General features: G+C 48.3%; 89 protein-coding genes, 2 tRNA genes and 1 pseudogene. 26 read left to right on the top strand and 66 right to left on the bottom strand.

Annotated elements, in window-relative coordinates:
* Positions 1-222 precede the first annotated feature (222 nt).
* From rsmB to QN395_RS06490, 8 genes are all read left to right on the top strand, one after another.
* On the top strand, positions 223-1,947 hold the full coding sequence (rsmB, locus tag QN395_RS06525) for a 16S rRNA (cytosine(967)-C(5))-methyltransferase RsmB (protein WP_323491807.1): 1,725 nt from the start codon (positions 223-225) through the stop codon (positions 1,945-1,947).
* 113 nt (positions 1,948-2,060) lie between these two features.
* Complete coding sequence (locus QN395_RS06520; protein WP_322120355.1) at positions 2,061-2,669, top strand: DUF4390 domain-containing protein; 609 nt, start codon at positions 2,061-2,063, stop codon at positions 2,667-2,669.
* Positions 2,666-5,020 (top strand): sensor histidine kinase, encoded by a 2,355-nt coding sequence (locus QN395_RS06515; RefSeq protein ID WP_322120356.1) that lies wholly within the window; start codon positions 2,666-2,668, stop codon positions 5,018-5,020. Before QN395_RS06520 ends, QN395_RS06515 begins: the two co-directional genes overlap by 4 nt.
* An 84-nt stretch (positions 5,021-5,104) precedes the next feature.
* Positions 5,105-5,866 carry a response regulator gene (locus tag QN395_RS06510; protein ID WP_322120357.1) on the top strand — a complete coding sequence of 254 codons (762 nt, stop codon included), beginning with the start codon at positions 5,105-5,107 and terminating at the stop codon, positions 5,864-5,866.
* Positions 5,867-5,872: 6 nt separating this feature from the next.
* Positions 5,873-6,343, top strand: coding sequence for a GTPase (locus QN395_RS06505; protein WP_322120358.1), 471 nt, complete (start codon positions 5,873-5,875; stop codon positions 6,341-6,343).
* Positions 6,344-6,736: 393 nt separating this feature from the next.
* Positions 6,737-6,994, top strand: a complete 258-nt coding sequence (locus tag QN395_RS06500; protein WP_322120359.1) for a DUF3567 domain-containing protein — start codon at positions 6,737-6,739, stop codon at positions 6,992-6,994.
* A 244-nt stretch (positions 6,995-7,238) separates the two neighbouring features.
* Positions 7,239-8,222 carry a xanthine dehydrogenase accessory protein XdhC gene (gene xdhC / locus QN395_RS06495; RefSeq protein ID WP_322120360.1) on the top strand — a complete coding sequence of 328 codons (984 nt, stop codon included), beginning with the start codon at positions 7,239-7,241 and terminating at the stop codon, positions 8,220-8,222.
* Positions 8,219-9,247, top strand: coding sequence for an adenosine deaminase (locus tag QN395_RS06490; protein WP_322120361.1), 1,029 nt, complete (start codon positions 8,219-8,221; stop codon positions 9,245-9,247). Before xdhC ends, QN395_RS06490 begins: the two co-directional genes overlap by 4 nt.
* Before the next feature lie 724 nt (positions 9,248-9,971).
* Here the strand turns inward: QN395_RS06490 and QN395_RS06485 are convergent.
* The 5 genes from QN395_RS06485 to QN395_RS06465 form a co-directional block, all read right to left on the bottom strand.
* Positions 9,972-10,994 carry an ABC transporter ATP-binding protein gene (locus QN395_RS06485; protein WP_322120362.1) on the bottom strand — a complete coding sequence of 341 codons (1,023 nt, stop codon included), beginning with the start codon at positions 10,992-10,994 and terminating at the stop codon, positions 9,972-9,974.
* Entirely contained in the window at positions 10,991-12,001 is a 1,011-nt protein-coding gene (locus tag QN395_RS06480) for an ABC transporter ATP-binding protein (RefSeq protein ID WP_322120363.1), read from the bottom strand. The genes QN395_RS06485 and QN395_RS06480 overlap by 4 nt, the downstream gene beginning before the upstream one ends.
* A 9-nt stretch (positions 12,002-12,010) precedes the next feature.
* Positions 12,011-12,928: an ABC transporter permease gene (locus QN395_RS06475; RefSeq protein ID WP_322120364.1), complete on the bottom strand. Its 918-nt coding sequence runs from the start codon at positions 12,926-12,928 to the stop codon at positions 12,011-12,013.
* Positions 12,925-13,902, bottom strand: coding sequence for an ABC transporter permease (locus QN395_RS06470; protein ID WP_322120365.1), 978 nt, complete (start codon positions 13,900-13,902; stop codon positions 12,925-12,927). The genes QN395_RS06475 and QN395_RS06470 overlap by 4 nt, the downstream gene beginning before the upstream one ends.
* A 222-nt stretch (positions 13,903-14,124) precedes the next feature.
* Positions 14,125-15,729, bottom strand: coding sequence for an ABC transporter substrate-binding protein (locus tag QN395_RS06465; protein WP_416200128.1), 1,605 nt, complete (start codon positions 15,727-15,729; stop codon positions 14,125-14,127).
* Between the two features lie 352 nt (positions 15,730-16,081).
* On the opposite strand from QN395_RS06465, the gene QN395_RS06460 reads away from it, so the two are divergent.
* Complete coding sequence (locus tag QN395_RS06460) at positions 16,082-17,281, top strand: M20 aminoacylase family protein (RefSeq protein WP_323491806.1); 1,200 nt, start codon at positions 16,082-16,084, stop codon at positions 17,279-17,281.
* Positions 17,282-17,343: 62 nt separating this feature from the next.
* Complete coding sequence (locus tag QN395_RS06455) at positions 17,344-17,922, top strand: ATP-dependent Clp protease proteolytic subunit (protein WP_322120367.1); 579 nt, start codon at positions 17,344-17,346, stop codon at positions 17,920-17,922.
* Positions 17,923-18,151: 229 nt separating this feature from the next.
* Here QN395_RS06455 and QN395_RS06450 read toward each other — a convergent pair whose 3' ends face one another.
* From QN395_RS06450 to QN395_RS06395, 12 genes are all read right to left on the bottom strand, one after another.
* Positions 18,152-19,891, bottom strand: a complete 1,740-nt coding sequence (locus QN395_RS06450) for a methyl-accepting chemotaxis protein (protein WP_322120368.1) — start codon at positions 19,889-19,891, stop codon at positions 18,152-18,154.
* A 288-nt stretch (positions 19,892-20,179) separates the two neighbouring features.
* The gene (locus QN395_RS06445; protein ID WP_322120369.1) at positions 20,180-21,784 is read right to left on the bottom strand and encodes a methyl-accepting chemotaxis protein; all 1,605 of its coding nucleotides are present in this window, start codon (positions 21,782-21,784) and stop codon (positions 20,180-20,182) included.
* Positions 21,785-22,074: 290 nt separating this feature from the next.
* Positions 22,075-22,491, bottom strand: coding sequence for a substrate-binding domain-containing protein (locus QN395_RS06440; protein ID WP_322120370.1), 417 nt, complete (start codon positions 22,489-22,491; stop codon positions 22,075-22,077).
* Positions 22,492-22,500: 9 nt separating this feature from the next.
* The gene (locus QN395_RS06435; protein ID WP_323491805.1) at positions 22,501-23,706 is read right to left on the bottom strand and encodes a hypothetical protein; all 1,206 of its coding nucleotides are present in this window, start codon (positions 23,704-23,706) and stop codon (positions 22,501-22,503) included.
* 215 nt (positions 23,707-23,921) lie between these two features.
* Positions 23,922-24,332 carry a hypothetical protein gene (locus QN395_RS06430; RefSeq protein ID WP_322120372.1) on the bottom strand — a complete coding sequence of 137 codons (411 nt, stop codon included), beginning with the start codon at positions 24,330-24,332 and terminating at the stop codon, positions 23,922-23,924.
* Positions 24,333-24,342: 10 nt separating this feature from the next.
* On the bottom strand, positions 24,343-25,548 hold the full coding sequence (locus QN395_RS06425; protein ID WP_322120373.1) for a porin: 1,206 nt from the start codon (positions 25,546-25,548) through the stop codon (positions 24,343-24,345).
* 412 nt (positions 25,549-25,960) lie between these two features.
* Positions 25,961-26,995, bottom strand: a complete 1,035-nt coding sequence (locus tag QN395_RS06420) for a TonB family protein (RefSeq protein WP_323491804.1) — start codon at positions 26,993-26,995, stop codon at positions 25,961-25,963.
* Between the two features lie 307 nt (positions 26,996-27,302).
* A complete protein-coding gene (locus QN395_RS06415; protein ID WP_323491803.1) occupies positions 27,303-29,543 on the bottom strand; it encodes a TonB-dependent receptor in 2,241 nt (746 codons plus the stop codon).
* 193 nt (positions 29,544-29,736) lie between these two features.
* Positions 29,737-31,194, bottom strand: coding sequence for a metallophosphoesterase (locus QN395_RS06410; RefSeq protein WP_323491802.1), 1,458 nt, complete (start codon positions 31,192-31,194; stop codon positions 29,737-29,739).
* Between the two features lie 280 nt (positions 31,195-31,474).
* The gene (locus tag QN395_RS06405; protein WP_322120377.1) at positions 31,475-31,828 is read right to left on the bottom strand and encodes an energy transducer TonB; all 354 of its coding nucleotides are present in this window, start codon (positions 31,826-31,828) and stop codon (positions 31,475-31,477) included.
* 637 nt (positions 31,829-32,465) lie between these two features.
* A complete protein-coding gene (locus QN395_RS06400; RefSeq protein WP_322120378.1) occupies positions 32,466-32,951 on the bottom strand; it encodes a methylated-DNA--[protein]-cysteine S-methyltransferase in 486 nt (161 codons plus the stop codon).
* Between the two features lie 129 nt (positions 32,952-33,080).
* Complete coding sequence (locus QN395_RS06395; protein WP_322120379.1) at positions 33,081-34,595, bottom strand: AlkA N-terminal domain-containing protein; 1,515 nt, start codon at positions 34,593-34,595, stop codon at positions 33,081-33,083.
* Positions 34,596-34,902: 307 nt separating this feature from the next.
* Here QN395_RS06395 and QN395_RS06390 point away from each other — a divergent pair, with 307 nt between their 5' ends.
* On the top strand, positions 34,903-36,105 hold the full coding sequence (locus QN395_RS06390; RefSeq protein WP_322120380.1) for a pyridoxal phosphate-dependent aminotransferase: 1,203 nt from the start codon (positions 34,903-34,905) through the stop codon (positions 36,103-36,105).
* A gap of 143 nt (positions 36,106-36,248) precedes the next feature.
* Here QN395_RS06390 and QN395_RS06385 read toward each other — a convergent pair whose 3' ends face one another.
* Both QN395_RS06385 and QN395_RS06380 read right to left on the bottom strand, forming a co-directional pair.
* A complete protein-coding gene (locus QN395_RS06385; RefSeq protein WP_323491801.1) occupies positions 36,249-36,980 on the bottom strand; it encodes a hypothetical protein in 732 nt (243 codons plus the stop codon).
* Between the two features lie 200 nt (positions 36,981-37,180).
* Positions 37,181-37,528: a hypothetical protein gene (locus QN395_RS06380; RefSeq protein ID WP_322120382.1), complete on the bottom strand. Its 348-nt coding sequence runs from the start codon at positions 37,526-37,528 to the stop codon at positions 37,181-37,183.
* A 527-nt stretch (positions 37,529-38,055) separates the two neighbouring features.
* On the opposite strand from QN395_RS06380, the gene QN395_RS06375 reads away from it, so the two are divergent.
* The 3 genes from QN395_RS06375 to QN395_RS06365 all read left to right on the top strand — a co-directional run bounded on the left by QN395_RS06375 (position 38,056) and on the right by QN395_RS06365 (position 44,923).
* Positions 38,056-41,661 (top strand): indolepyruvate ferredoxin oxidoreductase family protein, encoded by a 3,606-nt coding sequence (locus tag QN395_RS06375; RefSeq protein WP_322120383.1) that lies wholly within the window; start codon positions 38,056-38,058, stop codon positions 41,659-41,661.
* Positions 41,662-42,047: 386 nt separating this feature from the next.
* Positions 42,048-43,376: a guanine deaminase gene (guaD, locus tag QN395_RS06370; RefSeq protein ID WP_322120384.1), complete on the top strand. Its 1,329-nt coding sequence runs from the start codon at positions 42,048-42,050 to the stop codon at positions 43,374-43,376.
* 530 nt (positions 43,377-43,906) lie between these two features.
* Positions 43,907-44,923: an LLM class flavin-dependent oxidoreductase gene (locus QN395_RS06365; protein WP_416200129.1), complete on the top strand. Its 1,017-nt coding sequence runs from the start codon at positions 43,907-43,909 to the stop codon at positions 44,921-44,923.
* 18 nt (positions 44,924-44,941) lie between these two features.
* On the opposite strand, the gene QN395_RS06360 is transcribed toward QN395_RS06365, so the two are convergent.
* Complete coding sequence (locus QN395_RS06360) at positions 44,942-46,417, bottom strand: HAMP domain-containing sensor histidine kinase (protein ID WP_322120385.1); 1,476 nt, start codon at positions 46,415-46,417, stop codon at positions 44,942-44,944.
* Positions 46,414-47,199 carry a response regulator transcription factor gene (locus tag QN395_RS06355; protein ID WP_322120386.1) on the bottom strand — a complete coding sequence of 262 codons (786 nt, stop codon included), beginning with the start codon at positions 47,197-47,199 and terminating at the stop codon, positions 46,414-46,416. Before QN395_RS06355 ends, QN395_RS06360 begins: the two co-directional genes overlap by 4 nt.
* A gap of 335 nt (positions 47,200-47,534) precedes the next feature.
* Here QN395_RS06355 and QN395_RS06350 point away from each other — a divergent pair, with 335 nt between their 5' ends.
* Both QN395_RS06350 and QN395_RS06345 read left to right on the top strand, forming a co-directional pair.
* Entirely contained in the window at positions 47,535-48,722 is a 1,188-nt protein-coding gene (locus QN395_RS06350) for a hypothetical protein (RefSeq protein ID WP_323491800.1), read from the top strand.
* Between the two features lie 407 nt (positions 48,723-49,129).
* Positions 49,130-50,590, top strand: a complete 1,461-nt coding sequence (locus QN395_RS06345; protein WP_322120388.1) for a hypothetical protein — start codon at positions 49,130-49,132, stop codon at positions 50,588-50,590.
* Positions 50,591-50,731: 141 nt separating this feature from the next.
* Here QN395_RS06345 and QN395_RS06340 read toward each other — a convergent pair whose 3' ends face one another.
* From QN395_RS06340 to QN395_RS06260, 17 genes are all read right to left on the bottom strand, one after another.
* Positions 50,732-51,667: an alpha/beta hydrolase gene (locus QN395_RS06340; RefSeq protein WP_322120389.1), complete on the bottom strand. Its 936-nt coding sequence runs from the start codon at positions 51,665-51,667 to the stop codon at positions 50,732-50,734.
* 188 nt (positions 51,668-51,855) lie between these two features.
* On the bottom strand, positions 51,856-52,797 hold the full coding sequence (locus QN395_RS06335; RefSeq protein WP_322121649.1) for an MBL fold metallo-hydrolase: 942 nt from the start codon (positions 52,795-52,797) through the stop codon (positions 51,856-51,858).
* Positions 52,798-52,899: 102 nt separating this feature from the next.
* On the bottom strand, positions 52,900-53,139 hold the full coding sequence (locus QN395_RS06330) for a DUF1289 domain-containing protein (protein ID WP_322120390.1): 240 nt from the start codon (positions 53,137-53,139) through the stop codon (positions 52,900-52,902).
* A 7-nt stretch (positions 53,140-53,146) separates the two neighbouring features.
* Positions 53,147-53,644: a YbaK/EbsC family protein gene (locus QN395_RS06325; protein WP_322120391.1), complete on the bottom strand. Its 498-nt coding sequence runs from the start codon at positions 53,642-53,644 to the stop codon at positions 53,147-53,149.
* A gap of 134 nt (positions 53,645-53,778) precedes the next feature.
* Positions 53,779-54,126, bottom strand: a complete 348-nt coding sequence (locus QN395_RS06320) for a PilZ domain-containing protein (RefSeq protein ID WP_322120392.1) — start codon at positions 54,124-54,126, stop codon at positions 53,779-53,781.
* A 223-nt stretch (positions 54,127-54,349) separates the two neighbouring features.
* Positions 54,350-55,591: a TIGR03862 family flavoprotein gene (locus QN395_RS06315; protein WP_323491827.1), complete on the bottom strand. Its 1,242-nt coding sequence runs from the start codon at positions 55,589-55,591 to the stop codon at positions 54,350-54,352.
* Between the two features lie 274 nt (positions 55,592-55,865).
* Positions 55,866-56,981, bottom strand: a complete 1,116-nt coding sequence (locus QN395_RS06310) for a substrate-binding domain-containing protein (RefSeq protein WP_323491799.1) — start codon at positions 56,979-56,981, stop codon at positions 55,866-55,868.
* Between the two features lie 353 nt (positions 56,982-57,334).
* Positions 57,335-58,165, bottom strand: coding sequence for a head GIN domain-containing protein (locus QN395_RS06305; protein ID WP_322120394.1), 831 nt, complete (start codon positions 58,163-58,165; stop codon positions 57,335-57,337).
* 71 nt (positions 58,166-58,236) lie between these two features.
* Positions 58,237-59,124: a DUF1700 domain-containing protein gene (locus QN395_RS06300; RefSeq protein ID WP_323491798.1), complete on the bottom strand. Its 888-nt coding sequence runs from the start codon at positions 59,122-59,124 to the stop codon at positions 58,237-58,239.
* Between the two features lie 469 nt (positions 59,125-59,593).
* A complete protein-coding gene (gene glpD, locus QN395_RS06295) occupies positions 59,594-61,174 on the bottom strand; it encodes a glycerol-3-phosphate dehydrogenase (protein ID WP_322120396.1) in 1,581 nt (526 codons plus the stop codon).
* Between the two features lie 54 nt (positions 61,175-61,228).
* The gene (locus QN395_RS06290) at positions 61,229-62,863 is read right to left on the bottom strand and encodes a GGDEF domain-containing protein (protein ID WP_323491797.1); all 1,635 of its coding nucleotides are present in this window, start codon (positions 62,861-62,863) and stop codon (positions 61,229-61,231) included.
* Positions 62,864-62,896: 33 nt separating this feature from the next.
* Positions 62,897-63,499 carry a hypothetical protein gene (locus QN395_RS06285; RefSeq protein WP_323491796.1) on the bottom strand — a complete coding sequence of 201 codons (603 nt, stop codon included), beginning with the start codon at positions 63,497-63,499 and terminating at the stop codon, positions 62,897-62,899.
* Between the two features lie 172 nt (positions 63,500-63,671).
* Complete coding sequence (locus QN395_RS06280; RefSeq protein WP_322120399.1) at positions 63,672-64,895, bottom strand: ABC transporter permease; 1,224 nt, start codon at positions 64,893-64,895, stop codon at positions 63,672-63,674.
* Positions 64,892-65,788, bottom strand: coding sequence for an ABC transporter ATP-binding protein (locus QN395_RS06275; RefSeq protein ID WP_323491795.1), 897 nt, complete (start codon positions 65,786-65,788; stop codon positions 64,892-64,894). The genes QN395_RS06280 and QN395_RS06275 overlap by 4 nt, the downstream gene beginning before the upstream one ends.
* A complete protein-coding gene (locus QN395_RS06270; RefSeq protein WP_322120401.1) occupies positions 65,788-67,056 on the bottom strand; it encodes an efflux RND transporter periplasmic adaptor subunit in 1,269 nt (422 codons plus the stop codon). Before QN395_RS06270 ends, QN395_RS06275 begins: the two co-directional genes overlap by 1 nt.
* A 424-nt stretch (positions 67,057-67,480) precedes the next feature.
* Entirely contained in the window at positions 67,481-69,055 is a 1,575-nt protein-coding gene (locus QN395_RS06265; protein WP_323491794.1) for a hypothetical protein, read from the bottom strand.
* A 118-nt stretch (positions 69,056-69,173) separates the two neighbouring features.
* On the bottom strand, positions 69,174-69,977 hold the full coding sequence (locus tag QN395_RS06260) for an ABC transporter ATP-binding protein (RefSeq protein WP_322120403.1): 804 nt from the start codon (positions 69,975-69,977) through the stop codon (positions 69,174-69,176).
* Between the two features lie 248 nt (positions 69,978-70,225).
* Between QN395_RS06260 and QN395_RS06255 the strand changes: the two genes are divergently transcribed.
* The 4 genes and pseudogenes from QN395_RS06255 (at position 70,226) to QN395_RS06240 (ending at position 75,850) form a co-directional block, all read left to right on the top strand.
* Positions 70,226-70,624, top strand: a complete 399-nt coding sequence (locus QN395_RS06255) for a GntR family transcriptional regulator (RefSeq protein ID WP_322120404.1) — start codon at positions 70,226-70,228, stop codon at positions 70,622-70,624.
* Positions 70,621-71,499: pseudogene (locus tag QN395_RS06250) on the top strand (ABC transporter ATP-binding protein). The gene QN395_RS06255 and the pseudogene QN395_RS06250 overlap by 4 nt, the downstream one beginning before the upstream one ends.
* The gene (locus QN395_RS06245; RefSeq protein WP_322120406.1) at positions 71,496-72,908 is read left to right on the top strand and encodes a hypothetical protein; all 1,413 of its coding nucleotides are present in this window, start codon (positions 71,496-71,498) and stop codon (positions 72,906-72,908) included. The pseudogene QN395_RS06250 and the gene QN395_RS06245 overlap by 4 nt, the downstream one beginning before the upstream one ends.
* A 140-nt stretch (positions 72,909-73,048) precedes the next feature.
* On the top strand, positions 73,049-75,850 hold the full coding sequence (locus QN395_RS06240) for a pitrilysin family protein (RefSeq protein WP_323491793.1): 2,802 nt from the start codon (positions 73,049-73,051) through the stop codon (positions 75,848-75,850).
* 783 nt (positions 75,851-76,633) lie between these two features.
* Here the strand turns inward: QN395_RS06240 and QN395_RS06235 are convergent.
* The 19 genes from QN395_RS06235 to QN395_RS06145 form a co-directional block, all read right to left on the bottom strand.
* Positions 76,634-77,548 (bottom strand): hydroxymethylglutaryl-CoA lyase, encoded by a 915-nt coding sequence (locus QN395_RS06235; protein WP_322120409.1) that lies wholly within the window; start codon positions 77,546-77,548, stop codon positions 76,634-76,636.
* Position 77,549: 1 nt separating this feature from the next.
* Positions 77,550-78,479, bottom strand: coding sequence for a glyoxylate/hydroxypyruvate reductase A (locus QN395_RS06230; RefSeq protein WP_322120410.1), 930 nt, complete (start codon positions 78,477-78,479; stop codon positions 77,550-77,552).
* A gap of 65 nt (positions 78,480-78,544) precedes the next feature.
* Positions 78,545-80,560 (bottom strand): acetyl/propionyl/methylcrotonyl-CoA carboxylase subunit alpha, encoded by a 2,016-nt coding sequence (locus QN395_RS06225; protein ID WP_322120411.1) that lies wholly within the window; start codon positions 80,558-80,560, stop codon positions 78,545-78,547.
* 121 nt (positions 80,561-80,681) lie between these two features.
* Entirely contained in the window at positions 80,682-81,710 is a 1,029-nt protein-coding gene (bioB, locus tag QN395_RS06220; protein WP_322120412.1) for a biotin synthase BioB, read from the bottom strand.
* A gap of 131 nt (positions 81,711-81,841) precedes the next feature.
* Positions 81,842-82,543 carry a dethiobiotin synthase gene (gene bioD / locus QN395_RS06215; protein ID WP_322120413.1) on the bottom strand — a complete coding sequence of 234 codons (702 nt, stop codon included), beginning with the start codon at positions 82,541-82,543 and terminating at the stop codon, positions 81,842-81,844.
* On the bottom strand, positions 82,540-83,730 hold the full coding sequence (bioF, locus tag QN395_RS06210) for an 8-amino-7-oxononanoate synthase (protein ID WP_322120414.1): 1,191 nt from the start codon (positions 83,728-83,730) through the stop codon (positions 82,540-82,542). The genes bioD and bioF overlap by 4 nt, the downstream gene beginning before the upstream one ends.
* Positions 83,727-85,172 carry an adenosylmethionine--8-amino-7-oxononanoate transaminase gene (gene bioA / locus QN395_RS06205; protein ID WP_322120415.1) on the bottom strand — a complete coding sequence of 482 codons (1,446 nt, stop codon included), beginning with the start codon at positions 85,170-85,172 and terminating at the stop codon, positions 83,727-83,729. Before bioA ends, bioF begins: the two co-directional genes overlap by 4 nt.
* 255 nt (positions 85,173-85,427) lie before the next feature.
* Positions 85,428-85,961 carry a DUF1569 domain-containing protein gene (locus QN395_RS06200; RefSeq protein ID WP_322120416.1) on the bottom strand — a complete coding sequence of 178 codons (534 nt, stop codon included), beginning with the start codon at positions 85,959-85,961 and terminating at the stop codon, positions 85,428-85,430.
* Positions 85,958-86,737: an enoyl-CoA hydratase/isomerase family protein gene (locus QN395_RS06195; protein ID WP_322120417.1), complete on the bottom strand. Its 780-nt coding sequence runs from the start codon at positions 86,735-86,737 to the stop codon at positions 85,958-85,960. The genes QN395_RS06200 and QN395_RS06195 overlap by 4 nt, the downstream gene beginning before the upstream one ends.
* Positions 86,738-86,747: 10 nt before the next feature.
* Positions 86,748-87,614: a dienelactone hydrolase family protein gene (locus tag QN395_RS06190; protein ID WP_323491792.1), complete on the bottom strand. Its 867-nt coding sequence runs from the start codon at positions 87,612-87,614 to the stop codon at positions 86,748-86,750.
* Positions 87,615-87,706: 92 nt separating this feature from the next.
* On the bottom strand, positions 87,707-89,329 hold the full coding sequence (locus QN395_RS06185) for a carboxyl transferase domain-containing protein (RefSeq protein ID WP_322120419.1): 1,623 nt from the start codon (positions 89,327-89,329) through the stop codon (positions 87,707-87,709).
* Positions 89,326-89,739 carry a YchJ family protein gene (locus QN395_RS06180; protein WP_323491791.1) on the bottom strand — a complete coding sequence of 138 codons (414 nt, stop codon included), beginning with the start codon at positions 89,737-89,739 and terminating at the stop codon, positions 89,326-89,328. Before QN395_RS06180 ends, QN395_RS06185 begins: the two co-directional genes overlap by 4 nt.
* 92 nt (positions 89,740-89,831) lie before the next feature.
* A complete protein-coding gene (locus QN395_RS06175) occupies positions 89,832-90,968 on the bottom strand; it encodes an acyl-CoA dehydrogenase family protein (RefSeq protein WP_322120421.1) in 1,137 nt (378 codons plus the stop codon).
* A gap of 58 nt (positions 90,969-91,026) precedes the next feature.
* Positions 91,027-91,695, bottom strand: coding sequence for an SDR family oxidoreductase (locus tag QN395_RS06170; RefSeq protein ID WP_322120422.1), 669 nt, complete (start codon positions 91,693-91,695; stop codon positions 91,027-91,029).
* A 60-nt stretch (positions 91,696-91,755) separates the two neighbouring features.
* Positions 91,756-92,937 carry an acetyl-CoA C-acetyltransferase gene (locus QN395_RS06165; protein ID WP_322120423.1) on the bottom strand — a complete coding sequence of 394 codons (1,182 nt, stop codon included), beginning with the start codon at positions 92,935-92,937 and terminating at the stop codon, positions 91,756-91,758.
* 49 nt (positions 92,938-92,986) lie between these two features.
* Complete coding sequence (gene aceK / locus QN395_RS06160; RefSeq protein ID WP_322120424.1) at positions 92,987-94,801, bottom strand: bifunctional isocitrate dehydrogenase kinase/phosphatase; 1,815 nt, start codon at positions 94,799-94,801, stop codon at positions 92,987-92,989.
* Positions 94,802-94,897: 96 nt separating this feature from the next.
* Positions 94,898-95,866, bottom strand: coding sequence for a pyridoxal-phosphate dependent enzyme (locus QN395_RS06155; RefSeq protein WP_323491790.1), 969 nt, complete (start codon positions 95,864-95,866; stop codon positions 94,898-94,900).
* Between the two features lie 281 nt (positions 95,867-96,147).
* Positions 96,148-97,332 (bottom strand): isovaleryl-CoA dehydrogenase, encoded by a 1,185-nt coding sequence (locus QN395_RS06150; protein WP_322120426.1) that lies wholly within the window; start codon positions 97,330-97,332, stop codon positions 96,148-96,150.
* Between the two features lie 153 nt (positions 97,333-97,485).
* On the bottom strand, positions 97,486-97,884 hold the full coding sequence (locus QN395_RS06145) for a MerR family DNA-binding transcriptional regulator (RefSeq protein WP_322120427.1): 399 nt from the start codon (positions 97,882-97,884) through the stop codon (positions 97,486-97,488).
* Between the two features lie 407 nt (positions 97,885-98,291).
* Between QN395_RS06145 and QN395_RS06140 the strand changes: the two genes are divergently transcribed.
* The 5 genes from QN395_RS06140 (at position 98,292) to QN395_RS06120 (ending at position 103,934) form a co-directional block, all read left to right on the top strand.
* Positions 98,292-99,362, top strand: a complete 1,071-nt coding sequence (locus QN395_RS06140; protein WP_322120428.1) for an MBL fold metallo-hydrolase — start codon at positions 98,292-98,294, stop codon at positions 99,360-99,362.
* Between the two features lie 225 nt (positions 99,363-99,587).
* Positions 99,588-100,499, top strand: coding sequence for a DMT family transporter (locus QN395_RS06135; RefSeq protein WP_322120429.1), 912 nt, complete (start codon positions 99,588-99,590; stop codon positions 100,497-100,499).
* Positions 100,500-100,888: 389 nt separating this feature from the next.
* Entirely contained in the window at positions 100,889-103,030 is a 2,142-nt protein-coding gene (locus QN395_RS06130; protein ID WP_323491789.1) for a PAS-domain containing protein, read from the top strand.
* Between the two features lie 131 nt (positions 103,031-103,161).
* The gene (locus QN395_RS06125) at positions 103,162-103,566 is read left to right on the top strand and encodes a DUF3224 domain-containing protein (RefSeq protein WP_322120431.1); all 405 of its coding nucleotides are present in this window, start codon (positions 103,162-103,164) and stop codon (positions 103,564-103,566) included.
* A gap of 71 nt (positions 103,567-103,637) precedes the next feature.
* Entirely contained in the window at positions 103,638-103,934 is a 297-nt protein-coding gene (locus QN395_RS06120; RefSeq protein WP_322120432.1) for a hypothetical protein, read from the top strand.
* 397 nt (positions 103,935-104,331) lie between these two features.
* Here the strand turns inward: QN395_RS06120 and QN395_RS06115 are convergent, their stop codons facing one another.
* The 7 genes from QN395_RS06115 to QN395_RS06085 form a co-directional block, all read right to left on the bottom strand.
* Entirely contained in the window at positions 104,332-106,656 is a 2,325-nt protein-coding gene (locus QN395_RS06115; RefSeq protein WP_322120433.1) for a TonB-dependent receptor, read from the bottom strand.
* A 766-nt stretch (positions 106,657-107,422) separates the two neighbouring features.
* A complete protein-coding gene (locus QN395_RS06110; protein WP_323491788.1) occupies positions 107,423-108,265 on the bottom strand; it encodes a helical backbone metal receptor in 843 nt (280 codons plus the stop codon).
* A gap of 115 nt (positions 108,266-108,380) precedes the next feature.
* A complete protein-coding gene (locus QN395_RS06105; RefSeq protein ID WP_322120435.1) occupies positions 108,381-109,160 on the bottom strand; it encodes an SDR family oxidoreductase in 780 nt (259 codons plus the stop codon).
* Between the two features lie 63 nt (positions 109,161-109,223).
* On the bottom strand, positions 109,224-109,988 hold the full coding sequence (locus QN395_RS06100; protein WP_323491787.1) for a thiol:disulfide interchange protein DsbA/DsbL: 765 nt from the start codon (positions 109,986-109,988) through the stop codon (positions 109,224-109,226).
* Positions 109,989-110,043: 55 nt separating this feature from the next.
* The gene (locus QN395_RS06095) at positions 110,044-110,748 is read right to left on the bottom strand and encodes an SPOR domain-containing protein (protein ID WP_322120437.1); all 705 of its coding nucleotides are present in this window, start codon (positions 110,746-110,748) and stop codon (positions 110,044-110,046) included.
* A gap of 171 nt (positions 110,749-110,919) precedes the next feature.
* A complete protein-coding gene (gene argS / locus QN395_RS06090; RefSeq protein WP_323491786.1) occupies positions 110,920-112,632 on the bottom strand; it encodes an arginine--tRNA ligase in 1,713 nt (570 codons plus the stop codon).
* 446 nt (positions 112,633-113,078) lie between these two features.
* A complete protein-coding gene (locus QN395_RS06085) occupies positions 113,079-113,642 on the bottom strand; it encodes a DUF6622 family protein (protein WP_322120439.1) in 564 nt (187 codons plus the stop codon).
* 134 nt (positions 113,643-113,776) lie between these two features.
* Between QN395_RS06085 and QN395_RS06080 the strand changes: the two genes are divergently transcribed.
* Positions 113,777-114,688 carry a recombination-associated protein RdgC gene (locus QN395_RS06080; protein WP_322120440.1) on the top strand — a complete coding sequence of 304 codons (912 nt, stop codon included), beginning with the start codon at positions 113,777-113,779 and terminating at the stop codon, positions 114,686-114,688.
* A gap of 223 nt (positions 114,689-114,911) precedes the next feature.
* On the opposite strand, the gene QN395_RS06075 is transcribed toward QN395_RS06080, so the two are convergent.
* A tRNA-Asp gene (locus QN395_RS06075) sits at positions 114,912-114,988 on the bottom strand.
* Between the two features lie 36 nt (positions 114,989-115,024).
* Positions 115,025-115,100, bottom strand: a tRNA-Val gene (locus tag QN395_RS06070).
* Positions 115,101-115,343: the final 243 nt, after the last annotated feature.

Below are 115,343 nucleotides of genomic sequence, written 5' to 3'. Positions count from 1 at the left end.
CATCATTTTTAAGATAAAAATGAGGGAGTATATTAAAATCTAGGATATTTGATATTGGCTGATATTGAGTTATTAGTCATTCTCACGATCTCCTCCTTGCCTTTGCAATTCTCAGTGGCGAACGGTTTTACCTCAAAAGCTGGCTGACTGGAACGCGTTTTTAGCGAATACGCTGGCGCGGCTGTTACACTGGCAGCCAAAATTGTCTAAACGAATGCACATATGCTACAACCGCCAAGAAAAACCTTAAAGATCACTAAAACTGCCGCATCAGGCGCTGTCCAAAAGGACAATAAGACCAATAAATCAGGCAGGCCAGCGACCTCTAAGCCATATGCAAAGTCCGGCCAACCGGCACGGTCGGCACCATTAGCACCAGGGCCAAAATCCTCCCCGTCATCTGATGGCATTGCAGACCAGCGTAGGCCCGGCAAACCGGCGGCAACTGATGCAGCAGCGGCAAGACCTGTAGTGCCAGCCTCATTAAGCCCGTCAAGCTCATCAAACGCCCCTAGCGCGCAGCCAAACGCTTATGTGCACGACACATCGGGCATAGAGTATCTGGATATAAAAGCAGATTCGCTCGCCTTTAGTCTGGTGGGGGCGGCGCAAGCCGTAGCCTATGTATTAGACGGCGTGGCATTGCCACAAGCCTTGGCTAAAGTGTTTACACAAAGCAAGGCAACGCCGCAAATTAAAGGGGCGATTCAAGACATTTCTTATCGCACTATGCGTCAGGTTGGTCGGGTTGATGCCTTACTCACTTTGATGACAACTAAAGCACCGGAACCGGCACTGTTATACGGATTGCTGTGTTGTGCGTTGACTTTACTGGTCAAAAACGAGGCGGAAGAAGATCAGGAACTGCCTTACGAAGCCTTCGTGGTGGTCGACCAAGCAGTTAATGCGGCGGCATCCAGTTCACACATGGCGCATGCCAAAAACATGGTCAACGCGATCTTGCGGCGCTTTCTGCGTGAGCAAGACAGTTTGCTGGCTACCGTGATCAAACAACCAGCGGCGCTGTGGAATTATCCACAATGGTGGATTGATCAATGCAAGGCGGCGTACCCCGATCAATGGCAAGCAATTTTGCGCACAGGTAATCAACATCCGCCGATGACGCTGCGGGTGAATCGTCGTCAGATCACGACTGAGGCGTATCTACTAACGCTGGCAAGCGAACACATAGAGGCAATCCAAATCGGACCGTATGCAGTGCGTCTGACAAAACCGGTGCCGGTGGCACAAATCCCTGGTTTTGAGCAAGGCTGGGTTTCAGTACAAGATGCAGGCGCACAATTATCCGCAAGTTTGCTGGATGTACAAGACGGTATGCGAGTGCTAGATGCCTGCGCTGCTCCCGGCGGTAAGTCTTGCCATATTCTGGAAACAGCCAATGTCGATTTATTAGCCTTGGATGCAGACCCGCAACGCTTGGGGCGGATTGACGAAAATCTGGCGCGCTTGCAATTGTCAGCAGAGGTGAAAGAAGGCGATGCCAGCCGCTCTGGCTGGTGGGATAAACAAGGGTTTGACCGAATTTTGGCAGATATTCCTTGCACCGCATCCGGCGTGGTGCGCCGTCATCCGGATATCCGCTGGTTAAGGCGCAAGGCGGATGCAGTACAGTTATCGACCTTATCCGCCCGGATTTTAGACAATCTATGGCGCATGCTGAAACCGGAGGGCAAACTGCTGTTGGTCACTTGTTCTATCTGGCCGATGGAGTCTGAATTGCAGGCAGCAGCTTTTGCAAAACGTCATAACGCAATCCGTCTGGATGCACCTGGTCAACTTTTGCCGACCGCCATTCTGCCTAATCGGATAACTGCGCAGACAACGGAACAGACCGCCGAGCAAGCCACAGAATCAGACACAACGTCGGCTGAGAACAACGATCATGACGGTTTGTTCTACGCTTTGTTTCAAAAACCCGCCGCTTAGCACTTATTGCTAAAACTTAATAAAATTCAGAGCGACTTTCAAGCTATGATGCGAAAAACCGCACTCATACTTATCAGACAATCATGACCCTTGTTTCGCCTCATCATAATTTTATGATCAGACGCTCTATTCATTTACTAAACGGCCTGTTGGCCGGATGGTTGAACTTGCTGTTGATGCTGGCATTTGCCTGCGTTACTGCCTTAGCTGCACCAGCGGCCTTGGCCGCCGATGTTGAGGTGACCCTGGCAAAACTGGAAACCACCGAAGAAGGTTACCGAATTGCTACCGGTTTTGCTTTTGAGTTAAGTCACGGGCTGGAAGATGCGATCACCCGCGGCATACCGATGGTATTTACGACCGAGGTTGAGCTAAGCCGACCACGTTGGTACTGGTTTGACGAAAAAACCATACGCTCGTCTCAGACCGTCCGCATTGCCTACAACGTCTGGACACGTCAATATACCGCGGCAATCAATGGCGGTTTGCAGCAAAGTTTCAACTCTCTTGATGAAGCCATGGCCTTGGTATTGCGGCCAAGGCGCTGGATCGTCGTAGAACACGGCATTTTGACCAACGGCGCGGTGTATAACGTCGCTGTGCGCTTAAAGCTGGACCTGAACCAGCTACCGAAACCGTTTTTGATCAGCGCTTTAAATAATAGCGACTGGCGACTTGCGTCTGACTGGAAACAGTTCACCTTCAAGGCGGAAGAGAAGTGACACGTTTTCTCCGGTATGCCCTGATTATTGGCGGTGCTCTGATGAGCATCTTACTATTCTTTTTAACCACTGCATCCGAAAATTCTGCCAATTTTGAGCACTATTACGGCTGGTTGCTGGGCGCGAATGCAGTCATTGCTTTTGCGCTGTCGGTGTTAGTCATCACTCTTCTGTGGCGCCTGTTACGGCGGTACCGGACTAAGGAGTTTGGCTCGCGCCTGATGACGCGACTGGTGATGTTATTTGCGTTAGTGGGGATTTTGCCGGGCGCGGTGATTTACGTCGTGTCAGTGCAATTTGTGAGCCGGTCTATCGAATCCTGGTTTGATGTCAAAGTCGAGGCGGCGATTGAATCGGGCTTAAATCTGGGACGCAGTGCGCTCGAGTTCTCATTAGCCGATCTAGAATCCAAAGCCCAAAATATGTCCGGCCGCTTATCAGAACCATCTGAAATGAGTTTGTCTATCCGGTTGGGACGCTTACGAGAACAGCTGGATGTGCAAGACGCCACCATCGTAAACAGCAAAGGGCGCGTCATTGCTACCGCCTCTGCCAATATGGGACGACTGGTGCCAGACTTGCCAACCCCAGCGATGATACGGCAGGCGCGGGTATCGCATGCGTATGCCGCGACTGAGGGCAATTCTGAACCGGTCTCGTTTATTGACAATAGTGCCGCTAATGCCGGCGCCAGCCGCCCCGTTCTGCCAGCGGAGCCACGCGATCTGTTACGTTCGCGCGTCGTGATTGCCCTGCACTCCGCCACTGGCACCAACACAAGTGGTTTGTCTTTGCAAAATGAAGCAATTTATTTGCAATTAATCCATCCCGTACCTACCATGCTCGCCACGCATGCAGAAGCACTGCGCAATGCGTCGGCAGAATATCAAGTCCGCTCCTTAGGACGCGGCAGCTTGAAAACCATGTATATCTTTACCCTCACGCTGACTTTATTGCTGGCAATTTTTGCCGCAGTCACTAGCGCTTTTCTGATCTCAGGCGAGCTGGCGCGCCCTCTTCTGTTATTAGCCGAAGGTACCAAAGCGGTAGCAGAAGGTAATCTCTCACCACGCCCGATCATCACAACCTCGGATGAACTCGGCAGTCTGACGCAATCGTTTAACACGATGACTCGGCAGCTATTTGATGCGCGTGCCGCAGTGGAGAAAAACCGTAGCGAGTTAGAAAACGCCAAAGCCTATTTAGAATCCGTATTGGCTAACATGTCCGCCGGTGTAATGGTGCTTGATCAGCATGCCAATTTAGTCACCTGTAACGAATCAGTAGAGCGGATTTTGCAACGCAGTTTAGAGCATGACATCGGCAAGCCAATTAGCGAGATCGAAGGCATGAGCGGCTTCGCCGTGGCAGTCGATAAAGCATTCTCTGAGCAGCATGCACAATCCGCCGCCGGTGGCGAGGATGAAAACGCGCAGCATTGGCAGCAGCAAATCGAAATCCCACGACTGCAAACCAACAGAACAGAAAGCACAGCGCCTAATAATACTGAAGAACAAGGCATTACCTTATTGGCACGCGGCTCACATTTGCCGGTCTCTTCGGGCAACGGGTACGTAGTGGTATTTGATGACATCAGCAATATTATCTCGGCACAGCGCTCAATCGCCTGGGGCGAAGTGGCGCGAAGACTGGCGCATGAGATCAAAAATCCGCTGACACCGATCCAGTTATCTGCCGAACGTTTACAGATGAAGCTGCAAGACAAGCTGAGCGAAGCCGATGTTGCTATTCTTAAGAAAAGCACAACCACGATTGTCAATCAGGTAACCTCGATGAAGCGCATGGTGGATGATTTCCGCGATTACGCAAAAACACCGCCTGCCGTGCTGACACCGTTAAATCTGACCGCTTTAATTGATGAAGTACTGCATTTGTATATGGCTGGAGATGGGCGGGATGCGATCAAACTCAGGTTGGCCAGCAATCTTCCCTTAGTCATGGGTGACGCTACCCAGCTGCGCCAGGTAATCCACAATCTTTTACAAAACGCGCAAGATGCGGTTGCTGACAACGCCAAACCAGGCGCGATCCCGCAAATTGATGTGGTCGCGGAGCTAGTTCGTTACACCAGCGCCGACAAGGCGGAACGCGCTGCGGTGCGGCTGTCTATCATCGATAACGGGCCCGGTTTTTCTAGTAAAATTTTAGCGCGCGCCTTTGAGCCGTATGCCACTTCCAAACCACGCGGCACCGGTTTAGGCCTGGCGATGGTGAAAAAAATTATTGATGAACATGGCGGTAGAATTGATATTCAAAATCGTAGCGATACAAACGGTGCAAAAATATCGATTTTGCTGTTAAAGTTAGCACCGGATTCAAATGTCGTTTAATTTGATTTCCACTATTGCTATGTGCGATGGAACCCACCAGAGGAACACTGCATGGTAATGGACCAGAATTTAATAAGGTAATTTATGGCAAACATATTGGTCGTCGATGACGAAATGGGCATCCGGGAACTACTCTCGGAGATTTTAGGCGACGAGGGACACGTCGTTCAACTGGCAGAAAACGCCCAGCAAGCGCGCGAAGCAAGAGCGGCATCCCGCCCTGACTTGGTGTTGCTGGATATCTGGATGCCAGATACCGATGGCGTCACACTCCTCAAAGAATGGCAACGCGACGGTATGTTGACGATGCCCGTCATCATGATGTCTGGTCACGCCACCATCGACACTGCGGTCGAGGCCACTCGGATAGGCGCGCTGAACTTTTTAGAAAAACCCATCGCCCTGCAAAAACTGCTGAAAGCAGTTCAGCAAGGTCTGACGCGCACGCCAGAAGTAGCCCGTCCTGCGGCACCCGCTTTACGTGTCATCACTGGCGATTCGCTTGGCAACAGTGGTAACAGTGCTGGCAATAGCCTGAGTAACTCGAATAGCCTGACATCCAGTAGCTTCGCCTCCAGCGCGAGCAATTTTGATCAGCGCAATTTTACGACGGCGCAAAGTCCTCTACCGGCGGTGAATAATCAGTTTGCCAATCTGTCCTTTGATTTGCCGCTGAGAGAAGCACGCGATGCTTTTGAGCGTATTTATTTTGAATACCATCTCAACCGCGAAGGCGGCAGCATGACCCGCGTAGCAGAAAAAACAGGTTTAGAACGCACGCATCTGTATCGTAAATTAAAGCAACTTGGAGTGGAGTCAGTTAAATACGCCAAACGCGGCGAATAAAACTGCATGCAAGAACCTAACTTGCGCACGTTGCCCACATGTCCTACATCAGTCACGCTGGTCAGCGGCGGCAGTTATCAGCAAAGAGAGTCTGCGATTGCTGCCGCTGTACAAAAGATGCAAGTCCTTGCCGGTATCCATAGCGCCAATTCTTTCGGCGTCATACTGGAAGGCTTGCCCAGCGGTGAACTGGCACTCCAAGTCATCAACGATAGATTGTCTGATCCGGCAACAGCACCGCAGACAAAATTAACACCTGCACTACAAATACAACGCATCGCACCCGGCTGTATGTGTTGCATTGGCAACCTCGCCATGCGCGTCACACTCAATCGTCTGTTACGACAAAAACCGAATTATCTGTTTCTGGCACTAGGTAATCCAGAACATTTAACACAACTGCGTGACTTTTTATCACAAGCGCCGTATGTCGACTTGTTAAGATGCGATGCAGATATTATTTTAAGCTCTGGCTGACAAAATAAAGCTCAAAAATTCATATACTCCCCATCATTTTTACGAAAATAGCCATATTGTCCAATCATTATCTGGACAATAAAATATACTCCTACAGGTATAAATAAAATCATTTAATTGAGTCGGTCTCAATCATTCAATATTGAGCTATTTTCTTTAGCAAAGAATCCGCCTAAGTCCGAAAAAGCTAAAGCTCTGCGTTGCCCGGCCGTAACACTAATATGACAAAGATATAAAATTATTCCAGCAAGATGCAAAGTCAAAGGTAATATGAGGTGATAAGCTAAAGAAGGCAGTTGTAGAGGGGAGGCTTGAAATCTGTGCAGATCAGCACCATGTCCTTAGTAACAGAAATTGAAACCACCAACGATTTCCGACCAGAAAGGGTGCAAAATGAATCTCATCTACAACAGCGAGCAATACAGCGTCTTTGAATACGGCGCCGACACTGACCATGAAGCTTTGCGCTTTGGCGGTTATGAAATCACCGACAAATCGGTGCGTCGCGAATGGTTTATCGGCGGCCCGCTAGCAGCCAACTTCCGCAAAGATGTCCACGAATTAATCGCCAGCGAACCTAGCATTGAAGATATCGATGATTTTCTGGGCCAGTTCGATTCTTACATGAAGCAATCGGTACAACTGCACTAAGCACGCACTGTGCATATCAGTAAGTCAACTGTCGTAAAAGATCGCGATCTATTTGAATCACAGAAGCTCTACATGACCCTTGAGCACGCTCTGCGCTCAGGGTTATTCAATCATCTACCAGTGATGGCTTGCATACACTTAGCTGTATGCAATGAGATAGTAGAAATGCTATTGTCAGGCTTCATGCATTTTTGTCCTCACAAGTGCCAATAGGCGCTACTAAGCCTCACTAAACGCCTCCATCATGACCTCGTCCATTTCCCCGCTCGATTGGCTCAGTGGCTTGAAAAGTCTTAGTACCACGTCGTCAAATCAGCGTCATGCGGTATTAGTTACTATCACCGCGGCACTTGGCTCTACGCCCCGTGGCACAGGCACACGTATGTTGGTCACACCCACCACGCAATACAGCACGATCGGTGGCGGGCATCTGGAATGGAAAGCGCTGGCAATGGCGCACTTGTGGCTATCTGAAACCGTATTTAAAACAAGCTCACCACGTACTGAGAAACTGGCACTTGGCCCTAGTCTGGGGCAATGCTGCGGCGGCGCTGTGCAGATTCAGCTTGATCGCCTGGATCAATGGAGCGATGCAGAATTTATAACGCAGCTCAGTCATTTTCAGCAACAGCAACCAGTGTTACCGCAACTGATTTTGTTTGGTGCTGGTCATGTCGGTGCCGCCTTAGTGCAAGTTCTATCGCAAATTCCTTGCCGAATTTTGTGGGTAGACGAACGCGATCATTTGTTCCCGGCACAATTACCTGCTAACGTACAAACCGAAGCTACCGACACACCGGAAGCCGTCATCGCTCAGGCTGACGCTAGTACGTATTTTCTGGTGATGACGCATCATCACGGCTTAGATTTACGTTTGAGTGAACAAATTTTAAAAAGAGGCGACGCAGCGTGGTTTGGACTGATAGGCTCGCAGACCAAACGTGCCAGTTTTGAGCATCGATTAAAAGAGCGTGGCATTCCCGTCTTCGCATTACAAAGCATGATTTGCCCTATCGGCTTGCCAGGTATCACAGGCAAAGAACCAGGCGTGATTGCGGTTGCAGTTGCCGCACAATTATTGCAGTTATGGTCAACCATCCCTGCACTGCCAGCGAATCCGGTATTGAGTGCAAATGCAGCTAGAAACTCAGTTATAAACGCAGTTGCAAACTCAGTTACAAACATACCGACTAATCCATCTTCTATTTTGAGTACAGCAACGCTATGAGTAATCACTTACACGACTTTATTTGTGGCCTGCCGAAAGCCGAACTTCATTTGCATATTGAAGGCTCGCTTGAGCCAGAATTGATGTTCGCACTGGCGCAACGCAATGCGGTCAAACTGCCATACGCATCTGTAGAAGAGATCCGTGCTGCATACAACTTTAGTGACCTGCAATCGTTTCTCGATCTGTATTACGCTGGTGCTGCAGTGTTACAGACCGAGCAGGATTTTTATGATTTGACCATGGCCTACATCCAACGGGCATTGGCTGACAATGTGCGCCATGTCGAATTATTTTTTGATCCGCAAACGCATACCGCCAGAGGGATTGCCACTGAGGTCGTGTTCGCTGGTATTGCACGCGCCTTGCGCGAGGCCAAAGCAGAACATGATTTTTCCGGCAGTATGATTTTATGCTTCTTGCGCCATCTTAGTGAAGAAGACGCCTTCGCTACGCTGGATGCGGCCTTAGCGCTGCGTGATGCATATGCCGATCTGTGGAATGGCATCGGCCTTGATTCTTCAGAGGTTGGCAATCCACCAGAAAAATTTACCCGCGTATTCGCCAAATCATTAGAGCTAGGTTTCCGCCTGGTCGCACATGCAGGCGAAGAAGGCCCGCCAGCCTACATCCACAGCGCACTTGATGTCTTGCAAGTAGAACGCATTGACCACGGCGTCAGGGCGGAGGAAGACGCCGCGCTGATGCAGCGTTTGCAGCAAACACAAATGCCACTGACGGTCTGCCCTTTGTCTAATTTAAAACTCTGCGTAGTATCCGATTTGCGTCAGCACAATCTGGCGCGCATGTTGCGTGTGGGTCTGTGCATCACCATCAACTCCGACGATCCTGCGTATTTTGGTGGCTATATGAATACTAACTTCATCGCCACAGCCGACGCGCTGGAATTGACACGCGCCGAATTAATACAGTTAGCAAAAAACAGCTTCTGTGCTTCCTTCGCATCGCCGGAACAAAAGCAGGTGTGGCTAAACGAGTTAGATGAATATGTGCGTCTGCACTGATGTAAGCTGATCTGACGAAGCGGTTTGAACTTTTGGCATATGCGTGTAGCGACTCGACTAAGACCAACATAACCAATACAAGTTGCGGCTTGTTTGCTACAACCGCTTGCCGCCAAATTAATATACTCCCCATAAAATTTTAGCAATTAGGCTTGATGTCCAATCATTATTTGGATGTCTAAAATATACTTACAGCAGTATATTTTCAATCACAAATTATCGCGGCAAAACAACGTCATATCAGATCGCATAAATTCAGATGCCCCCAATTAAATTCGTAGTTAAATTTTAGGCAAAAAAAAGCCCGCAGAGTGTGCGGGCTGAAATCCAAACCTTTACGGTGTTGGAGGAGACAGGTGTAACTATATCGCAGTGCAGCAAATAAACAAAACATTATTTTTGCATATCAATCATTCACAAAGCGAATATCAAATTACCGAGTCTTCCCTCTAAATTTTCCCTCAAAATATTACGCAACATCAAAGCGAATTTACTTCCATAGGAAAGCCCGTCATTTTCTATGCGGAACAAACTACTATTGATTTCATAGGCAAAAAAAAGCCCGCGACCTTAAGGTTGCGGGCTGAAATCCAAACCTTTACGGTGTTGGAGGAGACAACTGAACTTTATCGCAGCGCAGCAAATAAGGCTGCTTTATTTTTCGTATACCAGTCATTTCCAAAACACATAATGTTCATTTGGAGCAACAAGTTAATAAGTAGAATTACCCACCGCTGGATTCATTTAAATGACATGCTGAAAAATGTTGCGGTGCTATCTCTCTGAGAGCGGGCTGTTCGACTGCGCAACGCGGCATGGCATGCGGACAGCGTGGATGAAAATAGCATCCAGCGGGTGGATTCAGTGGGGATGGAATTTCACCCTTAATGGCAAAAAATGTGGTTTTTTTCACCTCTAGCTTAGGTGCTGCGGCCATCAATGCTTGCGTATAAGGATGGTTGGCGTGTCCAAATATCTCTTCTGCAGGTGCCGACTCCACCACTTTGCCCAAATACATAATCACTACACGATCTGATAAATGGCGTACGACGCCAAGATCATGGCTAATAAACAAATAAGTCAGATTCAATTCCTGCCGCAGCTGCATGAACAAGTTCAGCACTTGCGCCTGAATCGACACATCTAACGCAGCGACGGCTTCATCACAGACCAAAAATTCGGGCTTCACGGCCAGCGCGCGGGCAATTCCTATCCGCGCACGCTGTCCGCCAGAAAACTGATGTGGAAAGCGTCGTAAAACAGCGGGATCTAAACCAACTCGCTGCAACAAATTTTCTACATAAGACTTTTGTTCAGAGCCTGAAATAATCTGATGTACAACAGGCGCTTCGCCAATAATGCCTTGCACTCGCATACGAGGATTCAGCGATGCATACGGATCTTGAAAAATCATTTGTATGCCAAGCTGTACCTTGCGCTGCGCAGCGCGATCCATTTGCTTGACTTCTTGTCCTCGCCACCAACGCGATCCCTCAGACAACGAATGCAAACCGACCGCCATGCGTCCTAGAGTCGATTTGCCACAACCAGATTCACCGACCAGACCAACCACCTCACCGGCTTGCACCACCAGATTCACTTGATCAACCGCGTGCACGGTCTGTTGCTGCATATTGGCACCAAACACATTGGCGATCTTGGCGGCGGTATCCAATGGTTTGACGAAACGTTTGCTGACATTGCGTAGCTCTAATATCGGTGTAGCGTCAGAGTGAATAATGCTCATGCGACTAACTCGCTCTCTGCGGGTATTGGGTGAAAACAACGCACAGCGCGACCATCGATCTCTGTTAAAGCTGGCACATTGGCACAATCGCTCTGCGCCTGACTACAACGCTCACGAAAAGCACAACCGACTGGCAAGTTTAATAAAGAGGGTGTCATTCCGGGAATCTGATGTAAAGCCTGACCACGCGGGTTGCGTGACGGCGCCGAGGCGATCAAGCCATAGGTATAAGGGTGACGTGGTTGGTTCAGCACTTGCTCCACCGTGCCGCTCTCAACAATCCGGCCAGCATACATTACGCTCACGGTATCGGCCAATCCGGCGATCACCGATAAGTCATGCGTGATCCAGATTAAGGAGGTACCGGATTCGCGGCAAAGTTTTTGCATCTCAAACAGAATTTGTCCTTGTATCGTCACGTCCAAGGCCGTTGTCGGCTCGTCGCAAATAATCAGATCAGGTTTATTCAGCAGAGCAATCGCAATCGCCACGCGTTGACGCATGCCGCCAGAAAATTGATGCGGATACGACATCAACCGCTCGTCCGGTGAAGGAATGCCTACCCGCACCAAAGCATCACGTGCCATTTCCATCGCAGCAGATTTACTTACTTTGTGATGGGCGAAAATGGCCTCGGTCATTTGCGTATCTATCCGCAATACCGGATTTAAAGTCATCATCGGATCTTGAAAAATCATCGCAATGCGGTCACCTCTTACCTGGCGCATTTGCTCTGCAGACATCGCCCGCAAGTCCTGACCTTTGAGTAAAATTTGACCACCCACGACTTTACCCGGCGCATCAATCAAACCCATGATGGAATAACCGGTCATCGATTTGCCCGAACCAGACTCCCCCACTAATCCCATAATTTGACCAGGCATCACCGAGAACGAGACATCATTCACTGCGGTTGCTATTCCTGCGCGGGTATGGAATTCGGTCGTCAATCCTTCGACAATCAGAGTAGGTTGCGTAGGTTGCGTTGCTTGTTTTAGTTCTGGCATCACGTCCTCTTATTGTGTCTGCAAACGCGGATTGAGCACATCGCGCAACTGATCGGCTACCAGGTTGATGGACACTACCGTCACTAATAAAGCGATGCCCGGGAAGAAACTGATCCAGTATTTACCCGACAGCAGATATTGGAAGCCATTTGCAATCAGCAATCCCAGTGAGGGTTCAGTGACTGGCAAACCCAAACCTAAAAAGGATAACGTCGCCTCTAGTGAAATCGCCGAAGCTACCTGCAATGCAGCGATCACAATCAACGGCGGTAAGCAATTAGGTAGCAGATGTCGCAAAATAATCCGGGCAGGTGACAAACCCAAGCCTATTGCAGCTTCCACATATTCCTTTTTGCGCTCCACCAAGGCTGCGCTCCTTGCGGTGCGGGCGTAGTAAGCCCATTGCACTGCGACCAGCGCGATGATGATTTTGCCCACGCCCTGCCCGCTCAGCGCCAGCAAAATCAAGGCAATCAAAATCGGAGGAAACGACAATTGGATATCGGCAATCCGCATAATTAACGATTCGATCTTGCCACCTGCATAGCCAGCGAACAGCCCCAACGTTAAGCCAATCACCAAAGCAATCACGGTACTGCTAACACCAACCATCACTGAAATACGTAAGCCGTAAATAATCGCAGAGAGCATGTCACGTCCCTGCTCATCAGTGCCCATCAGAAAACGTAATTTGCCATCGGCCGACATCTGACCAGGCTCTAGCCGCGAATCCATCACATCTAAATTGCTGAGATCGTAGGGATTTTGCGGCGATATCCAGGGGGCGAAAAGTGCTGCTAACAAAATCAAGACCAGCAACACTAAGCCTGCTGTAGCGATTTTGCTTTCAAAAAATTGACGGGTAAATCGCCGGAACGGCGTATCCGCTTTAAACGGCGCTGCTGGTTTTTGCAATGTCGTCGTCATGATTTGCTCTCAGAAAGTCGGACTCGTGGATCGAGCAAAGAATACAAAACATCTACCACCAGATTAATCAAAATAAACATCGTCACAATCAGCAGCAAATACGCCACGATGACTGGTCGATCCAATACGCGGATAGAATCAATAATCAGCTTACCCATGCCCGGCCAGGCGAACACCGATTCCGTCACAATCGCGAACGCAATAATCGAACCAAATTGCAAAGCAATCACGGTAATGATCGGTATTAAAATATTTTTGAGTACATGCACGCCAATGATGCGGCTATTTCGCAAACCCTTGGCACGTGCAAATTTGACATAGTCTTGCAACAGCGCTTCTTGCGCACCAGCGCGCGTCAGGCGTATGACCAATGCGACGTTAAACAAGGCCAGATTAAATGCGGGCATCAGTATATGTCGCAGACCGTCCCAACTTAAAAAACTTACGGGAATACCGAAGAGCAAACTGGTTTCGCCACGTCCACTGGAGGGCAACCAGCCTAACTGCACGGCAAACACCATAATCAGCATCAACCCTACCCAAAATGTAGGCAATGAAAAACCGAAAATGGAAACCGCCATAATCGTTTTTCCCGCTACGCCGTTGGGACGCAAACCCGCCCACAAACCAAGCGGTATGCCCATCACGACCGACAAAAAGATGGCGCAGACGGCGAGCTCCATCGTTGCTGGCATGCGTTCAAAAATCAGGGCAAGAGCGGGCGTAGAAAAAGCAAACGAGCGTCCCATATCACCGCTGAGTGCATTTTTTAAAAATATAAAATATTGCTCCACCATCGGTTTATCTAAACCAAATGCGGCAATGGTGCGGGCACGCTCTAGCTGATCGGCGTCTGGGCTAATCAATACATCAATCGGGTTACCGATTGCGTACACGCCGGCAAACACCAGCAGCGACATCACCAGTAAAACGATGACGCTTTGCATCAGACGTCGAATAATAAAAACCAACATGCTGCTTCCTGTTCCACTGTCAAAACTTACATCAATAGGAATTACGCAAAAACCAAAACCCCTCACCACAGAGACACAGAGGAAGAATAAATACCGAGAAAATCAATAGAACAGCAAAACCTGCCTTTCTCTTTTTTTGTTGTTCCTCTGTGTCTCTGTGTCTCTGTGCCTCTGTGGTGAGGGGTCTTGATGCTTTAGACACTTATCGATATTTAGGTCTGATTATTTGGCACTAAAATCGTAGGCATGAGTACGTTCGTCGGTACGGGGAATATAGGTAATATTCTTCTTCATCGCCCAGGTCGTCACCTGTTGATGAATCGGAATGATCTCGGCATCATTGATCACTAGCGCAGTAGCATCTTGCAATAACTTCAGGCGGACTTTATCGTCTACCGTGTTCATTGCCTTACCTAAGATTTCATTCACTTTAGGATTGCAATATTTGAGGTAGTTGTTACCGCCAAACCCTTTTTCAGGCTCATCACAGGCGGCAATCGCGCGTAAAGGGGAAGAGACTTCACCCGTCTGCGCGCCCCAGCCGAGCAAGCCGATTGAGTATTCGCGCTTAATTCCACGGGAGGCGTAGATCGACATTGGCATACCTTCTACCTTAGCTGCAATACCAATTTTTGACAGCATTTGGGCAATTGTTTGGGTAATTTTCTCATCATTGACATAACGATTATTCGGGGTCTGGATGGTGACACTAAAGCCGTTGGGATAACCAGCCTCGGTCAATAATTTTTTAGCCATATCTGGATCGTATTTCATGACTTTGAGTTCGGGATTATGCCCAAATAAAGTGATAGGAACCAAGTTGGCAGTCGGCTGTGACAGTCCTTCCATAACACGATCTTTAATCGCGTCACGATTGATCGCCATCGAAATCGCTTTACGGACACGGATATCTTTCAATGGATTTTTATCCATAGGCTTGCCATCTTTGTCCGTGATGAAAGGAGATTTATCGCGGGTACCGTCCAGATATAAATAGATCAGGCGGTGCGATACTTTTGACATCATGGTCAAATTGGTGTCGCTACGGATACGGGCAACATCGGGGGTGGGTACGTTCTCTAAGGCTTGCACATCACCCGCTAACAAAGCCGCAATACGGGTCGCACCGTTAGGAATAAAACGCAAAGTCACTTTGCTCCATTTACCGGCTTTTTTACCCCAATATCCATCGAAGCGGTCCATCTCAATCCTGTCATCCCGCAGGAACTTCACGAATTTATACGGACCTGTTCCGACCATCCCTTTGCCGCTAGAAAAATCGTCGCTGGTCAAACCTTGGGTCGCTTTTTTAGAGACAATATAAATCGCGGACAAATCTGGCAACATCAGTGGATAAGGCTCTTTAGTCGTCAGCCGAATCGTATAAGCATCAACAACCTTCTTGTTAATGATTGCCTTGGTGTAGACATCAAACTTGCCAGGGCTGCCAACGATATTTGCAGGACGATCCAATGACCAGATCACATCATCGGCCGTCATTTCAGAACCATCATGAAATTTAATGCCTTTACGCAGCTTTAACTCCCAAGTCAAGTTATTGACCAGCGTCCATGACTCCGCGAGGCCAGGAATAATATGGCTATCGGCATCCATGGTGACTAAAGTCTCAAACATATGGTCTGAGACATTGAGATTTGGAAAGACGTTATAAAAATGGGGGTCGAGCGACGTTGGTGGCGAACTCATCGCCAATTTAAATTCCTGCGCAAAGCTGATCGGCGACACCACGAGGAAAGCCGAGATACTTGCAGCTAACAACACGGTGCGTGGTTTGATTTTGCTCTTAATTTTATGCAACATCGACATCGACGACTCCTTTAAAATCGGTTGGGACAGTGCCAGCAATCAAACTATCAGGATGAAAAACCAACTCAATTCTGATTGAGGCAAAATGATTTACACTTGAACTTATTAATACTGTTTCTAAGCACTACTTTTTAAACCCGTTGATATCACTGACTTTTACAACAAGCATTGACGACAAGAACATAGTGCGATTGCTCCCCAACGAACCGACGACGGCGTGCGTTGCAAGATTAATTGCCAGTCTGCATTGTGCAACAACATACACTGCGCACTCTTTTGGCGCAACAAATTAGCAAGTATCCTGAGTGAACTCTTAGCGCTGCAATCACTCACTATTTGTCCGGAGAACATCATGCATTTGATTGACCCTATCCTTCAGTTTCATACCGAACTTCAACAAATCCGACGCGACATTCACGCGCATCCCGAGCTAAGTTTCGAAGAACACCGTACCTCAGACGTGGTCGCCCACAAGTTACAAGAATGGGGCATCCCTGTCATTCGTGGCCTTGGAACTACCGGCGTTGTCGGCATCATCAAAAACGGTACCAGCCAACGGGCCATCGGCTTGCGTGCCGACATTGATGCTTTACCCATGCAAGAATTTAATACCTTTCCTCACGCATCAAAAAACGAAGGCAAAATGCATGCCTGCGGCCATGATGGCCATACGGCGATGCTGTTGGGCGCAGCGCATTACTTGTCTCAACATCGGGAATTTGACGGAACGGTCTATGCCATCTTCCAACCGGCGGAAGAAGGTGGTGGTGGTGCTAAGCGCATGATGGATGATGGTTTGTTTGAACAATGTCCGATGGAAGCCGTATTTGGTATGCATAACTGGCCCGGTGCAGCAGCTGGCAGTTTCGGGGTCACTGCCGGACCGATGATGGCATCCTCCAACGAATTTGAAGTCACCATCAAAGGTAAAGGCGCGCATGCGGCGCAACCTCATAAGGGCATCGATCCTATTATGGTCGCTGTGCAAATTGCGCAGAGCTGGCAAACGATTATCACCCGCAACAAAAGTCCGCTGGATACTGCTGTGCTGTCCATTACCCAAATTCATGCCGGCAGCGCCACCAACGTCATACCCGATGAAGCCAGCTTAATCGGTACGGTACGCGGCTTTACCACATCGGTAGTTGATCTGCTGGAAAACCGGATGCGCGCGATTGCAGAACACACTGCCGCTGCATTTGACGCCTCGGTCGACTTTAACTTTACACGCAACTATCCACCGCTGATCAATCATGCCAAAGAAACCGCCTTTGCAGTCGATGTGATGCGCTCCATCGTTGGGAACGACCGCGTCGATGCACAGGTAGAACCCACCATGGGCGCAGAAGATTTCGCGTTTATGTTGCAGGCCAAGCCTGGCTGCTATGTTTTCTTAGGGAATGGCGATGGCGAGCACCGCGATATTGGCCATGGCTTGGGGCCATGCAATCTACACAACCCCAGTTATGACTTTAACGATGATTTGCTACCAATCGGCGCAACTTATTGGGTCAGACTGGCAGAAGCCTACTTGAAAAATCCAAGCCCATAGCCATCTAACAAAAGTTATACAAAATTTTCCTCATTTCACCAATCCAACCAAGCGATAATATTATGGCCGACGAAAATAACAACGACAGCGCACCACGTAGCCCTTTTCTGGAAGAAAAAGCCTTTAAATCACGGACCGTGCTGGTGTTTGGCACGATCAACGATAAGATGGCAGCCGATGTGAGCAATCGCCTGATTGCGCTGGCGGCAGAGTCCAAAGAGCCGATCACAGTTCTCGTATCGTCGCCTGGTGGTCACGTGGAATCCGGCGATGTCATCCATGATATCGTCAAATTTATCGATGCTCCGGTCAATATGGTTGGCACGGGCTGGGTCGGCAGCGCCGCAGTGAATGTATTTTTGGCCGTGCCAAAAGAGCGTCGCTTCTGCTTGACTAATACCCGCTTCCTGATCCATCAACCAAGCGGCGGCGCTGGCGGACAAGCCAGTGACATCGCAATCCAGGCGCGTGAAATCGTCAAAGTTCGTGAACGTATTGCAGCATTGATTGCAAAAGAGTCAGGACAGTCGTTGGAGAGAGTCACCACCGACATCGACCGCGACTATTGGATGAATGCGTCTGAGGCCAGTGAATACGGCTTGGTATCGCGCATTATTGTCCAGCAAACTGAATTAAGTTAATTACCTGAAAATACATACTCCCACTATGTATATTTTATTGTCCATGTAATCTCTGGACAATATTGCGTTTTTAGTAAAAATTAGGGGGAGTATATTGTTTTGCAGATGTTTTTTTATGGTTAAGGTATCGCAATAGCACTACCTTAGCGTCTGGTGAGTTTCAGATTTTAGACATGCTTAAGAACCTGTCAGCTTGGTATTCAATACACCAGCTGGCAGGGGGTTTTTCTTAGAACTCTTCCCAATCATCCGTTTCTGCCGTGGCGACTTTAGACTTTGCTGCGCTAGAATTACCATTACGCGGAGCTGACATGACTGGCTTTGGAAGTACGCGGGTTGCAGGTTTGGGCTTGTTTGCCATAGGCGCTGAACGTGCAACGATGACAGCTGGTTTACCGGCTGAAGTCTGGTTGACGCTAGTTTGATCAAGTTTGAATACACTGACGACCTGACTCAATTTAGCGGCCTGATCCTGCAAGGATTTTGCTGCGGCAGCAGCCTCCTCTACCAATGCCGCATTCTGTTGCGTGACCTCATCCATTTGTGTGATGGCAGTATTGATCTGATTAATCCCTGAGTTTTGTTCTGCGCCCGCGGCAGTGATCTCGCTGATGATATCGCTGACCCGTCTAACGCTTTCAACCACCTCATTCATCGTATTGCCAGCCTGATCCACCAGTCGAGACCCCTGACCTACTTTTTCGACCGAATCATTGATCAATTCTTTAATCTCTTTTGCTGCGCTGGCAGAACGTTGGGCCAGATTACGCACTTCTGAAGCAACCACGGCAAATCCACGTCCCTGCTCACCCGCACGGGCAGCCTCAACCGCAGCATTCAATGCCAGAATATTCGTCTGAAAAGCGATGCTGTCGATCACACCGATAATATCGACGATTTTTTTCGATGAGGCATTAATCGACCCGATTGTGTCGACCACTTGTGAGACCACATCACCGCCTTTTATCGCTACCTGCGTGGCAGAAATTGAAAGCTGATTTGCTTGCCGTGCATTGTCACTGTTATGCCTGACCGTGGAGGTCAGCTCCTCCATGGAAGAGGCGGTTTCTTCCAATGAACTGGCCTGAGTTTCGGTGCGGTTGGATAAATCCATATTACCTTCCGCGATTTGCATCGACGCAGACGCAATTTGATCAGTTCCGTTACGGACTTCACTGACAACTTTCAGCAGACTTGCGTTCATTTCTTTGAGCGCCTGCAACAACATCCCAGTCTCATCCTTGCTGTTCACATTGATCTGGCTAGTCAGATCACCAGATGCTACCGTTTGCGCTACCTTGACTGCATACTGCAAAGGACTGGAGACAACGTGAGCAATCCAGTACGCCAAAGTCAGCCCTAACAAAATGCTTGCGGCAAGAACGCCAATAATCCACGAGCGCGAGCTCTTATATACCTCAGTACTATGTTGATAGGAGGCAGCGCCGCCCTCACTGTTAATCTTCACCAATTTGTCGACCATCGTGCGAATTTGGGTATTTAGCTTGGATGATTCATTACGCAAAATTGCGGTCGCATCCTTATTGTTACCATCATGCGCTAGGGTCGCCATTTTGTCTGAGAGTGCAAGATAGCTACTCATCAATTTCAGATACTCGTCGAACTCGGCTTTTTCTTCTGGCAGGCTGATCAAAACCTGATATTTTTTTTCATATTCTCTGAGCCCGGCAACGGCCTCTTTGACCCGTCCGGCATATTTATCAGCTTCTTCGGGACTCTCTGCAGAGACGACTTGCGCCTCTTGTGAGCGAATACGGGAGATACGCTCTTTAATACCCATCCCGGCATCGACGCTTGGCAACCAATTAGTACCAAGCTCCGTGGCGGTCTGGTTAACCTGCGCTAACTGATAGATAGAAAACACACCGAGAAAGCAGGTGAGCAATAGCAGGGTGATAAAGCCCACAAATAGTTTTGCCGAAATCTTCAAGTCATAAACCAATTTCACGGTAAGTCCTTCCAATGAAGTAAAAACGATGGGGAATTGCCAAACAAGATGCAGAAAAATACTGATGAATGAATATATGCGTAACGAGTAAGACGAACGAATGTTTGAATAATAAACGTATGGGTAATTATCAAAAATGTATCGCTTTGGACGCCTGAACAACGGTATTGATTCAATTTGCACGCAATTTGCATTCAATTTTTCAGGCATAAAAAATCCGCTTGAAACCAATCAAGCGGATGGGAGGAAACGAATTGATCTCAGTATTCTGACATCAGACCCGAGGATCTAATCCATTCCTATCGCCGTTGCCTGGTAGGCCTTTGTCTTAACAGCAGGACTAGCTGGTCGTGCTTTGCCGCCATATGCCGGTGCCACAGACGATAACTTGAATACATCGAGTGCTTGGGTCAGATGATCGGCTTGCTCTTCCAGCGACTCTGCAGCCGCAGCGGCCTGTTCTACCAAGGCGGAGTTTTGCTGAGTCATCTCATCCATTTGGCCAATAGCAACGCTGACCTCTTGTATGCCCGCACTTTGCTCTTGGCTGGCTGATGTAATCTCCGCCATGATGTCGCTGACGCGTTTAACCGAGGCAACGATCTCATCCATCGTATTACCAGCCTGATCCACCAATTGCGAACCGATATTAACTTTATCGACTGAATCACCGATCAATGTTTTGATTTCTTTAGCGGCGGCGGCACTTCTTTGCGCCAAATTACGCACCTCGGAGGCAACGACTGCAAAACCACGGCCTTGCTCACCGGCACGCGCGGCTTCTACCGCCGCGTTCAGTGCCAGAATATTCGTTTGAAAAGCGATACCATCAATTACCGCAATAATATCGACGATCTTTTTAGAGGACTGGTTAATCTCTGCCATGGTTGTTACCACCTGGCTCACCACATTACCACCTTTGACCGCCACACCGGAGGCGCTTTGTACCAACTGATTTGCCTGACGTGCATTGTCGGCATTTTGTTTTACGGTATCGGTTAATGTCTCCATCGAGCTTGCGGTTTCTTCCAGGCTGCTGGCTTGCGATTCGGTACGGCTGGATAAGTCTGCATTACCCGAAGCGATCTCTGAGCTAGCAACTTTAATGGTTTCTGCAGAAGTTTTAATATCTGCCACCATAGACTGCAAACGCACCTGCATTTCTTGCAGGGCAGATAGCAAACTCGTTCCATGTTCACCATCGATACTGATCTCCATACTCAAATCACCGGCGGCAACGGCAGCAGCGATTTCGCGGGCATATTCTGGCTCACCACCTAATTGCTGCCAGATCGTACGCACGACAAAGAAGGATACGACACCCAGAGAAACTGTCACCATCAGTGCAACCAGAATTGCGGTATAGAGCACATTGCGCACGTTATCGCCGCTTTTCTCAATACCCATGGTGAATTGACTTTGGGCAGTGTCTACGGTTTTGGTCAAATCAGCTTGTAAGATTTTTAACGCACTTTGCATGGTGCCAATCTCTGCTTGCGGATCACCCTGCTCAATTTCCAGCATAATCTTGGCGACCTTTAAGGCTGGTGCATAGTAGGCGTCAAACTCGCCGCTTAATTTATCAGCGAGTGCTTTTTGGCCAGGCACGTCACCTAATTTTTTGAGTTTTTCTTTGACTTTTTTGGCCGTCTCAGCGACCGCATCAATACGTTTTTTATCACCTTCAGATACCGCGTCCCTCAACATGTCTGTCAAACCCTGAACGTCTGAGGATAAAATTTTCGCGCGGTCGAGTACGGGATAGTCGACATCAGCAGTAGCTTTGATCGACGAAATCGCTAAGGTAGAAAAATATACACTGACTGCCAGACCAACACCGAAAATGACCGTGGCAATGACTGGTAAGGCCCATATTCTGCGTTTAATGCTCATGTCTTACGCCTTTATTTGCTGATAATTCAAATGAACGAAATCGTTGTTAAATACAAAATTTCTCTGCTACCAAACACGATACGTGTAAACCAAAAGATACAGGGAACTACCCCAGCTTGTTTTATCAAAATAATGAAAAATATTGTGTCTTCGCATTCGTTTTGCTCCTATCTTGGCTGAATGAGCATCAGCTTAACTTGCACTTAGATTGTTAATCGGTTTTTTTGACTCTCGCTGGGGTCAAGCATAAAAAGAAATCTCCTCTCAACTACATCGATTCACAACAGCCGTTAATTCGCGATCACTTTAACGGTCGCATCTACACTGGATTTTTCAATATAGCCGATGGCATTCATGTCAGATGCTACTGCTTTCTTCACCTCGGCGCTGGAGCCATATTCTTTAGGTAAAGTACCTTTGCCGGTGAAGACTAATTTTGACCAAATTGCCTTTACTTGGGAGGGCTCTTTATCAGCTACCTTTTTATAAAACTCTGCCCGTATGGCGGAGTTTTCAGGCTGATCTACCGGCGTAAAAGTAGTGGATTTACCGAGAAAATACTGCGCCACTTGTTCCGGCGTCATATTTGCTACCGGGTTTTTAGGATTGACCACGATCACGACATCTGCCATGGCTGGCAATGCTGTTGCGGTTAAAGTGAAGGTCAAACCCAAGGCCAAAAAAATACGGGGGGAAATTGTTTTCATGTCGCCTCCTTAAAATACAAAATCAATCGCAGCCGCGAATACATTTACAGGCCCTTGGAATGTTGGTTTGGCATTGATGAAAGTACCCGATCCATTTTCAGGGGAAAACCGATCAAACTGCAATTTCAGATCGGCAGATTTATTAAAGTCCCAACGCAGACCGATGCTATTACTGGTTTGTATCGGTGCCAGTGACGCAAATATATTAGCGCCCGCAGTCAATCCGGCCAAAGGCCCGGTAGTAGGTAAGCCAGCAACTGTTCTAGGACTGTCTTGCTTGACCGAAGCATGGGTAAAGTAAGGCGTAAATTTACCCATCCTGTAACCAAACATGGTGTACCAGGAGCTGGTATCAGGTAGCGACAAACTCTCTGATTTACGTTTGCCATATTCAGATTGCACCAGAATATTTTTCCAGTCGATCCCTAAACCGAGTGAAGTAAACGTGGCTTTGTTATCGTGAACCTTGATGCTATTAGCTTGTGAGACGAAGCCGAATTGGGTCAGTCCGCCAACCACTGCATTTAATGGCGCGGAGTCATCTACACTAAATTTGGTATATATGTGACCAAAGCGCACTGAAAAAGGTCCATTCTCTAGCAATAGATTCACACCGGCGATGGTATTAAATTTTGCGGTATAGGAATTACCTGCACTTTTTGTTTCGCTTTTTCCTAAAGCGACCTGGCTCGTGAACGTGTTTTCACCAAACGATGTCTGGTAAATTGCGTCAATACCATCCACACGCTCCAAATTAACCTGGCTATACATTTCTACCGGAGGACGTAAGTAGGTATTGGAATAGCCGACATTAAGATAATCGGAGATCATGTATACCGGCAAACCCATCCGGCCAACCCGAAAACTCAAATTATCAGAGGCTTTAAATTTAGCGAATGCCCAGCTCAATTCGGCTCCGAATTCATCAGTAATTTGTTTGCGTACTAAACCTTGAGCCGTCAGTGATAGCCAATCATTCATTTTGGCAGTAGCTTGAATACCAAAATTGGAATCAGGTCCTGTTTTAGCCGTCGTTTTGACTCCGGCTATCTGTATAACACGGGCGAATTCTGCGTCATCTGTGGAGGCGCGGGTTAAGGCTGCTGTGCCAAAACCGCTGATCGTAATCGTCGGGCCATCGGGTGTATCGGCGGCATAAGCTGTGGAGATTGCCATTGGCAATGCAAGCAGACTGAGATAAGGTTTGAATTTCATAAGCACCTCTTTTATATTGAATATCATGCATGTGAATACAACGGAAAATCATCAAAAAAATGAAATGAACCGCCAATACCAAAAACGCACAACAACAAACTAAATTGCAAATCTAAAGAGATTACGACTGAAGCTGAATTCGAAAATGAAATCAAAACTAAAGCGCTCTGTTATAAGAATATTTATTCACAACAGAGCGCGCACCTGAACAAGACTTATGGAAGACTGACGACTACTTTGACACTGGAATCAACCGCAGATTTTTCGATATAGCCAATCAAATTAGTATCAGCAGCAACGGCTTTTTTAACATCGCCACTTGAGCCGTATTCTTTTGGCAGAGTGCCTTTGCCAGTGAAGACTAATTTTGACCAAATTGATTTGACCTGAGATGGTTCTTTGTCCGCCACTTTTTTATAAAACTCCGAGCGAATTGCAGAACTTTCCGGCTGATCTACTGGTGTTAATTTAGCAGATTTACCTAGGAAAAATTGTGACACTTCATCTGCCGACATAGCAGAAGCTGCACTTTTTGCACTAACGATGGCAACAACTTCAGCCATTGCCGGAACTGCAAAAAATGTCAGGCTGGCGGCAGCAAGACTGGCTTGAATAATTTTTTTCATGTCGTCCCCCTTAAAATACAAAATCAATAGCAGCCGCAACGACATTCACGGGACCCTGGAATGTTGGCTTGGCGTTCACGAAGGTACCGGAGCCATTTTCTGGGGATAATCTGTCGAATTGTATTTTCAGATCTGCGGATTTGTTGAAGTCCCAACGTACACCAATACTATTACTGGTTTGTATCGGTGCCAGTGATGCAAATATGTTAGCGCCTGCCGTTAATCCTGCCAAAGGTCCTGTCGTTGGTAATCCTGCGACGGTTCTTGGGCTGTCTTGTTTGACAGAGCCATGAGTGAAATACGGTGTAAATTTGCCAAAACGGTAGCCAAACATCGTGTACCAGGAGGAGGTATCTGGTAACGAGACGCTTTCTGATTTACGTTTTCCGTATTCCGTTTGCACTAAAATATTTTTCCAGTCGACGGTGAGTCCGAGTGAAGTAAAAGTCGCTTTGTTGTCGTGAAGTTTGACGCTGTTGGCTTGAGATGTAAAACCAAATTGGTTTAAACCGCCGACCACGGCGTTTAAGGATGGGGAGTCATCAACGCTAAATTTTGTGTAGATGTGTCCGAAGCGAACGGTAAAAGGACCGTTCTCTAAGACCATGTTGAGTCCGGCAATGCTTTTAAATTTCGCCGTGTACGAGTTGCCACTGCCCTTTGTTTCACTTTGTCCAGCAGCGACCTGCGTTGTCAGCGTAGTGTCGCCAAAAGAGCTTTGATAAATCGCGTCAACTCCGTCGACATTTTCTAAGTTGACCTGACTGTACATTTCTACCGGTGGACGCAAATAGGTGCTGGCATAGCCCACGTTGAGGTAGTCAGAAATCATGTATACCGGAAGTCCCATACGACCTACGCGGACATTTAAATTGTCATTCACTTTGAATTTGGCGAATGCCCAGGCGAGTTCTCCGCCAAACTCGTCCGTGACGCGTTTGCGGACAAGACCTTGCGCTGTAAATGAGAGCCAGTCATTCATATTGGCGGTAGCTTGAATACCAAAATTGGAGTCAGGTCCTGTCTTAGCTGTCGTTTTGACCCCGCCTAATTGTAGAACACGGGCAAATTCTGCGTCGTCCGTGGAGGCGCGGGTTAAGGCTGCTGTGCCAAAACCGCTGATCGTAATAGTCGGGCCATCTGGTATATCGGCGGCATAGGCTGTGGAGATTGCCAGTGGCAATGCAAGCAGACCGAGGTAAGGCTTTAGTTTCATATATTCCCTTTTAAGTAAAACGTAGTGGTAAATTACTCTCTCAAACAACCGGTGTTCATCTCTCGTGGTGAGAGACTTGAGTGATTTTGTATGATCTGAAATGCGCGGACAGATGGTCGAAACTGCTCAATAATTATTCGATTTATGTCCGGTTTGCGCTCAAGGGGCGCTAAGTCACCACAAAGCAACGAATTAGGGGTAATGCTCTATTTTTATTTGTACCCTAGCTTAGCCGATTGGTATTTTTTATCAAGCTTGAAAAATGATTGCGGGCAATTTCGCAACAAGAAAAAAATTTGCTCGCTGGGAATAAGATTTCCACTCTTTTTTAGTTTAGAGTGATTGGTTAGCTAGCTTTATTTTCTTTTCCGCTACCTGTCTTGCATCTTGTTTTTTCATCTAAGCGACCTCCTTAGTTAGCCTGCTTTAGACTGAACTCCAGTATTTTTGTCTGTGGGCTGGAGATTGGTGCGTATTTCCACTGCGAAGCAGCGGCGATAACTTCTTTATCAAATAATTTAGTTGGTTTAGATTTAATAATCTCGACCGCGCTTACCTTGCCATCTGTACCAATGTTGATACAGGCACTGACCAGACCTTCTGTCACGCCAGCCTGAGTTGCGGTGGCAGGAAATACAGGCTGCACGCTTGACAATAATTTGAGGGCACTTTGAAAACTCAATTCCACTATTTTTGTTTGCGGGCTGGTCAGCGGTGCGTATCTCCATTGCGATACTGCGGCAATCACTTCTTTATCGAACACTTTAGTCGGTCTGGCTTTGACAATCTCAACTTGCACTACTTTACCGTCGGTACCAATGCTGACGCGCGCAGTCACAGAGCCCTCAGTCACACCAGCCAACGTAGCGGTAACCGGGAATGTCGGCTGAACACTAGACAATAGTTTTGGCTGATTTTGCTCTGAATTATCTTGTGATTGTGCTTGCGCAGGCGTTGGCGCTGCAACTACTGCTGGCGCAGGTTTGGGTGATACCGTAGCCACCTGGAGCGGCGGTGTGTCCACCGGTTTTATTGCGGTGGTGGCTGGTGGGGTAGCTACAGCAACAGTTGTTTTTACCGGGTCATGTGCTACCGCTGCCGCCGGTGAAATTGTGGTCGTTTTGGCTGCAAGAGCTTTAGCATCCAAAGCTAATTTAGCCTCTTGCTCCAGCTTCGTATCTTTGGCGACTTTCGCTAATCTCGCCTCTTCAGCAAGTTGTGCAGGCGTTTTACTTGATGCCATTTCCATCCACTTGGTGACATCGGCAGTCTCCTCGGTATGGCGTATCGCATTTTTTACGATGCCGGTTGGCGCGGTCGCCGATGCGGCCGCCTGATCGGCTGATGCAGTCGCAGCAGAATTATCTGGTACTGGTTTTTTTTGGCAAGCTGAGACCAATACCACGACACCCGATAGTCCAAAAAGCAGATGAGAAAATGGTCTCATAATGTGTCCAATAAAAAGCTGATGAGCGATACCCTAGCCGATTATATTACGCTGAACACATCAAAATGTGGCGATCAAACTGCATTCCTGGTTGGTGTATTGGCAATAAAATTAAACCAGAGAACATTTTGCTAGGCAGTAACTCACCTACATATTCAACAGAATAGAAGTGAAAATAACGACCTGAATATTCTGTTAAATAAGCACATTAACATCAACGAAAATGCCAATAAAAAAGCTCTTCCGGCAGACACCACCGAAAGAGCTTTTTTAATTTCAGTCAAAAATTTGATACGTAATTTCAGTCTCAGAAATCTGCACTGAGCGATACAGCCCAGCTACGCTCTGGTTGAAATGTATATTGATCAAAAGCAGCACCTTTACTATTTACAGAAATAGACGTTGTATCTAATTTGTTCAACAGATTATTGATACCCACTTGTGCTCTGACGTTTTTAACCATGCCGCCAATATCTTTCCAGCGATAACCGACGGTCATATCTGCGGTTGTATAGCCGGCGATTTTATAGGCGGCCGGCTCTCCATCTTTGGCATATTGGGAACCGACCATTTTGGCAATCAGTGATCCATATAAACCGTTCGCTTTGTAGAGCAAACCCAAAGCCGATGTGGAGTCTGGGGCTTTAGCTACTTGCAATCCTGTGTCTTTGGCTTTAGCGCTATTCAATGATGCATTCGCGTGTACCGAGAAACCGCTACCCACATAGTAAGTCGCCGCCGCCTCTATACCCTTGTACACAACACCGCCCTGGTTGTAATACACCAGATCATTGCCTGTACCTGTGGAGGCAATTTTATTATTGAAGTCGATGTAATAAATATCTGCATCCAGTGTCAGATTTTGTGACTGATGCACCGTGCCTAACTGGTAGTTAGTCGAAGTCTGTGGCTTTGGTGTGCTGAGTAGCGGATTGTTCACATAGAACAAGGATAAATCTGGTACCAGAAAACCTTTAGCAACTTGTGCATAAGCTGACCACTCTTTATTGACGCTGTAATTCACCGTCAGAAATGGCAAGGTGGCTGTATAAGTCTGATCAGTCTGGGTAGCAATCCGCGTAGTCTGATTCACTGTCGCGTCCAGAGAACGTTGGAAATTGAGATACTTCAGTCCTGGCGTTACTGTCCATTGCGGCGCGACTGCCCATTCAAACTCAACAAATGGTTGGTATTGTTTCCATGATGAACGCTGATCATAAGATACTGATTTAGGCGCAGTTGTCTCTTTCGGATTTGGCAAACCCAGCGTCCAATCCAGATCGTAAGTGTGACGATTGGTGTTGGAGCTTTCTAACCAGATCCCGGCACGCAGCAAGCCTGCATTCAGTTGATTAGTCGCCTTAAAAATATCCCCAGTAACACGATAAGAATTGAGCTTGTTATAACCAGGTACATCTTTATTACCCGTGGCTGCTGCCTTGGTGCCGTTAGCAGTTGCGCCGCTTGCATCTTGGCCAGAATAGGTATCGTTGTTGTAAGCGTAGGTGTACAAAGTATTGTCGATACCCCAGCCAGCCAACTTGGATTGCACGCGGATATAGTCAAAATCCGTCGTTTTATTGTTGAAGTTATAACCGTAATAATTTTGGCTGGTAGGGTCATTATTTAGGGCATAGTTTTTTCCAAATTGAGCAACCTGACTCAGGGTGACGCCACCTTTATCAGGAACATAACTTTGAATCGTGTTGTAAGTTGAAAACACGGTCACTACGGTATCACTGCCAAATTTGCGTTGAGCTTTGAATTGATAATTTTCTTCCGTCACACCACTGTAGGTAAGATATCCATCCGTCGTCAGCTTTGATGCGTTGAACATGAAATTGGCGTCACCCAGACTAGCTAGCATGCCACTATCGATTTGCGCACCTAGCATCTTGGTATTCCAAGACCCAAAAGTCGCATACGGTGTGAAATGAAAATCGTGTGATAACTCTTTAGAAAATAAATTAATCGAGCCGCCAAAAGTAGCCTGCCCAAGATTACTAGCGTTGCCAGGACCTCGCTCGATCACCATACCGCCGATGATACGAGCCGGAAAATACGAGGTCGAATGATGGGTAGGATTATTGGTATCGCCGAATGGAATACCGTCATACGTCATATTGTATTCACCATCCTGAAAGCCACGTAATGTGACTTTAGTTTCTGCCAACCCAGGACCGTTTGGTGACGTTCCAGACCCAACGCTAGGTGCAATCCGTGCTACCGCATTAAAGTCCGCCAGTGGTGTGACGGCTTGCTCAATAAAGGTGGCAGAGATAACCGATTGTGGCTGTGTGGCTTTTAATGAACTCTGCACAGGTGCGCGATTGGCAACGCGAGAACCATTAATCACGACTTTATCTTTAATCGCATTGGCATCCAGCGCAGAACCTGACTCAACTATTGATGAAGCAGAATTTTCAGCAGTTTGCGCATTGGAATTGGCATGGGACGCCATCAATGCCACAGCGATCACGACCTGTGTTGATAGCAGCGAGCGATTAAATTTCTGTCGTGGATTATGGTTTTGTGTGCGATTCATCATATTGCCTTCCTAAATAATTCTCGGTGGGTAAAAATTCCACGAGTGTAGGAAAACGGTATGACGGCAGCATGAAACACAGATGACCATTTGATGACGCGACAACAAAATCTAAAACAAAAAAGCGAGACAAATAAATGTCTCGCTTTTTTCACAATGCCGCTAAAAAAAACCAATATCGATGTGACTGTTCTTCCTATTGCGCGGCAGCCTCACAAGTAGTTTTGCCATTTTTAAGCAAACAATTAGTCATCAACTTGCCGTCTTTATTCCAGGCTTGCATCTTCCAGCCCTGTACTTCACGCTCCATCGTCATAAAGCCAACGTCATTGGTATTGCTGAAATAATCCACCTCAGCACCCATAAATGGTGTCGCCGTAGCAGGACGTACATTAGGCATAGGAATGTCCAGCGACGAGCCGCCATTGCCAGTCACAAATTGCGTCGGGTGATCGGTTTTGAAGGTAATCGCCTCAAACAAATGTACATGGCCGGATAAAACGGCTTGTACATTGTCTGGGAACAGACGGGCAAAATGAATGTTTTGCATCAGATCTTGCAAGGCGGCGTTACCTGGTTTGAAATCAATCGCGCCACCTTTTTTCTTCTCCGGTGCAAACCCGAGTATAGGATGGTGGTCGACAAAAATATTGAAGCTAGCTTGCTTTGACAGTTGCTCTACCTGATTGAACTGGTTCATATACAAGGCATAAGCAGGGTCGGTTTTTGCCAAGACTTTATTCGGAACTTTGGCAGAATCGAATACGATCAGTTGCGCATCATCAGTCCCGATCTTATCCAAAGGCACGCCATACGGTGCGCTGTAGTCGCCGCTTAAATCATCTTGGGGCAGGTTACAATCACGCCCCACCAGCAAAGGGCGCGGGTCCATCAAGCGCCACCAGCCCTGGCCTGCGCGAACGCAGCTCTCATGATTGCCACGGACAAATACCCAAGGTGCAACACGCAATAAAGGTGCGGCTGGCGCAAAAAAATCGGCATTCCAGGTATCCCAGCCATAACCCCAAGGACTGCCGGCGCAATCCGCATTGCCGTCGGGGCAGCGATTTTCCCGGTAGTGATAATCGCCGACATGGATGACTAAATCGGGTTTAAATGTAGCAGCAGTTTTAATCACGTCATGGAATGCCCATTTGCTGACGTCATTACACGGTTGGTAATAATTATCCGTCTTCTTCATACGGCAACCGGTGTCACCGATTACGATAATTTTTTGCGGCGCGGCTTTAGGAAGTGGCAAATTTTGACCCGCAATACTGGCCGATTTGATCGCAGGGCTTAATGTCGCTTCGCACGTCAGGATAGGAAAATCAGAAGGCTTAGAATCCTCCGCACTACTGGCGGTTACACGTTGCGTCACAGTGCCCGCAGCGGCGCGCACCTGCATAATTTGCGTTGTGCCATCAATGATCATAGACGGGCAAACCGCGTCTTGCGTCACACTGCGCGCCACCGCTTGGCCGTTTTCACCCAACACTACCCACGAATACAGCACGCTACTTTTAGCGGCGGTGGATGATGAAGCCTGGTCTGGTGCCGATGTAGTTTTTACCGTGCTACAGGCGCTCAGCACCGCAAGCAGTGATAAAGCACTCAAACGCACCAGCGGCGACCGAAATTGATATAACGACATACATGGTCCTCAACAAATGATTAATTTTGCGAAAACCAGTAGCTTATGCCGAGATTGTTTCTGGTAGATGAAATATTTGAAATACAGGAAATAATGATGGTTTAAGTGTTTGAAAATAGACGTCCAATCATTCTGCGGCTTACAAGCCTAAAGTAGCCCAGAAGCCGCAGAATGATTGGACATCTAAATTTGACTTTTCAAACTTAGTTTGAAATTCAGTTTGAAATTCAGTTTCAAATTCAAATCAACCAATTCTTGCAATACGGACGAAACGCAAACCTTATTCCATAACCCACACGAACGAGATATTGCTCCAGTTTTTGGCGACTAACTGAGCGGTCGCTACCGGCTTAAAATTGCATTCTTTTACCGCATTCAGTGACGCATTATCCAGACTGCGATGTCCGCTAGACTGGACTACTTTGGCATCGACCACCTTGCCTGCGGCATCGGTTACAAACTGCAACTTGACCATGCCTTCTTCACTTTGGCTGAGTGATTTATCTGGATAAGCAGGCATTTCACAGTTCTTCGTATCGAAAGGACTTTTGATCTCTGCCGCGAATGTAGGAGCAGAAGCGACCGCCAGTAACAAGGCAGCAATGGCGTAGCAATGACGAGTAGTTGCAGACATAAAACCTCCGGGGAATGTGGTGAAATCAAATAAGAAGCAAATAAATGCGCGATAACAAAAGTAGATTTTTTAACGTTACATTTGCAGCAAAACCGCTCTTGGTGACTTCAATATACTGCAGTGCACAAATCTATAAAAATTGATTATTCGTATAGGAGATATTCGCAAAAACCATATTAGTTGCCGCGCATCAACATGGTGCAATGGCATATAGCCAGGCTGGGGGATTTTTCTCAGATGGTGTGCAAATGCTGGCTGCACCGCACTATTGGCGTGCTTTTTATCCGAGTTGGTGCAAGATAAAAAGTGAAAGTCGCAGAGTAAATATTGTTGGAGTGTGTGTGAATTACGCACAGATTGCGTAAAGCTGGCGCGCTAACAAGTCGGTCTTAAGTCGCTACTAACTAGACACTAAGTAGATACTAAATAGAGATAAGGAGTTTTTTGAGCGACTTAATAAAATCAAATAACTACTAAAGATAAATATACTCCCCTATTTTTTTGGTAAAAGCCCTTTATTGTCCAATCATTATATGGACAACTTAAATATACTTATAGGGAGTAATTTATTTTCAAGTTATGGATCCACCTGACTTACGGGCCATTCCATGAGGTTTTCATCAGTGCAAAATCTGCTTCACAGCAAAGAACGATGACCTTCTAGCGCCAGCAACCACTGCTTATTCTGCAAACCACCCGCATAACCCGTCAACGCGCCGGAGCTGGCGATCACTCGGTGGCAAGGGACAATAATCGACAGCGGATTGCGACCATTGGCAGCGCCTACCGCACGCACTGCGCCCGGGTTGTTGAGCTGTTGAGCGATCTCGCCGTAGCTCATGGTGCTGCCATAAGGAATGCTGCGTAAGATTTGCCACACCGCTTTTTGAAACGCCGTCCCAAGCGAATCAGCCAGCGGGATATCAAACATCTGGCGCTGTCCTGAAAAATACTCGTCCAGTTGCTGCGCGGCGAGTTGCAAGACCGGATGGCTGTCGTGCCTGATCCAGCCCTCACTGCCTTTAAAATGGCTATGCCGCTCAAAATACACGCCAGCCAAACCTTGTTCGGTCGCGGCTAACAAAATGGTCTTGAGCGGGCTATTGATTTGGGTATAAAACATGATGGTTCTCGGATCACTATAAAATTATTTGAAAGCTTGCATTAATTATCTGATTAGTAGCACCAGTAAAAGAGATCATGATTTTTCGATGGCTGCCAAGCGCATCAATCTGATCTGTGTAATCCGCTCTTATTTTCCCTCTTTACTTTCCTTACTCAGTGATTGCCATAACAGCAGTGCGGCATACGCGCGCCAGGGCGACCAGGCGTTTGCGCGCTGGTGCAACTGCTTCTCGGTCAGCCGGACTTCCGGCAATACAGCCGCGGCTTTTTGCAGTGCTAAATCACCCGCAGGGAAAGCGTCGGGGTGACGCAAAGCACGCAAGGCGATGTATTGAGCAGTCCATTCGCCGATGCCACCCACCGTTTTTAACTGGGTAACGACTTCATTAAAATTAAGTCCCAGTTGCCGTTGTAAGCCACCGTCAAGCGCGAATCGTGCGACGTTTTGGATAGTCGCGGCGCGGCTTTTTGGGACGCCAATCTGCGCGATGTCTTCCACCGATAAGTGCGCCAGTCTGGCGGGGCTAGGGAAGTGAAAACCGATGGCCGCAAACGGCGTGCTGGTCACCTCACCAAACCGCTGCACCAGTCGGCCAGAGACGGTGGTCGCGCCGGCGACGCTGACTTGCTGCCCAAGTACGGCGCGGATCGCCAGCTCAAACACATCAAACGCACCCGGAACCCGCAAACCCGGGGTGCGGTCTATTTGTGCCGCCAGCAAGGGATCATTTGCCAGATGCGATTGAATCACTACGGGATTCGCTTCCAGATCACAAAGCTGGCGCACCTTAGCGATTAAGGGCATCAGCACGGACGACAATGCGGGGGCAAGTTTTAAGGCGAGTTGCTGTTTGTCTGGCACATGGGTAATTTGCAGCCAGCCGGTTTTCCCCTCCAATTGCACAGTGCGGACATAAGAGGAAGACCCATTGTGATCCAATACCGCCTCCAGCCCCGGCATGGCGCGCCCGCGCAAATACCCCATCAACGCATCCCAGGCATAAGGCGGGCGATACGCCAGACGCAAGACCAAACCCTCACTCTCTTCTGACGCCGTGCGACGTATCGATCCGGGCGCCATTTTGTAACGACTGGCAAACAACGCATTAAAGCGCCGCACGCTGCCAAAGCCTGCGGCGTAAGCCACTTCTGCCATTGGCAAGTGAGTTTCTTGCAGCAGTTTTTTAGCGAATAAAAGCCGCTGCGTCTGCGCCAGTTCAACCGGCGTCACCCCAAACTGCTGTAACAACACGCGGCGTAATTGGCGCGAAGACAAACCGACTTGCAGCGCCAACGCTTCTATCCCGGCATCATTCAAGGCACCGGCGGCAATTCGCTGCCACACGGCATACGCCAGATTTTGTTGTAAAGCATAGGGCGCAAGCTCAGGACGACAGCGCAGACAAGGCCGGAAACCCGCTGCCTCTGCCGCCGCAGCGGTATCAAAAAAATGACAAGAAGATGCGCGTGGTGTTTTGACCCGGCAAACCGGACGACAATAAATGCCCGTGGTGCTGATACCGGCAAAAAATACGCCGTCAAAGCGACTGTCCTTGGCGGACAAAGCACGATAAAAATACTGGTCGCGTTCGGCAGTATCGTTAAACGTAGTAGAGAAATCGGATAAATTTATCGTGCTCATAGCAGCTTAAATTGTGATGACCAAGGCCATATCGGCATGCGATTTTTTCGCTTCTGAAGCCATCTTTATACGGCATCCGTCTGACTATTTCTAGCCATTTTCGGACAGATAAGCAAACCCAGCTTGATTGACTGCCATGACAAAAGAAGCAATCACACTCTGGCTGAGTTAGTACGCGCTGATAGCTCGCATCAGAAAGCATATAGAGTCTAGGTCGAACCCAAATCCACAAAGTTTGCGCTACACTCGAAGTGAGTATCGTCAACGCTCAAACCCTTTACCAACATCATCAATACAAAGGTCTGCCATGTTCTTGCCACAAGCCCGCCCTATCGTCCAGCAACTCGGTGCATCACAGATACGTGAAGTGGCAAATGCAGGCATAGGTATGACGGATGTTTTGCCTTTTTGGTTTGGCGAACCCGATCAGATGACGCCGCAATTTATCCGCGATGTGGCAAAACAGGCGCTGGATGCTGGCGATACTTTTTACACCCATAACTACGGTATTCCTGCATTGCGGCAAGCCATTGCAAGTTACCTGTCACGCTTGCATCAGCCCATCAGCATGGAACGTATTGCCGTGACTTCATCTGGCGTATCGGCCTTAATGCTGGTGGCGCAGACCATCTTGAATCCCGGCGAAAGAGTCGTCGCAGTCACACCGCTGTGGCCAAACTTAACCGAAATTCCCAAGATACTCGGTGCAAACATGGTCACTGTGCCTCTGCAATTTGGTTTGAGCTGGGAATTAGATTTGCCATTGCTGCTAAATGCTTTAACGCCCGATACCAAAATGCTGATGCTCAACTCACCGAATAATCCGACCGGCTGGGTCATGCCGCGTGATCAGCAAGAAATCGTCTTGGCACATTGTCGTCAACATGGCATCTGGATTTTGGCAGACGATGTGTATGAGCGTCTGGTGTACAACGATAGCAGTAGCGTCAGTGGAAGCGTCAGCAACGATCCATCGGCATTAGCATGCGCGCCCTCGTTTTTGGATATCGTCAGCCCAGAAGATAGGGTAATTTCTACCAATAGTTTTTCAAAATCCTGGCTCATGACGGGCTGGCGTCTAGGCTGGATCGTCGCACCATTAAGCGTGATGGCAGACCTCGGCAAGCTGATCGAATTTAATACTTCCTGCGCCCCCGGCTTCATCCAAACCGCTGCCATCGCCGCACTGGAACAAGGCGAACCCATCGTACAAAATACATTGATACGTTATCAGGCCGCGCGCGATTTTCTATATCAAAGTCTGAATGATTTACCCGGCATTACGACACCCAAACCCAAGGGTGCGATGTATTTATTTTTCCGTTTTGACGGCGCAACCGACACACTCAGTTTATGCAAACGTCTGGTGAAAGAAGCAGGGCTAGGGCTGGCACCCGGCAGCGCTTTTGGTAATGAAGGCGAAGGCTATGTGCGCTGGTGCTTTGCCAGCTCTTTAGACAAACTGGAGTTGGGTGTGCAACGTCTGCAAAGGTTTATGGAAAAAGGTTGAGCTCTTAGTCGGAGCGGCATCGAATTGCAGACAACATACGATATTCCTTTTTAAACACTAAACCAAAATCATATATATAAATCTGCTTCAAGTTCAGCACCTGCTTGGTTTTTGCCAGACATCGGCGACTTACTTACCATTGCTTATTCTTTGTTGGATGCTTCATGGAGGCGCGTCTGGTGAGAGCTTAATTCACGCATGATCGTACTAGGTACTGCAATCTCCAGATTAGCGAGTGCACGGATTTCGTCCGATGCGATACCGGTCAGTGCCGCATTGCGCAAAGATCTTGCCTCATCATCTTTTCCCAGTCCCTCTAAGACAGTCGCACCTAGTATCACGTCCCGCATAAAATTCATCAGCTCGGCAGCTAACCGCGGCGCCACAGAGATCGGCGGGAACAGGGGTAACTGAGCCGCCAACTGATTCAATTCCTTTAATCGAGGTAATGGGTCCGCAAGGTAGCGAGTCGCCAGAACAAAGTCCTCAGCCTCCACTATGGCGGGCAAAGCAAAAGAAGCTTCACGGTGTGCGAACGTCGGCTGGAGCGACAAGAGTTGCTTGAATAGCTCATATGTCGCACGGGTATAGTTGAGCGTTTCGTTCATATTCACGATGACCCCAAATCGTGAATGCGGGCAGGCGACTGCGCGAGTACCAAAGATATCGTCGCCATTAAGCAGGTAGACCACCTCTTCATCACGGGCGCTGACTAAGGCCTCATATGCTGGATGGTATTCTGCGCACAATTGACTCCATTCGAACATCGTGATGAAGTAGGACTCATCGGTGCCAGGAACGCTTTCCCTTATGCGGTCAAATACCCCTCTCAACAGTCGCATTGCGTCTTCGTAGAGTCCCTCCGACCTGGCCATAACGGCATCCTGCACGATAGATTCCATAGTTCCGACACCTTCCTGTTCAAAGTAAATTAACGATGAAGAACATCTTACTCAACTTAGTGGAGCATACGTTTCTCGCCAATTCCAGCGACATGCGAAATCACTCTCAGTTTTTTCAAGCAGCTGTCAGACCTACAAAACCTCGTACGCTCCCGGTCGCTAAGCATTGCGGCTCATTCCATCTTTGGCTTTCTCGTGTTACTACAAAACTGTTTGGCCGCAGCCTTATTTTTTGACTCAACTTGAAGCTCAAACTCACCGAGTTTTTCCATGACCGATTTACTTCGACGATATTTCTTTTTCAGTTCAGCGAGCTTTAGGTCGATACCTGTGCATGACTGACAGACAAACCAATTAATGTCAGCTTGCCGCTCTTCGTCGTAACCAGGTTCCCCGCGCCAATGGTCGCAAGATTCACGTGCGGTTAGAAAGGCGGTAACGTCCTTTGGAAATTCAGATATTGCCGCCCACCCCGACTGATGCATTGAACCAATCAGCAGAAAAATATGAATAAATTTCATATGTAGCCCTATGCTTGTCTTGGAGATCATTAGGTGAATTGAGACATAACAGTCTGGTACTGGCAAGTTTGTGACAACTTGCCAAGAGGATATTTATTAGGACTTACGCAAAAAACAAAACCCCTCACCACAGATTCACAGAGACGCGTAGGAATAACAAAGAAAGAGACAGGCAGGATTTCGCTGTTCTCCTGATTTTCTCTGTGTCTCTGTTGTGAGAGGTCTTGATGTTTTATATTAAGCCATCTGATTCCGTGTGGATAGCAGCGAGTAGCTTTCCGTTTTTGCGTAAGTCCTAAAACAGATTATTTTAATATATTAGCAATACCATTTTAATATTGGTGCGTAGTAATTCGACCCGGATTACAGTCGTGCTTTTGGCCAAATTCGCATAAAATGGTGGCAACCTCAGCCACCGCAATGAGAACCGATTTTTGATACCTCGCTATCGGTTCTGAGCAAACCTGTGTCTTACCGGATACCGCGCATGTTCTTTGCAATCTAAATCACAAATTTTGGAGTATCACATGTCATCTGACACCAGCTTGGAGTCTGCCGAACACTCTTCAGTGCAGCCGCTCGCCCTACCTTCTACACCAGCCGCACCAGCTACCATAGTAACAACGCCTCCTCAGTTGCACGACGTCAAACTTGACGATAAATACACATCCACTAGCGGCACCATTTTTCTGTCCGGCATTCAGGCATTAGTGCGCTTGCCGATGATACAAAAATTACGTGATCAGGCCGCAGGTTTGAATACAGCCGGATTTATTTCTGGCTATCGTGGTTCACCTTTAGGTGGTCTGGACGAAACCTTGTGGAAGACACAAAAATTACTGGATGCGAGCCACGTCAAGTTTGTGCCAGGCGTAAATGAAGATTTGGCAGCCACCGCAGTATGGGGTACCCAGACAGTCGATCTGATTGGCCCTGCAAAATACGATGGCGTGTTTGCCATGTGGTACGGCAAAGGCCCAGGCGTAGATCGTTGCGGCGACGTGTTTAAGCATATGAATCATGCTGGTACTGCACAATATGGCGGCGTCTTATTGGTGGCGGGTGATGATCATGGTGCTTACTCCTCAACTTTGCCGCATCAGTCTGATCATATTTTTTCTGCTTGCATGATCCCTATGTTGTACCCCTGCAATGTGCAGGAATATCTGGATTTAGGTTTGCATGCATGGGCTATGTCGCGCTTCTCTGGTTGCGCTGTGGGCTTTAAAGCCTTGGCTGATACTGTTGAGTCTAGTTCGTCCGCGGATGCTGATCCTTTCCGTCTCAAGATTACGATCCCAGAAGATTTTGTGATGCCCGAAGGTGGCTTGAATACGCGTTTGTCACTAGATACCTTGGGCATACAGGCACGTAAGCAAGAAGCCTTGATGCAAGACTACAAAATCTACGCAGCACTTGCCTACGCGCGCGCCAACAAACTCAATCACACAACGATTGATAGCCCTAACGCCAAGCTCGGTATTGTTGCCTCTGGCAAGTCCTACCTCGATGTGCTGGAGGCGATGGAAGAACTTGGCATTGATGAGAAATTCGCTGCCGAGATTGGTATCCGCCTTTATAAGGTTTCAATGCCGTGGCCGCTGGAGCCAGATGGTGTGCGGGAATTTGCACAAGGTTTGGATGAGATTCTGGTGGTAGAAGAAAAACGCCAGATGGTCGAGTATCAACTTAAAGAACAACTTTACAATTGGCGCGATGATGTGCGTCCGCGAGTGATCGGTAAGTTCGATGAAAAAGGCGAATGGGTACATCCACGTGGTGACTGGTTGCTGACGTCCAAAGCAGATTTTTCTGTCGCCCAAATTGCTCGCGTTATCGCGGCAAGGATTGCACGCTTCCACACTAGTGATTTGATTAAGGCACGCCTGGCGTTTTTAGAAGCAAAAGATGTGGTACTGAACAAGGATGTGAATACGCCTCCGCGTCCGGCATATTACTGCTCCGGTTGCCCGCACAATACGTCGACCAAAGTACCGGAAGGTAGTCTCGCGCTGGCAGGTATTGGTTGCCACGTCATGGCGACCGCCATTTATCCCGAATTTAATAAACTGACGACGCACATGGGTGGTGAAGGTGCTCCTTGGATTGGACAAGCTGCGTTTTCGACGTTGCCGCATGTATTTCAAAATCTGGGTGACGGCACATATTTCCACTCTGGTTATTTGGCGATCCGTGCTGCTGTGGCTGCCAAGGTCAATATCACGTACAAGATTTTGTATAACGACGCCGTTGCGATGACCGGCGGTCAACCAGTTGACGGCACGATCAGCGTCCACATGATGGCGCAGCAAATGGCGGCAGAAGGCGTAAAGCGGATTGCTCTGGTGACTGAAGATCTTTCCCGCTATACAGACCGCTCTGCATTACCCGATCTGGTGACGCTACATGATCGCAAAGATATGGATGCAGTTCAGCGTGAAATGCGTGAACTGACCGGTGCCAGCGTCTTGATCTACGACCAGACCTGCGCCGCGGAAAAGCGTCGTCGCCGCAAAAAGAAAGAGTTCCCCGATCCAAATCAGCGCATGTTTATCAATGAAGCGGTATGCGAAGGCTGCGGTGATTGCGGCGTGCAATCCAACTGCACTTCCATCATGCCGCTGGAAACTGAATTTGGCCGCAAACGCACGATTGATCAATCCTCCTGCAATAAAGATTATTCCTGCGTCAAAGGATTTTGCCCTAGTTTTGTCACGGTAGAGGGCGGCACCTTGCGCAAGTCTAAAACCGGGACAGCAAAAACCGACGACTTCGGCAGTTTGCCGGCTCCGGTTTTGCCGACCTGTGCTGTGCCGTACAACATTTTGCTGAATGGTATCGGCGGGACCGGTGTAATTACTATCGGTGCATTAATCGGCATGGCGGCGCATCTGGAAGGCAAGGGTGTGTCGGTATTAGACATGACAGGTATGTCGCAAAAAAATGGCTCTGTTACGTCACACATCCGCATTGCTGACAATGTTGCACGTTTGCGCGCACAACGGATTGCCACTGGTGAGGCTGATTTGATTTTGGGTTGCGATATGTTGACGGCCGGTGCCCATGATGCGATTTCTAAAATGCGCGCTGGTCGTACCCGTGCGGTGGTGAACACGCATGAACAACCGACCGGACCTTTCGCTAAAAATCCTGATTGGCAGTTCCCCGCTGAATCTGTCGAACAGCTCATTGCCGAAGCGGTCGGCAATCAGGTCGACTTTATTAATGCGACTAAATTAGCGACCGCATTGATGGGCGACTCCATCGCGACGAATTTATTTATGCTGGGCTTCGCTTACCAAAAAGGCGCTATTCCCGTATCTGAAGCTGCTTTAATGCGCGCAGTGGAATTGAACGGCGTTGCGATCGAATCCAATAAAAAAGCTTTTTTATGGGGACGTCGTGCCGCAGTGGATTTAGCTAAAGTAGAAAAAATTGCCATACCGACTTCACCTGTCGTCGTGCAAATGCCGCAAAGTCTGGATAGCGTAATCAAACGTCGTGTCGAGTATCTGACCGCCTACCAAAATGCCGCTTATGCACAGCAATATCAGGATTTGGTCAACCAGGTCCGCGTGGCAGAGGCTGCACTAGGCGCGGGGAATAAGTTAGCAACAGCGGTCGCCAAGTATGCATTTAAGTTGATGGCGTATAAAGACGAATACGAAGTAGCACGTTTGTACACCGACGGACAATTTACTGACAAACTCAAGCAGCAGTTTGAAGGCGATTTTTCCCTCAAGTTCAACTTAGCGCCGCCGCTATTTTCTAAAAAAGACGGACAAGGTCATTTGGTTAAAGCGCAGTATGGCTCCTGGGTATGGCAAGCCTTTAAATTAATGGCCAAGCTCAAGGGTTTGCGCGGCAGCAAACTGGATATCTTCGGCTACACAGAAGAGCGCAAATCCGAGCGCGCCCTGATCGTGAATTATAGCGATACGGTGTTAAGCCTGATTGCCAACTTAAACCAAGATAATCTGGACAAGGCAGTGCAAGTCGCCAATTTGCCCGAGAAAGTCCGTGGTTTTGGTCATGTCAAAGAAAAAGCCATGCAAACTTATTATGCTGAACAAGCTAACTTATTAAAGGCGTCAGCAAGTAAGAACTACGCAGAAATCATACACGCCGCTTAATGAGGAGTATCCAAGTTGCGGCATGGTTTTAGCTAATTTTATGGCTATACTTGATCTCGATTTTTGATCTCCCAATCATTCTGCGGCTTTCAACCTATTTTTGGCCTGGAAGCCGCAGAATAATTGGACTTTTAAAAAGGTATTCTAAAAATTCTTGAACCGAGATGCATTTCTAGCCGTTGTAGTCGTTGTCGCCGTTGTAGGGTGCGCCATGCGCACCGCAGCAAATCATAGCCAACCGCGAGGAACAGCAATGCAAAGAAAAGTAGGCCGATGCGCACGTCGTAGCCTACATTTTGTAGCTTTAGGCTGGCTAATTGAGAAAGTCTTTTTAGAAACTCGCTAAATCCTATCTCAACAAGACACTCGCAACACAGATATCGCTCATGACACAGCCAAGTAATCCAACCCAAGCCTACCGGGCTAGCCTGTTGCACTTTACAGATGATCCTTTGCATAACGAGCAAGCCACGCAATGGTATGAGGACGGTCTATTAATTGTTACTGATGGCCGAGTGCAGGCGGCGGGTGATTACGCTAAGCTCAAAGCCAGCTTGTCCGCCGACGTTGAAGTTCGTCACTTCCCAGGCAAAATCATCACGCCCGGGTTTATCGATAGCCATGTCCATTATCCACAAACCGACATCATCGCCTCGCCCGCACCGGGCTTGTTGCCTTGGCTGGAGCAATACACTTTTCCGGCCGAAAGACGCTTCCAGGATCCGCAACACGCCAGCGATGTCGCGGCGTTTTTTTTGGATGAACTAACGCGTTGCGGCACCACCACGGCGATGGTGTATTGCACGGTACATCCAGAGTCCGTCGATGCTTTTTTTGAGCAAAGCCAGGCACGCAATCTGCGCATGATCGCGGGCAAAGTGCTGATGGACAGAAACTGCCCCGACTTTCTGCAAGACACGGCAGAAAGTGGTGCACACGATACGGAGGCACTGATCAAAAAATGGCATAACAATGGTCGCCAACTCTATGCCATTACCCCACGTTTCGCCCCAACTTCAACACCGGCACAACTGCAACTGACCGGTGAATTAGCGCGAACATATCCAGATACATTTATCCAATCGCACGTGGCAGAAAATAAGGATGAATGCGCCTGGGCCAGATCACTCTTCCCGGAAGCACGCAGTTATCTGGACATCTACGATCGCTACGGATTGATGCGTCAGCGCGCCATGTACGGTCACTGCATCTGGCTGGACGACCAAGACCGCGCCCGCATGGCAGCAAGCCAATCTGCGGTAGCACTCTGCCCGACTTCTAATCTATTTTTGGGTAGCGGCTTATTCGATTTTAAACAAGCCGATGCAGCACGCGTGCCAATGGCACTGGCTACGGATGTGGGCGGCGGAACGACGTTCTCGATGCTACAAACCATGAACGAAACCTACAAGGTCGCCCGCATGGGCGGCAGCTATTTATCCGCTACCCGCATGTTTTATCTTGCAACGCTGGGCGGTGCACGCAGTATGCAACTGGAAGGTACCATCGGGAATTTTGCCGCCAATACCGAAGCCGATTTTATCGTCCTCGACCCGCAGGCAACTCCACTACTGGCACGCCGCAGCGCGCAAGCAAATAATCTTGAAGAGTTACTATTTGCAATGGCCTTGTTGGGAGATGATCGAAGCGTCGCGATGACATTTGTAGCTGGGCAGCGGGCTTATGCTGCGGTTTACAGTAGCCCAAAATACTAATGCGTTAAGGTAGTCCTGAGCGGGTGCTCCAGAGCGAATAACAAAGTCTTAAAAAACTTGAAAAAATGGATACTCCCCTATTTTTATAAAAAATATCGTCTATAGTCCATTTAATACATGGACTACTTAAATATACTAGATATGAGTATATTTAAGACATCTTCAATCAATATCCATTTTGGCGTTGAACAGAACATCGGCTAAAAGCACTTGCTGCCAAATATGTTTCACCGTTTTGCGTCATTCCGGCGTGCCTTTAGCCGGAATCCAGTGACGTCCGCGACCAGACCACCATCGTAGGTCGCTGGGTCCCAGCAAAAAACACGCTGGGATGACGTAGCTAAATAGTTTGAGGTTGTAACAATCGCCATATCGCTTATCTCACAAATACCGCAAACCCATTCGCCCCTGGCAAAACCGACTCCAGACAAAAGGACTACACTGTTTGCTCACGCCTTGAGCAAACTCAAGTCCTGCATAAGCCACCACTTGTCGCTTGTGTTTTCTGCTTTAGTACCAATTTGAATGCTATGAAACCTATCACACCTCTGTCGATTCTCGACCTTTCCCCCATCACCCAAGGGAGCGATGCTGCGCAGTCGTTCCGTAACTCGCTGGATTTGGCGCAGCATGGTGAGCGCTGGGGATTTAAGCGATATTGGCTGGCGGAACATCACGGCATGCCGGGGATTGCCAGCGCAGCGACGGCGGTATTGATCGGGCATGTGGCGGCGGGTACCTCGACCATTCGTGTCGGTGCAGGTGGAATTATGTTGCCGAATCATTCGCCCCTGGTGATTGCGGAGCAATTTGGGACTTTAGAATCGTTATTCCCTGGCCGGATTGATTTGGGTCTGGGACGTGCGCCGGGGTCTGATCAACTGACTGCGCGGGCTTTGCGGCGTAATTTGGGATCGGATGCGGATGAGTTCCCGCAAGATGTGGCGGAGCTGATGGATTATTTTTCTGCTGAACCACGGCAAGCGGTGCGAGCGGTACCCGGCACGGGTTTAAAAGTACCGGTCTGGATTTTAGGTTCCAGCCTATTTGGCGCGCAACTGGCAGCGGCGATGGGCTTGCCGTATGCATTTGCGTCCCACTTTGCGCCACAGCAAATGATGCAGGCGGTTGCGCTGTATCGCGCCAACTTCCGTCCGTCTGCGCAATTGGCAAAACCGTATGTCATGCTGGGTTTTAATGTATTTGCAGCGGACACCGATGAAGAGGCGCAGTTCCGTGCAACCTCGATGAAGCAGGCTTTTATTAATCTGCGTAGCGCTCGTCCAGCCAAGCTGCCGCCACCAGTAGAAAACTACAATAAGCTGATCGGTCCGCAAGAACATGCCTTACTCGATCAAATTCTGTCTTGCTCTGCGATCGGTGCGCCAGACACTGTGGCGCAAGGCATCCGCGATTTTATTGAGCGTACCGGTGCTGATGAGTTGATGATGACTTCACAGATTTTCGATCATCAGGCACGTTTGCGGTCGTATGAGATTGCGGCGAGCGTTTGCGGTTTGAACAAGCTGGATGCGGTGGCGGCTTAATCGAAACAACCAATCAACTTAACGCGCAGGGAAAGAAAAACTCAGACAAGTTCCCTTAGCGGCAGATACTTGCTGCAAATTGCGAATCGTAAAATGTCCGCCGTGTAGCTCAACGATGGTTTTAATAATCACCGATCCCAACCCAAGAGAAATCTCTGCCTTACCAGGAGCGATCAGCACACGCTGATCGCGGCGTTGTCCAAAACTGCGTATCACTTCTTCTGACATTCCGTCGCCATCATCTTGCACCGTAATCTCTATGCGATCTGCCTTACGGATAATGTGGGTACGCACGCTTGATCTTGCGTAGCGGGCGGCGTTCTCATAGACGTTATGAAATAGCCGGGATATCAGATAGGCGTCGCCGATGATGTGATAATCCTGCGCTGTCGTAGACACGGTGGCGGACGCTGCGGTGGACACTACGCCGGCAACTACAGCAGCACCCGCCGGGATGGCTTCCATCTCAAACAAAATGGTGCCGCCACGATTATGGTTACTGTTTTGGGCATTGCGCATTTCTATCGTAGCCAGTTCAAACAAATCGACGCTACTGGCTTGTTTGCGATAACGTGGCTCGTCAATATTGGCGATAAAAAACAGGTCGTCAATCAGCTTAGTGAAGTAATCAATCTCACTACTGACAACAGCAAAAAATTCAGCGCGTTCATCCTCACTCATATTCTCGCCATGCACCGAGAGCGTATCGATTGAAGTACGCAAACTGGTCAGCGGCGTGCGCAGATCATGACCTAGTTCTTGCAAGAGTTCGCGCCGGGTGCGTTCTATGGCTTGCAGTTGCGTGACCAGACGCTGAATCTCGTCTGCCATCTGATTAAAGTTCAACATCAGGCCACCCACAGCATCAAGCTTACCCGCTTTAAAACGTGCACTCAGATTGCCGGATTCCATTTGCTGTATCACTTGCTTTGCCTCGGATGAACGACCGCGCAAGTACAGCATGGTCATCAATAGCCCCAGCAAAATTGCGCCTATCAGCGTCGTGACAAACAACAAAGACATACTAAAAAATGTCCCGCGTGCGGCATTGCCAGGATTGCGCACCAGCAGATAGACCGGTTGGCTGGCACTTAGGCGAATGATCGCCGTAGCAGGACCGCCAGAAAAAAAGCGACCTCGCGTGATCAGCTCATGCACCTGCACTGGCTTGGCTCGTTGCAGCAATCCAAGCGGTGGGGCCGCATTGGTACTGCTGGCTACAATTTGATTCTCCGCGTTGATAACCCATAGCTCCAGCGGCATAGCAGGTGATTCACTCCGGTAGCGTTGTACTTGTGCAAGAGCATCTTGATATGCCAGACCAGAATTGGATTGCTGCTCTACGATTTGCGTAATAAACAGATAGACGCTGCGTTGCACTTCTTCTGTCGGACGACCTGTGATTTCGCGCAGCACGAGCACATAACCAGTACTGAGCACGCAGGCGAAAAAAATACTGATACCAAAAAATCGTAACCACAATGATCGGTTCATGCGGACTCCAGTTTGTAGCCGACGCCATAGATCGCGACGATACGCACATCGGACCCGGCATCTTTGAGTTTGCGTCTTAAATGGCTGAGGTGGGAATCAATCGTCCGGTCGTAGATCGAATGATCGATGTCCTTGTCATTGGCAGCGCTACTTTCCTGGAACTGATCCAGAATCTGCTCACGGGTAATCGCATCGCCCGCTGCACGGACTAGCAACAAGAGCACTTCATATTCTTTTTTACCTAGAGGAATAATAGTGCCATTAACACTAGCGGTACGCCGCTGCAAATCCATGCTAAGGCCACCGAACACCGCTAATACCCTGTCTTTTTGTCTTGTGTCAAACGGCTTTAGCAAACGCCGCATACGTGCTGCCAGCTCTAATAATCCACAAGGCTTGCGGATGTAATCATCAGCGCCCCCGTCTATGCCAGCTACCGCAGTTGCCTCATCGGTACGTGCTGAAAGTATTAAGATCGGCGTGTGTGGCTGAATGTGGGACAAATTATTAGACTTATAACTCTTCTGGCGATGACTTGTCTGGCTGGCGCGCAACTGGCGGCATAAGCTGATGCCGTCACCATCGGGCAATCCGACATCTAACATAATCAAATCAAACGGCGATGCCGGATGCTGTAGCGGGCGCTGCACCAAAATACTATTTGCCTCCGCGATGCTTGCAGCTAGCATCAGCTCAAAGCCCTCGTAACGCAAACCCATCATAAGCGTGCGTGCAATCATTGGATCGTCTTCAACTAGAAGCACTTGGTACGCAGAAGTCATAGGGGTTTGGCGATAAATTTAAAATGGGTAGCGCAACGACACGATAAAAAAGTCTTCAGGCCGTTTTGGTCAATTTTAAAGATCCAGGACTTACGCAAAATTGTCCCGGCAAGGCGTAGCGACGAAGATAGTACTTGAGTACAGCAAGGAGCTACAACGCAGCCGGGACGGTTTTGCGTAAGTCCCAAGATCATTTTGCCATAGCAAATAGACACAATACTGTTTCCACAAAAATTACAGAATTGATCAATACAATGCAAATCATGATGTGAGCATCTGTAGATCATATGGTGGTCATCTTGTGAATGCGATCTGGTAAATGTGACGGGGAGAATATGATGCGCCATTTTTTTGAAACTCATTCTGAGTCTGAAGCTGAATCTAGTGCTGAATATCGTGCCGTTCTTCATAACATTAACTGGAAGCGTCTGTTAGCCAGAACCACGCCGCTTGCCATTACGGCGACAAGTACCGTCTTGTTTTTAAGTGCGTGCGGCGGCGGTTCTGCTGACCCGACTGCAAGCACTGCACAAAACGCAGCTGCAGTATCCAGCGCCGGTACCAGTGACACGGTAAGCACACCCGATGCCTCAAGCGCGATATATAGCGCGGCTATCGCTGCGGCCCAAAAATCTGCCGCTACTGATCCTTTATGCGCGGTATCCAAACTAGGAGATTTTTATTGGGAAATCGGTAATAGCATCAGCGCCAAACCGATTGCTTCTGGTTCTCTGGGTACCGGTAGTGTGGTGGCATCGTCATATTTCAATATCGCTTCGGCATCAAAATGGATCTTTGGTGCGTATGTGGTAGAGAAAAAAGGCATAGAGTCCGTGCGCAATACCGTCTCGCTCAGCGATGGCTTACGATTTTTATCTGGTTACACCGGACTTAACGATACTGCCTGCGCTGGTACCGGTTCGGTCAACGCCTGTTTTATCGCCGGAATGAACGGCAATACCAGCCAACCCGACCCCACCACCGTCGGCAAGTTTGATTATGACGGTGGGCATGACCAAAAACTAGCCGCCATCGATCTGGGATTAGGCAACTTTACGGCAGCACAACTGACGGCCGAATACCAAAACACGCCGGGTTTGAGTAAGGGGTTCAATATGGCACCGCTGGATCCTTTAATGGCTGGAGGCATGATGGGCACGGCAACCGATTACGCTTTATTCCTACGCAAAATGATGAACCAGCAATTAGTAATCGGCAGCCACCTAGGCGAGAATGCAGTCTGTACTTTGCCAGGTAACTGTCCGGGCAAAGTAGCGTATTCGCCGATTGTCGCACTACAAGAACCATGGACCTATTCTTACAACCACTGGGTAGAATCGCAATACGGCAATGGCAGCATTGATGCATATTCCAGCCCAGGGAAATGGGGTTTCTATCCTTGGATTTCTAGCGATAAAAAATACTACGGCATCGTCTCCAGGCACGACACCAACCCAACTGCCTACGCCGTCTCGGTACTGTGCGGCAGACAAATCCGTAAGGCATTTTTAGGTGCGCTTTGAAAACTTTTGGTGAATCTTTGAGGGAATATTGAGTTCGTTTTTGAGCGCATTTTGAGAAATTTTAAAACCCGCAAGCTTATAATCTAAGCCGCTACCCAAGCTGGCAACGAAGCGTAAAAGATTGCATGAGTACGTTCTGATAATAAAATTCTCAGACGTATTTATGCAGTTTTGCATATACTCCCCATTATTTTTCATAAAAATAGCCCATTCCCCATTATTTACGTTGACACCTTTAATATACTTATAAGGAATATATTTTAAATAACTGAATGAAAAATCTAATATTCAGTTAAAACTGATGGCAATTTGTCCAAAAAATAACCGTAGTAATCTTATCTATTTGTTGAGAAGATGGCGGCTCTCAGACACAATTCGGTTAAACGGACAACAGAAGAAGCTACTCTATGCCAACGACGACACCGCAAAATGCGCCTGCAATAACACCCTCCACTGGCATCAAAAAAATACTCCGCTGGCCTTTGCGCATCATCGGCGGACTACTTGGCCTGATAATTTTATTACTTACTATTTTTGTCCTACTCAATTTACGTGACTCGCAACTCACACCTGTAGCCCAAACTTTGTTGAAAGAACCGAGCTACCTGGTTCCTGATGAGCAAAATGGCTTCTTTATCCTGCGAGCGATGCAGGCCGACGCCAGCCTGGATGCGCTGACAACTGGTAAAAATAGTGTACATGCAGAAGAAACAAGTTACCGTGCAGACCCTGGTCATTTCGACCTTGGGCGCGTTGCGGATACGTACAAGAGAGCACCAAGTTTTGTATGGGATGGCCATGCGTGTAGTAATACACAACAAAATTGCGTTGCAGAGAACTTAATTCAGCGTGCCAATCGGACAGAACAAATCAATGCGAATGCGTTGTTGCTCCAACGTTATGCACAAATGCAAGCACTACAAGGCTATGAAGAACACATGATTCCTATAGGGGCTGCGGTGACGCCAGCTTATTCCTATTTAACCAAAGCGTCTGAGATGACGATTACTATGGCTGAGTTTGAGATTGCTGACGGGCATCTGCAAAACGGCATCGCAATACTACAAAAAAATGATCGCTATCTACGTTTATTGACGGAAAAAAGCGCCAGTCTTATCTCAAAAATGGTGACTTTGTCTATGCTGCGCAAGCAGGCCAGAACCATCAGCGAGCTAGTCAATAAGTATCCAAAATTAGCAAGCGACTATGGCGACTCATTCAGCGCATTAGTGCATCCGCTGACGCAAAGTGAATTGGATTTTTCCAGAGCATTGATGGCGGAAGCACGCTTCGTCAATTTTTTCTTAACCATCGATTATGCTCAAACTAGAGCCATCCAAGATCCAGCTGATTCGCAAATTGCCTTCAATGTTTGTGAGTATTTGTGTAAGCTTTTTTTTCAACCCAACGCGACTGTGAATGACATGGCAGCATATTGGCAAGCACGCATCGCCACCGCAAATCAGCCAGCGTCGCATTACACGCAGATACGGCAGACACTCATTGCACAAAAATCAAACCAGCAAGCTGTATTTAAGTACCTGCGCTATGCCTATAACCCAGTCGGCAAAATTCTGACGGATGTTGCTGCGCAAAATCCAGATACTTATCTGAGCTACATGGAGAAAAGTGCTGACATTGATGCCTACTTGCGGCTAGTCGGATTACAAATCAAGCTGCGCCAGAATAAGATTGCTGACAACGCAATTGCCGATTATGTGGCGCATGCGGCAGAACCTCTCCGCAGTCCTTATGATGGCTCTGCGATGATCTGGAATGCAAAAGAGAAACAGCTAGAATTTGTAGGAAGACAAAGCGCTTCAGGGAATTTTAATCCAGGCAAACGTTTTGTCATAAAGATGAGCTGAGCCGATAAGAAATTACCGTTAAATTTAAATAAAATCAATATACTCCCAATAATTTTTTATAAAAATTACATATGATCCAGTAAATTAAAAGAGGACTGAAATTTACTATATGGGTGTGCTTGTTTTAGTATAGCAAAAAATTCACTGAGCTGCGATTGTAGCAGGCTGACGTCCGGCGTCCGTCAACACAAATTGACTGACGGCATCCAAGGTTGGCGCCAAACCTCGCAATGGCCAGGACATGCTGCCGATCAGACTCACGTGGCTGGTCTTATCAAAATGAAATTCTTGCACCGGCACGCCTGCCGCACGTAATTTGTTAGCGAGTCCGGTAGTGTTACGGATGGGATTCACCAGTTTGTCATCCACTGGCGCGATCAATAAACTCGGTATCGAACTGGCGCTGACATGGTTAATCGGTTGAGAATCTACAGGCGTATCCGGATAAAAAAATACTGGCTTCGCTTCTTCATTAGTGATGGGAATAAAGTCATACGGCCCGGCCAAACCGATCCAGCCACGCAAGGCCGAAGGCTGCATACCGACCGCCGCCAACCAGCGCGGATCGAGCGCGATCATCGCCGCGTTGTAGGCGCCGGCGCTGTGCCCCATCACAAAAAGGCGCTTGGGATCACCGCCGTAACGCTGGATTTCTTTACTCACATAGGCCATGGCTAATGCGCCGTCTTGCAAAAATGCCGGATACCGGACTTGCGGATACAAACGGTAATCTGCCAACACACAAAGAATGCCGCGTGAGGTCAACGCTTCTGCCACGAATAGATAATCAGCACGCGAGCCCGAATTCCAGGTGCCACCATAAAAAAACACCACGACCGGCCACGAAGCCTTGGGCGTGCTATTGGCATTGCTAGACGATGCTGGGGGATTGGCGGTGGGCGTGTAAATATCCATCTTTTGCCGCGGGTCGGTGCCGTAAGCAATATCGGCAACTTTGCTATACGACGAGCTTGGCGTCAGTGCATTGATGGTACGTACCGGTGAACAGGCAGCGATAACGCCAAACAGAATTAGTACCGTCGCTATAGAAATAATGAGTTTTAGCCAAGCTGCCACAGTAGCTCCTAGAAGATGGGTATGACTTTATTCGCAGTAAAACCGCGTTTGGATTCAAATCAACGGCTTTGTTGAGTATTGCTGTTACTCCGGCAACTCTTAAAATACCTCATTCCTGCCTTCGCAGGAGCGACGAAGTGAGTATCAAATTGAGCCAGCATATTGAATTGCCGAATCAATCAATTATGTTAGCGGGTACTTGCCAGCACATCGTCCTGCAATCTGGCGACACCGGATTTAATTAAGTCAGCAAGCAAGGAGTTCATTAAGGGCTCTACAGCTTCATCAACGATCTGCGAAGACGCTCGCATGATGCGGTTTTGCGTCAGCGATTGCCGGATGGCGCTTACTGGTAATTGCTGCGTCTCTAATAACTGAAACGCGATCATCACCTTCAGGGCATTGCGGGCATTGCGTTTGGGATCAGCCGCCAGATAATCGAGCCTGCTGTGGGCACGCTCAAGCGCCTCAGCAACATCGGTAAAAGGCGCGCCGTGGCCTGGAACAACGATGCGTACCTCCAGCTCGCTAATCATCTGCAAGACCGCCGCTTGCTCGGCAAAACCGGACTCGCCTTCCAGTTCAGGAAAGATCACGCCAAAACCGTTTTGCCACAAGGCATCGGCGGAAATCAAAATTGCCTCGCTGGCGCAATACAGCATCAGCGAATGCGGATCATGACCGGGTGCCGCCAATACTTGCCATTGCAAACCAGCTAAAGTCATCTGCTGACCCGGCGACAAACTGGCATCAAAACTAAATTGCTGGCAACGTTGCCCGGTCGCCTTGTAGGTCAGGACATCTTCATCCCAAGCCGCAACCGCCGGCGCATCTGCCACCGGGATCAGCGTGCGGCAAGCATAAGTCTGTTGTAGGATGGCGTTACCACCACAATGATCTGAATGCAGGTGAGTATTGATCAGCAAATCTAATGGACGCCCTTGCAGCGCATGCTGAACCAGCGCCAGGGTTTGACCGGCATGCGTCAGATAACCGCTGTCAACCAATGCGGTCGTGTGTTCGTCTACCAAAAGAATATTGTTGGACGAGAGCCAGCCGCGTTCAAAGACTTGCATACCAGCGGGCAATTGCAGACCAACCGGACTTGCTGACGAGATGGATGAGGACATTGCTGGCTGAATATTCTGAGTATTAGTTGTGGCTGGCATGGAGCTTTTGTCTGAATGCGGTGGAATATTAATATTAGCTAAGGCCGTAAGTCCTCATCATTTCTAAGCAAACATCCGCTCCTTAACCTGTATCCAGATCTGGCGCTTAATGTCGTTGCTGGCGGTGCTCCAGCCAGTCAGTTCCGGTATGGTTCGAAAACATCCGGCACACCAGCCGTTGACCTGATCCATTTTGCAAATGCCGATACAAGGTGAGGGCACATCGCCGGTACTGTTTTCAGGATCGTAATCGTATAAAACGTTTTTGCTTGTGCCGCTGTTAAGATTATTTCCATTACTCATAAATTACTCATAAAGATGTTTTCAGTGCGATGTCTGCCAATGGCGCTTGGGTCATGGCGATTAATTGTGTTGGGGTGAGTTTAAAGACGGCATGCGGATGTCCGGCAGCCGCCCAGACCGCAGGGTATTGCATCAAGTCCTGATCAATCAAGACTAATGTCTTTTCCAGATGACCGATAGGGCAAACGCCACCGATGGCATAACCGATTTTTTCTTTTACAAACCTCGCATCGGCTTTGCCCAGTGCGCCGACAATCGCGGCAACTTTGTTCTCATCAACGCGGTTGCTGCCACTGGCAACGACCATCACGGCAGCATCATCCGACAAACGGCGGAATACAATCGACTTAGCGATTTCGGCAACACTGCAACCCAGACCTGCAGCCGCTTCTGCCGAGGTTTTGCCGCTGGCTGGCAGCATGACAATGGCTTGGTCGTGACCTAAATGTTGGAGTAAACCGGCAACGCGTTGTACGGTTTCGGGAAGAGCTTGATCTGTGGACATGAGCGTAAAGTTCAAACGGGACAGATCAATTTATAACATAAGCCGCACAAGGATGCTTGTGCGGGTGTAGCGATGTGATATTGCGAGGGGGCGCTTAAGAAAGGTTTGGTAGCAAGGAATCCAGCAAAATCTGCTTACTCCATCGTTACAGCGACTTTGCCACCCCAGCTATTGAGCAGAGCCTGATGTTGTGCAGGCACATCAAAATACTTCATACCGGCACGGTATTCACTGCCGCTTAAAATACTATAAAGACAAGTCGCTTTACAAATAACCTGCGTCCGTTGGGAGGCGTCACGCTGATCTGGCACTTCCATCATCATTTGATAAATTTGTCCGTCCTTTAATAAATGCGAACATTGCACCTGAATACCAGAACCAGAAAAATTAAGGATTTTGGAGGCCACAATATTACCGGGGGAAATCAGGATGGCAGAACGCCAGGACACATTAGAGCGAGGACTAGTGCGGGACTCATTCATGACAAAACACAGACTAGAAAAACAGAACTGAAATTGATTAGAAGTTGAAAGAAAAAATTCAAATTGACGTCTTGATTGTACCAAATTTTTCCATAGCGCAACTTAAATTTTATTGAGGACTTTTGCAAAATGGTACCTGCATGACATAGCTATCTGGATGCTACTTTAAGATTAAGCGTTAGGATGCCAATGCATGGATTTACGTAAGCCACAGTTCAGCTCATCAACTAAGCTTAGCTAAGCGATCAAGCACTCCCAAACCGGCCTGCCTGCCGCTGGCAAAACAGGCTGTTAATAAATATCCTCCGGTTGGTGCCTCCCAATCCAGCATCTCGCCTGCACAAAATACCCCGGGCAAATTCTGCAACATCAGCTTGTCGTTAAGGGCATCAAACATCACGCCACCTGCACTGCTGATGGCTTCATCAATTGGTCTTGCTGCATGCAAAGTGAGTGGCAGCGCTTTGATCGCTGCTGCTAGCGAGGCAGGTTGTTGGAATTGTTCTGCAGTCAGGCACTCTCGCAGCAAGCCGATCTTTAAGGGATCAAGCCCGACTTTGCTTTGTAAATGACTAGAGAGCGAGCGAGATCCTCGTGGATGCATTACCTCTTGGATGATGCGCTCTGCACTTTTACCGGGCGCAAGGTCCAGGTGCATTACGGCCTTGCCTTGGCTAGCGATACGCTTACGCAGCAGTGCTGATATAGCATAAATCAGGCTGCCTTCTACACCGCCTTCTGTCATGACAAATTGCCCTTGGCGTGCGAGTGGCGTGCCATCATCTTGAATAAAATGCGCAACTACCGTGATGAGCGCTTGGCCTGCAAAACGCTGACGAAAGTGTTCAGACCAGCCAATATCAAAACCACAATTGGCAGGCTGCAAAGGCGCAACGTCGATACCTCGCTGCTGTAAGGGAGTAACCCACGCACCATCTGACCCGAGGCGTGCCCAACTACCACCTCCTAATGCCAATACAACGGCATCGGCTTGTACAGTTTGCTCGCCTTCTGGCGTACTAAAACGTAGTGCATCACCATCCCAGCCCAACCAACGATGCCGCATGTGAAAGCCAACGCCAGCAGCTCGCAACCGATGTAACCATGCACGTAAAAGCGGTGCAGCTTTCATATCGGTGGGAAAGACGCGACCAGAACTACCGACAAACGTCGTGACGCCCAGCGCCTCTGCCCAGGCTCTTAATTCGGTAGCTGCAAAACTCGCTAACATGCCAGCTAAATATTGTTGGCGATCTCCATAGCGCGCCAGAAAAGCGTCGCTAGATTCGGAGTGGGTGAGGTTCATCCCGCCTTTACCAGCGAGTAAAAACTTGCGCCCGACTGAGGGCATAGCATCATATACATCCACCTGCACATCCACCTGCACATCCACCTGCACATCCGTCTGAACAGTAAGCTGCGTGGCATCGCTACTAATCGCTTGCGATACCGTTTCTGCCGCCATCAAACCTGCGGGACCACCGCCAATAATGACTACCTTATGCTTGGTGGTTTTTACACTAGTTTTTTTGCTTGCTTTTATGATTGTTTCTGCACCTGTCTGCATACTGCTTCCATCTTTTATGAATGGAGACATTGTAAAGGCTAAAAACCGCAAAACATGACAAACAAAGGGTCAATGGTTTCCCACTCACCCTTTGTTTGTCATGTTTTGGATTATTGATGTTTTCTGTGCGCTATCAATATCTACTTACTACTTCTAACTTATCAATATGAAATTATTTAGCCCAAATTTTTAAATACTGATTACGGTAATCGTTATCAGGATCAAACATATTCTTTGGTCCGCCGTCATACGCAATATTTTGATTGGTAACTAAATGTACAGGAGTGACATAGCCACTGGGTGCCACACCAGAAAAAGCACGATTCATTTCATCTACTAACTGCCAGCCATGCATGAACAGTGGTTCTGGTACGGTACCAATTTGTAATAAGTTACCCCGAATCCGCTTGAAAGCACTGTAAGAGCCATCACCAGCAGAAAGACCTATCACTTTGTTCGTACCCATCAGAGCAGAAATAGTTGGTTTTTCCATCAGATCAAAATACACGTCATTAACGCCAATAGCATGGGTCCATTTAGTCCCGAATTTTTTTTCTAAGTTCTCTACTACTTTGGACATTTTTGTATATGCCTCTGCTACCGGCACATCTTCAACGCTCAACAGGCGACAATTTTCGCACTGCTTAATCACCTCGACAATCGCATTGGATTTAGCAGCAGTGTAAGGGCTGGACATATCGGAGAAAACGACAATACCTGCCTTGCTGTTCGATTCCACCACACCATACAAAGCAGCAATTTGTGCTGCCTCTTTTGGGTTAGAGGTGATATTGGTAAACAAGCCTTCAGACGGTCCGCTCTTCACCATAGAATGCCACCCGACAACAGGTACTTTTGCTTTGGCAGCAGCGGCTAATCCCTTGGCCTGACTCGTTGCATCCACGCCCGCTAAAATAATGCCGTCCGGTGCCATATCCAGAGCCTGACTTACAATCGCCGCGCCTTGATTGCATCTGCCCCGACAATCGATATATAACAGTTCCCAGTCAGCACCTTTCACAGCCTCTTTAATCCCGTTGAAAACTCCAACGATACCTGGGTCACTTAAGTCGGCTGCGATAAAAACGATTTTTTTCTTCTTTTGCAGCTTAGGACCCTCTGCAGGTACTTCCCATGATTTAGTCAACCCCGCCGCTTTCGCCACTACTGCGTTAGCACGGCTAAGGAACAGCATAGGATTTTCCTGTGCATTGGCTGCACCAATCATACTGATGGAGCAAAACGCAACAAGCAACAAGGTCAAGCACTTACTTTGAATAGCAGTCATGATTCTGGATCGGTCAAGTTGAGTAAAAAACCGGCATGCCTGAAAGTGATCTGCAGACAGTCCGCACCGCTGATGAAACTTATTTTACAAATGCGGATTGATTATTGCAGAAAATTGTCGTGTGTAAATAGAGTTTCACTACCAAGCGGTCACGGAAGAATATTAAACTGGATCATATCAACGAAACTGACTTTTATTCTTTGAAACTTATTTTTATCAGAATAAACTTTAATAATAAGTGGTTGCGGTGCGACAAAATCAGCGCTTTAGAGCAGATACAAAACTGCCCCGGCGAAGCAACCAAGAGCGGCAACTTAGCTAGGGCAGTTTTATGTCAGTCTGGAGTTAACAACTCATTGCCAGTTAACTTCTCCCGAGCCAGAGCTCTGTACTGTACGTTTAGTAGGATTGCCGTAAATTCTAGCGTCGCCGCTGCCGCTGAGACGTACTTTGACTTCTTGCGTTGCCGTGATCTTTGCGTCAGAAGAGCCACTGGCATTGAGTACCGCTAGATTTGCGCGTAAAGCCACGGCGTCGAGATTGCCCGACCCACTCATTTTTGCCGTCAGTAGTTTAGTTTGACCTTTTAGATTGATATTGCCAGACCCCATAGCGGTCAGTTCAATATTGTCACTGTTGGGCAAGACCAGATTGACATCGCCGCTGCCAACCGCATTGGCCAGTACTTGCTGATAATCGCCCTCAAACTGGAGGTTGCCAGAGCCACGCAAGATGGTTTCAAACTGTCTTCCATGAAAGCCTTTGATCATGGCATCACCACTACCCTGCATTTGCAATTTTTCTAGCGCAGGTAGCGCCATCTCTATACGCAAGGGCTGACGGATCACGATGAACATGCCACGGGTGCCGATATACAAAGTATTGCCTTCGATTCTGGTAGTCACGCGAGCCAACATATTAGGTTCGCCATGCACCATCAACTCAGGTACTGCCGCTTGTTTCAGCACCAGATCAATCGGCCCGTTCATCACGATATTGACGATGGAAGCATAAACAGGTCGCACCTCGCTATTGGCGGCAGATGATGTAACTGATGCGGCTGACGCAGCGGATATCACTATTGAGACAGATGCTGCATGCGCCCGCATTACGACCGCGCTTAAGCCAATTAAAACGATGGCGAGTAACAACATGCCTAGACCTGTTTTGATGATATTTCTCATGATTTTCTCCTGCAAATAAATAAACAAATAACGTGGGTGCAAAAATTAAAATGATGTTTTAGGCTGGGTTCTCAGGCAGTTGCGTGAGCAGGCAAGCGCAGCAGCGAAATATTCCATTGCAAGTAATTTTTGAAGCCGATGAAAGTGTATTTCGTCATAAAGAGACACAGCATGAATAAGGCAATACCACCGAGCAGAAGGCCAATACCTTGCATGACATGGTATCGATTCAAACCATTGTCAACATTGACTTGAATACCGCCTTGCTCACCCTTGCTTTCTATTGCGATGGTGGTTGCACCGAGAGTGTTGCTGGCTACAGCACTAGATGCGCTATTCGCTACAATGCTGGAGGCGCTATTGACTGGATTATTGGTAGTTGTTTTAGAACCGGTGGAAGACATCGGCTCCACAGAATCAGACGACGCGGTATCACCATCTTCAGTATTAATTCCGCCTGGCGTAATATCGACGGTGACATTTTTACGACCATGGAATTTGAGATCATGGTCATCCATGATCACCACATGATGGTTGTGCGACGGCATGTCAAATTTAAAATGTTCTACGCCGGACAGACCACCTGCTGCAATCGCAATGCCAGCAACATAGAAACTTAATGAAGTGACGTAGGCTGCCACGAGCATGCTGACATACACAATCGCCGGAATAATCATAAATAAGTTAAACACGATCACGCCTAACAGAGCCACCAGCAAAGCCGCCAGATTAGCCGGGCTAGCGCGATGCTTAAACGCATCCAGGCGCGCTTTACTGCGTTGTTGCGCAGCGACCAATTGTGGCGAAGGCAAACTGGCAGCAACTTGCTCTTCGCTGAGCCCCGCCATTAAAGCGTCAATAAATTTGCTCTCGTAAGCCCACATGGTTTCTTCCACTACCGCTGTAGGTAAGCCATCCAGCGATTGCTTGAGGGCATTCATATATTCTGATTTGTTCATTTTGTTCTCCTCTGATGCTCTGTGGGTAGTCATAACGGATTGCGTAGAGTGACTGTAAGCAATCACGCTGCATGGCGCTACCGGGATGCGACAGTACGCAAGATAGTGGGATCAGATTGCGAGAGACGGTGATAGTTGGCTGGACGAACCAATAGAAAACGGGCAGGTAGATTACCTAAGAGCTAGGCAACGACACTTTTCTATCGGGAGTAATCGCTGTTACCAATCACCCAATTTAATCTATCGCTAATCTCTTTTAAATAAATATACTTACCACAAGTATATTTTTACTATCAATATAATCATTAGACGATACGGGGAGCTTTAAATAAATAACAGGGAGTATATTAATCCAGGCTCTTACTTGGGCTGCCAGACGAACTTTTTACTGATTCTGTAGCTATGTATTGTGGTCGTATGCTTTTAGTCAAATCCTCAAAATGAGGTTTCAGTTAGCGTAAATCATGGCTTATTTGCTGGCGATCCAGGCATCCAACACGCTTGCTGTACCTGGCGGTACATGCAAACCCAACTTTGAGCGGCGCCATAAAATATCTTCGGCATTGCGTGCCCATTCGTGGTGGATCAGGTAGCTGACCTCTGCTGCGTACAAGCCAGGTGCGATTTCTTCGCCCATGTGCGCCAGAGCGTTAATGCCCTCTAGCAGATGCTTAATGCGGGTGCCGTAAGCGCGGGCGTAGCGTTTTAATAGCGGGCTTGGCATCCACGGATAATCGCGGCGTAGACGTTTAATAAAATCATCGAACTCCAATACAGCGCGGTTATCTGGCCGATCACCAAAAACATCGCCGCCGGGCAAGCAGGCATTTGCGGTCCAGGCGGGTTTGATAGCGCTGAATTTATCTCTACCTGATTGAGTGAGTGCAGATTTAGCGAGTGCAGGCGTGATTAAATTGATCGCTTCTTCTGCCAGCTTGCGAAAGGTCGTAATCTTGCCACCAAAGACGGTTAGTAGCGGTGCGGCGGAGTCCGACAATTCCAAATGATAATCGCGGGTAATTGCTTTGGCATCCACGCTGCCGTCATCGACTAATGGCCGCACACCAGAATAAGACCACAGTACGTCTTTGGGTTGAATTTCTTGCTTGAAATAGAGGCTACTCAGCTCACATAGATAATCAATTTCAGCCGCGTCGATCACCACTTTATTGATATCGCCCTGGTAGTTAATGTCGGTGGTGCCGATCAGAGTAAAGTCATTTTCATAGGGAATAACGAAAACGATGCGGCCATCAGGATGCTGAAAAATATACGCATACGGATGATCAAACATGCGCTTCACTACGATGTGACTGCCTTTGATTAAACGCAAAGTTCTGGCAGTCTGCTGCGGCAAAATAGCTTGCTGTAATTGTGCTGCCCACGAGCCAGTCGCATTGATCAGGCTAGCTGCGCAGACCTCGGTAATTTGATTGACAGCGGCAGCAGCACCGGATGTATCACGTAATTGCGCCAGCCATTTACCATCTTGCTGCACCACGGATTCGCAGCGCGTGTGGGTCATGATGGTGGCACCTTTTTCTGCCGCATCGATTGCATTTAATACGACCAGACGCGCATCATCTACCCAGCCATCTGAGTATTCAAAGCCACGACTTAAATTAGCTTGCAAAGCCTGACCAGCCAGATGTTTTTTTAAATTGATGGCGGTAGATCCGGGCAATAATTCGCGCCTTGCCAGATGATCATACAAAAATAAACCTGCCCTCAACATCCATGCAGGACGCAGGCCTTGCATGTGCGGCATCACAAAACGCAGGGGCGTGATGATATGCGGGGCGGAACGTAATAATACTTCGCGCTCAATCAGCGATTTTCTGACCAGGCCAAACTCATAATATTCCAGATAGCGCAGGCCACCGTGTATTAGTTTGGAGGAGGCAGATGAGGTGTGTGAAGCAAGATCATCTTTTTCGCACAGCACGACGGATAGTCCTCGGCCAGCAGCATCACGCGCAATGCCAGCACCATTAATACCACCGCCGATTACCAGCACATCACATTCGATTTTACGTACAGTTTGAGTCATGTTTTTTAGTCTACTAACGGCTTCAATAAGCTTGGATCAAAGTAAAAAAGATACTTATGCTTTTTCTACCCGATTACGGCCGTTGTCTTTGGCGCGATATAAGGCCGCATCAGCCCGAACCATCATGGCTTTTAAATCGTCGCCGTCTCTGATGTGCGTCACCCCAAAACTCATGGTGATATGCAAGCCTACGGCTACTGTGCTCCAGTCATAGGCTGCAATCACGTTGCGTATACGTTCGCAGGCTTCGACTGATTTTGCGGTGCGGTCAAATAATAAAGCGAACTCTTCCCCACCAATACGCGCAGCCATGTCGCCTGAGCGCAGACAAGATGAGATCAAGCGCCCAACCTGACGCAGTGCCTCGTCACCGACCAAATGTGAGTAGCCATCATTGACCTTTTTAAAGAAATCAATATCGGCCATTGCGAATGCGACATTGGTGATTGTGCCGGTTAAACGCGTCGCCATTTTTTCTTCCAGCGCACGCCGGTTTGGTAAGCCGGTTAAGGTATCTTCATTAACCTGCACCCGCAAGGTACGATTAAAATCTTCTAGCTGGTTGACCCGATTTTTATGGACTATTGCTTCTTGCTGCGCCCGTTCCAAATCCATTTTGGCAGCAAAAATCTGGGCGCTGACTTGTGCTCTTTGATCACGCGCTTTGAGTGTAATCGTGTGGAATTCTTTGTAGACTTTTAAGGCCGCCTCAAAATTCTGAACCATCTCATACGCATGCGAAAGAATTTTAAGTAAATCGGCCAGATGCGGATAATTACCTAATCTCATCGCAAAATCACGGGCTTCTATCATCGATGCGACTGCTGCTTGCAACTGCTGCATACGCAACTGCAAGGCACCGATACGGACCTTAATATCCAGCTCTTCTTTGGCAAAGCCATAGCCCGAAAATTGATCTAATCCATGCCCTAACTCTTGCAGAGCGAGATCATATAACCCCCGCTCTTCCAGCGCGTGTGCCAGCGTTTCTGTCGCCAGCAACTGAGTTCTCACCATCTTATTAGTTTGCGCATGGACTAGCGATTGGCGCGTGTACAAAATAGCGTCGTCGAGCATCTGTACGTCTGGCGATGCGCCATCTTCGTTCTGTACTTCATAATAAATAATCAGGCTGTCTGCCCAATTATTTTTAACCCTTGCCAGGCTATCCTGATCCTGATTTTTTTCACAAAGAATATATGCTTCTTTATAGATAGTGAGGCTACGTTCAAATTGTTGGGTAATCGTAAATATAAAGCCGAGGGTGATCAGTATTTGCGCGAATTTTTTTGGTCTGTCTACCTGCCGCTCTATAGCTATCGCTTTTTCTGCATATTGCAAAGCGCTATTGGTATCACCAAACGCAAGGAAGGTACGAGCTAAGCCATGTAGCACATCTGCTTTTAGCTCCAGACTATTACTTTTTTCTGCGTACTCTAAAGCGATTTCAAAATCACGGATACCCGAGGGGTCGTGCAACGTAATGCGGCAGTTCCCGATTTTGCAATGTAACTCGCCTAGGACTACTGCATCTGCTTTAAATTCGAGACTGACTTCTGCCAGAGCAATCGCTTTTAAAATCAGCACGATGGTCTGCGCAGGCTCACTCTCTATCGTGGCATCAGTCTGTCGGGATAAGTTGGAGAGATCGTTATCCAGCTGCGCTTGTGAAGTGATTTGAGTAAGCAAATTATGTGCTCCCGTTTGTCGGAGTAGCATACGTCATACTGCGAAACCGCCTGCTTTGTTGACTGGCTTTATATTTGGACTGGCAATTGCGTTAGCAGTTCTGTCCGCATCTATCCTAGTATTGATCTTAGCATTAGTTTTGGCATCGTAGGTACGCAACCAGGTCAATTGCAGTACCCGCGCGTCGGTGCTGGCACGATGCCGAGATACATGCAATTCATCCTGTATCCGGTCCTTAGTCGCATGCCATAAAGCCTGCTGATCGTCGGTAATAATCTCGCGCAAATCTGCCAGTTTAAAACGCGGCACTCTGCCGGCCGCATCAAACAAACGTGCCATCCAGACATAATCCTGCGCCCAGCCATCAGTGTAGACCGTATGCCCATTTAAAAAACTATTGAGCTGATCAACCACATAATCCGGCGAGCGGCCACGCTCGACTAAAATCTCACGCGGGATGTGATGCACTTTGGCGGCCTCCACATCCCAGTGTTGCCAGTCGTCTTCCGGGCGAATCAGAGTACACCAGCCTTCACCATGTCGCCCGGAGAATCCGACCTCGATCGGATAACTGCCTTTGCCAAACCCAGAGGCTTCAAAATCAATAATGATAGGTACGGTCATCTGCACGGTCATTATTAATTGCTCCTGATGGTTATGGAACTTCTTTGGATTAGTTACGAATCACGCAAGCTAACTACTTAAAACGAGAAATAACGTTTTATTAATTTTGCGCTATTTTTATAACAATGCAAGTTCTATTCCTACTTTAGTTCTTACTTTATCGTACATATCATCAATCACCACTCTATTCGTAGCGTAAACAATCCACCGGCAACAGCAAAGACGCCCGGCGTGCCGGATAAAATCCAAAGAAAATTCCGACAAAACTGGCAAAACCACAAGCAACCAGCATTGCGCCAAAGCCGATTTCTACATCCAGCTTACCCGTCGAAGTAATGGCGGCGGCACCCGCACTTGCCAGCAAAATACCAAATACGCCGCCGACTAAACAAATCACTACCGCTTCCGTCAAAAACTGTAACAGCACGTCGCGCGGCTTGGCACCAATCGCCATCCGTATGCCAATCTCGCGGGTACGCTCAGTCACCGATACCAGCATGATGTTCATAATGCCAATACCGCCCACAATCAATGAAATCGCACCAATTGCGCCCAGCATGGCGGCCAGGCCTGCACTGATTTTGGCGCCGGTCTCTGCAATGGACGCCAAGTTATCAATTCGAAAATCATCTTCTTGTTCGGACTTAATATGATGGCGATCACGCAGCATGTCTTTAATATCTTGGTCGGCGTCCTTCAGTGATTTATCGTCTTTTGCCTGTACCACTACATAATGCACATTAGAGGGAAAAGGACTGCGCATCAAGGTTGCGCGGGCAGTTGTGATCGGGATCAAGACCATCTCGCCCAGATCACCGCCATCAAACATCCGTCCCTCGCCCTGCAATACGCCAACCACCTGAAACGGCACATTATCAATGCGGACAAACTGACCGAGTGGATTGGTTTTATAAAAAAACTGCTCGGCTAACTTTTTACCGATCACGACCATACGAGCTGCGCCGCGGATATCAGAATCACTAAAATAATTGCCCTGATCAACTTTCCAGTTACGCACCTTAAACATCTCTGGCGTGATCCCAAGTACCGCGCTGTTGGTATTGTCATTGCCAACCGCGATCTGAAAAAACCCTTGCAAAGCTGGAGCTGCGCCGTTCAGGCTAGGTAATTCATTGAGCGCCAGTGCATCATCTACAGATAAAGAAGGCGCTGTACCTGTGCGCGCCCGCACACCTTGAGTACGATTGGCACCCGGCGATACGATCATCAAATTACTACCCAATACCTCTAACTCTTTCGAGATAAATTTCTTAGCGCTTTCGCCTACAGCCAACATCATTACTACCGAGGTGATGCCGATGATGATACCCAGCATAGTCAGCGAGGTACGCAGCCGATTGGCATTCATGGAGCGGAATGCTTCAATAAAAACTTGAAGAAAATTCATAATCCGACTCCGCTCTGATCTTGTGACATATAGTTATTGGAAGCGGTTGCAGCCGCTTGTGTAGCCGCCTGTGAAGAAACCTGTGCATGCGCCTCGTGGCTTTGCGCTAGCTGTTGCAAACCCTCTACCGCCGGGCCATCGTATAAAACATGGCCATCTTTGAGGCGGACTAAACGTTTGCTATACGCGGCAATATCTGGCTCATGTGTCACCAGTAAAATCGTAATGCCGCGCTCGGCATTTAACTGCTGCAAAGAGCGCATGATCTCGACGCTGGTTTGAGTATCCAGATTACCGGTTGGCTCATCCGCTAGAATCAGCGGTGGATCAGCGACTAATGCGCGGGCAATTGCCACCCGTTGTTGCTGGCCACCAGAAAGTTGATTCGGCAAACGTTTTGCGTACTCTTTTAAGCCTACCCGCTCCAGTTCGACCAAGGCTTTTTTGTATGCTTTATCGCGTGATACACCGGCATAAATGAGCGGCAAGGCGACATTCTCTGCAACGCTCATCCTTTTAATCAGATTAAAACTCTGGAATACAAAACCGATTGTACGATTGCGTATCGTCGCTAATTCACTGCGTGACAAAGTTAACGTATCCACCCCATTTAAGCGGTAAGTACCGTTGGTCGCCTGGTCCAGACAACCAAAAATATTCATCAGCGTTGATTTGCCAGAACCCGATTGCCCCATCACGGCTAAAAAATCACCCTGCGGTACCAACAGATTGATCCCGAATAAAACCTGGGTCTCAATACCGCCGGAGAAGTAACTTTTAGTCACCTTACGGATATCGATCAGTGGCTGAGCCTCAGCTTGCGTCTGAGCTTGAGACTGAGCTACCGTTTGATTTATAGCCTTGCCTTTCGTATCCATTTTTGTGCTTACCATTAGTGCGATCCTGCATTGGCAATATCCAGTGATCTGATAATCACTTTATCGCCAGGCTTTAGATCGCCAGAAAGCACTTCGGTATAGCGAAAATTAGACAAACCAATTTTAATATCGACAGGCTTAGCTTTGTTTTTTTCATCAAGCACAAAAATTTTAAATGAGCGCGTCATCTCGCCCTTGCTACGGAAAGACACATCGTCCTCTGCTTCTGGGCGAGGCACAACAGATGCGCTGGCCGAGGCTGCGCTTGTCACTGCACTTGACCCAGCACCTGATTCTGCCGCTTTTTTCTCAGCCTCTTTCTTCAACTTCGCTTCTTTGGCGATCTCCTCATCACTCAATTTAAAACGTAGTGCAGCGGTGGGGATGCGCAATACGTTCTGGCGATTACCGACAACCAGACGCACCTGCGCCGTCATGCCTGGCTTTAATAATTCATCTTTGTTATCCACGTCCAAGACGACGTTATACGTCACTACATTTTGCTGGACATTGGCTGCAAGCCGGAACTGGCGCAAGCTCGCATCAAACTCACGGTCGGGGTAGGCATCCACCACAAAACGCGCCGCCTGGCCGTCTTTTAACGATCCCACATCGGCTTCAGACACATTGGTATCAATCTGCATTTTGGTCAGATCACGCGCAATCTGGAACAGGTTCGGTGTCTGGAAAGATGCCGCTACCGTTTGCCCCATATCAATCGTGCGCTTGATGATGACGCCATCAATCGGTGACCGGATCACGCTGTTATTAAAATCCGCCTGCACCCGATCCAGCTGCGCTCTGGCGAGTTTGATATTGGCATCGGCCACTTCTACCTCACGCTTCAACTGGTCTAACGATGCGCCAGAAATATAGCTCAGCGAAACCAGTTTTTGATTACGATCTAAGTTTGCCACCGCCAGCCGCTTGGACGATTCGGCCGATGCCAACGTGGCTTCGCTCTGTTTAATCTGGGCGTTAAAAATGGTCGGGTCCAGCTTCAATAACACTTGCCCTTTTTTAACCCTGTCGTTGAAATCGGCATTCAACTCCACCACAGTGCCAGATACTTGCGAACCCACGCTGATGAGCGCAACCGGATTGAGTGTGCCGCTGGCAGTTACAGTTTGGGTCAGGTTGCCTTTGTCGACGATGGCGGTCTTAAATTGTGGCTCCTCATCCTTACTGGCCTTTTGCTTTTTTTGGTAGTAGCTGGCTGCGGCGCCAGCAATAAGTAATATCACGACAGCGAGGATAAAACGTTTTTTAGTAAAAAATGTCATCACAAGATCAATCAAATAGAGTGGGTGGGCGACGAATTCACATCAAATTCACATCAAGAGCTACATAAAACCAATTGACCTTAGCAGTTACCTTTTTGCTCAGGAACATTCTTTTGTTATTCGGAAAAATTCCAGGAATAACATATACTCCCCATAAATTTTTATCAAATCGGCTAATTGTCTAGTTTTTCTCTGGACAACTTAAATATACCTACCGGGAGTATTTATATTAATACTTTAAATACCAAGCCATGCGAAGCGATGAATCCAACATCACAAGCAACGGTTAATTAACGGCCAATTAAGAAACAGCGTCGATTCTAAGCACGCTCTAAGTGTGTATGAGTGCGCTCAATTTGCAATCAATAGCAGAACTTATTTACAGCAATTTACTTCTGCCAGACACATGATCAATCCTGTCATCTCAATTCCCTTTGGTTCGCATCAGCCAAGCGGCACCAAGTACTAGCAAACCTATTGTTAGCGGTAGAAATCCCCACAGCCCAAATTGCATGCTGACATAAGTCGTAGCGGCCCAGGCGACTCCGCTGAAAAAGTCTAGCAAGCCTGCGACAAATCCAACTTTGCCACGCTTATTAAACTGCGCCCGCTGGCCAGGTTGCGCCAGCCATAAGTTCATCAACGCAGCACTGCTCATCGACAATAGCACCATGACCGTCAGCGATAAACCAAGCAATACATTGTTAAACGTCATCCAGCACAAAAACGGCAAAAGCAATACAAATACAGGCAACACTGCCGCACTCAATTTGGCATTGCGGATAACGTGATAATTCGCCGGCGCGGCGCGTAATAAGTCGGGCGCATCTTCTGCGGACACGATTACCCAAATTAAAGAAGCCGACAAAGAGCCGGAAATAAAAGTCAGCATGGCTGCCACTCCGGGTAGTACGGCACCGTTTTTAAAAGCAACGAAAAACATCGGCAACATGTACAGCAATTGCAGCAGCACTTGAGAGATCAATTGCGGATCACGTAAAATTAGGCGCCACTCTTTTACGACAACGCTGCGCCATAAACCAGAGCGGAACTGGAGTTTAATCGCGCTCGCGGTGCGCAGCTGTTTGCCCGCCGATGTACTTGCCATACCGCCCACTTGCTGTACACCTCGCACAAAAAACCGGTGTGTTAAATGTACCGTAATCAAAAAGCTAGCCAAGCCCAGACTCGCCATCATCAACATGCTTAAAGGCGAACCAAATAATGCGCGTGCTGGCAACCACAACCAACTTTGTGCGCCCATTAAAGCATCTGCTTTGAGTAAAGGCTGGAAAACGGCAAATACCCGCTGACGATAATCCTGGCTTAGATTATTAAATATCTGCGTCACCAAAAAGATGGATGCGCCAGTCAAAGCACCAATCAATTGTGCCACCGTCAAAGTGCGCCGCACACCTAGCCAGCGCACCAGCCCTAAGGTCAACAACATCGCAAACGACGATGCAATCACCGCCAGACTCAGCAATACCGGATAAATTCCCAGCCAGCGCGGCTGCCCCAATAGCAAACCCACATGCGCCACCGGCGTTAGTAACAGCAAGAATAGCGAAGCAACGCTCAACACCACCGCGATCAGCCTGACACTAAAAATAGAGCGGGAAGACAATGGCGACGACAGCAGCAAATCCAGATCAGCGCGCTCGAATAAAACCTTGACGCTACGGTTAAGGGCAAATGACAACATCAAGCTAAACACAACGGCCAGCAGCGCGCCTGCTCCCATGATGATCACAGCGGAAGGGTCGGCTTTGAGCGCAGGGACTTTGCGCATAATGCTCCACACGCCCAGATGCGCCAGAACAAACAGCAGGCTGAAACTGATTTTCCCCATGGTCGACACACCACGTCGCGCAGCTTTCACTTTGCCTGTTTTGCTGTCTGTCTGATTCGTTTTACCGCCACCCATGTCGTACACAAACATACGGCACTCATGCGCCAATAACCATAGTGCACTACCGACTTTAAATGGCAGCTTCATTTGAAATTGACTCCACATAAAGGATATTGGGAGTACCTAGCGATCATTGCCGTTAAAGCTGCGGCTGTGACTGTTGTTGTGACGATTGTTGCCGCTATCGTTGCGGCTAAAATCAACATCAGGCAGGCTCCGTCAATTGCAAGAACACCTCTTCCAAAGTGGCTGCTCGGCTAAATACACTATTCGCACCATTCGCACCATTCGCGTCAGTCACACCATTTACGCTATGGCTGGTCTGGCTACGCAATTCATCTAAAGTACCTTCGGCAATCAACTTACCGTTTTGGATAATCCCTATCCGTTCGGCCAGACGCTCCGCTACATCCAGAATATGCGTGGTCAAAATCACCGTACCACCCGCTTGCACGTGCTTGAGCAAAAGGTCTTTGACTTGCCTAGCAGCGGCTGCATCCAGACCAGTTAAAGGTTCATCAAGAATAATCAGTTCAGGCGCGTGGATCAGGGCTCCGGCGAGTGCCAGCTTTTGCTTCATCCCGCGCGAAAAACCCTCGGTCAATTCATCCGCATGCTTGCTCAGGTCTAACCACTCCAGCAACTCACGCGCCTTGCTCTCGGCATCCGCGGCAGACATGCCCCACAAGCCAGCGACAAACTCAAGATACTCAAACGGCTTGAGTTTGTTGTACAGCATGGGATCATCCGGCAGGTAGGCCAGCTTTTGCTTAGCAAGCGCGGGATTGTTGGCAAGATCAACGTCAAGGATTTTTACGCTACCAGAATCCGGCACCAGCAAACCCGCCACCATCCGCAAGGTCGTCGTCTTACCAGCACCATTTGGCCCCAGCAAAGCATATAACTCACCGCGTTTTACCTGAAGATTAAGCTGGTCAACCGCAGGCCGACCGTACTGTTTGCTGAGCTGTGTCAGCTCCAGCGCCAGACCAGAATTTTCTTGGTTCATTTTAGAAAAGTGAAATAGAAGTTAAATGACAATTAGTTTTCATTTTGTATTGGAACTAGCATTGATGTACAGCATTTTTTGTGGGCTGTGATCAAAATGGATCAAACTTATCAAGCGCCAGAGGCTCAGGTTCTGCTATCAATCAAATCGGATGCGCGTTCAAACAACCTAAAAATACTTGACGCGTAAAGAATTTACATATACTGTATTAGTTAAGTAATACAGTATTTAATTATCAAAGTGAGCTAATGAGCATCCATTCCACCAACTTGTTTTCAATTGCGACCGGTTCTGCAGAACCTATTTATCGCCAATTGATAGACCAGACTCGGCGCCTGGTAGCGGGAGGACAGCTAGCACCGGGCGATGTCTTGCCGTCGGTACGGGAAGTCGCTCAGGCGCTGGCGCTTAATCCTATGACCGTGTCCAAAGCCTACAACATGCTAGAAACCGAAGGCATATTGCAACGCAACAGAGGTAAAGGCATGTTAGTCGCAGAGGGCAATAAGACTGCGCGAAGCGCTACCGATCGCAGCAATTTGCTCAGGCCAACATTAGAGCGCGCTGCCTGTGAGGCAAGACAGTTAGAACTAGATAGCGACACAGCTATGGCACTTTTCAAAAAAATTCTCAAGGAAATAAAATGAGTCCAGCGATCGTAGACATCAGTAATATCCACAAATATTTCGGCACACAAGCGGTACTGCAATCGACCAACTGGAAAATTACACCAGGCAAAGTAATAGGCTTATTAGGCCGCAACGGCGCGGGCAAATCTACGCTGCTTGAATGCATGCTCGGCTTGCGAGAAATTGATCAGGGCGAAGTCAGATTATTTGGTGAATCAGTAAGCGACTTAAGCACTACGACGCGTGCCAAAATTGGTTATGTACCGCAAAAAAATGATTTATTTGAATAGCTGACGCCCTTGCAAATGCTGGACTATTTTCAAGCGCTCTACCCTCGCTGGAATACACAAAAAGTCAAAGATCTGATGGAGCGCTGGGGCGTCAACCCGGTGATGCAAAATAAAACAATAGGCAAATTATCCGCCGGTGAAAAACAACGCCTGTCAATTATCCGCGCACTGGCACATGATCCAGAATTATTGATCCTGGATGAGCCGGTATCAAGTTTAGATCCTGTGGGTCGAAGAGAATTTTTACGCGAACTGATTAATGGCGTGATTGACCAACATACGACGGTGATTTTTTCCACGCATATTTTGTCCGACCTTGAGCGTATCGCTTTGGACGTCGCGTTTTTAAAAGACGGAAAAATCAGTCTGCAATCGCCACTGGATAGCTTGCTGGAAACCGCCAGGCGCATCATTGGCAGCAGTGCTGACATTAACCAAATCAAGTTCGCTCATGAAATCCGCAGAGAACAAGACCGCAATGGTATGGTCAGTGTGGTCATACAAACCAGCGAGGAAGAAATCGCTGCGATCAGTAAATCAAACGCCAACTTACGGATTGAAACCATGAATCTGGAGGATTTATTTGTTGAGGTAACTAAGTGAACGCCTATAAACAGATACTGATGCAGGCGGTGTATGAGAGACGTAATCTGGGGTCATTAGGATTAACGTGGGCATTGCTGGTATCGACACCAGTAATCGGTTTATTTGCAGAAGTCACCTTACACAAGTGGCAGGACGTCGCTATGCTCTCCGCGATTCCACTTGGCTTTTTAGTGGCGCTGTGGTTCACCATGTTTTCACAAAGCGCACTTCGTCAAAACTCACCGACCAACGCACGCTTAGTGCCGCATTTAAGGAAAAAAATCATATGCCTTACTCTGTTGGTCTGGTTGTTTTCGTCGCTTATTTGCTCTTCGCTACTAGCAATTAAGATGCAACACTTTGGGCTGTGTTTTGCTCTTATCAGCCTGATTTTTATTAGCTTCTCGCTATTGATACGTTTTCAATCTGTAATGTTTGTGATGCTAGGGATAGTAGCGCTGTTTTTAGCTAGAAAATTTCCCAACATGAACCATGCGTTCAATTATTTTGACGAGCTAACTATTGTGCTGTTTATTCTTTGTCTTTCCATCGCGTTGGCCGCACTGACTTTATATCTTACCTACCCAAAAGGTGGCGACGCACACTGGGCCTGGCAAGAAACAAATCGTCGAGTTACTGAGGCTATGTCAGAGGGCCGGACTCCTTACAACGTAGAAGGCTTGTATAACTACTGGAATCGATTTGTACAACTAGGTTATAACGCATCTTTGAAAGAAGCCTGTACAAAAAAAACAAAGTCTAATACTTTGATTAAGTATGTTTTAGGATCAAGTATCAATTTGCCGACACTGGTTATATCGATCATTTTATCGCCGGCAGTTATTTTGATTTTCTACTTATTTTATGGCCATGGCGAAATGTCGATAGCTTTCACCGCTACTTTAGTCTTGTTTGCTGTGATGTTTCCTACAGTATTTTTTGCCCAAAATATAGCGATCTGGATTAACAAAACCGCGACGGAACAAGCGCTAGTTTTATTGTCACCAACTGCCCCTGCAAAAAATATCCTCAATCTATTTTTAGCAAAAAAGCTGCTAGCTCAATATCTGACAATTTGGAGCGTAGCTCTGGTCGTAAACTGCGCCGTGACAGCATTCTTAGGGGGCGACAGCAAACTTTATATCGATATTATCTCTATTGCCTGTGCTTTTCTGTTACCAGCGGGCTACTTGCTACGTGATTATTCCAGGCAAAGCTCCCCACATTTATCCTCAAATTTGACAGGGATCGTCATAGGTTTAATGTTAAGCATAGGCATTTTTTTTGCTATTCCACGACTTTTATTTTCTATCCCTTGGCCGGTTTTTGGTATTACTTGTTTGATTGCCTCCATCGTCATCACTACCCGCCAATGGCGCAAAATGATCGCGTCGCCAGTGGCCTTCCCCGCTGGCAGAATGGCATGAGCATCTAATTGATCATGCGCTCGTCTCTACTTGTTATTTAAATTACACTAGTGTAATGTCGCCTACTTTGTAACAAATTTTCATCGCCACATAATTTAATTCAAGATGTGGTCCAACCCTAAGCCCATCATGGAGAAACAATGCGCTTAAAACCTATCGTCCTGGCAATTGCCTTATCGTTTGCTGTAACAGGCCTGAGCATCGCTGCTGACACAACTACAGCAACCAGCGCAACAACTGATGCGCGGAGTAGCTCTGCCAAAGCTAGCCAGCTAAGCACGGTTGAAGGCATTACTGAATACCGCTTAACAAATGGCTTGCGCGTGTTGTTAGCACCGGATGCATCCAAACCAACTACCACGGTCAATATTACCTATCTGGTTGGCAGCCGTCATGAGAACTACGGTGAAACCGGTATGGCTCATTTGTTAGAACACATGGTTTTTAAAGGTACAACGACGCAAGGCAATATCATGCAAGAGTTAGGTCGACGCGGCATGAGCTTTAATGGCACCACGTTTATGGATCGCACTAATTACTTTGAGACTTTCCCCGCCTCCGATGAAAATCTAAGCTGGGCCTTGGGTATGGAAGCAGATCGCATGGTCAACAGTACGATCTTGCGCACGGAACTGGATAAAGAATTTTCTGTCGTCCGCAATGAAATGGAGATGGGTGAGAACAATCCCAATCGTGTATTGTGGAAACAGCTTACAGCAGTGACCTATGATTGGCATAACTACGGGCACAACACAATCGGCGCGCGTAGTGACGTAGAAAACGTCAAGATAGAAAACCTGAAAGCCTTTTATCGTAAATACTATCAACCGGATAATGCCGTATTGGTCGTCACAGGCAAGTTCAATATTGCCGCTACTTTGGCAATGATAGAAAGCAAATTCGGCGCCATCGCCAAACCAAGCCGCGTAATTGAACCGACTTACACCATGGATGCGCCACGCGATGGTGCACGTGAAATCACGGTCAACCGCATATCAGACACCCAACTTATCGCTGTCTTATACCCAACTGCAGCCGGAGCGCATCCTGATTCTGCAGCGATTGCCGCTTTGGGCGACATCTTGGGCAATACACCAAATGGCCGTTTGCACAAAGCGATGGTAGAGCAAAAAAAGGCCGTGAATACGTCGGCATGGGTACTCGATCTGGCAGAGCCGGGTTACATCATCTTTTGGAGTGAACTCTCAAAAACACAATCGATTCCAGAAGCGCGCAGACTATTGCTGGAGAATATCGAGAGTCTGAAAAAACATCCGATCACGGAAGCCGAATTAAAACGTGCTAAGTCAAGCATGCTCAACGACATTGATAAGACAATTAACGATGCACAGCGTCTGGCGATCCAATTATCGGAATCGATCGCCAAAGGAGATTGGCGTCTGTTCTTTATCAGCAGAGACCGTATAGAAGCTTTGACGGTCGCCGATGTACAACGTGCGGCTGAAAACTACTTCAAAGAAACCAACCGTACTTTTGGTCAATTTGTGCCAGTTAAAACAATTGACCGCACCGATATTCCAGTCACTCCCGATGTCAACAAGCTCGTTGCAGGTTACCAAGGGCGTGCCGCAGTTGCAGAAGGCGAAGCGTTTGACGTCAGCACGTCGAATATCGATAAGCGCACACAAAAGCTAAGCCTAAGCAATGGCATGAAGCTAGCGCTGATATCAAAGAAAACTCGTGCCAACGCGGTCTCTGGACAAATCGTGCTTGAATTTGGCGATGAGAAAAGCTTATTTGGTCAAACAGCCAATGCAGATCTTGCCGCCGATATGCTGATGTACGGTGCAGGCAAATTAAGCCGGGCAGAAATCGCTACGCAATTTGATGCACTTAAAGCCAAGGTACGCATCTCTGGCCAAGGGCAAAACCTGACTGTCCGCTTCGATACGATACGCAAAAATTTGCCAGAAGTCCTGGCATTGATACGTGACGTACTCAGATCGCCAACTTTTCCGGCAACCGAATTTGAACAACTGCGGAATGAGAATCTGACGCAAATTGAAGCCAGCAAAAATGAGCCAAATGCCGTTGGTGCAAAAGAACTTGCTCGCGCAATCAATCAATTTAAAAAGGGCGATATCCGTTATACCCCAACGTTTGAAGAATCTATTGCAGAATACAAAAATGCCAAGCTGCCTGAAGTAAAACGTTTTTATGAAACGATGTACGGTGCTAACCAGGCTCAAATGTCTTTGGTTGGTGATTTTGATGCCAAAGAAGTTGAGACTCAAATGCAAAGCTTGTTCGGTAACTGGAATAGCCGTGCTAAATTCACACGCTTAAGCAATCCAGCGCCAGAGGTAAAACCAGCGGCATACCAGTTGGAGACGGCCGACAAAGCGAATGCATTTTACGTAGCGACATTACCACTCAAAATACAAGATAACGCTCCGGACTACCCTGCCCTCAGCGTCATCAACAATATTCTTGGTGGTAGTACGCAATCTCGCCTGTTGGCGCGCTTGCGTCAAAAAGATGGACTCAGCTACGGTGCAGGTAGCCAGATCCAGGCGTCCAGCTTTGAATCTAGCGGTAGCGTCACTTTGTATGCTATTTACGCACCGCAAAATCTGGAAAAAATAAAGCTAGGTGTGAAAGAAGAACTCGAGCGTTTTGTACGCGATGGCATCACTGAACAGGAACTGGCCGATGCGAAAAAAAGCATCATGCAACAACGCCAGACTAGTCGTGCGCAAGATGCCGCCTTAGTTGGCGCGCAAATCAATAATCTAAAAACTGGTCGCAACATGAGCTTCTACGCCGAGTCTGACGCTAACATACTAGCCCTGACCGTAGCCCAAGCTAACGCAGCCATCAAAAAATACATAGACCCAAGCATGTTCTTGCATGTCTATGCAGGCGACTTTGCAGGTGCCAGTAAAAAAGCTGCAGAATCTGCGGCAGCCGCAGCGAAGTAAACACGAGAGTAAATAGTTAGATTGCTGTATCAAAAACCACCTGCTAACAATAGGTGGTTTTTTTACAGCGGTCATTCGCCATGTCGTCTATATCGGACTTACGCAAAATTGTCCCTTGTCCTATTAAGACGTAACAACGAAGATAGTTTTGGTAGGGCTAGGCACTGCAAAGAAGCTGAGGCAGTTTTGAGTAAATCCTACTTAAAAGTAGCTTGCTAAACTCAATATCGACCGCTATATTTGTGCCACTAAAAATTTAAGTTATAGAAATGAACAATCAATCATCCATTTCCCAAGTATCAGTAAAACCACTTGAAGAGCGTCGCTGGTTTGTTGGATTGAGTCTATTCCTAGCCCTTGTTCTGATGGCGGGGTTATGGACATCAGCGGCGCTCCCGGTCAAGTTCTCCGCCGGGACTATATTTATACTCGCCTCAGCAGGCTTGTCACTGGGAGTGAACCGGCTGCTAGCTCTTATAATAATTAAAGTTTGGCCATCGTTTGGCACAGTTGGAGTCGCTTCTTAACTGCATTTTTTCTTCAGTAATCACAGCCAAATTAAGCCGAGCTAAATAAGGTATTCAGCACCTTACTTGAATTTGATGTTGCGGTTGGCTTGCGTTCCGCTTTGGCGCTGCCGCTTGTGCAGTCGCCTTCTTTTACTTACTTTTCTTGGCGAAGCAAGAAAAGTGAGTGGTCACTGGTCTACGGCTGGCAATCTAAGCAAACATCATAAATAGTTCAACAAAAAAAAAGCCCACGGTACATCATGCTATCGACCGTTTAACCAATCCTCTTTGCAGCAACAGCATTCCCGGCCCGACTAACCGCCTTCCGTCCCAGATGCCCGGAAATAAACTGCCCCGCATCCACCACCGCATTTAAATCAATCCCGGTGGCAATCCCCAGACCTTGCATCATAAACAGCACGTCCTCGGTCGCTACATTACCTGTCGCTCCTTTCGCATAAGGGCAGCCACCTAAACCCGCGACGGAGGAATGGAAGATCGAAATCCCAACTTCCAGACTGGCATAAATATTCGCTAGTGCCTGACCATAAGTGTCGTGAAAGTGTCCCGATAAACTATTTAGCGGAAAATCTTGCGCGACTAGTTGCATCACGTGCTGTACCTGGCGGGCAGTACCGACGCCGATGGTGTCGGCAATGTCGATTTCGTCGCAGCCCAGATCACGCAAGCGCTTGACGACATCGGCGACACTGGTAGGATCGACCTCGCCTTGGTACGGACAGCCAAAGGAACAACTGATACTGCCACGCAGGCGGATTTTATTTTTCTTGGCAGCTAGTGCGACATCGCGGAAGCGTTCTATTGACTCTGCAATCGAGCAATTGATATTCTTTTGTGCGAAGGCTTCGGACGCAGAGCTAAAGATGACGACCTCATCAGCACCGGCGGCGAGTGCGCCTTCAAAGCCTTTCATATTCGGGGTAAGTACCGAGTAAATCACGCCTGGTTTACGCTTGATGTTTGCCATGACTTCGCTTGAAGTCGCCATTTGCGGCACCCATTTGGGTGAGACGAAAGAGGCCGCCTCTATATTTCTGAAACCGGCATCTGTAAGGCGATTGACTAGCTCGATTTTGACATCGGCTGAAATGCTTTCTTTCTCATTTTGCAAACCATCACGTGGACCGACTTCGACGATTTTGACTTGCTTAGGTAAACTGCTAATCATATTAATATCCTCTGGATGGATCGACGATGCCAGTGACGGCCTTACCGTTTGCTAGCGCATTGATTTTATCTGCAATCTGTTTTGTACTTTCATCACGCAAGGTCATTGCCGCGATATGCGGTGTAATACTAATGCGAGACTCTGACCAGAAAGCATGTCCGGCAGGCAGTGGCTCGGTCTGGAACACATCTAATGTTGCACCGGCAATATGCTCTTCCCGTATCAAAGCCAATAAATCGTCTTCAACTAGATGGGCGCCGCGTGCAACATTAATAATGTAAGCACCCTTGGGCAATTTTTGTAAATTATTGCGGTTTAAAATATTGCGTGTATCGTCGGTCAGCGGCAAGATACAGACTACTACTTTGGATGTTTTTAAAAAAGCGTCGAGACCGTCTTGACCTGCATAACAAGTAACGCCTGCGATATTTTTTTGTGTACGGCTCCAGCCATTGATAGGAAAGCCGAAACCAGAAATCGCCTCTACAATCCGTTCACCCAAGACACCAAGTCCCATTACACCGACACTAAAATCTTGCTTCTCAAAGGGTGTTAGAAGTTGCCAGTGCTGTGCCTGTCTTTGCTGATCATAATGATCAAATCTGCGGTAGTAACGCAGTAAAGCATGGCTAACGTATTCTGCCATTTGTGTGCCCATACCGGCATCATCCAGACGAATAACGGGCACGCCTCTAGGTAGTGCATCACCCAACTGCAAAATCGCGTCAACACCGGCGCCGAGATTGAAAATCGCTTTTAAATCACTACGCCCTGCCAACATGGCGACTGGTGGCTTCCAAACAATCGCATAATCAGCGGCCGCAACATCACCGTCTTGCCAAACGCGGATATCACTATTTGGCAATGCACGGTTAAGGCTATTTAGCCATTGTTCTGGATTAATACCAGACGAGTAGAAGATTATTCTCATGTGAATTACGGTGGTCTCCCTGCTCCCTCTGGCGGGAGAGGAGTTCTAAAAATAAGCGCGGTTGACTAATCTTGTTTAAAGGTCAGTAATGGTGCGCCTTCAGTAACCTGATCTGCAACGGCATACAACACTTCCTCAACAACGCCGTCGTGCGGTGCCGCGATGGTGTGTTCCATCTTCATTGCCTCCATGATCAACAGTGCGTCGCCTTTTTTAACCTCTTGCCCGGCGCTAACCAGCACCGCGACGATCTTGCCTGGCATTGGTGCTGTTAGTCGTCCGCCTTCGCTTTCTGCCTCGCCTGCATGTGCCATTGGATCGGCGTAGTGTAATTGCGTGTGTTGATCTTGACTGAATATATTGAGTGTTTCGGCATTGCGTACTACGGTGCCGGTGATAGTTTGACCACCAAGCGTTTGATCACCAATCGTTAGGCTGAGTTGATGTCCCGTATGATTTGCTAACGTGACTTTTGCGCTAGCGCCGTTTACCGTGATTAACCAGGAATCTGCCAGATAACTGACAACAACTTCATGCGCACCATGCTCCTCCTCCAGCTTGATCGTACGCTGTAAAGTGCTGTTCATACGCCAGCCCTGATTGCTTTGCCATGGATCATTGCCGCCTATTTTTTCAGCTTGCAATAAGGATACGACCGCCAAAGCCAATACCGACATACTGGCTGGTACCACTGCCGGGAACAAGACCTCCTGATTGCGCTCAATTAAACCAGTATCCAGATCAGCGGTAGAAAATGCAGGACTGGTAATCAGACGCTGCAAGAAGGCGATATTCGAGGACAAGCCAACGATTTGATATTGTGCCAAGGCTTGCGACATACGTGCCAAAGCTTCGCTACGATCTTTGCCCCAGACGATTAACTTGGCGATCATCGGATCATAAAACGGTGAGATGCTGTCGCCTTCACGCACACCACTGTCAATACGGAAGGCCGCAGGCGCATTGACTACGCCACCTAACTCAAAATTAACAGCCGGTGGCGTCTGGTTATGCAGCAATGTACCGATGGACGGCAGGAAGCCTTTTTCTGGATTCTCTGCATACACACGCGCTTCTATCGCATGACCATTGATGCTAAGTTCTAACTGCGACATCGGCAAGGGCTGCCCGGCGGCGACACGCAATTGCCACTCAACTAAATCTGTACCGGTAATCATTTCGGTCACAGGATGTTCTACCTGCAAACGAGTATTCATTTCCATAAAGTAGAAAGAACCGTCTTGATTGGCTATGAATTCGACCGTACCTGCACCGACATAGCCTACCGCCTTTGCGGCAGCCACCGCAGCCTCACCCATAGCAGTGCGGCGCTCCGTGGTCATGCCCGGAGCCGGAGCCTCTTCTAATACTTTTTGATGGCGGCGTTGTACCGAACAATCACGCTCAAACAGATAAACGCAGTTGCCTTGTGTATCGGCAAAGACTTGTATCTCTATATGGCGCGGACGTTGCAGATATTTTTCTGCAAGTACTTTGTCATCACCAAACGAGTTAATCGCTTCCCGCTTACAAGAGGCGAGAGCTTCTTTAAAGTCGGCAGATTTTTCAATCACCCGCATACCTTTGCCACCACCACCAGCGCTGGCTTTGAGTAAGACTGGGTATCCGATACGGTCACCCTCTGTTTGCAAAAAATCAGCATCCTGATTGTCACCATGGTAGCCAGGTACCAGCGGTACATTGGCTTTTTCCATCAAAGATTTGGCGGCAGATTTACTACCCATCGCGCGGATTGCAGATGCTGGCGGACCGATAAAAACTAAGCCAGCTTTGGCGCAGGCATCGGCAAACTCACTGTTCTCTGATAAAAATCCATATCCCGGATGAATCGCCTGAGCACCAGTAGCCAGCGCAACTGCGATAATCTTGTCAGCACGCAGATAGCTCTCTTTAGCTGGAGCAGGTCCGATCAGGACTGCTTCATCGCAGACAGCAACATGTTTCGCATTCGCGTCTGCTTCTGAATATACAGCGACGGTTTTGATGCCCATGCGGCGTGCGGTAGCAGCAACACGGCAAGCGATTTCGCCACGGTTGGCGATCAGGATTTTTGTAAACATGGTTTGCTCTTTCAACAAAAATTCAAATCAAAAACTTCACGACAAAGACAAAAAATACAAAGGAAACACTCTGCTTTCTTGGCGAACATTTATCCTCTTTCGTCTTTGTCGCTCACAGTTTTTAGCGACAACTTCCAGCCTTTGCCTCAACTTTGCCACGGGTTTTCAAACCTAGCTTAGCGAGTAACACGCGGTCATCTTCTGCATCTGGATTTCCGGTCGTTAGTAATTTATCGCCGTAGAAAATCGAATTAGCGCCTGCCAGAAAACACATCGCTTGCACTGCTTCGCCCATCTGGCGACGACCAGCGGACAAGCGTACCCGCGCCTTTGGCATCGTGATGCGGGCAACGGCGATCGTACGCACAAACTCCAGCGGATCAAGCGGATCGAGTCCATGCAAAGGAGTGCCTTCGACTTGCACCAGATGATTGACCGGAACTGATTCTGGATAGGGATTGAGATTAGCTAATTGTGCGATCAAACCTGCACGTTGGCGACGTGATTCGCCCATACCGACAATGCCACCACAGCAGACTTTGAGGCCAGCAGTACGCACATGGCCTAGCGTATCTAAACGATCTTGATAGTCGCGGGTAGAAATTACATTGCTATAAAACTCTGGTGCAGTATCAAGATTATGGTTGTAATAATCGAGGCCAGCATCTTTTAGACGTTGTGCCTGTTCTTCTTTCAGCATGCCCAAAGTTGCGCAGGTTTCTAAGCCCATGGCTTTAACTTCACGCACCATGATTTCAACTTTTTCGATATCGCGGTCTTTGGGTGAGCGCCATGCTGCGCCCATACAGAAGCGGGTCGCGCCGTTTTCACGGGCGGCTTTGGCTGCATCTAAGACCTCGCGCACATCCAGCATTTTTTTCGCTTCAACACCAGTGTCATAACGTGCCGCTTGCGGGCAATAGCTACAATCTTCTTCGCAACCACCGGTCTTGATCGAAAGCAGTGTCGCCAATTCGACATCGCCCTCCGGAAAATTAGTGCGATGTGCCGTCTGTGCTTTAAACATCAGATCGTTAAACGGCAAATCAAACAAGGCCATCACATCGTCAAGAGGCCAAACCTCGGCTTCAATAGGCTTGACCGGCGTTTGGAAATTTAGAGGAGTAGCTGTCTGTTCTGTCTGTTGCATGGTGAAATCCTTCACATCAATTAATTCAATGAGTTACTAAGTTCTGTTGTCAATAGGCTTGGTTGTCAATAAAGTCCATTAACAATTCAGGACTTACGCAAAATTGTCCCGGTAAGGCAGTTGGGACGTTTTTACGTAAGTCCTGCAATTAAATCTAAATTCAAATAGCTGGCAGCGGCCTGTGCGCTTGGATCTGCCAGACTTGGGATAATCCCCAGCAAAGGTGCCGGCAATCTGTCCTTGAGAGCCTCTACGTTTTCTTCAAAATACGACATCTTAGCTTGTGTCGTGTTGGCAACCCATGCAACCAGCTTTAATCCACGCGCATTGATCGCCTCAGCAGTGAGCAATGCATGATTAATACAGCCTAAACGCATACCCACCACCATGATTACTGGCAGGGCAAATTGTTGCGCCATCTGCGCTGTATCAAAGGTCGCTGTCAGTGGTACACAAAAACCACCAACCCCCTCCACTATCACTGCATCGGATTGCTGTTGCAACTGGGTATAGCAAGTCTGGATATGCGTATCAGAAATACTGACATTTTCTTGCATAGCGACGATATGCGGTGCCGCCGCAGCTTGCATCAAATAAGGCGAGACTAAATCTGTACTCACCTTGATGCTGGAAGCCGCCTGCAACATATCCACATCATCGTTATGCCAGACGCCATCGATCAGGCTTGCACCAGCAGCGACTGGTTTCATACCGACAACTCGCAGGCCTCGCTGCGATAGGGCATATAACAAGGCGGCGCTGGTCAGCGTTTTACCGATTTCGGTATCGGTACCAGTAACAAAATAATCAGAGCGATTTTCTAAACGATTCATCGCGCAGCCTCCAGTTGATTCATCGCTGAAACCAGCTGTGCGACATCATCACTGGTATGCGAACCAGACAAGGTGATACGCAAACGCGCAGTACCCACCGGCACTGTCGGCGGACGGATTGCACCTACCCAGTATCCTTGGGCATACAAATCTGCGGCAATCCGCATGGTGCGGGCATTGTCACCAATCAGAATCGGTTGAATTGCCGTAGAAGACGCCATCAATTGCCACTGTTTTAGTTGCAAACCCTGCTGCATTTGTCTGATCAGATTCTGTACATTGGCTCTGCGTATCGCACCCTCCTCACCTTGTATCAGATCAAGGCTAGTTAACAAGGCATGCGCAATCGCGGGTGGTGCTGCCGTGGTGTAAATATAGGGCCGGGCTTTTTGCACCATCCAGTTAATCACCGTGGCATGGGCCGCAACAAACGCACCGGCGACACCGGCGGCCTTGCCCAAGGTTCCCATATAAACCAGATTCGGTGAACGCAAATTAAAATGTTCTAACGCACCACGACCATGGTCGCCCAAGACACCAAAGCCATGCGCATCATCAACCACTAACCAAGCATCGTATTGCTCGCATAAAGCGAGCAAAGCAGGTAACGGTGCAAGGTCACCATCCATAGAAAATACACTGTCAGTCACTACAATTTTAGTTGCTGCATTACTGGCACGCAGCAGGCTTTCTAAGGCAGCGACATCGCTATGCGGATACACCTTGACGGTGGCACGTGACAAACGCGCTCCGTCGATCAGCGAGGCATGATTCAATGCTTCAGAAAAAACGTCAGTGCTTGATTTTGATGCAGCAGCTAAGGCAGAAATCACTGCCAGATTTGCCATGTAACCGGTGCAAAAATAGAGCGCTTGCGCTTGCTCTAAATGCGGAGCAAGAAAACTGGCGAGTCTTTCCTCCAGCACTGCATGCGCACGCGAGTGGCCGCTGATCAGGTGGGATGCGCCGCTGCCTGCACCGTATAAAGCAACCCCTTCTTGCATTGCTGCGATGATTGCCGGATGGGCAGCAAACCCCAGATAATCATTACTACAAAAAGCCAGCATAGCCTTACCATCGACTTGGGTACGCGGTGCGCACATGGTGTCGGTGATGCGACGACGGCGTAGCAAACTTTGTGCGTCTAATGAAGTTAATTCCGTCTGCAGGTGGTCGAGTAATTTCATCGCGCCACCTTGATGACTTCTTCAAATACGGTCTGGATACGGGCCGCGACACCAGCGATTTCTTCATCGTCCAAAATATACGGCGGCATCAGATAAACGCTACGGCCAATAGGCCGCAACAACAGCTCATGCTGAAGTGCCGTAGTAAAAAACCGACGCGAAAAACTACTAGCCGCCGACACATCGTCTATGACTGCATCAAACGCCCAGATCATCCCTTGCTGCCGAAAATGCTGGACTTTGTCATGCTGAGCCAAAGGCTGAAGAGCCGCCGTAATCTTGGCTGCCTTGATCCGGTTTTGATTCAGTACATCGTCCGACTCAAAAATATCCAAGGTCGCCAACGCTGCACGACAAGCCAGCGGATTGCCCGTATAAGAATGCGAATGCAAAAAACCACGTGCTGTGTCACTGTGATAAAACCCTTGATAAATTTCATCCCGCGTCATCACTAAAGACAAAGGCAAATAGCCACCACTGATCCCTTTAGATAAACAAACAAAATCAGGCCAGATCTTTGGTAATGGATTTGCTTGTTGATGCGCTTGCTCATGTGCTTGTTCAAACGCGAAAAACGTACCGGTACGGCCGCATCCGACGGCAATTTCATCTGCAATTAAATGTACTTGGTACTGATCGCATAAGGTGCGCACCAATCGTAAATACTCTGGATCATGCATCGCCATGCCGGTGGCACATTGCACTAGCGGCTCCAAAATTACGGCAGCGATTTTCCCTGTATTTGCTTGCAGACAGCGCTCTAAATCTGCTGCGGCATGGCGCGCAACTTTGATAGCACCATCGGCGGCACTCTCACCGTCAAGCGCCTGGCGCGCATCCGGCGAGGCGACCACATGAGTATTATTGAGCAGGGGACCATAGGCATCGCGAAACAACTTTACATCCGTCACTGCCAATGCCCCCAAGGTCTCGCCGTGATAACTACCCTTGAGGCAGATAAATTCTTGTTTAGCGGTCTGCCCTGCGTTACGCCAAAAATGGAAACTCATCTTCAAAGCAATTTCTACCGCCGAGGCACCGTCTGAGGCATAAAAACAATGCCCCAACACACCACCTGTCAAAGCGGATAAACGCTCGGATAAACGAATCACAGGTTCATGGGTAAAACCTGCCAGCATCGCGTGCTCTAACTGATCAAGCTGATCTTTCAACGCGGCATTGATACGTGGATTGGCATGTCCAAATAGATTCACCCACCAAGAGCTGATGCCATCAAGATAGCGCTTGCCGTCGGTATCAAACAGCCAGGCACCGCGACCATGACTGACGGGAATCAGCGGCATAGACGTTTCATGATGTTGCATCTGGGTACACGGATGCCAGACACTTTGCAGGCTGCGCGCGACCCAGTCGGTTTTTTGATTCAAATTCAAACTGACTCCAAACTCTTCAACAGAAGATTCCTCAAAAGGAACGTCCATTACTTATGCGGCTTCTAGCAGGTTTATGCCCGGGAAGCCGCAGATTGATTGGACGTTCTATTTCAGGCAATTCTAAAAAACTTTAATCGAGATGCCAAACACAGTAACCGACGATTAAGGATTAAACATCAAGTAGGGTGCGCCATGCGCACCTTGAGTACCTGGCATCTCACCAGATGCACTCTTTTTATTCTTCGTTTGTTCATCAACGGTGCGCATGACGCACCCTACAGACCGTCTTACTACAAAGCTCCTCTAAGACTGAATTTCCTTAAGGTGATTTTCTATATGCATCACATGCGCGTTTGCAAACTCAGTCTTGCTTAATAAGCCGTAGGCAAAATGTGGCCGCAGTTCTCCTGTATAACTCTGAAACTCTTGCAACGCCTTGATCACCAGATCAATCGCCTCACCGACATTGCCGGTATCGGCAATCGCAGGTGCACCGGGAATCGGCTCAGTCAAATTGTGGCGCATCGCGCCGGCGACCGAGAATGCATAGAAGGCGGCACTACCGGCGGTGTGCTGAAACAACTCGGGCTTCATCTCGGGATAACCGGTCATCGAATACTGAATACTTTGCGCCAGATGCACGAACACTTTGTAAGGTGCCCAGCCAGTTTTTTGGACTAATTTGGTAGCCAGATCACGCGACTTCAACGCTTCTAACTGCGTTAGCATATTCGTGATCGAGGTAATTTCAACAGTCGATTTTCGGTAGCTTGCAAGACCAGCGGCAGCGACAGCAGTCAAGGCAACAGCACTGACTAACAATGTTCTCTTTTTCATAGCAGCCAGCCCGGTTTGCGTTTTTCTAAAAATGAGCGAACACCCTCACGTCCTTCGTCGGATGCGCGGATATGTGCAATACCCTCAACAGTTGCGGCGATCAATTCGCCCGTAAGTTCGCGGCTGACCACATTTTGTACCAGACGCTTTGCCTGCCTTACTGCGTTCGGACTATTCGACACCAGCGACTTAACGATCTCAGCGACCGTTTCATCAAGGGCGTCTGCACTCACCAGTTCATGCACAAACCCGATACGATGCGCTTCTGCTGCGCTGAACCTTTCAGCCGTGACGAAGTAACGTCGCGCTGCGCTCTCGCCCATCGCCTTAATCACATACGGAGAAATCGTCGCGGGAATCAAACCGAGTTTGACTTCACTTAAACAATAATTCGCCACATCTGCACTGACCGCGATATCGCAAGCAGCAACCAAACCCATGCCACCTGCGTAACAATCGCCTTGTACTTTGGCGACTACAGGTTGAGGGCAACAATAAATAGTCCGCAGCATTTCAGCCAGTTGACCTGCATCGGCGAGGTTTTCTTCGTGAGAATAATCCGCCATTTTTTTCATCCAATTTAAATCTGCGCCAGCACAAAAAGCGGAGCCATTCGCGGCCAGCACAATAGCACGGATGTGATCGTTAGCAGCCAAATCCCGGAAGGTCTGAGTTATCTCGGCGATCGACATTTCATTAAAGGCATTGCGGACTTCCGGGCGATTGAGTGTGACTGTCGCGACATAATCACTGATTGAAATTGTGAGCGTATCCATTACGTTTTTCCTATTTATTCGGTACTCTGACAAATCCATTTACATCCAGAAACTCACTTACAAGTGGCTCCCAAATTTTGATCCCTGCTGCAAACAAACTATGTCCATCTTTACCGAAAGACGGCAGTAATTTGTAGTCTGCTTTACCACCCGCTTTAACAAAAGCAGCATGCCATGCCCGGCTGTATGTTGGGCTAAAATACTGATCGTTTTCGGTATATATCCATAGCATGGGTGCTTTGCTTGTCTCGCCAAAACTGGCATACATTTTTTCTAACTTATAACCCTCACAAGGCTCGCCTGGGTGAGTTACCGGATCACCGCCAGAGCCACCTGCAAAATTAATCGCTGCAATCAGACCACTTGGATTTTTTGCTACTGTTGCGACCGTGCTATAGCCGCCAACCGACTGCCCTACAATTAGCACGAGACTTGAATCAACATAGCTTTGCTTTTTTGCGTAGGCCAATACTTCCAGAATTTCTGCACTTGCGGCCTCGGCCATCGGAGCATAATTTTTACGATTACAAGAACCGCTTTCTTCAGGGTCTGGACTGACTCCCATTTCGCCATAACCGATCCGGGTTGGCACAAATACAGCAAAGCCTCGTTGTACAAAATAGCGTACTTGTTGGGTATAGCGGAACCGTGGCGGCTCCGCGCGATTAGTCCCGCTACGACCATGATTTAAAATCAAAATCGGGAACGGGCCATCACCATCCGGCTTGAATTGTGTGATGACGACTTTGCCAGTAATCTGACGATTAAACATATCTCTGACTGCGATATCCATGCTGGTCACAGACTCGTTTAACTCTTTAGATAGCTTTAGCGCTGACGCTGAACTTGCTACGCCAGACGCGATTGGGGCAGACATATCTGGCTCGCCAGACTGAGCATATACAGACATACTCACCGTAGCAAGCAAGGTAAATAGCATTCGATTCAGACAAAGAGTCATCGCGGCACCTACATCCTAAACAAACCAAACTTCACATCCGGTATCGGCGCATTCAACGCTGCTGACAATCCCAATCCAAGCACCATACGCGTATCTGCCGGATCAATCACGCCGTCATCCCACAAGCGGGCGGAGGCGAAATAGGGGTGGCCCTGATGCTCATATTGGTCTTTGATCGGTTGCTTAAAGGCGTCCTCTTCTTCCGAAGTCCACGTGCCGCCTTTGGCTTCGATGCCGTCGCGCTTAACGGTCGCCAGTACGCTGGCTGCTTGTTCGCCGCCCATGACGGAGATACGTGCATTTGGCCACATCCACATAAAGCGCGGAGAGAAAGCGCGACCACACATGCCGTAGTTACCGGCACCAAAACTGCCGCCGATAATGACGGTAAATTTTGGCACATTGGCAGTGGCGACAGCGGTAACCATCTTTGCGCCGTTGCGGGCGATACCTTCGTTTTCATATTTGCGACCGACCATGAAGCCGGTGATATTTTGCAAAAATACTAGCGGGATTTTGCGCTGACAGCATAGCTCAATAAAATGCGTTCCCTTTAATGCAGATTCAGAAAACAGAATACCGTTGTTCGCAATAATACCTACCGGCATGCCGTGGATATGTGCAAAGCCGCAGACTAAGGTAGTGCCATAACGCGCCTTGAATTCATCGAAATGGCTACCATCGACTACACGCGCAATCACTTCACGCACATCAAATGGTTTGCGGGTATCTACCGGTATGACGCCATATAATTCTTGCGGGGGGAATTTCGGCTCTTCTACTTCTTTTAATACGACGCTAGCTGGCTTCTGACGATTTAAGTTAGAGACGATGGTGCGCGCCATTGATAGCGCATGAGTATCGTTTTGTGCCAGATGATCGACCACACCGGAAAGACGTGTGTGGACGTCACCGCCACCAAGATCTTCGGCGCTGACGACTTCACCGGTAGCGGCTTTGACTAGCGGTGGACCACCCAGAAAAATCGTCCCTTGATTTTTGACGATAATCGATTCGTCACTCATCGCCGGCACATAAGCGCCGCCAGCGGTACACGAGCCCATGACCACCGCGATTTGCGGTATACCTTTGGCCGACATGGTTGCCTGATTGAAGAAAATGCGACCGAAATGATCCCGATCAGGGAATACATCATCCTGATTTGGCAAGTTAGCGCCGCCACTGTCCACCAGATAAATACATGGCAAATTATTTTGCTCGGCAATTTCTTGTGCGCGCAGATGTTTTTTGACCGTCAACGGATAATAAGTCCCGCCCTTCACCGTCGCGTCGTTACAGACAATCACACATTCTTGCCCTGCTACGCGACCGATACCGGTAATTACACCGGCGGACGGAGCGGCGTCGGCACCGCTCTTTTCTTTGTACATATCGTAGGCGGCAAGTTGTGAGAACTCTAGAAATGGCGTACCTGCATCCAATAACATTTGCACCCGATCACGTGGCAACAACTTACCGCGTGCCAGATGTTTTTTGCGTGCTTCATCACCGCCACCGAGAGCGATCTTAGCTACTTTTTCTTTGAGGTCATCGACCACTCGCTGCATAGCAGCAGCGTTGGCTTTGAAGTCTTCGGAGCGGCTATTCAGTTTGGAATCTAAGGTCGTCATTTGTCTTTTCTCTTCTTATCGTCTTTGGTCGGAAAGCTACCATCTACATAAAACCATTTACCATCTTCTTGTAAAAAACGGCTTAGCTCATGCAGGCGATGTGCTCGCCCGCCAATTTTGTAACGTGCTACAAATTCTACTAACGCGCTGTCCGTCTTACCTGTATCAAGCGAGTAATTTTTAACTTCTAAACCCAACCATTGAGTTGGCTCATCATGCACGATTTTTTCTGCCGGACAAGTGCGAACATCCCAAGTCGCACGCAGATAAGCCTCATCTCCCAAGGTATAGGCGGTATAGCGGGAGCGCATCAAGACCTCTGCATTAGACGCGATAACGCTACCGCTTAAATAGGGGGCACAACACTGGCTAAACTGTTTTCCTGAATCACAGGGACACAACTTTGTCATACCGGTTTATTTGCTTTCACTATGTCTTTCAATTTTTTCTCTTCCGACCAAACAGCGGTTTATTCATTCTGCCGCTTGCGGGAGAGTGAACTTTAACCATGCGCTAACGCACGTCCAATCAGGATTTTTTGGATATCTGAAGTGCCTTCATAGATTTGGCAAACCCGCACATCACGGTAAATCCGCTCGACGGGAAAATCGCTGACGTAGCCATAACCACCGTGCACTTGTATCGCATCGGAGCAGACTTTTTCTGCCATTTCAGATGCAAACAATTTCGCCATTGCCGCCTCTTTCAGACAAGGCTTGCCTGCGTCTTTTAAACTGGCGGCATGCCAAATCAGTTGACGGGCAGCTTCGATCTGGGTCGCCATATCGGCCAGTTTGAACTGTACCGATTGATGATCAAAAATCGCTTTACCAAAACTGGTACGGTCTTTGGCATACGCCAGAGCAGCCTCAAATGCAGCGCGTGCCATACCCACTGATTGCGAGGCAATCCCGATACGTCCGCCCTCTAAACCGGATAAGGCAATTTTGTAACCCATGCCTTCTTCGCCAATCAAATTCTCAGCTGGAATACGACAATTTTCAAATAAAATTTGCGCCGTATCGGAAGAGTGCTGCCCCATTTTTTGTTCCAGACTGGCGACGATATAACCCGGTGTATTAGTTGGCACCCAAAAAGCGCTGATACCTTTTTTACCTGCAGCTTTGTCCGTAACTGCCATGACAATGGCGACGTCCGCATGTTTGCCACTGGTGATGAATTGCTTGACACCGTTCAATACGTATTCGTTGCCTTCTTTCTTCGCTGTAGTACGAAGATCGGCAGCATCGCTGCCTGCATGCGGCTCGGTCAGACAGAAAGCACCAAGCATCTTGCCACTGGCCAGCGGTCGCAGCCATTGCTCTTTTTGGGCATCGTTCGCATACATCATTGCGATGCTGCACACGGGACAATTGTTGACCGATACCACGGTAGAAGTTCCACCGTCACCGGCGGCAATTTCTTCCAGTACCAGCGCCAGAGACAGATAATCCATACCGGCACCGCCAAGCTCTTCCGGCACGGCGACACCATAAGCACCCATCTGCGCTAGTTCTTTTAATTCTGCGGCAGGGAAGTGGTGCTCTTTATCCCAACGCGCCGCGTTGGGCACTAATTTTTCCTGAGCAAAGGCGCGAATAGCATCGCGTATCATTTCGTGTTCTGGCGTTAATAACATGCTTAGTCTCGTGATTTTTATGGATTGCTAATGACTTACTAACTTATTTACCCGCTTGCTACCAGCTTATACCCGTGCCGTCGTAATTAAAGAACTGCCCATTATCTTTTGCGGTAAAAGCAGCCAGACTAGCGCGTATGCCGCTGGCACTTTGTTCCACCGTGATATCTGCACCAGCACCACCCATATCAGTTTGTACCCAACCTGGATGGAAGGCAACGCAGACAACATGTTTTGCTTCCAGCGAGACATCTTTTAACACTGAATTGAGAGCGGCTTTACTAGCGCGATACAACCATCCGCTGGAACTCTCACGCAAGCTGATTGATCCCATACGTGACGAAATCACTGCCAGCTTACCTTTGGTGTTTTCTACGAGAGGCAACACCATCGGTAAGATACGCATCGCAGCCAGAACGTTGGTATGCATGACCTCGTCAAAATGATTTTCATCCGGTGAAGTTAAGCCAGAAATACGTGGCCCGTAGACACCGGCATTCAAAATTGCGACATCAATTTTTTCGTCATCCAGCCGCCAGCCTAATCCCGCGCAATCGTTGAGATTGGTGACATCCAGCGGTAAAGCCTCACATCCCGCCGCTTGTAACGTCGCCAGATCTTCCGGTTTGCGAGCAGTGGCGATGACGCGCCACCCGGCAGCTTTGTATTGCTTTGCCAGTTCGTGGCCGATACCGCGAGAGGCACCGAGAATTAAGGCTGTTGGCATTATTTTTCCGAAGATAGAAGATAAAAATTGAGTTTGTTGATCGGGTGCGCTGAGTACTATTTAAACCAGCTCAATTGCCATCGCAGTACCTTCACCGCCGCCAATACATAGTGAAGCGACACCACGTTTTTTACCTTGTTTTTTCAACGCACCGATCAAAGTGATAATGATACGGGCACCTGATGCGCCAATAGGATGACCCAGTGCACAAGCACCGCCGTGAACATTAATCTTGTCATGAGAAATGCCGAGGTCTTTCATCGCCGCCATTGGCACTGCTGCGAAGGCTTCATTGATCTCAAATAAATCGACATCGGCAGTTGTCCAGCCAATTTTTTTATACAGCTTTTCTATCGCGCCGATGGGTGCTGTGGTGAACCAACCTGGTTCTTGCGCATGGCTGGCGTGACCGAGGATTTTAGCGATCGGTGTCAAGCCGAGTTCTTTGGCTTTAGACTCACGCATCAAGACCAGTGCAGCGGCACCGTCGTTGATCGATGAAGAAGATGCAGCAGTGATCGTGCCGTCTTTTTTAAACGCTGGCTTTAATGCCGGAATTTTATCGAGCTTGGCTTTGAGCGGACCTTCATCTTTGTCGATAACGACATCACCACTGCGGCCAGATACCGTCACAGGAGCGATTTCCCATGCAAAAGAACCATCGGCAGTCGCTGCTTGTGCGCGCTTGACAGAGGCGATTGCAAACGCATCTTGCTCTTCGCGGCTGAACTGGTATTTGGCTGAGCAATCCTCGGCAAAAGTGCCCATTGATCTGCCTTTGTCGTATGCATCTTCCAGACCATCCAGCATCATGTGGTCGTACATCATGCCGTGACCGATACGATAACCGCCACGCGCTTTTGGAATCAGATACGGTGCGTTGGTCATCGATTCCATACCGCCGCTGACCATGACTTCATTGCTGCCCGCAAGAATGGAGTCAAACGCCATCATGGTTGCCTTCATCGCAGAGCCACACATTTTTGATAAGGTAACCGCACCGGTAGACATGGGCAAACCAGCAGCCAATGCAGCTTGGCGCGCTGGCGCCTGACCTTGACCTGCCATCAGACAGTTACCGAACAAAACTTCTTCAATCAGTTCTGGTTTAACACCAGAGCGCTCGACTGCCGCCTTGATCGCTACTGCACCTAATTGACTAGCGGTGACAGAAGAAAAATCGCCCTGAAATGCACCCATAGGTGTGCGTGCGGCGCCGACGATAACGATAGGATCATTCATGTGATATCTCCAAAAAATTGTTTGTAAAGATGAAGCGAACTTTTGTGAATTATTTTTGCGAACTCTGTGTTTTCAACTCATTTAACTGATGCAGTTGAGTTTGATGGCTGAAGCGTACTTCTTGCGGATAAGGGAAAACATCATCCACTTTGCCCGCCATAATGCGTAGCTTGCGCGTTTGCCAGTAATCTGCTGTCAGTAAATCGGCATGATGCTTCATAAAATACTGCCGCACCTTGGGGTTGCCCAATAAGAAAGGGCCGAACTGTTCTGGGAATACATCATTTTTTGCGACTGGATACCATGGCTCCGACGCCATCTCGTCTTCTTCATTACGCGCTTGCGGAATCACGCGAAAATTACAATCGCTAACGTATTCAATCTCATCATAATCATAGAACACGACACGGCTATGGCGCGTCACGCCAAAGTTTTTATACAGCATATCGCCAGGGAAAATGTTTGCCGCGACTAGCTCTTTAATGGCGTTGCCGTATTCAAAAATACCGTGCTCAATGGCCGCATCATCGCCGCTTTTCTCTGCTTCGCCCAAGAAAATATTTAAGGGCACCATCCGTCTTTCGATATACAGATGTTTGATGATGATTTCGTCGTCCTCTTCCTCTACGATGGAGGGCGCATATTGCTTGATTTCTGCCAGCAACTCTTCAGAAAAACGGGCTCGTGGAAACGCGACATCCGAGTATTCCAGCGTGTCTGCCATACGTCCAACGCGATCATGATTTTTGACCAGCTGGTATTTTTCTTTGATCAGCGCTTTGGTGGTTTCTTTCGGTGGCGGGAAGCTATCTTTTATCAGCTTGAACACATACGGGAACGACGGCAAAGCAAACACCAGCATCACTAGACCGCGGATACCGGGTGCGGCTTCGATGCGGTCTGAAGAGTATTTGAGGTGATGCAAAAAGTCACGGTAGAACAAATTTTTGCCATGCTTTTGTAAACCCAGTATCGTGTAAATTTCGCTACGCGGCTTCTTCGGCAAAATGCTGCGGATGAACTGCACATAGGCCGATGGCACCAGCATGTCCACCATGAAATAAGCACGGGTGAACGAGAACAAAATCGTGATCTGTATCGTGTCAAACAGAATGGTATCAAGCACCAATTCACCCTTACGATTGTGCAGAATCGGAATGATAAAAGGTGATTCTTTATTCCCGTTAATCCGTTTGCCGACGATGTAAGCTCCCTTATTGCGGAAGAACAAATTCGCCAGTACCTGGATCTGATGATTTGGCTCTAATTTATCGCTTTCTAGCAGCACTTTTAAACGCTCAGCGACGAACTCTACATCCCTGTCCAAATCCGCAAAACTGGCTTTGAGCTGGAAATTAGTGATGATACGTTTGAGTGTGTAATGCAAGCCATCTTTGGCGGGGTAATACACGCGATAAGTTGGTGGCGTGTCTTTGTTCTCGATGTATTCGGTAGAAACTGCAGGGCGTACAAAAATAAAATCATTATGGAAGTAATTCCGGTGCAGCATCTTGGTACAGACCGTATTGAAAAATGTCTCTGCCAGTTCCGGTTGCAAATGGTCGATCAGCAAACCCATGTAATGCAGCTTCACTTCGCGCCAGACCTGATCTGTCAGGTCCTCTTGCTCGTACTCGTCTTCCAGCGTTTGTACACATTCTTTCACGCGTTTGTCGTAATAGCCGATCCGTTCACGCGCTGCATTTTGTGCGGCCTTCCAGTTGCCGGTTTCAAAATCACTTTTTGCAGTCTGGCTGGAGGCGCGGAACAAACGGTAATGTTTGTCGAAGCCATCCATGATCGTACGCGCAATATCGAACGCGATCTGAGAGGACAACAATTTAGGGAAGGCGACTTGGGGCATAGTGTCTTAGTGTCGGGGCAATTTTGGTACGGATTTAGCTTCGGATTTAGCCTTAACAGCGGCGGCAGAATTCAAAAGTTTCATATTCGCTCTGGGTTACAAACTCGGCTGCAAACTAGACTGCAGTTTGATCAGGTTCGCCAAGTCTACCCCCATACCACCGCAGACGACGATCAAGGGTCGCTGATATTGCGCCAAGATCGCAAGCTCTTGATACGCTACGGCCAAAGCAGCGCCACAAGCAGGCTCCACCAAAGTACGCATATCGTCAGCAAAACTCAGGCACGCCTGTATCGCCTGTGCGTCGCTGACAGTGACCGCATGGATCTGATGGGTTTGAGTATGATCAAAAGCCTGCTGCGCTACCCGTCGCGCACCCAATATGCTGGCAATGGAGGTAATCGCAGGCAAGGTCACCAGCTCATCCGCCTGCACTGCTGCATGTAACGATGCGGCGCCCTCAGTTTCTACTGCAATCACCGGAATATTCGCTGCGCCATTGCGTTGCAAACCCTGCACGATGCCGCTGAGTAAGCCACCACCGCCGACCGAGCAAATCACCACATCAAAATCATGTCCTGCCTGCACTACTTCATCAATGAGCGTGGCATTGCCATCCCAGATATCAGGGTGATCAAACGGCGGGATATACACTGCATTCGGGTCCTGGCACAGCTTAAGCGCGAGTTGATTTGCCTCGTCCCATTGCGTGCCTTCGACAATCAGTTCCGCACCGATTGCGCGAATTGCCTCACGCACATTCTCGGGTGTCGAGTGTGGGACGACGATGGTGGTGCGTACTGCCAGGGCGGCGCCCGCCACAGCAGCGGCAAATCCGGCGTTGCCGCCGGACGGACAAACCAGATGCGTCGCGCCATTGGCGACCGCGCGCTGGCACATCAAACCAATCCCGCGCAGCTTGAATGAGCCCGAAGGCTGCGTGTTTTCCATCTTCAGCCAGACTGCTTTACGTAACTGCGCCGACAACTTGCGATGCTGTAGCAATGGTGTCTGGATGTGTAGAGTAGCTGGCAAAGTAGTTAACATGGCAAGTGAGCTATTCATCGAAGCTGGTTGGCGAATGATTGAAGCATGAGAAAAAGACCGGATTATTGCGCTAACGTAAAAAGTTGATTCTGCAAAAGTATCGACATATTTTAATATACTCCCCAATATATTTTATAAATATGCCTTATTGTCCATTGATTCTAAGGACAACTTAAATATACCTAGTGGGAGTATCTTTTAATTCGACATCAACACACTGGCAAAACCGGTACAAATACCCCATCCATCTTGCCAGCGCACATCTGCTTCCCCGCCTTATTTCAAGGACGGATAATCCCTTACTTCGTCTCTGCAAACAACTCTCGACCGATCAACATACGACGGATTTCGCTGGTGCCTGCGCCGATTTCATACAGCTTCGCATCACGCCATAAACGTCCGACGGGATATTCATTGATGTAACCGTTGCCGCCCAGAGTCTGAATCGCTTCGCCCGCCATCCAGGTGGCTTTTTCTGCGGAGTACAAAATCGCGCCAGCGGCATCTTTGCGCATCGCACGCACCGCCTCTGGTGTTTTGGCTCGGTCGCAGGCCTGACCAACGGCATACACATAGGCTTTGCAAGCCATCATGGTGGAATACATATCCGCCAGTTTGCCCTGCATTAACTGGAATTCGCCGATAGGCTGACCGAATTGTTTGCGGTCATGCACATACGGCACAACGGCATCCATACAGGCTTGCATGATTCCGAGCGGACCACCGGACAATACGGCGCGCTCAAAATCCAGACCTGACATCAATACGTTGACACCTTTGCCCAGACCGCCAAGGACGTTTTCTGCTGGCACTTCGCAATCTTGGAATACCAGCTCACCCGTGTGGGAGCCGCGCATGCCGAGTTTGTCGAGTTTTTGCGCGATGCTAAAACCTTTAAAACCTTTTTCGATCAGGAAAGCGGTCATGCCGCGTGGACCCGCCTCCAGATCATTCTTGGCGTACACCACCAACGTATCCGCATCGGGGCCATTCGTAATCCACATTTTGGTGCCATTCAATACCCAGCGATCGCCTTTAAAATCAGCACGTAATTTCATGCTGACGACGTCTGATCCTGCATTGGGTTCGGACATAGCCAATGCACCAATATGCTCACCAGAAATCAGTTTTGGAAGGTATTTAGCTTTTTGCTCAGGTGATCCGTTGCGATTGATCTGGTTGATACACAGATTAGAATGCGCGCCGTAAGACAAGCCGACGGAAGCAGAGGCGCGGGAAATTTCTTCCATCGCGATGATGTGCGCCAGATAACCCATATTGGCGCCGCCGTATTCTTCTGAAACGGTCATACCATGCACACCTAGATCGCCCAGTTTGCGCCATAAATCCATAGGGAACTGGTCACTGCGGTCAATCTCAGCCGCGCGCGGTGCGATTTCTGCCTCCGCAAATTGCTGGATTGCTTCACGCAAGGCGGCGATGTCTTCGCCATGATCAAACGTTAAACCTGGGAGATGCAGCATGTCGTCCTCACTTTTTATGTTGAATGTGTTACCAGATAATGATTATCGCAGCGAAATTCTATACAAACTCGATGGAAATGCAGCCAAAAATCATACTTCAAATTGACGTTTACGTAAACGTCAATCATATTTCTAAAATGCAAACTGGTAGTTTTACTTATTCTCAGAATGAGCTGCCAGCGTCAACAAGCGATTGCTCTCTTCTTCATGTGCGCTGATTTCTGCCAGCATAACTTCAATATCTTCACGCTGTTGCTCCAAGGCAGCGCGATGGCGCGCTAAAACACTTAAAAAGCTTTGTAACTGCGGTGCTGTGTCCTTGGGTGAGCCGTACATATCGACCAGACTCTTGATGTCAGACAAGCTCAGACCGAGACGTTTGCCGCGCAGGGTTAGTTTGAGATGCGTCCTTTCGCGGGCGGTATAGACGCGGTTGCGTCCGCTGGGACCGTCCCGCGTGGGGCTGATCAGACCTTGATCTTCGTAAAAACGAATCGCCCGCGGGGTAATGTCAAATTCTCGTGCGAGGTCGGTAATTGTGTAGGTGGCCATGTTGATCAAGTCGGGAAATCAGAATAGTAGACAAAACATCGGACAAAACAGGAAAGCGGTTTTCTGGCTACAATCGCAGGCACTGCTTGCAAACGGCGACTGTACGTTGGTATTGCGCGCTGATATTGCAGGCAAATAATCGTCGCAAATAATTGTTGTAAGTAAGCTGCACATGAACGTTTGCATTCAGCTTGCATTTACGCTTGGTATTTATGCTTGGTATTTACGCTCGGCATTTACGTTAACGTAAGCGTCAAACTGCCTGAAATCGCATTGTAGGATATTCCTTGGCGCATGTGTGCCGAAAAATAGGATTTCCCAGAATGCCCTCATGCTCGCCGACTGACCTTCAATTAAATGCAAAACGAACACAACAAGAAATCACATCACGAGACCAGAAAACCGCTATGAATCCTCTTGAACTGCAACTCGATTATCCGCTGGGCGACACCTTGCCCGACTTGGGCAAAACCATCGTCATCGCGCCGGGCGTGTTGTGGATCAGGATGGGCTTACCGTTTGCGCTGAACCATATCAATTTGTGGTTGATTGAAGATGATTACGAGGGCGAGCATGGCGTAGTGCAGGGCTGGACTGCGATTGACTGCGGCATCTCCAGCGAGCCGACGCGCGATGCATGGGAAGCCTTATTCAGTGATCCTGCACTCGGCCTGCGCGGTCTGCCGATTGTGCGGGTACTGGCAACGCATTGTCATCCCGATCATATTGGTCTGGCGGATTGGTTATGCCAACGCTGGCAAGCACCGCTGTGGATGACGGCGGGTGAGTACGCATTTGCCCGCATGATGTCGGCTAGCTTGCCGGGCGCCGATGGCAGCGCGATGTTTCCGCATTTTAAAAAACACGGTATGGTGTCGGAGATGCAAGAGCAGATTGCCGAGCGTAAAAGTTATTACACCACGCTAGTGCCAAGCGTGCCGACGGCATATCGGCGCATGCAAGAAGGCCGGGACGTGCGGATTGGCGGGCATGACTGGCAAATCATTACCGGCTTCGGCCATTCACCGGAGCATGCCTCGTTGTATTGCGCAGCGCTGAATCTGCTGATCTCCGGCGACATGGTGTTGCCACGTATCTCGACCAATGTGTCGGTGTTTGCGATTGAGCCGGAAGCCAATCCAGTGCAGCAATATCTGGATTCGCTGGCAAAATATGCATCCTTGCCGGACGACGTGTTAATACTCCCGTCGCATGGCAAACCTTTTCGCGGCTTGCATACCCGCATCCAGCAACTGAATGACCATCACCGCGACCGTCTGGCAGAAGTCGTCGCGGCCTGTGCGACCGAAAAATCCGCGGCAGATATCGTCCCTATCATGTTTCCACGCGCACTGGACGCACATCAACTGACGTTCGCCTTGGGTGAAGCGCTGGCGCATTTACATAAGTTGTGGTTCGATGGAGTACTGCGCCGCAACTTGGGTGCTGACGGAATTATGCGATTTGTCACTGCCTAACTGATAACTATACTAGGTAGGGGTAAGTTACATCAATGCCGTATTGTCCATATTTTATTTGGACAATACGACTAATTAAACCGATACTCCCCAAATTTTAAATAATCAAGCTGAAATTTAGCGAATCATCTGGCGGCGAACCTCATGCGGCATTAAGACCTTTTGCTACCTTGGTGAGCAACTCAGCACGACCCAACTTATCATCCTTCACATCCTCCTCTACTCATGCCTAACACCACGCATCCAGCGCCCGTCAGCACCTATAGCACTTATATCAAACTCGTCTTCGTCGCGTTGTTCTGGGGCGGCACTTTTATCGCTGGCAAAGTGGTGGTGCAACAAATCCCGCATCTGATTGTGGCGACCGGACGTTTCTTGGTTGCCAGCAGTTTGTTGCTGCTGATGGCGTGGCGTTTGGAAGGCGGCTTGCCCAAACTGACACGACAGCAAATGCATGCGACTTTTGCGCTGGGTGCGACTGGGATTTTTTTATATAACATTTGCTTTTTCTCCGCGCTGGAGCGCATGCCCGCTGGTCGCACCGCCTTGTTCGTGGCGCTCAATCCCATCATCACGGCGCTGGCGCTGGCGGCGTTTTTTGGTGAGCGTTTGGGCTTTAGAAAATGGCTGGGCATTGCCATTGCGTTTGTCGGTGCGGCCATCGTGATCACCCGCGGCGATCTGGCTGGCGCCTGGCATGACATCGCACAATCTGTCGGTGCGGGCGAATTATTTATGTTTACCGGCGTTTGCGCTTGGGCGGCTTACACTATCATCGGTCGCCATGCGCTCAAAGGTCTCAGCCCGATTGCCGCTACCGCTTACGCGGCGCTGTGGGGCTTGTTGTTGCTGGCATGTGGCGCGCTGTTTGAAATCCGCGACGTCAACTGGCAGCACTTTACCTGGCCCGCTGTGGCGGCGATTGCGTATCTGGGCGCCATCGGTACGGTGGTTGGTTTTGTCTGGTATTACGAAGGCGTAAAAACCATAGGTCCGGCGCGCACGGCGGTGTTTAATAATCTGGTGCCGGTATTTGGCATCAGCCTAAGCGCGCTCTTGCTGGGAGAGCCGGTTCTGGTGTCGATGGTGATTGGCGGTTTACTGGTGATTGCGGGCGTGTCACTGACCAATAAATAAATCGGTGACCAAATGATGCAAAACCAGCACAGATTTTTATACCCTTTTTACTCGCTCGTTTCCCGCACGGCCAAGATACTCCCCATTATTTTTCATAAAAACAGCCAATCGTCTATTTAATATATGGACAATCTAAATATACTCATAGCGGGTATATTTTTTATCTGCTCTGTATATCCAAATATCACGCATGCGATTTAAAAAATCGCTCTATTTTTTGTTGTCATTTTGTACTATTCTAAGCGCTAAGACTTCGCTTTCGCTGAGATCAAACGCAGCCACAAGCAAGCTGACGCAAAAAACAAAATAGGGAGTCGTATGCAACAGCGCCCGCACCACTCCGTTTGGCTAAGTCCGTATGCTGTTGCGGATCATTTGCGTGCCACGCGATGACGCCCGATAACAATTCTGGCGGGCAGATGTTTGGCGCTGCCAGCGTTTCTAAAGAGGCGATCTACCATGCGATGGTGGAGCAATCGCTAGACGGTTTGATCGTAATGGAAAATAACCAGCTAGTGGATTGCAATCCCAGTGCCGAGCGTCTGTATGGCGCGACCCGGGCGCAATTGATGTTTAAATCGCCAGTTGATTTCTCTGCGCCCTACCAGGCTGATGGTAGAGATTCCCCCAGTGCTGCCGAATTTTATGTGCGGCTGGCGGTAGCAGGTTATCCCCAACGCTTTGAGTGGATCGCCCGCAAATTGGACGGCACTTTATTCCCTACCGAATTGTGTATCAGTCGCTTGATTGACGGCGACATCATCAGAATCATTATCGTCGTGCGCGATCTGACAGAACGCCAACGCACCGAGCAAGAGTCCTTGCGCAGAAGCCGACAGCTGCAAATTTTGCTGGATAATTTTCCGGGCGGTGTCAGCTTGATGGATGACAGCGGTTATCTGGTGGCATGGAACCAGACCATGGTCAACATACTCGATCTGCCGCCAGCATTGATTGAACAAAGAATGCCGCATATTCAAGAGATTCTTCGCTTCAATATTGCGCGCGGTGAATTTAGCGAATTCGGCAACAACGATGCCCAGCGATTTCAGTACATTTTAGGTCTGCTTGAACGAAAAACACCATTTAGCTATGAGCGCACGCGCAGCGACGGCAGTATTCTTGAGGTACGTAGTTCACCGATCAGTAGCGGCGGCTTTGTCACTACCTGTGTCGATATCACCGCCAAACGTAGTATTCAATCCGAATATAAGCGCCAGTCACTGTTGCTACAAACGATATTAAGCAATATGCCGCAAGGTATCAGCGTGTTTGACCAAGACCTGCGCCTGCAAACCTGGAACCAAGGATTTTTAGACATCCTCGATTACGACCCGGCCAGTATTTATCGTGGTGTCCATTTTGCGGATTTGTTACGCATCATGGCCGAGCGTGGCGAATATGGCGACGGCAATATCGACGATTTAATCCAGCAACGTCTGGCCTTGGCGATGCGCTTTGAAGCCCACCAATTTGAGCGAGCCCGTCCTAACGGACATACGCATCTGGTGCAGGGCAATCCGATTTATGAAGACATCAATGTCGATATTCATGAGGATAAAAGCGAAAATAAAAACGATGGCAACGCAGATCGCAACCCGGGTCAAAAACTAAGTGGATTTATCACCACCTACACCGACATTACCAACCTCAAAGCCGCCGAGCTGGCGCTATCCAAAGCCAATGCCTTGTTAGAGCAAAATGTCGCTGATCGCACCAGCGAATTGCGCATCGCTTTAAATGATTTAATCCGTAGCGAAAAATTAGCCGCACTGGGTTCGCTGGTGGCTGGCGTGGCGCATGAGCTGAACACACCGATTGGCAATAGCTTGCTGATTTCTAGCACGCTCAAAGAACGTACAACAGAATTTACCGCCTTGTTAGAACAAGGCCAGATTAAACGCTCTTTGCTGATCAATTATCTGCAAGAAGCCGAGCAAGCATCGGCGCTGCTAGAGCGCGGCTTAAGCAGTGCGGCAGAATTAATCAGGAGTTTTAAACAAGTTGCAGTAGATCAGGCGAGTTCTAAGCGACGGCCTTTTAATCTGAAAAAAATCAGTCAAGATATCCTTGCAACAGTAATTATCAAAATCCAGCAAGCAGGCATACAAATGCAGTTGGATATTGCTGACGATATCGAGATGGATAGTTATCCGGGTCCGCTGGAACAAGTCATCAGCAATCTGATCGACAACGCCATCTTGCATGGCTTTGAGCAATTTACAAATCCAGAGAGCGGCACCATGCATTTATCCGCAAAACGACTTGACCAGGAGACGCTGGAAATCCGCTTTCAAGATAATGGTATTGGCATACCGGACGAGGATTTGTCGCGCATCTTTGACCCTTTTTTCACCACCAAACTAGGGCGCGGCGGCAGCGGACTTGGTTTGAATATTGTGTACAACATCGTGACCTCGCTGCTGGGCGGCAAAATCAGTGTAGAAAGTCATTATGGCCAGGGCGCATGCTTTATTTTGCATTTGCCGCTGGTCGCACCGACGGAAGATACTAAGCATAGCAAAGAGTAAAGTGGACTTCTGAAAATTCAAATCAGAGCCAACAAGCAAATCAATATAAGAATCAATTTTTGAAGCAATTTTTGAATCTATTTTTGAATCTATTTTTGCGTGAGCACAGAAATCAGCTACCAGGGAACATCATGACCACCAAAGCAACGGGCACATTTGAAGTCACTTTATCGGCACTGACATTACACCACGGCGAGGCCGTCGCGATGATGGGCAGGCGCTCAATTGATAAACAGTTTCAGGGCGATTTAGTCGGCGCAAGCCAAGGCGAAATGCTGAGTATCGGTACCGAGGTAAAAGGATCGGCGGCGTATGTCGCCATAGAATATGTCACCGGATCGTTGCACGGTCGCAGCGGCAGTTTTGCGCTCCAGCACAACGGCATCATGAATCGTGGCGCACCACAGTTATTAGTAACCGTGGTACCAGATTCTGGTACGGGGGAATTACGTGGCTTGACCGGCAAGCTGATGATTAATATCGCCGATGGGAAACATGCCTACGATTTTGATTACGACTTTGCTCAGGAAGATTAATCGTATCGACAGCTATTGCTATCGTTATTCGCAATGTTGCTGCATGCTCCAAAAATCGACATTTCCCCTTCATGCCTAAAAATCAAATTAAGCTATTCGTGGTGTATGCTATCTGCATGATGATGTTGATGTTATGGATTGAACACAGCACCAGATATCACGCCTTGCGGGAGCCACTCGGCGCACTATTTGGCGCTTGGCTGCCCATAGGCTTGTCGATATTTGGTATTCAGAACGGATGGGTGATTGGTAAGTTCTCTATCATTGATCGTGATAACAGCCCGATCAGCTTCTGGATCATTATTGCAGCTGGTTTTATGCTTGGTGTATTCCTGCTTTATCGTGGTGTGTCGGGGCTATTGCGTTGAGACAGTATTAATCCACGCAAGATGTTTTTGTAATTTGCTCATGTAATTTGGTTTTAATAGTTCGTTTTAACCCAGATTTTCCATTGGAACAGCGACAAGTGTGTCTTTGGAGGACTGGCTGGCTAGACGCGACGACGACGCAAGCTGCATCTTGCTAGGAGGAGCAACAACGCCAGGCAGTTCGCCAAAGGTGCCATTGTCGCTGTAGCGTTCCCACTCAAATCGCGGTGGTGCTATCCCTCTGAAGACCTCACGCCGTCTGCGTTTCTGCGAAGTGATAGCGGTCTAATGGAAAATCTGGGTTTAATAGGTCTGATATTGAGCCGCAATCGAAGTTTGATCTGGCAATGGTGCAAAAAAAAGGGAGCTTTCGCTCCCTTTTTTATTTCGTCATCAATTACATTTTTGCAGACAAGCTTAAGCCTACAGTCAACGGACGAACGCGGTAACCTTCGCTGACAAACTGGACATTAGGACGTTGAATTACCTTGTCGTTGTTCAGCAGATTTTTTGCAAACAAGGACAACTCCCACGTACCCCAAGTTGCGCCAACGCTGGCATCTACGGTGCTGTAAGCAGGGCGATCATAGTCAGGATCGGTGTGTACCAGACTACCGTGGCTACTGCCTACCCAATGTACCGCTGCACGAGCGAAGCCGTAAGTATCATTGGCAAGATCAAAGTTGTATTGACCTGTCAGGCTGGCATTGTATTTAGGTACGCCTTGAATAGCATCGCCAGAGACTGCACCGATAGATGGAATGTCGCTGGACAACTTGGCATCGGTGTAACCGCCGGAGAAGCCGATCAGGACGTTGGAACTTGGCTTGGCTTTAACTTCAAATTCAAAGCCATAGCTTTTTGCTTTGCCGACGTTGGTCTCAAAGTCGAAACCGCAACCTGGCAAGGACACGTCTTGTTGTAGCTTGTTCCAGTCAATGTAAAACGCGGCCAAATTAACAGATAAACGGTTGCCCATCAAACGCGATTTGCTACCGACTTCATAGCTCCATAATTTGTCTGGATCAAATGAGGTTGGTGCCGAAGTTAAGTTCAGATTTTTAAAGTCTGCGGCACAAACCGAGACTGGAATTGCGCGGTTTTGTCCACCCAAACGGAAGCCCTGGCTGGCACTGGCGTACAAATTATTATTAGGATCGACTTGCCATGTAATCGCAAATTTAGGGGTAGTTGCCTTGAAGTTGGAACTGGCATCCGAGTGCGCAGGTCCGCCGGCAAAGAAGAAGTCACCATCACGCGACAAGGAATCCGTCGCCCGCAAATAGCGAGCACCGACGGTAGCATGCAGCGTTGGGCTAAAGTAGTAATTAACCTCACCAAACAAGGCGGTCTGCTCTGTACGGTAATGACGTCCGCTGAAATAAGAGTTGTCACCTGGGAAGGAAGAACCTAACAAGTTAGGATCAGCGGGGTTCACGCCTGCATTAGCAAACGCCTTGTTGATGCCAAACACTGGCTCGTTATCCAACACATTGGTTTTTAAATTGGAATAAAACAAACCACCAATCCAGGTAAAGGGAGAAACCTTCGGATCATATGGTTTAGAAGTCAAACGTACCTCTTGCGAGAACTGACGAACCTGATTATTCAGATAGACGGCAGAAGGTAATGCGGCAACCGTATCACCCAGTCCGGCAGGTGCATTCGGCAAGCTGCTAATCAGGCCACCGATATAGCTACTGTTGACGACGGTGCCGTCTTGAGTGCGATCAAAGTCACGTTGAAATAAGCTTGATACCGATACCAGATCAGCAAAACCCATGTCGTAATTGATGGTCAGGCTAGGTACAGTCAACTTGTCGGTACCTGGTTCTCTGACGATTTTGTTGGTTTGATTGCCAGGCAACGACGTGTAGAAAGCATCGATGTCGGCGGTCTTTACTTCTTGGTAAAAGATCGCTGGCGTAATCGTCAACTCCTTGGTTGGCGACCACTTTAAAGCGATTCTGGCGACGGAACTTTCTTCCGAGTTAATGCCGGAAGCGACCACTTTGCCATTGGTAGGAGAAACCTGATCGACATAGCCGCTGTTACGCCCTTTTTGCAGGCCAATCCGCAATGCCATTTCATCTTTGATCAATGGCATATTGAATACGCCGTTGACGGTGTAATTGGTGCCGCCGCCTTTGGTGGAGGAGACTTCGCTATACAAATTGGCCTCACGCTCGTTAAAGATAGGCTGATTGGTGATGAACTTCAGCGTGCCACCCATGGAGCTGGCACCATACAAAGTACCTTGCGGGCCACGTAACACTTCGATGCGATCCAGATCAAACAGTTTTGGTTCGGCGCTACCCAAGCTGTACAGATTGCGCGTCGTCATCGACACGTCGTCCATATACACGCCAACGGTGGCCGAACCTGCGGCGGAGCTGACGCCGCGGATTTCAATATTGTTCAGACCAGCGCCGGAACCGCTGGCACCAGAGAAAGAGACGTTAGGAATCGCCCGGGTGACGTCGCCGATGTCGGTAATATGTTGCCCGACGATATCGTCGCCGCGGATGACTGAAATACTCAGCGGTACTTTGCTGGCATCTTCTTTACGCTTTTGGGCGGTTACTGTGACGGTATCAATTTGCTCAGTACGTTTTGCCGCACCAGCTGTGGCATCCGTCGTTGTTTGAGCATAAGCGGAACTTGCAAAAATGGAGGAAATCGCCGCCGCAAGGCAAGCTAGTTTGCCGTTATATGAGTGCATGTTTTAAGGCCTTATTTAAAAGTCTGGTTGAGTGTAGCTTTTGCTGAGCTAGTGATTAAATTTAAAAAGAAAGCTTGAAAATTGAAATCGACACTGGAATGTTGCGTGTCCGGCAAACCTAGCCGTCTTCAAGCCATCTTTATCTTGCAGGAATTGCTTAAGTTGTATAGCTGACTCAAAGGTAGCATGAAGTGCGGAGGCGGAAAAGGAAGCCAGCTGGCAGTGTGGTATTAATGGTATACATCGAATATCGATCAAAAATGCTTCACCATGGAGCAAAAAACAAATGCTTTAACCAATAAATACGTGGCGAAATTCTCCGTAAAAAAAATCCTCAATGTCATTGTTTATTCCATTTTTGTAGCCTACAAAACAATCGGATATTTATATACTCCCATTAAATTTGTCTAAAATTACCTTATTGACCAATAATTATATGGACAACTAAAATATACCCTCCTAGAGTATATTTAACTCATGCATCAATTTTGAATCTGAGATTTACCCGAAAAGGGAACCAGGCGAGAAAAAATGCGCGCTGTCTTTTCATTTTTATTTATCTGTATGACGAGGCACTTTTCTCGGGCAAGACAAGTTCCGCCTTAAGAGAGTGCGGGCATGCACTTACATCGCTCTTACGCAAATAGATAAATAGAGGTAATTGAGTAAAAATGGAGTTTGCAGGATGTAAAAATAAGATGTCTGAAGCACTCTTATAAACCAATTTATACATAAAACTCAGCTGCGCGCGAAACGCTTTGCCATGTTAAAGCGACCTTAAATATGCCAACCCAGCAATCGCGCGGCTGCCGTACCAGGACAGCATTTCGCCATCTACCAGCTGAACTGGTTTGCCGATTTGCTGCTCTAAAGCGTCAACATGGATTTCTGTAAACCGATAGGGTTCGGTCGAGAGCAAAACGCCGTCAATCTCGCTGGCTACTTGATCGCTCCACTCAAACCGGGGATAGCGCTCGGTGGACTGTGGATGCTGCCAGGTTTTCCAGCCGATCAGAGACAACATATTGGCAATATAAGTATCGCTGGACACCGTCATCCACGGGTCTTTCCAGATGCAATACAGCATGGTTTGTGGTAGTGCGATTTGCGCCGGCGGTGCTAGCTCAGTGTCGTGCTCAGTGTCAGGCTTGGTGTCAGGCTTGGTGTCAGGCTTGGTGTGGAGCTGAGCGTAGTTTTTTTCAAACTCGGCGCAGAGTTTTTCAGCGGCTGGTGCGACCTGAAAAATATCGCCAAGCAAACGATACAGGGCAAGATTGTCACGCGGTGTGATGGGATGGGTGACGACGATATGTGGAATAAATGCGGCAAGTTGATCAACGGTGGGCTTTTGGTTTTCATCGATGTTGACGATGAGATGGGTAGGCGCAAGGCGACGGATTTTCTCGATATTGACATCTTTAGTGCCACCGATTTTGGGGATGGTTTTGACAATATCTGCCGGATGAATACAAAAACCTGTACGACCGACCAGCCAGGGAGCCAGCCCCAGATCGCACAGCAATTCGGTAATTGACGGCACCAGACTAACGATGCGCGGATTGACATCAGCGGGGAGATGGGCCTGACCCGTAGCATCAATTAGCGGCATATTTACTATACTCCCCCGTTATTTCACAAAAAACTGCTTAATGCCCAATGATATTATGGACAATTAAAATATACTTATTAGGAGTATATTTCATTCAAATTCTACAAAGATGTCATCAGGATTCATTTGCACGCGGTTTTCTGCGTGCTTTGGCAAAAACACGATCATAAAGCCAATTAGGAAGCACGCGCATTAGCTTGGCAACTACGCCCATTTGCCAGGGGATAATCCGGTAAGAATCACCACGATCAATCGCAGCAACGGCTGACTTGGCAAAGGCCTCAACCGGCATTAAAAATGGCATAGGATAAGGGTTGTCACGTGTCATCGGGGTATCAATATAACCTGGTGCAATGGTCACCACTTTGATGCCGCTTGAGCGCAACTCGACGCGCAACGACTCGCAATAACTGATCACCGCCGCCTTGGAGGCGCTGTAGGCTTCAGCCCCCGGCAAGCCGCGTATGCCGGCGACACTGCCGATACCGACCAGACGGCAATCTTGCTGTTTGGCGTAGCCTTGCATCGACGCGATAAACGGCGCAAAGGTGGCGACGGTCGCAATTAGATTGGTCTCTATGACGCGAGCAAAGACCGGAATATCTTCGGCATGCTCAGTCAAAGTTCCGACAGAAATACCCGCATTCGCAACCACGACATTCACTTGACCGACCGCCTGAATAAAATCCGTAGCAGCCTTGGCCAGCGCAGCGTGATCGGTAACATCTAAAGGGTAAATTTGATGCTTGTCTGCGTTGGGCAAGCTTTGTCGTAATTGTTCCAATACGTCCTGACGGCGTGCGACCAAACCAAGCACCGCACCTTGCTCCGCAAAACTACGCGCCAGTGCTGCGCCGATACCGGAAGATGCGCCTGTGATAAATACTGTTTGCATATAAAAAAAGTCCGTCATTAACTGACGGACTTCCTTAAATTATTACCTACCCAAATCGGGAAATTATTTCTTTTTTGCAGCGTCTTTTGCCGCTGGTGCTGGCGTTACTTTACTTGCTGCCGGTGCTGCCGCAGCAGGTGCATTTTTGTCCTTCAAGACTTTATTAAACAAGAAATCCAGAACTTGAATACCGGCGACATTTTGTGCATCTTCAGTCACACGTCCCAAACCCTTTGCTGCCATTGCAGGGCCAGTCATATAACGACCATCGACTGCAAACATTGGCACGCTATCGATACGGTAAGCATCTTGCATCTGTGCTGAGCGATTGACTTTGCTTTGCACTGCGAACGAGTTATAAACGTCCATAAATTTTTGTTTATCCAGACCCGATTTCGTCACAAATTCCATAATATCGGCATCGCTTTGCAAGCGGTTACGCTCAATGTGGAGTGCAGCAAACGCCTTGGCATGGAATTCTTCTATTTTACCCATGGCTTCTAAGGTGTAATACAGTTTTTGCTGCGTGACCAAGTCGTGAAAGTTGACATGGATACGTTTAAAAACAATATTGTCACCTTGCTTTTTTACCCATGCGGCGATCACTGGCTCTAATGCATTGCAATGCGGGCAGAAGTAGCCAAAGAATTCGATCACTTCTACTTTTTTCCCACCTTCGGCCGGCTGCGGGCGATCTAATACAGTGTATTCAACACCATTTTGTGGCATTGTGGGGCTTGCGCTAGCGGTCGCAGCGACAAAACCTAAGCCCAGACCAAACCCAATTACTAACAACATTTTTTGTGTCATTTGACGGATTGAACGCATCACTTTTCCTTTATATTATTCAAGAATATGTCTTGCTATTGCAACTGACTCAGAACTACTTAGCGGTACGGACCACTGCGACATCCACACTGTTTTCAGACAACTTTGCGCGCATTCGGTTCATTGTTTCGATCTGATTAAATGGACCAATCCGAACTCGATACAGCGTACCATTATCCGAGGGCTTTTCGCTGACACGAGCCTCAAAACCGATCAATGCCAGCTTGGCGCGGGCACTCTCTGCGTCGGCCTGATCACGGAATGCACCTGCTTGCAGATAGTAGACGTATTTGTCATCAACAGTATCGCCCGCTCTGGTGGCATCGGCTGGTTTAACTTCGGCCTTGTCTTGCGTGGCGATGGCTGGCTTGGCGATCTCGGCTGGCTTGCTGTCTACTTTAGCATCTGGAAGTTTGTTTCCGACAGCGTTGCCAGGCGTAGCCGCTACATTACTAACATTGGCAACAGCGTCCGGGGCTTTAGGAGCATCCACAGGTTTTACAAAATCCTTAGCCGCCTCTTTTACCGCGTCTTTATTCCCATACATAGGCTTATTGGGATCTTGCACTTGAGTCACTGGTATATCTGCGGCTTTCGCGCCTTTGTTGGTAAAAGGCGTGGAAGATTTGGTAATCAATAATGCGACGGCGACGGCGATTGCCAAGCCGATGACTAAACCGACGATCAGTCCTAGCAAGGTACCGCCATGCTGACGGACGGTTTTAATAGTTTGATAGCGATGATAAGAAAGCGATTTCATGCGTCTCCGATTTAATAGGTCTTAAATGACTTTATATTGACACTTAGATTGGTAGTTATGTTCAGACTTAAATTCCCACATAGACAAATATTATTTCAGCGTAGTGCATTGATCAATATTGATAGATATTGATAAAAATGCGCTGTCGCTGAAATAATTCACCGAAGCTCTCTACATTTTATTCGGCGCCGATACGCCAATCAAGGCGAGTCCGTTACGCAAGACCTGGCGGGTTGCCAGCATCAAAGCCAGACGTGCCATTTTGGTCGCTTCATCATCGACCAAAATCCGTTCGGCATTGTAATAGCTATGCAGCTCGCCTGCCAGATCGCGCAAATAGAAAGCGATCTGATGCGGCCCCAACTCGTCCAGCGCTTTTTGCAAGGCTTCTGGATATTCTGCCAGTTTTGCCAACAAGGCGGCTTCCCGTACGGCAGTAAGGGGTGACAAATCGACGTCTTTTAACTTCGCCAGCACATCTTCATCGCTGCTGTATTGCGCCAGCACGGAGCAAATCCGGGCATGGGCGTATTGCACGTAATACACAGGATTTTCATCTGAACTCGCTAAGGCGACGTCAACATCGAACACGAATTCGGTATCGGCCTTGCGCGAAATCAGGAAGAAGCGCACTGCATCCCGACCTTTAACGACATCGCCATTACCAGACCAATCAATCAGATCACGCACCGTGACATAGGAGCCTGCGCGCTTAGAGATTTTGACCTCGGCACCGTCCTTCATGACGGTGACCATTTTATGCAGCACATAGTCAGGATAGCCTAGCGGAACGCTCACATTGGCAGCTTGCAAACCGCCGCGCACGCGCGCAATGGTGCCGTGATGGTCGCTACCCATAATGTTGATCGCCTTCTGGAAACCACGTTGCCATTTGACGATGTGGTATGCAACGTCAGGGACAAAATAAGTATAAGTTCCGTCAGACTTCTTCATGACGCGATCTTTGTCGTCGCCATATTCTGTGCTGCGCAACCATAAGGCGCCATCGAGTTCGTAAGTTTTGCCAGCTTTGATTAGGGCTTCTACTGCGGCTTCTACTTTCCCATCTTTATATAGGGAGGTTTCTAAGTAGTAGTTATTAAACTTCACGCCAAATGCGAGCAAATCCATATCCTGTTCGTTACGCAGATAGGTCACGCTGAACTGGCGGATAGAATCGATATCGTCGACATTGCCAGTGGCAGTAACAGGTGCGCCATCGCTTGCAGAAACCGTCTTTTTCGCTAAAAAGTCGAGTGCGATCTCAGCAATATAATCGCCGTTATAAGCTGACTCTGGCCAACCTGCTTCACCCGGCTTGAAGCCTTTGGCGCGTGCTTGCACGGACAAAGCGAGGTTTGCAATTTGTACGCCGGCATCGTTGTAATAAAACTCCCGCGTGACGTCATAGCCTTGTGCCTCAAATAAGGCGGACATCGCGTCGCCCAACGCACCTTGGCGTCCATGACCGACATGCAAAGGTCCGGTTGGATTGGCAGAGACAAATTCGATGATGACTTTCTTACCTGCGCCTTGGTCACTTTTACCAAAATCTGCGGTTTGCTCTAATACCGTTTTGGCGATGGCTTGCTTAGCGGCGTCTGTCAGACGAATATTGATAAAGCCCGGACCAGCGATTTCGGCAGCGGCGATCAAGCTACTGGATTGCGCCATAATTGCGGCAACAATGGCCTGCGCCAGTTCACGTGGATTTTTTTTGAGCGGTTTGGCAATTTGCATTGCGATATTGCAAGCGATGTCGCCGTGCGAAGCGTCGCGCGGGCGTTCCAATACGATATTTGGCGTTAAATCGCTGCCAACCAACAAAGGCTGAACAGCGAGTTGGAATAGTTTGGAAATTTCTTGTTTTTGTTGAGCTAGCATAGTGTGCGCGCACCTCGCGTTAAGGCTGAGGTATAGGTAGGTGTGTATGTAAAGAGACAGCAAACATTATACTGTCTTGCACACTCAAAGTCCGTATTGGCGTTGGACGAGCTGGTGAAGAGCTAGCAGATACCCGTTGATTGAGGTCTGATTAGTCAGGACAGTTTTGCGTAAGTCCTGATTGGCGTCTGATTGATCGTCGATTGCCTGAGAAGACTTTACCTGATTTGGACTGGAAACTAGCTACATAATTAGTGCAACATGAAAAAGACGTTTAAATATACTCCTTACAGTATATTTAAACGTCCATATAATCGTTGGACATTTAAGCATATTTTCAAAAATATTGGGGTAGTATATTATTTCCCGCACGTTATTTGCATTCTTGCCTGACGGTTGCTTCAGTCAGATCGCGCACTACAAGCCTGACGGTCGCCACCTTATTTTTAAGCCAGAGATTGTGCTGATCGCTGGGCTGTAGGAGCATTTTCTTCTTTATAACGCTGAACAATGGCCAGCATCTTTCCCATAAATACACCGTTTAAGATGCCAAACAGTACACAACAAATTATGACAAACAGAGATTCTGTTTTCCAGTGCGTATCTATCGCCAACATCACATTCACGCAATATTTGATCATGAAAATAGCCATCATCAATGCTAAGGGCACCCAGCTTCCTGTCAGATGAACTTTTGATTCAGCCCGCATCACGCTGACTGTGGTGCTTTTGGATAATTTCCAGGTCAACGCGGTGACCAAAATATAGCTGAGGCCCCAGCTCACTAGCGCAAGGGGCCTGATACCAAAGTTACTCAGCATCCCTTGCAGCGACAAGCCAAGCATCACGATAGGAATAATGCAAATTGACTTCAGGCTAACGACGCGGTCCTTGCTGGCAATGACACCGCGATAAATTAAAAATCCCAGAATTGCCCAGACCCAGAGTGGCGTATGTGTGATGATTTGACTTAACATTTTATTTCTCCCAGTGATGTAGTGATGCTGCATGGTGACATTTCATCTTCTGCGTGCCGAATCATTTGCGACCAACGAACACCAGATGTCGTGAAACACTTCGGGAATGGTGTGAATGCACCTTACCTAACGTGTAAAATGGATTGTTTTACTAGCTGAGATTATTTATGTGGTTTAAGAACTTACAGATTTTTCGTCTTCCTAGTCCTTTGCAAATAGATGTAGAGGAACTGAATGCGCAACTTGCAAAACAAGCATTTTCGCAATGCGCTTCAGGCGACATGCAAAGCGAAGGTTGGGCATCTCCGCGCGACAATGATCTTTTAGTCCATAGCGTGGGTAGCCAATTGTTCTTACTGCTTGCGACGGAAAAGAAATTATTACCTTCCACGGTGATCAATCAAGTGACGAAAGCACGCGCTATTGAACTGGAAGAGCAGCAAGGATTTGCGCCAGGCCGCAAGGCAATGAAAGATTTAAAGGAGCGTGTAACAGAAGAATTGTTACCACGCGCCTTCGGTATCAAGCGCACAAGCTGGGTATGGATTGATCCTGACCACGGCTGGCTGGTGATTGATTCATCTAGCCCAAACAAGGCAGACGAAGTAATTAAACTTCTACTGAAATGCACCAGCAAATTACCGTTAGAGAGTTTGCGTGTAACAATGTCGCCTACGGCCGCGATGACAGATTGGCTAGTCGGCAATGAAGCGCCAAAAGGTTTCACCATAGATCAGGACACAGAATTAAGAGCGCATACCGAAGATAAGGCGACCGTCCGTTATGTTCGCCATACTCTGGATGCAGATGATGTACAGCGGCATATTGCGGCGGGTAAACAATGCACTAAGCTAGCATTGACCTGGAACGACCGGATCTCATTTGTACTGACAGAAACACTGGCGATTAAACGTATTAAACCGCTGGATATTCTGGATGAAGATACCGATAAACGTACCAGCAATGATGAGGAGCGTTTTGATGCCGACTTCATGCTAATGAGTGCCGAATTGGCTAGCATGCTGGACGATTTGGTATTCGCGCTTGGCGGGGAAATTTCTACTGCGATAGCAGCTTAAGATTAAAGTTAGTGCTAGTAGCACACCATTATTTCACTAGTTATGAAATTGACTCGATCAGCCATAACTCGGAGATATTGGTGCGCTAAACATAGTTTGGATATGATATTTTTATTCTGATGTATTTGTGCAGGTAAATAGAAACCATTTACGAGAAGCATTCACCAGAAATAGAAATACGGCCATAAAAAAAGACGAGCAATTTGCTCGTCTTTTTTTGTTCTGGCGGAGCGGACGGGGCTCGAACCCGCGACCCCCGGCGTGACAGGCCGGTATTCTAACCAACTGAACTACCACTCCGAAACTACTTAACCTTTGTACTACAAGCTTATCTGATGGTGGGTGCTGAGAGGCTCGAACTCCCGACCTACGCCTTGTAAGGGCGCCGCTCTACCAACTGAGCTAAGCACCCGATCTGCTTAATTCAGATAATCTTCATCGTTTGTCACCACGACTACAGAAGCAAGATTATACTGCTTCTACTATCCCACTGTCCAGATATTTTTCACATAATTTCCACTATTTACTGGGAACGTCTGTCATTTCTATCTGTACGCACTGGCTACTCATGAATTAAAGCAAAATTCTAAAAAGGCAAAAGCCCTTAACTCGGATGGAGTTAAGGGCTTTGCGGAATAAAAGCCTGACGATGACC

Source organism: Undibacterium sp. RTI2.2 (assembly GCF_035018705.1).
Taxonomy (GTDB): Bacteria; Pseudomonadota; Gammaproteobacteria; order Burkholderiales; family Burkholderiaceae_D; genus Undibacterium.
This window is presented reverse-complemented; position numbering and strand designations above follow the sequence as displayed.

What these genes read in the sequence shown, in the direction of transcription:
- rsmB (WP_323491807.1), top strand. Translation starts at nt 223, where the DNA reads ATGCTACAACCGCCAAGAAAAACCTTAAAGATCACTAAAACTGCCGCA.
- QN395_RS06520 (WP_322120355.1), top strand. Translation starts at nt 2,061, where the DNA reads ATGATCAGACGCTCTATTCATTTACTAAACGGCCTGTTGGCCGGATGG.
- QN395_RS06510 (WP_322120357.1), top strand. Translation starts at nt 5,105, where the DNA reads ATGGCAAACATATTGGTCGTCGATGACGAAATGGGCATCCGGGAACTA.
- QN395_RS06505 (WP_322120358.1), top strand. Translation starts at nt 5,873, where the DNA reads ATGCAAGAACCTAACTTGCGCACGTTGCCCACATGTCCTACATCAGTC.
- QN395_RS06500 (WP_322120359.1), top strand. Translation starts at nt 6,737, where the DNA reads ATGAATCTCATCTACAACAGCGAGCAATACAGCGTCTTTGAATACGGC.
- xdhC (WP_322120360.1), top strand. Translation starts at nt 7,239, where the DNA reads ATGACCTCGTCCATTTCCCCGCTCGATTGGCTCAGTGGCTTGAAAAGT.
- QN395_RS06490 (WP_322120361.1), top strand. Translation starts at nt 8,219, where the DNA reads ATGAGTAATCACTTACACGACTTTATTTGTGGCCTGCCGAAAGCCGAA.
- QN395_RS06485 (WP_322120362.1), bottom strand. Translation starts at nt 10,994, where the DNA reads ATGAGCATTATTCACTCTGACGCTACACCGATATTAGAGCTACGCAAT.
- QN395_RS06480 (WP_322120363.1), bottom strand. Translation starts at nt 12,001, where the DNA reads ATGCCAGAACTAAAACAAGCAACGCAACCTACGCAACCTACTCTGATT.
- QN395_RS06475 (WP_322120364.1), bottom strand. Translation starts at nt 12,928, where the DNA reads ATGACGACGACATTGCAAAAACCAGCAGCGCCGTTTAAAGCGGATACG.
- QN395_RS06470 (WP_322120365.1), bottom strand. Translation starts at nt 13,902, where the DNA reads ATGTTGGTTTTTATTATTCGACGTCTGATGCAAAGCGTCATCGTTTTA.
- QN395_RS06465 (WP_416200128.1), bottom strand. Translation starts at nt 15,729, where the DNA reads ATGTCGATGTTGCATAAAATTAAGAGCAAAATCAAACCACGCACCGTG.
- QN395_RS06460 (WP_323491806.1), top strand. Translation starts at nt 16,082, where the DNA reads ATGCATTTGATTGACCCTATCCTTCAGTTTCATACCGAACTTCAACAA.
- QN395_RS06455 (WP_322120367.1), top strand. Translation starts at nt 17,344, where the DNA reads ATGGCCGACGAAAATAACAACGACAGCGCACCACGTAGCCCTTTTCTG.
- QN395_RS06445 (WP_322120369.1), bottom strand. Translation starts at nt 21,784, where the DNA reads ATGAGCATTAAACGCAGAATATGGGCCTTACCAGTCATTGCCACGGTC.
- QN395_RS06440 (WP_322120370.1), bottom strand. Translation starts at nt 22,491, where the DNA reads ATGAAAACAATTTCCCCCCGTATTTTTTTGGCCTTGGGTTTGACCTTC.
- QN395_RS06435 (WP_323491805.1), bottom strand. Translation starts at nt 23,706, where the DNA reads ATGAAATTCAAACCTTATCTCAGTCTGCTTGCATTGCCAATGGCAATC.
- QN395_RS06430 (WP_322120372.1), bottom strand. Translation starts at nt 24,332, where the DNA reads ATGAAAAAAATTATTCAAGCCAGTCTTGCTGCCGCCAGCCTGACATTT.
- QN395_RS06425 (WP_322120373.1), bottom strand. Translation starts at nt 25,548, where the DNA reads ATGAAACTAAAGCCTTACCTCGGTCTGCTTGCATTGCCACTGGCAATC.
- QN395_RS06420 (WP_323491804.1), bottom strand. Translation starts at nt 26,995, where the DNA reads ATGAGACCATTTTCTCATCTGCTTTTTGGACTATCGGGTGTCGTGGTA.
- QN395_RS06415 (WP_323491803.1), bottom strand. Translation starts at nt 29,543, where the DNA reads ATGATGAATCGCACACAAAACCATAATCCACGACAGAAATTTAATCGC.
- QN395_RS06410 (WP_323491802.1), bottom strand. Translation starts at nt 31,194, where the DNA reads ATGTCGTTATATCAATTTCGGTCGCCGCTGGTGCGTTTGAGTGCTTTA.
- QN395_RS06405 (WP_322120377.1), bottom strand. Translation starts at nt 31,828, where the DNA reads ATGTCTGCAACTACTCGTCATTGCTACGCCATTGCTGCCTTGTTACTG.
- QN395_RS06400 (WP_322120378.1), bottom strand. Translation starts at nt 32,951, where the DNA reads ATGTTTTATACCCAAATCAATAGCCCGCTCAAGACCATTTTGTTAGCC.
- QN395_RS06395 (WP_322120379.1), bottom strand. Translation starts at nt 34,595, where the DNA reads ATGAGCACGATAAATTTATCCGATTTCTCTACTACGTTTAACGATACT.
- QN395_RS06390 (WP_322120380.1), top strand. Translation starts at nt 34,903, where the DNA reads ATGTTCTTGCCACAAGCCCGCCCTATCGTCCAGCAACTCGGTGCATCA.
- QN395_RS06385 (WP_323491801.1), bottom strand. Translation starts at nt 36,980, where the DNA reads ATGGCCAGGTCGGAGGGACTCTACGAAGACGCAATGCGACTGTTGAGA.
- QN395_RS06380 (WP_322120382.1), bottom strand. Translation starts at nt 37,528, where the DNA reads ATGAAATTTATTCATATTTTTCTGCTGATTGGTTCAATGCATCAGTCG.
- QN395_RS06375 (WP_322120383.1), top strand. Translation starts at nt 38,056, where the DNA reads ATGTCATCTGACACCAGCTTGGAGTCTGCCGAACACTCTTCAGTGCAG.
- guaD (WP_322120384.1), top strand. Translation starts at nt 42,048, where the DNA reads ATGACACAGCCAAGTAATCCAACCCAAGCCTACCGGGCTAGCCTGTTG.
- QN395_RS06365 (WP_416200129.1), top strand. Translation starts at nt 43,907, where the DNA reads ATGAAACCTATCACACCTCTGTCGATTCTCGACCTTTCCCCCATCACC.
- QN395_RS06360 (WP_322120385.1), bottom strand. Translation starts at nt 46,417, where the DNA reads ATGAACCGATCATTGTGGTTACGATTTTTTGGTATCAGTATTTTTTTC.
- QN395_RS06355 (WP_322120386.1), bottom strand. Translation starts at nt 47,199, where the DNA reads ATGACTTCTGCGTACCAAGTGCTTCTAGTTGAAGACGATCCAATGATT.
- QN395_RS06350 (WP_323491800.1), top strand. Translation starts at nt 47,535, where the DNA reads ATGATGCGCCATTTTTTTGAAACTCATTCTGAGTCTGAAGCTGAATCT.
- QN395_RS06345 (WP_322120388.1), top strand. Translation starts at nt 49,130, where the DNA reads ATGCCAACGACGACACCGCAAAATGCGCCTGCAATAACACCCTCCACT.
- QN395_RS06335 (WP_322121649.1), bottom strand. Translation starts at nt 52,797, where the DNA reads ATGTCCTCATCCATCTCGTCAGCAAGTCCGGTTGGTCTGCAATTGCCC.
- QN395_RS06330 (WP_322120390.1), bottom strand. Translation starts at nt 53,139, where the DNA reads ATGAGTAATGGAAATAATCTTAACAGCGGCACAAGCAAAAACGTTTTA.
- QN395_RS06325 (WP_322120391.1), bottom strand. Translation starts at nt 53,644, where the DNA reads ATGTCCACAGATCAAGCTCTTCCCGAAACCGTACAACGCGTTGCCGGT.
- QN395_RS06320 (WP_322120392.1), bottom strand. Translation starts at nt 54,126, where the DNA reads ATGAATGAGTCCCGCACTAGTCCTCGCTCTAATGTGTCCTGGCGTTCT.
- QN395_RS06315 (WP_323491827.1), bottom strand. Translation starts at nt 55,591, where the DNA reads ATGGCGGCAGAAACGGTATCGCAAGCGATTAGTAGCGATGCCACGCAG.
- QN395_RS06310 (WP_323491799.1), bottom strand. Translation starts at nt 56,981, where the DNA reads ATGACTGCTATTCAAAGTAAGTGCTTGACCTTGTTGCTTGTTGCGTTT.
- QN395_RS06305 (WP_322120394.1), bottom strand. Translation starts at nt 58,165, where the DNA reads ATGAGAAATATCATCAAAACAGGTCTAGGCATGTTGTTACTCGCCATC.
- QN395_RS06300 (WP_323491798.1), bottom strand. Translation starts at nt 59,124, where the DNA reads ATGAACAAATCAGAATATATGAATGCCCTCAAGCAATCGCTGGATGGC.
- glpD (WP_322120396.1), bottom strand. Translation starts at nt 61,174, where the DNA reads ATGACTCAAACTGTACGTAAAATCGAATGTGATGTGCTGGTAATCGGC.
- QN395_RS06285 (WP_323491796.1), bottom strand. Translation starts at nt 63,499, where the DNA reads ATGACCGTGCAGATGACCGTACCTATCATTATTGATTTTGAAGCCTCT.
- QN395_RS06280 (WP_322120399.1), bottom strand. Translation starts at nt 64,895, where the DNA reads ATGAATTTTCTTCAAGTTTTTATTGAAGCATTCCGCTCCATGAATGCC.
- QN395_RS06275 (WP_323491795.1), bottom strand. Translation starts at nt 65,788, where the DNA reads ATGGTAAGCACAAAAATGGATACGAAAGGCAAGGCTATAAATCAAACG.
- QN395_RS06270 (WP_322120401.1), bottom strand. Translation starts at nt 67,056, where the DNA reads ATGACATTTTTTACTAAAAAACGTTTTATCCTCGCTGTCGTGATATTA.
- QN395_RS06265 (WP_323491794.1), bottom strand. Translation starts at nt 69,055, where the DNA reads ATGAAGCTGCCATTTAAAGTCGGTAGTGCACTATGGTTATTGGCGCAT.
- QN395_RS06260 (WP_322120403.1), bottom strand. Translation starts at nt 69,977, where the DNA reads ATGAACCAAGAAAATTCTGGTCTGGCGCTGGAGCTGACACAGCTCAGC.
- QN395_RS06255 (WP_322120404.1), top strand. Translation starts at nt 70,226, where the DNA reads ATGAGCATCCATTCCACCAACTTGTTTTCAATTGCGACCGGTTCTGCA.
- QN395_RS06240 (WP_323491793.1), top strand. Translation starts at nt 73,049, where the DNA reads ATGCGCTTAAAACCTATCGTCCTGGCAATTGCCTTATCGTTTGCTGTA.
- QN395_RS06235 (WP_322120409.1), bottom strand. Translation starts at nt 77,548, where the DNA reads ATGATTAGCAGTTTACCTAAGCAAGTCAAAATCGTCGAAGTCGGTCCA.
- QN395_RS06230 (WP_322120410.1), bottom strand. Translation starts at nt 78,479, where the DNA reads ATGAGAATAATCTTCTACTCGTCTGGTATTAATCCAGAACAATGGCTA.
- QN395_RS06225 (WP_322120411.1), bottom strand. Translation starts at nt 80,560, where the DNA reads ATGTTTACAAAAATCCTGATCGCCAACCGTGGCGAAATCGCTTGCCGT.
- bioB (WP_322120412.1), bottom strand. Translation starts at nt 81,710, where the DNA reads ATGCAACAGACAGAACAGACAGCTACTCCTCTAAATTTCCAAACGCCG.
- bioD (WP_322120413.1), bottom strand. Translation starts at nt 82,543, where the DNA reads ATGAATCGTTTAGAAAATCGCTCTGATTATTTTGTTACTGGTACCGAT.
- bioF (WP_322120414.1), bottom strand. Translation starts at nt 83,730, where the DNA reads ATGAAATTACTCGACCACCTGCAGACGGAATTAACTTCATTAGACGCA.
- bioA (WP_322120415.1), bottom strand. Translation starts at nt 85,172, where the DNA reads ATGGACGTTCCTTTTGAGGAATCTTCTGTTGAAGAGTTTGGAGTCAGT.
- QN395_RS06200 (WP_322120416.1), bottom strand. Translation starts at nt 85,961, where the DNA reads ATGAAAAAGAGAACATTGTTAGTCAGTGCTGTTGCCTTGACTGCTGTC.
- QN395_RS06195 (WP_322120417.1), bottom strand. Translation starts at nt 86,737, where the DNA reads ATGGATACGCTCACAATTTCAATCAGTGATTATGTCGCGACAGTCACA.
- QN395_RS06190 (WP_323491792.1), bottom strand. Translation starts at nt 87,614, where the DNA reads ATGTCTGCCCCAATCGCGTCTGGCGTAGCAAGTTCAGCGTCAGCGCTA.
- QN395_RS06185 (WP_322120419.1), bottom strand. Translation starts at nt 89,329, where the DNA reads ATGACGACCTTAGATTCCAAACTGAATAGCCGCTCCGAAGACTTCAAA.
- QN395_RS06180 (WP_323491791.1), bottom strand. Translation starts at nt 89,739, where the DNA reads ATGACAAAGTTGTGTCCCTGTGATTCAGGAAAACAGTTTAGCCAGTGT.
- QN395_RS06175 (WP_322120421.1), bottom strand. Translation starts at nt 90,968, where the DNA reads ATGTTATTAACGCCAGAACACGAAATGATACGCGATGCTATTCGCGCC.
- QN395_RS06170 (WP_322120422.1), bottom strand. Translation starts at nt 91,695, where the DNA reads ATGCCAACAGCCTTAATTCTCGGTGCCTCTCGCGGTATCGGCCACGAA.
- QN395_RS06165 (WP_322120423.1), bottom strand. Translation starts at nt 92,937, where the DNA reads ATGAATGATCCTATCGTTATCGTCGGCGCCGCACGCACACCTATGGGT.
- aceK (WP_322120424.1), bottom strand. Translation starts at nt 94,801, where the DNA reads ATGCCCCAAGTCGCCTTCCCTAAATTGTTGTCCTCTCAGATCGCGTTC.
- QN395_RS06155 (WP_323491790.1), bottom strand. Translation starts at nt 95,866, where the DNA reads ATGAATAGCTCACTTGCCATGTTAACTACTTTGCCAGCTACTCTACAC.
- QN395_RS06150 (WP_322120426.1), bottom strand. Translation starts at nt 97,332, where the DNA reads ATGCTGCATCTCCCAGGTTTAACGTTTGATCATGGCGAAGACATCGCC.
- QN395_RS06145 (WP_322120427.1), bottom strand. Translation starts at nt 97,884, where the DNA reads ATGGCCACCTACACAATTACCGACCTCGCACGAGAATTTGACATTACC.
- QN395_RS06140 (WP_322120428.1), top strand. Translation starts at nt 98,292, where the DNA reads ATGAATCCTCTTGAACTGCAACTCGATTATCCGCTGGGCGACACCTTG.
- QN395_RS06135 (WP_322120429.1), top strand. Translation starts at nt 99,588, where the DNA reads ATGCCTAACACCACGCATCCAGCGCCCGTCAGCACCTATAGCACTTAT.
- QN395_RS06130 (WP_323491789.1), top strand. Translation starts at nt 100,889, where the DNA reads ATGACGCCCGATAACAATTCTGGCGGGCAGATGTTTGGCGCTGCCAGC.
- QN395_RS06125 (WP_322120431.1), top strand. Translation starts at nt 103,162, where the DNA reads ATGACCACCAAAGCAACGGGCACATTTGAAGTCACTTTATCGGCACTG.
- QN395_RS06120 (WP_322120432.1), top strand. Translation starts at nt 103,638, where the DNA reads ATGCCTAAAAATCAAATTAAGCTATTCGTGGTGTATGCTATCTGCATG.
- QN395_RS06115 (WP_322120433.1), bottom strand. Translation starts at nt 106,656, where the DNA reads ATGCACTCATATAACGGCAAACTAGCTTGCCTTGCGGCGGCGATTTCC.
- QN395_RS06110 (WP_323491788.1), bottom strand. Translation starts at nt 108,265, where the DNA reads ATGCCGCTAATTGATGCTACGGGTCAGGCCCATCTCCCCGCTGATGTC.
- QN395_RS06105 (WP_322120435.1), bottom strand. Translation starts at nt 109,160, where the DNA reads ATGCAAACAGTATTTATCACAGGCGCATCTTCCGGTATCGGCGCAGCA.
- QN395_RS06100 (WP_323491787.1), bottom strand. Translation starts at nt 109,988, where the DNA reads ATGCGTTCAATCCGTCAAATGACACAAAAAATGTTGTTAGTAATTGGG.
- QN395_RS06095 (WP_322120437.1), bottom strand. Translation starts at nt 110,748, where the DNA reads ATGAAATCGCTTTCTTATCATCGCTATCAAACTATTAAAACCGTCCGT.
- argS (WP_323491786.1), bottom strand. Translation starts at nt 112,632, where the DNA reads ATGCTAGCTCAACAAAAACAAGAAATTTCCAAACTATTCCAACTCGCT.
- QN395_RS06085 (WP_322120439.1), bottom strand. Translation starts at nt 113,642, where the DNA reads ATGCAGCATCACTACATCACTGGGAGAAATAAAATGTTAAGTCAAATC.
- QN395_RS06080 (WP_322120440.1), top strand. Translation starts at nt 113,777, where the DNA reads ATGTGGTTTAAGAACTTACAGATTTTTCGTCTTCCTAGTCCTTTGCAA.